The following is a 115343-nucleotide window of genomic DNA, read 5'->3' as shown; positions in this document are numbered from 1 at the left end:
AGCACCGAGGGGCACCTCCCTCGTGCGGCCGACCGACGACCGCCGACCGCACCGTGGGCCGGTCGGCCTGTTGGAATCCGGGACTGAACGGCTCGAAGCCACACCTCCACCGCCCGCTCCGGCTACTTCCCCCTCTCCGCGACCGCCGGGCCGCAACGGTCGGGGAGGCACCGGACACGTCGGCCGCAGCCGGGTTGGCCGGGTGACGAAAGACCCTTGGTGAGCCGATCGGATGGTCGGCGATCCGGATCAACCGCCGCTGGCCCGTCTGGGCGAGGGGCAGCGCCCGAAGGAGGTGGCCGAAGTGCCGTTCTGAGCCGATCGAGCGACAGGGGCTTCCGTCAGGCCGATCGGAGCGGAGAATGCGCGGGCAGTTGTCGCCGTTGCGAGCGTGGAGGAGGGAGGTCGTCGGGCCGGCGCCAGGGCCGGATCCGCACGCGGGCACCGGGGGTTGACAGCGCACCGAGTTCGCGCATCCGGTCGGAGTCGCTGGTCGCAGGGTCGCGCCAGGCTGGACCGGCGGTCGTGTTACGTCTGTGGGTGACCCACGTTCGCGTTAACTCTGCGTTGTGACCCGTCCGTAGCCGGCGTCCGAGGTTCGGGCCCGATCGGCACCGCTCTACGATCGCGGGCATGGCCGAGTACGTCTACACCATGAAGAAGGTGCGCAAGGCGCACGGGGACAAAGTCATCCTGGATGACGTCACCATCATGTTCCTCCCCGGTGCGAAGATCGGCGTTGTCGGTCCGAACGGCGCCGGCAAGTCGAGCGTGCTGAAGATCATGGCCGGCCTGGACACACCGGGCAACGGCGAGGCTTTCCTCTCGCCCGGCTACACAGTGGGCATCCTCCAGCAGGAACCGCCGCTCAACGAGGAGAAGACCGTCCTGGGCAACGTCCAGGAGGGCCTCGGCGAGATCAAGGTGAAGCTGGACCGCTTCAACGAGATCGCCGAGAAGATGGCCGTCGACTACTCCGACGAGCTGATGGAGGAGATGGGGCAGCTCCAGGAGGAGCTGGACCACGCGAACGCGTGGGACCTCGACTCCCAGCTGGAGCAGGCGATGGACGCCCTGCGCTGCCCGCCGCCCGACGCCGACGTCAAGACGCTGTCCGGTGGCGAGCGCCGCCGGGTCGCGCTGTGCAAGCTGCTGCTGAGCAAGCCGGACCTGCTGCTGCTCGACGAGCCCACCAACCACCTGGACGCGGAGAGCGTGCTGTGGCTGGAGCAGCACCTGGCGCAGTACGCGGGCGCCGTCCTGGCCGTCACCCACGACCGGTACTTCCTGGACAACCTCGCCGAGTGGATCCTGGAGCTCGACCGCGGCCGGGCCCACCCGTACGAGGGCAACTACTCGACCTACCTGGAGAAGAAGGCCGAGCGGCTGGCCGTCCAGGGCAAGAAGGACCAGAAGCTGCAGAAGCGGCTCAAGGACGAGCTGGACTGGGTCCGGTCGGGTGCGAAGGCCCGCCAGGCCAAGTCCAAGGCCCGTCTCGGCCGCTACGAGGAGATGGCCGCCGAGGCGGAGAAGACCCGCAAGCTCGACTTCGAGGAGATCCAGATCCCGCCGGGCCCGCGTCTGGGCAACGTCGTGGTCGAGGTGGAGAACCTGAAGAAGGGCTTCGGCGAGCGGGTGCTGATCGACGGCCTGTCGTTCAGCCTGCCGCGCAACGGCATCGTCGGCGTCATCGGTCCGAACGGCGTGGGCAAGACGACGCTGTTCAAGACCATCGTGGGCCTGGAGCAGCCGGACGCGGGCACGGTCCGCATCGGTGAGACGGTCAAGCTGTCCTACGTCGACCAGAACCGCGCGGGCATCGACCCGAAGAAGAACGTGTGGGAGGTCGTCTCCGACGGCCTGGACTACATCCACGTCGGCAACGTCGAGATGCCGTCGCGGGCGTACGTCAGCGCGTTCGGCTTCAAGGGCCCGGACCAGCAGAAGCCGGCGGGCGTGCTCTCCGGCGGTGAGCGCAACCGGCTCAACCTGGCGCTGACGCTCAAGCAGGGTGGCAACCTGATCCTGCTGGACGAGCCGACGAACGACCTGGACGTCGAGACCCTCGGCTCGCTGGAGAACGCGCTCGAGCAGTTCCCCGGCTGCGCCGTGGTCATCTCGCACGACCGGTGGTTCCTCGACCGCGTCGCCACGCACATCCTGGCGTGGGAGGGCACGGACGAGAACCCGTCGCAGTGGTACTGGTTCGAGGGCAACTTCGAGGGCTACGAGAAGAACAAGGTCGAGCGCCTCGGCGCGGAGGCGGCCAGGCCGCACCGCGTGACCTACCGCAAGCTCACACGGGACTGAGAGCCGGGTACCTACATCGTGGCGGCGAGGGGCGAGGCGCAGGCGGACGTCGAGGTGAGCACGCTGGTCGTGCCCGCCTGGCGGCTGCGTTGGCGGGCACCGGAGCTTGCTCTGGTGCTGGGTGAGCGTGCGGTCGCGCTCGCCTCCACCCGCCGTGACGAGGTCGACCGCCTGCGCGCGGAGGCCCTGGTGGTCTTCGCGAGCAACCGCATGGGCCGGGGCGTCCGGATCGCCGACCGGGCGCTGGACGCCCTGAAGGCGGCCGAGGCGGCTTCGGAGCGGGAGACGGCCTGGCGGCTGCGGGTCGAGTTGGCCGACAGCGCCAGGTCGGTCGGCGCGCCGCTGACGGGTTTCGCGGCCGTCCGGCCGGTCCTGGAAGCCGACGACGTCCCACCGGGGCTGCGGGCGACCGCGCTCGTCCAGGCCAGCGAGTGCCTGGTCTCGGTGGGCCGGGGCGCGGCGCTGGCCCAGGCGTTGGACGAGGCGGACCACCTCTACCAGGCGGATCCGCTGCTGGACCACGACACGACCCTGCTGCACCGGGGTCTGCTCCGGGCCTCGGCGGCGGGTCAGCACCGCCGGTGGGGCGACCTGCCGGCGGCGGTCGCCGCGGCCCGCGACGGCCTGGCCGTGCTGGACCGCCTGAAGGAGCCCGCGTCCGACAACGGTCAGGTCCGGGGCAGGCTCACGGTCGAGCTGGTCTGCGCCCTGATGGACCTCAACAAGCCGGGCGAGGCTTCCGAGATCGGCACCCCGCTGCTGGAGCGGCCGGTCCGCGCGCCGTCCGCCGCCACCGCCGGCTGGCTGAGGTTGGCCCTGGCCACCAGGGTCCACCTGCCCGCGGGTCGGGTCGACCAGGCCCGCGACCTGCTCCGCGACGCCGCCGACAGCGCCGAACGGCACCAGCTGGACACGCTCCTGGCGGAGAGCCTCCTCGCGCTGGCGCACGTCCACGAGGTGGCGGGCGACCTGGCCGAGGCCCTGGCCAACCTCCGGTCCGCGCACGCGGCCGAACGCCGCCGGGCCAGGGCCGTCTACGCGGTCCGGGCGAGGCTGGCCGCCGAGTTCGCGGGCATCCACCGCCGCCCCGCCGGCGGTCTGCACGACGAACTGGCCGCCCTGCTGCGCACCGGCACGCCCGCGCCCGCCCCGGCCACCGACCCCAACGTGGCCCCGGAGGTCAAGCAACAACTCCGCCAGTGGCGTCCGGTCCAGATGCACCGCAACGAGGGCGTTCGGGTCAAGCGCTCGCGCCGTGCGGCGGAGGACATGACGGTGGACGGCATCTCCGCCGCGAGGGCCCACGCCGCGGACCGCTGGCGCCTGGTCCAACCGTTCGGCGAGACGGAAGGCGACCCCCAACCGGGTGGCCGCCGCCGCGCCCCGGACCAGGAACCCCGCCCCACGCAGGGCCGCCCGGAACACGCGAGAAGCGGCCAGGCCCGCCCCACCACCGGCGCTCACACGAGCCCGCCGAGTGCGACGCAGCCGCCACCCATTAGCGCCGTCGCCGCATCGGCCGGCACTCGGGCGGCCGGTGGCTCGGACGACGCCACGACTTCGGCCGGCAGCCACGCGGCCGGTCCCGTTCCGGCCGAGGCCGTGTCGAGCGGCGGATCGGACGGGGGCGGGGCCAAGACCGACGTCGGTGGTGCACCGGTCGGGAGCCATGCGGCTGGGGGCACGGGCGACACCAAGGCTGTGGGCGGTGCTCACGCAGGTGGTGCCGGCCCGGCCGGGGCTGCATCGAGTGGGTCCGGGATCGCGGCCGACTCCGGTGGTGCGTCGGTTGCGGGTGGCGGCGTCGGGCCCGTGCGAGCTGGTGCGCAGGTAGGCGCTGCTGGTTCGGCCGAGGTCGTCGGTGGTGGGTCGGACGAGGTTGTGTCGAGTGCCGCGGCGGCGGGTGTGGGGCTTGGTGATGTGGTGTCGGGTGTGCCGCGCCAGGATGCGTCCGTGACGAGCGGCACCGGGGCGGGCGGTGGGGCGGAGGCCCCGGCCGCGTCGGCTGGTTCCGCGGGTGCGGTGGCCGGTGGTGGGCGGCAGGTGCCCGAGGTGGACGCCGGCAGCCAGGTGAGTGGTGGGTCCGGTGCGGCGGAGGCCCCCAGCGCCCCCGGTGAGGGTGGTGAGCGGAGTGTGCCCGCGGCCGGGTTGATCGCCGCGGCCGGTGCGGTGCGCAGCGGGCGGCGGCGGGCGGCTCGGGAGGCCGCCGAGGACGACGGGGACTCCGAGTCCAGTGTCCTGAACACGTTGAAGGCAGCCGGTTTGCTCGACCCCCAGCGTGCCGGCGGGCGGCGGCGGGCCCGTGATGCCGAAGACGAGGCGAACGCGCCGGAGCCGCCCACGCCGCCGGCGGAACCCGAGACGGTGCAGTGGCGGGTCGAGCCACCCGCTCGACTGCGCGGCGAGAACCCGCCGCCACCGGTCGACATGTTCGACTCGCCGACCATGGTGCAGCCCGCGATCAGGGACGACGTGCCGCCGGTCGGGCTCGGCGCGGCCTTCGTGAAGGGCCCGCTCATCCCGACCGCCCGCGTGCCCGACCCGCCCGACTACCCGCCGCCGCCCGTGCCCGACTTCGGCATCCCGGACCGGTCCGAGCCCAAGGCGGATCTGGCCGGGATCGAGTCCGAGGCCGGCCGGGCCGAGATCGAGCCCGAGGCGGGCCGGGCTGTGCCCGAGTTCGAGCCGGATCGGGCCGGGATCGAGCCGGGCCGGGTCGCGTCTGAGCCGAGCCGCGCCGCGACCGAGCCCAGGGCGGACCAGCCCGTGACCGAGCTCAAGGCGGATCGGACCGCGCCCGGGATCGAGCCGGACCGGGCCGGGACCGAGTCTGAGGCGGGTTTGGCCAAGGTCGAGGCGGAGCCGGCGGGCGCGGAGGAGCCACGGGTGACGGCGGAGGGCGAAGCACGTCCCGTCTTCCCCACCACGGACGTCGACTCGATGCCCGAGGAACCGGCGAAGCCGCTGCCCGAACCGGACCAGGTGCCGGGCGTCCCCGAACCCGACCAGGTCCCGCCCGTGCCGGTGCCCGAGCCCGTGCCGGTCGACCCGTCGCCCGAACCCGCGCCGCCGCCGGCGCAGTTCGGCCCGACCGGGTTCCTCAGCGCCGCGGACGTCGAGCACGACGACGTGCCCGCGACGGCCACGGCGGAACCGGTGCCGGAGCCGTCGACGCAGGCGCCCGGGCCGGAGACGCCGGGCGGAGAGGTGCCGAAGGAGCCCTTCGTCACCGCGGTCGTGGTCGGGGGCAAGACGATCGACCTGCCGGCGATCGTCGAACCGCCGCCGCCGTCCTCCGAGTCGCCCAGCGCGACCCGCGCCTCACGCCGCCACAAGAGCGACCTGAGCCTGGCCGAACTCCTGGCGGAAGCCCTCGTGGCTTACGAGGACGCCCGGCGCGAGGACGAGGCCGCCGGTCGCGTCGAAGTGGACGAGGACACGGTCCCGATCTCACCTGTCGGGACGCCGCCGCCCGTTTCGGACACCGAGACCACAGCCCCGATCCAGCGCGTCGACCCGCCGCGCCGGTTCGACACGTGGACACTTCCCGAAGCGTGAAATGATTTGAGGTTCTAATAAGGTTCCCCGCCGGTAACAAAGCGGGAAATAGCCCAGGTCACAAGTGAATTCCGGACTTTCCGGCAAGTTGTTCGATTCAGTGCGAGGGTTGCGGCGAACGGGTTCGCGCCCGTCTGGTTAAGTGGTGCGCGGACCCGGTACACAGAGGTGCCGGATAGCGTGGAGTCGCCTGAACATGACCTCGACTGGAGCCCCGTCCCGATCCGAGCACGCCGCCCGCGACGTCGGCGCGGCTCGCCCGGCCAGTCCCGAGCAGGCCCGTGACGAATTGATCGAACGTGCCGCCGCCAACGCCCCCGAACTCGCCGAGCTGATCCGCCTGTACTACCGCCACGTCCCCGCCGAGGAAGTCAACGACGACGACCCGGTGGACCTGGTGGGCGCGGTGCGCTCGAACTACCAGCTCGCCGGGACACGGGTGCCCGGTCGCCCGGTGGTGCGGATCATCAACCCCAACCGCGCCCACGACGGCTGGACGTGCCCGGCCACGGTGGTGCAGGTGGTCACCGACGACATGCCGTACCTGGTCGACTCGGTGGCCTCCGAGCTGACCCGCGGCGGCGTGCAGGTGCAACGGGTGGTGCACCCGATCGTCGTGGTGCGCCGGGACCTGGTGACGGGTGCGCTCCAGGAGGTCCTGCCGGCCGCGGACCCGGCCGACCCGCCGGGTGACGCGCTGGCCGAGTCGTGGATGTACATCGAGGTCGACCTGCTCACCGACCCGGACCGGGCCCGTGAGCTGGAAACCAAGCTGCACGCGGTGCTCAACGACGTCCGCGAGGTCGTCGAGGACACCGACAAGATGACCGGCACGGCCCTGCAACTGGCCCAGCTGCTGGAGTCCGACCCGCCGCCGCTGCCGGACCACGAGGTCCGCGACGGCGCGAACCTGCTGCGCTGGCTCGCCGACGACCACTTCACGTTCCTCGGCTACCGCCAGTACGAGCTGGTCCACGACGACCCGGCGACCGGCGGCGACCCCGCGCTGCGGGCGGTGCTGGCCAGCGGCCTGGGCGTGCTCAGACAGGACAGCCTGGCGGCGCGGAGCCTGACCGCGGGCCCGGACGCGGGCGCGCAGGCACTGTCACCCGAACTGCTGGTCCTGACGCAGGCCAGCGCCCAGTCGAGCGTGCACCGGTCGGTGTACCCGTACTACGTGGGCGTGAAGACGTTCGACGCCGACGGCAACGTGACCGGCGAGCACCGGTTCCTCGGCGTCTTCTCCACCACCGCGCTGCACGAGGACGTGCTGGACATCCCGGCCATCGAACGCCGGGTGCGCGACGTCATCCACCGCGCCGGTTTCCCGCTGCACTCGTACTCGGGTCAGCGGATGCTGGAGGTGATCCAGAACTACCCGCGCACCGAGCTGTTCTCGGTCGACACGGACACGCTCTACCAGACCGTGACGGGCGTGATCGCGCTGGCCGAACGCCGCCGGCTGCGGCTGTTCCTGCGCCGCGACCCGTACGGCCGCTTCTACTCGTGCCTGGTCTACCTGCCGCGCGACCGCTACACCACGACGTCGCGGCTGGCCATGCAGGAAGTGCTGATCGACCAGCTCGGCGGCGTGAACCTGGAGTACAGCGCGCGCGTCGGCGAGTCCGCGCTGGCCCGCGTCCACTTCACCGTGCACACCGACCCGACCCGCCAGGTCGAGCCGGACACCGGGTACATCCAGCAGTTGCTGGCGGAGGCGGTGCGCTCCTGGGACGACCGCATGGTCGAGGCGGTGCTGGACGACCGGGGCGCCGGTCTGGGCGCGGAATCGTCGTCCGAGCAGGGCCAGCGGATCGCCGCGGCGTTCCCCGAGGCGTACAAGGAGGACTTCACCGCGGCCGAGGGCCTGGCGGACTTCCGGCGCATCGAGGCGCTCCGGCCCGGCGACCTGGACCTGGTGTTCTACGTGCCGCGCGACGCCGAGCCGGGTGAGCGGCGGTTCAAGCTGTTCCTGGTCGGCGCGCGGTTGACGCTGTCGGACGTGCTGCCGATGTTGCAGCGCATGGGCGTGGTCGTGGTGGACGAGCGCCCGTACGAGCTGTCCCGCGACGACGGCGCGGAGTGCTGGATCTACGACTTCGGCCTGCGCGTCGACCAGGTGACGCTGGACAAGCTGTCCGCCGAGGACATGGAGGCCGTGCGCACCCGGTTCCAGGACGCGTTCGCCGCCGCGTGGCGCGGTGAGGCCGAGGTGGACGGCTTCAACACGCTCGTGCTCAAGGCAGGCGTCACGTGGCAGCAGGCCGCGATGCTGCGCGCCTACGCCAAGTACCTGCGCCAGGCGGGCACGCCGTACAGCCAGGACTACATCGAGGACGCCGTCCTGGGCCACACCGAGGTCGCCACGGCTCTGGTGCGGCTGTTCGAGGCGCGGTTCGACCCGGCGCTGTCGGACGACCAGCGCGTCGACCGCACCGAGCACCTGGTCACCGAGATCACCTCGATGATCGACGACGTGACCAGCCTGGACGCGGACCGCATCCTGCGCAGCCTGCTCACGCTGGTGCAGGCCACGCTGCGCACGAACTACTTCGTCCGCGACGCCGAGGGCAACCCGCGCCCGTACCTGGCGGTCAAGCTGAACCCGCGCGCGATCCCGGACCTGCCGCAGCCGCGGCCGCGGTTCGAGATCTTCGTGTACTCGCCGCGGCTGGAGGGCGTGCACCTGCGCTTCGGCCCGGTGGCGCGCGGCGGGTTGCGCTGGTCCGACCGGCGCGAGGACTTCCGCACCGAGATCCTGGGCCTGGTCAAGGCGCAGGCGGTGAAGAACGCGGTGATCGTGCCGGTCGGCGCGAAGGGCGGCTTCGTGCTCAAGCGCCCGCCCGTCCCGACCGGTGACGCGGGCTACGACCGCGAGCAGCTGATGGCCGAGGGCATCGCCTGCTACCGGCAGTTCATCTCCGGCCTGCTGGACCTGACCGACAACCTGAACTCGGGCACGGTGCTGCCCGCGCCGCAGGTCGTCCGGCACGACGGTGACGACACGTACCTGGTGGTCGCGGCGGACAAGGGCACGGCGTCGTTCTCCGACATCGCCAACGAGGTGTCGAAGTCCTACGGCTTCTGGCTGGGTGACGCGTTCGCGTCCGGCGGGTCCGTGGGCTACGACCACAAGGCCATGGGCATCACGGCCAAGGGCGCGTGGGAGAGCGTGAAGCGGCACTTCCGAGAGCTGGGCGTGGACACGCAGTCGGAGGAGTTCACCGTCGTCGGCGTCGGTGACATGTCCGGTGACGTGTTCGGCAACGGCATGCTGCTGTCCGAGCACATCCGGCTGGTGGCCGCGTTCGACCACCGGCACGTCTTCATCGACCCGAACCCGACCGCGGCGACGAGCTTCGCCGAGCGCAAGCGGCTGTTCGAGCTGCCCCGCTCGTCGTGGGACGACTACGACCGCTCGCTGATCAGCGAGGGTGGCGGCGTGTGGCCGCGCACGGCCAAGTCGATCCCGATCAGCGCGCAGGTCCGCGAGGCCCTGGGCCTGTCCGACGGCGTGGTGAAGCTGTCGCCGCCGGAGCTGATGAAGGCGATCCTGCTCGCGCCGGTCGACCTGCTCTGGAACGGCGGCATCGGCACGTACGTGAAGGCGGGCGCGGAGTCGCACGCCGAGGTCGGTGACAAGGCCAACGACGCGATCCGCGTCAACGGCGCCGACCTGCGCGTCAAGGTCGTCGGCGAGGGCGGCAACCTGGGCCTGACCCAGCGCGGCCGGATCGAGTTCGCGCGCACCGGCGGCAAGGTCAACACCGACGCGCTGGACAACTCGGCCGGTGTGGACTGCTCCGACCACGAGGTCAACATCAAGATCCTGCTGGACGAGCTGGTGCGGGACGGCAAGCTCGACCAGGAGCAGCGCAACGAGCTGCTGGGCCAGATGACCGACGAGGTCGGCGAGCTGGTGCTGGCCGACAACTACTCGCAGAACGCCGTGCTCGGCGTGTCCCGGGCCCACGCCGCGCCGATGCTGTCGGTGCACGCGCGCCTGGTCGCCGACCTGGAGCAGCGCGGCGTGCTCGACCGCACCCTGGAGGCGCTGCCCGGCCCGGCCGAGTTCAAGGCGCTGGAGAAGGCGGGCGACGGCCTGACCTCGCCGGAGCTGGCCACGCTGCTCGCGCACGTGAAGCTGGCGCTGAAGGAGGAGGTGCTGGCCAGCGACCTGCCGACGATCGACGTGCTGGCCCGCAAGCTGCCCGACTACTTCCCGAGCGAGCTGCGGGAGCGGTTCGCCGACGCCATCGGCAGCCACCCGCTGTCCCGCGAGATCATCACCACGGTTCTGGTCAACGAGGTCGTGGACGGCGGCGGCGTGTCGTACGCGTTCCGGCTGGCCGAGGAGACCAGTGCGTCGGCCACGGACGCGGTGCGCGCGTACACCGTGGTGACGGGCATCTACGACCTGCCGTCGATCTGGCGGCAGATCCGGGAGCTGGACACCGTCGTGCCGACCGAGGTGCAGGACGCCATGGTGCTGGAGACGCGCCGCCTGCTGGACCGCGCGTCGCGCTGGCTGCTGACCAACCGGCCGCAGCCGCTGGCGGTGGGCTCCACGATCAGCCGGTTCGCGCCGGTGGTCGCCGAGCTGGCGCCGCGCACGATCGAGCTGCTCCAGGGGCACGAGCGGGAGTCCGTGCTGGAGCACGTCGAACAGCTGGTGGGCCACGGCGTGCCGGAGGAGTTGGCGCGCCGGATCGCCGGGCTGCTGTTCACCTACGGCCTGCTGGACGTGACCGAGGTGGCCGAGCTCGCCGAGCGCGAGGAGGGCGAGGGCGCGACCGGGCAGGAGCGGACGCACGCGGAGACCGCGGAGCTGTACTTCGCGCTGTCGGAGCACCTGGACGTGGACCGGATGCTCAGCTCGGTGTCGAGTCTGGAACGCCTGAACCGCTGGCACTCGCTGGCGCGCCTGGCGCTGCGGGACGACTTCTACTCGTCGCTGCGGGCGATCACGATCGACGTGCTGCGGTCGGCGGATCCGGGTGACACCGCGGAGGAGAAGATCGCCACGTGGGAGCAGGCGAACTCGTCGCGCCTGAGCCGCGCCCGCGCCGCGCTGGCCGAGATCAACCGGGTCAGCAAGCTGGACCTGGCCACCCTCTCCGTGGCCGCCCGCCAGGTCCGCAGCATGATCCGCTGACGTCCGCCGCCGGGGCGTCGCACGTCGCGGCGCCCTAGCGGCGGTCGGGTTCGTCGATCACCTGCTCGGCGAGGAGCCGGGCGGACACCGCCGGGTTCGTGCCGCGCCGGGTCGCCCCGGCCGCGAGCGTGCCGTCGATCAGCAGTTGCAGCTGGTCCGCGGCGCGCTCGGGGTGCGGGTGGCGCAGGTCGCGCAGCTCCCGTTCGAGGAGCCGGCGCACGTCCTCGCGGTAGCCGCGGGTGATGGCGTGCCCGGGGTGGTCGGGGTCGGCCAGCGCGAGGTCGGCGGCGAGGTAGCGGCAGCCGCGGAAGTCCGGCCGGCCGATGATCTCGCCGAGCCGGTCGAAGATCGCCAGCAGGCGGTCGCGCGGGTCGTCGCCCGCGTCCCGCATGGTCTGCCGGTACGCGCCCTCGTCCTCGACGGCGCTGAGCCGCAGCACCTCCGCGATCAGCCCGTCCTTGCCGCCGAAGTGCTCGTACAGCGAGCGCCGGGCGACGTTGGCGGCCTTCAGCAACGCGTCCACGCCGACGCCCACGCCCTGGCGGTAGGTCAGGTCCTTGGCCGCTTCCAGCAGGCGTTCCCGCGGTCCGGGGGCGGTGGTGCGCGTGGTCATGGCCGCCAGCGTGCCACCCCTTGACCGGTAGATCAACCGTTCTATATGGTCGATGTAGACCGACTGTTCTATCTATGGGAGCGCGCATGCACCGCACGACCCAAGAGGTCATCGACCGCTTCAACCACGCCTTCCTCCACCACGACGCCGAGGCGCTCACCGACCTCGTCGGCGAGGACTGCGTGATGGAGGCCATCCAGCCCGCACCGGAAGGCGCCCGGTCCGAGGGGCGGGAGGCGTGCCTGGACTTCTGGCGGGCCCTCGCCGAGGACCGCAGCCGTCAGTTCACGCCCGAGGACGTGGCCGTCGACGGTGAGCGCGCGACGATCCGCTGGCGGTACCGCTTCGGCGACGGCCCCCACGACTGGGTGCGCGGGGTCAACCTGATGCGCGTGCGCGACGGCCTCATCGTCGAAGCGCTCGGCTACAGCAAGACCGCCGGCGCGGCACCGCTCGTCGTGGGCGGTTGAGCCGGTGCGCAGCTATCACGCCGACAGCGGTGCGGGGATCGACGGGCTGTCGGTCCGGGAGCACGACGACCCCGTGCCGGGTCCGGGCCAGGTCCTGGTCGCCGTGCGGGCGGTCTCGCTGGGCTACCGCGAACTGCTGGTGCTGCGCGGCGAGTACGTGCTGCCGGTGAAGCCGGACGTGGTCCCGGTCTCGGACGGCGCGGGGGAGGTCGTCGCGGTCGGCGTGGGGGTGACCGCGATCAAGATCGGAGACCGCGTCACGGCCACGTTGTTCCCGACCTGGCAGGACGGGCCGTTCGGCGTCGAGCACCTGGCCCAGCGCGGCGGTTCGCTGGACGGGATGCTCACCGAGCTCGCGGTGGTCGACGAGCACGCGCTGGTGCCCGTCCCGGACCACCTCTCCTACGAGGAGGCCGCCACGCTCCCGTGCGCCGCCGTTACCGCGTGGAACGCCCTGACCGGTGCCGGCCTGCGAAGGGGGCAGACGGTCGTCGTGCAGGGTTCGGGCGGGGTGTCGCTGTTCGCGTTGCAGCTCGCCAAGGCCCTCGGCGCGCGGGTGATCGCCACCACGAGCAGCCCCGCGAAGGCGGCACGCCTGGTGGTGCTGGGCGTAGACGAGGTGGTCGACTACCGGGCCACACCCGACTGGGCGGGTGCGGTCGTGGAGCTGACCGGCGGTTCGGGCGCGGACGTCGTCGTCGACGTCGCCGGTGCGCTGGAGCAGTCGTTGCGGGCGGTGCGGGTGGCGGGGCACGTGGCCTGCGTGGGCTTCCTCGCCGGGGCCGCCGCGCCGCTCGACCCGCGGGCGCTGTTCGCCTCGGGCGCCACCCTGCGCGCCGTCGCCGTCGGCAGCCGCGCGCAGTTCCTCGCGATGAACCGCGTCGTCGGGGCGAACCGGCTCCGCCCGGTGCTGGACCGGGTGTTCGCCTTCGACGACGCGGTCGCGGCCTTCCGCCACTACGCCTCCGGGGAGGCGTTCGGCAAGGTCGTCATCGCGATCCGACCGGGGTCAGCTGCCCCAGGTGTCCGACAGCGCCGCCGGTGACGTGGCGGTGCGGTTCGCACCGGTCTCCCACGTCACCGCGCCGCCGGAGTCCTTGCGGATGTACTTGTACTGGAACGACGTCCCGGCGGGCAGGGACACCGAGCCCTTCCAGGTCGGGTAGGCGGCCGAGGACAGGGCGACGGCGGCGGCCGGGTTCCAGGAGCCCAGCGACGGGTGATCGCCGACCACGAAGATGTTCTGCCCCAACGACGTGGTCGCGTTCACCGCGAACGAGGTCGTCCCGGCCGGCGGGTTGCCGCCACCGCCCGGGGCGCCCACGTGCAGCGCCAACGCCTCACCGGCGCCCAGCGTCGCGGTGAACTGGCCGTTCGACCCCACCGAGTACGAGACGCAGCCTTCCTGCTGCACGTTGCAGTACGGCCCGGCGGGCAGGGAGGTCTGGAACGTCCGCGTGATCGGCGACGACTCGCGGTTGATCGCGACGAAGCCCTTGCTTCCCCGGCCGAACGCGATGGCGTCACCGCCGTTGTCCCACCAGTTCACCACCGACGTGCCGGCCACGGTGTTGCGGAACTGGACCATCGACGCGATCTGCGTCCACCGGTGCTGGCACTTCCACCCGGACGTGTAGCACTCGGACCCGGACGGCGGCCCGGCGTCGTGGTTCGAGAACTCGTAGCCCGAGTACACGTTCGGCGCGCCGTAGGGCCAGGCCAGCATGAACACGTTCGCCAGCGTGTAGGTGGACCCGTCCTTGTACGTCAGGGTCGACCCGTTGCGCTCGGTGTCCCAGTTGTCCACGAACGACCGCGCCTGACCGCTCGGCAGGTAGCCCCACGACTGCCCGAACGTGCTCAGGTACGCCAGGTTCTCGTTGGCGAAGATCCGCTTGATGTCGTAGGCGTACCGGAACTCGTCCACGTCACCGGACCCGGTGTACTCGCCGGGCTGCACGGCCTCGCCGGCGCCGTAGATCACCTCGTGCACCCAGAACACGTTCGGGTTGCTCAGCCGCGACTTGATCGCCGACAGGTCGGCCGCCGCCATGTGCTTGGCCGCGTCGATCCGGAACCCGTCCACGCCGAGCGAGATCAGGTGGTTGAGGTAGGACGCGATCCGCCCGCGCACGTAGTCGCTGCCGGTGTTCAGGTCCGACAGCCCGACGAGCTCGCAGTTCTGCACGTTGTCGCGGTTGCGGTAGTCGCTGATGTGCGACCGGCACGAGTGGAAGTCCGGGTCGCTGTAGATGCCGGGGTAGTTGTACTTCGTGTACGACGAGCCGCCGGTCCCGGTGCCGGACCCGGCGCTCATGTGGTTGATCACCGCGTCCGCGATGACCTTCACGCCCGCCGCGTGGCAGGTGTTCACCATGTTCCGGAACGCGGCCTCGTCACCGAGGCGTCCGGCGATGCGGTAGCTGACCGGCTGGTACGAGGTCCACCACTGGGACCCCTGGATGTGCTCGGTGGCCGGCGAGACCTCCACGAACCCGTAGCCCCGCGGTCCGAGGACGTTCGTGCACTCACTGGCGACCCGCGCGAACGGCCACTGGAACAGGGTCGCGGTCACGTCCTTCGCGGAGGGCGGCGTTGCAAAACTTTGCGGAACCGCCAAAAGGCTGAACAGCAGTACGGCTATCGCGCACGAAGCGCGTCGACTAGCGGAAACCACGTTGTCTCCTTGCTGGCAGGGATGTGCTCTAGGTCATACCAGCTGCCAGACTTGCTGAAAACACTTGCAAAGTATTTCATTGCCCTCCGGCGGAACCGATCCGGAAGGACACCCCATGACGCAGGACTGGTGGCGCGAGGCCGTCATCTACCAGGTCTACGTGCGCAGCTTCGCCGACTCGGACGGCGACGGCGTCGGTGACCTGCCCGGCATCCGCTCCCGGCTGCCCTACCTGGCCGACCTCGGCGTGGACGCCGTCTGGATCACGCCGTTCTACTCCTCGCCCATGGCGGACGGCGGCTACGACGTGGCGGACTACCGCACCGTCGACCCCCTCTTCGGTTCCAACGACGACGCCGAGGCGCTGGTCCGGGACGCGCACGAGCTGGGCATCCGGGTGATCGTGGACCTGGTCCCGAACCACACCAGCGACCGGCACGCGTGGTTCCGGCAGGCGCTCGCCGCCGCCCCGGGCTCCCCGGAACGGGCCCGCTACCACTTCCGCGACGGCCGCGGCGACCAGCCGCCGAACGACTGGGAGTCCGTCTTCGGCGGGCCCGCGTGGACGCGGGTGGCCGACGGCCAGTGGTACCTGCACCTGTTCGCGCCCGAGCAGCCCGACCTGAACTGGGACCAGCCGGAGGTGCGCGACGAGTTCCTGGACGTGCTGCGCTTCTGGCTCGACCTCGGCGTGGACGGCTTCCGCATCGACGTCGCGCACGGCATGGTGAAGGCCGACGGCCTGCCCGACGTCGGCACCCCCGGCCACCTCAAGCTGCTGGGCACCGAGGCGCTGCCGTTCTTCGACCAGGACGGCGTGCACGAGATCTACCGCGACTGGCGCAAGGTGCTCGACTCCTACCCGGGCAACCGGATCGGCGTGGCCGAGGCGTGGACGCCCAGCCCCGAGCGCACCGCCCGCTACCTGCGCGCCGACGAGCTGCACCAGGCGTTCAACTTCCACTACCTGACCGCCGAGTGGAACGCCGCCGACCTCAAGCAGGTCATCGACGACTCGCTGGCCGCGATGCGCCCGGTGGCCGCGCCGACGACGTGGGTGCTGTCCAACCACGACGTGCAGCGGCACGTGACGCGGTACGGGAGCGTGGCGCGGGCGCGCGCCGCCGCGCTGCTGATGCTCGCGCTGCCCGGCAGCGCCTACGTCTACCAGGGCGAGGAGCTGGGCCTGCCCGAGGTGCTCGACCTGCCCGAGGACGTGCTCCAGGACCCGGTGTGGGAGCGGTCCGGCCACACCGACCGGGGCCGCGACGGCTGCCGCGTGCCGATCCCGTGGACGGCCGACGGCCCGTCGTTCGGCTTCGGCGACGGCGGTTCCTGGCTGCCGCAGCCCGCCGACTGGGGCCGGCTCAGCGTGGCGAGCCAGCTCGGTGACCCCAACTCGGTGCTGGAGCTGTACCGCGGCGCGCTGCGCGTGCGGCGGGAGCACCCGGACCTCGGCGCGGGGTCCGAGGTGGAGTGGCTGGACGTGCCGGAGGGCGTGCTGGCGTTCCGCCGCGGGGCGTTCACCTGCGTGGTGAACTTCGGCCCGGACGTGGCCCGGCTGCCCTCCGACGGGGACGTGGTGCTCGCCTCGGGTGGTTTCGCGACCGAAGACGCGGACGTCCTCGTGCCGCCGGACACGACCGTGTGGCTCTCGCGCCCGTAGAGTCACCCGGTGTGACAGCGCGGCTCAGTGACATCGCGACCCAGGCAGGCGTGAGCGAGGCGACGGTCAGCCGAGTGGTCAACGGCAAGCCAGGCGTTTCGGCCGCGACCCGCCAGGCGGTGGTCGCCGCGATGGACGTGCTCGGCTACGAGCGCCCGCCCAGGCTCCGCCAGCGCAGCGCCGGGTTGATCGGGTTGATCACCCCCGAGTTGAACAACCCGATCTTCCCGGCGTTCGCGCAGGTCATCGAGCAGGTGCTGACGCGCGACGGCTACACGCCGGTGCTGTGCACGCAGACACCCGGCGGTTCGACCGAGGACCAGCTGACCGAGATGCTGGTCGACCGGGGCGTCACCGGCATCGTCTTCGTGTCCGGGCTGCACGCCGACACGACCGCCGACAAGGACCGGTACGTCAAGCTGGCCGGGCGCGGCGTGCCGTTCGTGATGATCAACGGCTACACCGACCAGGTGTCCGCGCCGTTCGTCTCGGTGGACAACCGCGCCGCCGTCCGGTTGGCGGTCACCCACCTGGTCGAACTCGGGCACGAGCAGATCGGCCTGGCCGTGGGGCCGCCGCGGTTCGTGCCGGCGCAGCGCATGGTGGAGGGCTTCACGCTCGTCCGCCCGCGGGCCTCCGAGCTGGTCGAGCACTCCCTGTTCACGGTCGAGGGCGGCCAGGCGGCGGCCAACGCCCTGCTGGACCGCGGCTGCACGGCGATCGTGTGCGGCAGCGACCTGATGGCGTTCGGCGCGATCCGCGCGGCCCGCCGGCGCGGCTTGAACGTGCCGCGCGACGTCTCCGTCGTGGGGTTCGACGACTCGCCGCTGATCGTGTTCGCCGACCCGCCGCTGACCACGATCCGCCAACCGGTCGAGGCGATGGGGCAGGCCGCCGTGCACGCGTTGCTGGAGGAGATCGGCGGCACGTCGGTGAGCTCCTTCTCGGGCACGCACGCGGAGTTCGTGTTCCAGCCGGAACTGGTGGTGCGCGGCTCGACGGGCGCCCGCCCCAGATGACCGTGCCCGCGCAGCGGATGCGGGCCCAACGTCTCTCGCACCCGGCCGCCGACGTGGCGGACCTGTTCGCCTCCGTGTTCGCCCTGCAAGCGCAGGACGTTCCGGCGGCACGGCTCGCGGCGCGCGCCCGGGGCGTGAGGTCCCTCGACGGTCCTCTGGTGCGCACGTGGGCAATGCGCGGCACCCTTCACCTGCTCCACGAGGACGACCTGTGGGTCGTGGACCTGCTCGGTCCGACGTTCATCGCCGCCGGACGCCGTCGCCGCGACCAGCTCGGCCTCACCGATGAGCTGTGCGAGCGCGCGCTGCCCGCGCTCCGCGAAGTTCTCACCGAGCCGGTGGACCGCGCCGAACTCGTGCGCCGCCTCGCCGAGGTCGGCATCGCGCTCGACCCGAGGTCCCAGGCGCCCGCCCACCTGCTGGCGTTCGCCGCGCACTCGGGCGTGCTGTGCCGGGGCCTGGACGACACCTACCGGCTGCTGCGGATCGAGTGCGCACCGCGTGACGTGGCCGAGCTGTGGCGGCGCTACCGGCGTGCCTACGGCCCGGCCACGCCGGACGACTTCGCCGCGTGGAGCGGCCTGCCCAAGCGGCGGATCAAGGACCTGCCCGAGGTGGTCGACGAACCGGCCGAGCCGACCGGCGCGGTCCGGGTGCTCGGCCACTTCGACCCCTACCTGCTCGGCTACCGGGACCGCTCCGCGGTGCTGGACCCCGAGCGCGCGCCGCTCGTGCAGACCGGCGGCGGTGTCCTCACCCCGTACGTGGTGGTCGACGGGCGGGTGGTGGCGGTGTGGCGGCGCACCGGCGGGCACTTCGTCGTGCGGCCGTTCGGCGCGCGTCCCGACATCGCGGACGAGGTCGCCGACCTGGGCCGATTCCTCGACGTGGACGCCCGCTTAACCTGGGCGTAGCACGTGGATAAGGTCACTGCCACGCATCGACACCGGGAGGCGCGTTCAACTTGGGTGTGTTCGTCACGGGCGTGCGCCCGCGCTGGTCGGACATGGACGCGTTCGGCCACGTCAACCACGCCAGCACGGTGACCCTGCTGGAAGAGGCGCGCATCGACCTGCTGTTCACCGAGGCCGCCCGCCACGGGGTGCCGGAGATGTCGCACGGCGTGGTCGTGGCCCGGCTGGTGGTGGACTACCTCGCGCCGCTGGTGTTCACCGGTGACGAGATCGTGGTGGAGCTGTCGGTGCGGGAATTGAAGTCCGCGTCGTTCACGTTGGACTACGCGGTCCGCGGCAGCCGCCAGGAGGGCAGCGCCGTCGTCGCGACGGCCGAGACCCTCATGGTGCCGTACAACCTGACGGCCGGACGCCCGCGCCGTCTCCTCGAAGCCGAGCGCGACTTCCTCGCGGGCTGGCGTGCCGGAGGTAATGGTGCCTGAGCTGGTCCTCGCCGATCCCGCCGAGCGGGACGACCTCGGCGCGTTCGTCGCCCGTGCCGTCCGCCTGGACGCCCAGGTGGTCGTGCGGCTGCGCAACCGCGCGTCCGGCGACCTGGTGGACGCGTGGGTCGCGACCCCGTTCGACACGCTGGCCACCCGCACGGTCGCCGGTCGCCTCACGCCCGGCGACGTGACGGTGTCCGGCACGGACCTGCTCACCGGCCTGGCCGTGGTGCGCAGCGAGACCGTCGACCCCGGCCCGGCGCGGGACATGATGTGGCGCTCGGCGCTGCCGCCGTCGGCGGGCTGGCTGCCGGTGGACCGGCTGCCCGGCAGCGTCGTGTCGGACCTGGCCGAGAAGGGCGTGGAGGTGGCCCGGGAGAACGCGGGCCCGCGCGGCACCCCGCCCGCCTCGCTGCTGGACCAGACCGTGATCACGGTGAGCGGTTCGGGCCTGGACGTGAAGGTGCCGATGCGCTGCCTGTTCGCCCTGTCCGGCATGGGTTTCCTGGGCGGCGACGACGTCCGCATCACCGCCACCGACGCGTGGCTGCGCATCGACGCCCGCTTCGGCGCGGTGGTCCGCCGCCGCCACTCCATGCTGCCGCTGCTGGTCTGACCCCCTGCCGACCTGACAGATCACTCTTCCGAGTGCTCTTTGTGGTCACCGCCGGCTACTGTGAGTCGTTCAGCGGTGTCACAGGGGGCATGGGTGGAGTTCAAGGTTCTGGGGCCGGTCGAGGCCCGGGTGGAAGGCGGTCCGGTAGCCGTCGGCGGGCCGAAGCCCAAGACGCTGCTGGCGCTGCTGGCGATCCACGCGGGCCGGGTGGTCTCGCTCGACCAGCTGGTCGACGCGGTGTGGGGCGAGCAGCCGCCGGACCAGGCGCGGTCGGCGATCTACACGTACGTCTCGTCCCTGCGCCGGGGGCTGGGCGACGTGCTGTCGCGCTCCGGCGGCGGGTACCTGCTGGCCGCCGACCTCGACGAGGTGGACCTGCACGTGTTCACCGCCGAGGTCACCGAGGGGCGCAAGGCGCTGGCCGAGGGCGACCTCGAAGGGGCGGCGATCCGGTTCGCGACCGCCCTGGGCGTGTGGCGCGGCACCCCGCTGGGTGGCGCGCAGGGCGCCTGGGCCGAGGGTGAGCGCTCCCGGCTGGAGGAGCTGCGCCTCGCCGCGCTGGAGGACCGGTTCGACGCCGACCTCGCGATCGGGCGCGGTGAGTCGCTGGTGGTCGAGCTGAGCGCCGCGGTGGCCGCGAACCCGGTGCGGGAACGGCTGCGCGGCCAGCTCATGCTGGCCCTGCACCACGCCGGGCGGCAGGCGGACGCGTTGGCCAGCTACCAGGAGGGCAGGCGGATCCTGCTCGACGAGCTGGGCCTGGAGCCGGGACCGGCGCTGCGCGCGACCCACGAGCGCATCCTGCGCGGTGACGCCGACGTGCGGTCGGCGGACGGGCGGTCGGCCGACGCGGCGTCGCAGGCCGCGCCGAGGCCGAGCCAGCTGCCGTTCGACATCGGCGACTTCACCGGTCGCGTCGCCGAGCAGGAACGCCTGGTGGCGCGGTTGACGACGGACACCGGCGCGGTGCGGGTGTGCGCGATCTCCGGACCGCCGGGCGCGGGCAAGTCGACGCTGGCCGCGCACGTCGCCCACGAGGTGCGCGACCGCTTTCCGGACGGCCAGCTCTACGCGAACCTGCGCGGCGTGCAGGCCGTGCCCGCCGATCCGGGCGAGGTGCTGGCGGGCTTCCTGCGCGCCCTCGGCGTGGCGGAGCCTGCCATCCCCGCCGAGCTGGAGGAGCGCGCCCAGCTCTACCGCACCCTGGTGGCCGACCGCCGGGTGCTGATCGTGCTGGACGACGCCAGCGACGAACGCCAGATCCGGCCGCTCATGCCCGGTGGCGCGACGTGCGCGGTGCTGGTGAGCAGCCGCGAACGCCTGGGCGCGCTCAGCGGCGCGGTCCAGCTGCACCTGCGCGTGCTGCGCGACGACGAGGCGTTGGAGCTGCTGGACCGCGTGGTGGGCGACGACCGGGTGCCGGCCGAGCCCGACGCCGCCGGGGAGATCGTCCGGCTGTGCGGGCACCTGCCGCTGGCGCTGCGCATCGCGGGGGCCCGGCTCGCCGCGCGCCCGCAGTGGAAGCTGTCGCGGTTGGCCGAACGGCTGGGCGTGCAGCGGCGCGTGCTCCAGGAGCTGACCCTGGGCGACCTGGAGGTGCGCGACAGCCTCGCGCTGAGCTACGACGGCCTGGGGGACCGGGAGCGCACCGCGTTGCGCCGTCTCGGGCTGCTCGACGTGTCGACCTTCGGCGGTTGGTTGCTCGCACCGCTGCTCGACTGCGACCCCTACGAGGCCGAGGAGGTCGTGGAACGGCTGGTCGACTCGCAGCTGCTCGACATCGCGGCCACCGACGACGGCGTGGCGCTGCGCTACCGCGTCCACGACCTTACCCGGGCGTTCGCCCGCGAGCGCGGTGAGGCCGAGGAACCGCCGGAGGAGGCGAAGGCGGCCTGCGCGCGAGCCGCCGAGGCGTGGCTGTCCTTGGTGGAGCTGGCGGGCAGCCGGATGCCGCACGCGAACTTCGGCGGCACGCCGGCCGCCCTCGACGCCCGCTACTTCGACCCGGCCGTGGCCGACGACGTGGTGGCCGACCCGGAGGGGTGGTTCGACGCCGAGCAGGCGGCGCTGGTCGGCGTCGTGGAACGGGTGTCCGAGCTGGACCTGACCGACGTGGCCACGCGCCTGGCCGCGACGCTGTGCTCGTCCCGGTTCGCGGTGCGCAACCTGTTCGGCCAGTGGTGGCGCACGCACTCGTCGGCCCTGGCGGCGGCACGCCGCACCGGTGACCGGGCGGGCGAGGCGCGGCTGCTGTCCGGCCTGGGCTGGCTGTGCTACGAGCAGGACCGCTTCGACGAGGCCGCGTCGTACTACGGGCAGGCGCTCGACGCCTTCCGCGACGGCGGCGACGAGCTGGGCGAGGCGTCGACGCGGCTGTCGCTCAGCACCGCGCTGCGCGAGCGCGGCGAGCTGGACCGGGCGGAAGAGCTGCTGGAGCTGGCGCTGCCCGTGCTGCGGGACCGCGGCGACGGGCGCCTGGCCGCCCAGGCCCTGCACGCCCTGGGCCGCGTGCTGACCGAGAAGGGCGAGCTGGACCGGGCGCTGGAGAACTGCGTGCGGACGCTGGACTGCTACCGGGAGACGGGCGACCGGCACAGCGAGGCCATCGCCCTGCGCTCGGTGGGCATCGTGCACCGGGCCGCGGGCCGCTGGGACGAGGCCGCCGAGCACTGCGCCGAGGCGGTGCGCGTGCTGCGAGGGCTGGGCGACCGACTGATGTCCGCGTACGCCGTGCAGGCGCTGGCCAAGGTGCGCATCCGCCAGGGCCGCGGCGACGCGGTGCGCAGCGACCTGCTGGAGTGCCTGACCACGTGCGGCGAGATGCAGGACGGCTTCGGGCAGGCGCTCGTCCTGCGCACCCTGGGTGAGCTGGAGCTCGCCGCCGGCCGCCCGGACATGGCCCGCCGGTACCTGGAGCACGCGCTGCACCGGTGGACGTCCCTGGCGCTGCCGGTGTGGCGGGCCAGGACGCTGCGGGACCTCTCCGCCGCGCTCCTCGCCCTGGACGAGCAGGCTGCGGCGGACGAGACCTGGACCGAGGCGTTGAGCATCTTCACCGCGCACGGCAGCCGTGAGGCGGGCGAACCGCGCCCCTCGGCCGCCACCGCGTCCCGGACGTCCTGGGTGGAGTCGACGAAGGTCTCCTGACCAGCGGTAACGAAGGGCTGGGGGTCGTGGGCCCCCAGCCCTTCCGCATGTCCGCGGCGACCTCAAAACGACCTCAAAACGCGCTTTCAGCTTTCTCGGAGCCCTCGGCGACAGGGTTGTGCCAACACACCGGGCACCACCTCCGAAGGAGCCGAGATGAAGACCGTCACCAGCCGGAACGCCACCCGCGTCGCCGCTGCCTCCGTCGTCGCCGGCCTGCTGACCGCGGGTCTGACCACGGCCGGGCTCACCACCGCCGCCCAGGCCGCCGAGCTGCCGCCCGGGTCCAGCCGCGTCGGCGTGCTGTCCACCTCCGGTGACGTGCACATCAAGGAGGGCACGCTGCACTCGTCCTGGCTCGAGAACGTGTCGACCGGGATCGAGAAGTTCGAAGTGGCGGGCGACCGCATCGGCGTGCTGGATACCGGCGGCAAGTTGTGGGTGAAGGAGGGGAACCTCTGGGCCGGCTGGGCGCACCAGGCGGACGGCGTCAAGGACTTCCGCCTCGCCGGCGACCGCATCGGCGTCGTCCGCACCGACGGCACGGCGGCGGTGAAGGAGGGCGGCCTCCAAGCCGGCTGGTCCGAACAGGCCAACGGCGTGCGGGAGGTGGAGATCACCCCCAACCGCGTCGGCATCGTCGGCACCGACGGCTCGGTGAACGTCAAGGAAGGCGGGCTGAACGCCGGGTGGGTGCCGCAGATCGGCGGCGTCGCGGACCTGGAGCTGTCCGGCGACCGCATCGGCATCGTCCGCACCGACGGCACGGCGGCCGTGAAGGAGTCCAACCTCTGGTCCGGCTGGGTCGAGCAGACCAACGGCGTCATCGACCTGGAGCTGTCCGGCAGCCACATCGGCGTCGTGCTGGCCGGCGGGCTGGCCACCGTCAAGGAGGGCAACCTCTACGCGCCGTGGGTGAACCAGCTCGGCGACGCCAAGAGCATCGAGATCTCCGGCGACCGGATCGGCGTGCTGCGGACGAACGGGTCCGCGGTCGTCAAGGACGGCGGCGTCTACGGCGCCTGGGTCGAGCAGACCAGCGGCGTGAAGCAGCTGAGCCTGGCCACGGCGACGCCCGGTTCCGCGGCGGGCCACGTGACGATCAACGACATCACCGCCATCTACGGCTCCGCGTACGCCACGGACACCGTCGCGGCGGGTCTGCCCGGCCTCAACGAGGTGATGGCGCAGAAGGGCATCACCACCCCGACCCGCAAGGCCGCGTTCCTGGCGACCCTGAAGCACGAGAGCGGCTTCCGCTACAACGCCGGTGAGGCGGGCAGCACCGCGATCTACCGCGGTCGTGGCTTCATCCAGCTCACCGGCCAGTTCAACTACCAGTCCGCCGGCGCGAGCCTCGGCCACGACTTCGCGGGCAACCCGTCCGACGCCGCCTCTCTCGCCTGGAGCGCCAAGATCGCCGGCTGGTACTGGACCGTCGCCCGCAACATCAACGCGGCCGCGGACGCCTACGACATGGGCGCGGTCGGCCGCGCGATCGGCTACTCCTACGCGCTCGACCCGACCGAGTCGAACAACCGCTGCGCCTCCTACAAGCGCGCCCTCGCCCACTTCAACGGCGGCAGCCTGCCGGTCCCCGAGTCCGCCATCAACTGCGCCCGTTGACCCCGCCCGATCCCGTTGACGCTTCGAACCACCTGATCGAGAGGAACACCACCATGTCCATCAAGACGACCGTGCGCCGCACCGTCACGACCGCCCTCGCCGCCGCCGTGCTCGCCCCCGTCCTGACCCTGCTCTCCGCGGGCTCCGCCGTCGCCGACGCCCGCACGGACATCCGCGACCTGGCCAGGGCGAACCTGGGCAAGCAGACGTGCAGCACCAACAGCCTCGGCGGCGTGGGCTACATGGACTCCTGCCGCATGGCCCACGCCTGGTGCGCGGACTTCGCCCGCTGGGTCTGGGGCAGAGCGGGCCTCTACACCGACCGCCTGACCCCGGCCGCGGGCAGCTTCTACCTCTACGGCGTCAACAACGGCACCCTGCACACCGATGCGGGCTACGTGCCGCAGGTCGGCGACGCGGTGGTGCTGAACTACCAGGGCAACGGCTACGCCGACCACGTGTCCATCGTCGACTCGGTCGCCGCCACCTCGATGACCACGATCAACGGCAACTCCGGCGGCAGCGGGCCCACCACCTCGTCGGTGCAGTACGCCACCGGCGGCCACCGGGTCGGCCAGTACATCGGGGGTCAGCGGATCTCCGCGTTCGTCAGCCCGGCGGGCGCCGGCACCACCCCGGTCCTGGCCAAGCGCGTGGGCATCCTCGGCGGTGGCGGCGTGGTCACCGGCAAGCAGGGCGAGCTCAACGCCGGGTGGACCCCCGTGCACGGCGGCGGCATCGTGCAGGCGAAGTTCCACGGCGACATGGTGGGCGTCGTCGACGCGGGCGGCACCCTGCACGTCAAGCAGGGCGACATGTACCAGGAGTGGTTCCCGCAGATCGGCAACGTGAAGGACTTCGTGCTGGAGTCCCGCACCGGCCGCATCGGCGTGCTGCGCACCGACGGCACGGTCACGGTGAAGGAAGGCGGCCTCCAGGGCGGCTGGGTCGAGCAGGCCAACGGCGCCGCGGAGCTGGCGCTGTCGGGTGACTGGATCGGCTTCGTGTCCACCACCGGCACGGTCTCGGTCAAGCAGGGCAACCTGTACGCGCCGTGGACCACGCAGCTCGGCAACGCCAAGCACCTGGAGCTGGACGCGAACGCCGGCCGGATCGGCGTGCTGCGCACCGACGGCTCGGTCGTGGTCAAGGAAGGCGGCCTGTACGGCACGACCTGGGTCGAGCAGACCAACGGCGTGACCGACTTCGAGCTGTCGGGCGACTGGATCGGCGTGGTCTTCGCCAACGGCCTCGCGTCGGTCAAGGCGGGCAGCCTCCAGTCCGGCTGGGCCAACCAGATGTCGGGCGTCAAGAACCTCGAGATCGACGCCGCGGCGGGCCGGCTCGGCTTCCAGCGGACCGACGACACCCTCGTCGCCAAGGACGGTGGCCTGTACGGCACCACCTGGCACGAGCTGGCCAACGGCGTGACCTCGTTCGACGTGACCAGCTTCTGATCAATCCCCGTCGGGCCCTCGACCACACCGGTCGGGGGCCCGACCCGTTCCAGGGAGCCGCCGTGCCCGTGCCGATCACGAGGGCCGAAGTCCTCGAACGCGCCGCCAGCTGGGTGCGCGTGCCCTACAGCCAGACCGCGTTCCACACCAACCGCTACGGCACCTACCGCACCGACTGCTCGGGGTTCGTGTCGATGGCATTCGGGTTGCCGGACGTGCCGCACGGCGGGCTCAACACGGTGGACCTCGTCGTGGTGAGCACGCCGATCGGCGAGGACGACCTCCAGCCCGCCGACGTGCTGATCGACCCGACCGGGGACCGGACGACCCGGCACGTGGTGCTGTTCGAGGCGTGGGCGAACGCCCGGCACACCCACTACCTGGGGCGCGAGCAGTGCAGCGGGCTCGGCACGGTGCGCCGCACGCTCGTCTACCCCTACGACACCGGGCCGCGCGGCTACCGACCCTACCGGCTCGACCACGTCGTCGAGCCGGACCGCTGACCCCTCCGAACCGGTCAGACCAGCCAGACCGCGGTGTCCGGCGGGAGTTGGTTGCCCGCCATCGGGCCGCTGGCCAGCAGGACCTCGCCCGGTGGCAGGGGCACGGGTGCGCCGGAGGTGTTCAGGGCGCAGATCAGGCCGCCGCCCTTGCGCCGGAACGCGAAGCAGCCGGGCGGTGCGCCGTACCACTCCAGCTCGTCGCCGTTGAACGCGCCGTGCGACTTCCGCAGCTCCAGGGCGTGCCGGTAGAACGACAGCATCGAGTCGGGGTCTTCCAGCTGCGACTCGGCGGTCAGGCCGGCCCACTCGTTCGGCTGCGGCAGCCAGGTGGTCACGCCCTCGGAGAAGCCGAACGGGGGCGTGTCGCCCTCCCACGGCAGCGGGACGCGGCAGCCGTCACGACCGCGCAGGGTGTGGCCGGAGCGCAGCCAGATCGGGTCCTGCAACGCCCACTCGGGCAGCTCCACGTCCGGCAGGCCGAGCTCTTCGCCGTTGTAGAGGTAGACCACGCCGGGCAGCGCCAGCTCGACCAGCGTCATCGCCCGTGCCCGCTGCGCGCCGATCGCGCCGCCGCCGTACCGCGTCACGTGCCGCGGCACGTCGTGGTTGGACAGCGTCCAGGTCGGCGGCGCGCCCACGCCGCGCACCGCGCTCAGCCCGTGCTCGATGGCCGAGCGGACGCCGTCCGCGTCGAACGGCGCTTCGAGGAACCGGAAGCTGAACCCGAGGTGCAGCTCGTCGGGCCGCAGGTACCGGGCGTACCGCTCGTCGTCCTTCACCCAGATCTCGCCGACGGCCATCCGGCCCGGGTACTCGTCGATGACCTTGCGGATCATCCGGTGGATCTCGTGCACGCCGTCGTTGTCGAACCGGGGGTCCAGCGCGTTGTCGTGCAGCACGCCCGCGCCCAGTTCGACCCGCGGATCGAGGTTCGGCAACCCGTAGGGCTTGGCCATGCCGTGCGCGACGTCGATGCGGAACCCGTCCACCCCGCGGTCGAGCCAGAACCGCAGCGTGCGCGCGAGGTCGGCGGCGACCTCGGCGTTGTCCCAGTTCAGGTCCGGTTGCTCGGGCGCGAACAGGTGCAGGTACCACTGCCCGTCGGGCACCCGGGTCCACGCCGGGCCGCCGAACTGGCTCGGCCAGTTGTTCGGTGGCACGGACCCGTCGAACCCGCCGCCGTCGCGGAACACGAACCGGTCCCGCTCGACCGAGCCGGGCCCGGCCCGCAGCGCGGCCTGGAACCAGGCGTGCCGGTCGCTGGTGTGGTTCGGCACGAGGTCGATGGTGACCCGGAGGTTGTGCGCGTGCGCCTCGGTGACCAGCCGGTCGAACGCGGCCAGGTCGCCGAACAGCGGGTCGACGTCACGCGGGTCGGCCACGTCGTAGCCGTGGTCGGCCATGGGCGAGGTGAAGAACGGCGTGAGCCAGAGGGCGTCCACGCCGAGCAGTTCGAGGTAGCCGAGCCGGGAGCGGATACCGTCGAGGTCGCCCACGCCGTCACCGTTCGCGTCGGCGAACGATCGGACGTAGACCTGGTAGAAGACGGCGTCACGCCACCAGGCGGACTCGTCGGCGATCTCTGGTTGTAGATCGGAGGATCGTCGCACGAGGAGTCATCCTGCCATTCGCGACCGACACCACGACCCCGTTCGGGTGATCAAGAATCACACCCAGGCGTTCATCATGCTGTTTGCGGCCATTTCGAGGTAAGCCCACAGTTGCTTGCGGTGTTCGGGCGACAGCTCAACGGAGTCGACGCCCACCTTGATGCAGCGCAACCACGCGTCCCGCTCCACGGGACCGATCACGAACGGGGCGTGACGCATCCGCAACCGGGGATGACCGCGGTTGTCGGAGTACGTGTGCGGCCCGCCCCAGTACTGCATGAGGAACAGCCGGAAGCGCTCCTCGGCGGGGCCGAGGTCTTCCTCGGGGTACATCGGACGCAGGACGGGATCGTTGGCCACTTCCTCGTAGAAGCGCGCGACGATCTTGTGGAACGTCTCGTACCCGCCCACTGCTTCGTAGAAGTTCTCCGGAGGAGTGGTCACCCCTCCATCCTGCCTCAGCCACCGGTGGGCAGCCCACGCCGGGCGGGGGTTGGCGAACGTCTGGCGCATCACCGCGACCGGTGGTGGACGCGTCACGCCGCCCCGCATCCTGGCCCCGGCATCTCCTGCCGCGAGGGAGGACACGACATGGGCGGCTCGAACGAGGCGCTGCTGAGCTGGTTCCGGCGGGGTGGGTGGACGCAGCTCGAACTCGCGCGCGCCGTCGGGCGGCTCGGTCGGGCGCGGGGGTTCAACGTCGCGCCGGACAGCTCCCGGGTGCGGCGGTGGCTGGAGGGCGAGCAGCCGCGGCACCCGGTGCCGGAGCTGCTGGCGGCGTTGTTCGCCGAGCGGCTGGGCACGCCGTGCACGCCGGCGGACCTGGGGTTGACCGCGCCGGCCCGCGACGACGTGTCGTGGGACCACCGCGCGCTGGTGGCGACGTTGCAGGACTTCACGAGGAGCGATCTGATGATCAAGCGCAGGGACGTGCTCGGCGCGACCGCCGCCCTGGCCACCGGGGCGGTGCTGGAGGGACGCCTTGCCGGGTGGTTGGACCCCGGCGACGCGGCACCGGCCCCGGCGCTGGGTCCGGGCCGGATCGGCACCGCGGAGATCGCCGAGATCGAGGCCGCGACCAGGACGTTCTGGGCCTGGGACGCCCAGCGCGGCGGCGGCCTGTACCGCGAGGCGGTGGTGGGGCAGCTCAAGGCGATGACGGACCTGCTCGACCACTCCTACCCGGAACCGATCGGGCGCCGGTTGTTCCGCTCGACCGCGGACCTCGCCCGGTTGGCCGGGTGGATGTCGCACGACGTGGGCCTCCAGGCGACCGCGCAGCGGTACTTCACCCTGGCGCTGCACTGCGCCAAGCGGGCCGGTGACACCGGGCTGGGGGTCGAGGTCCTGTCCCGGATGGCGCGCCAGATGGTGCACGTGGGCAAGCCGCGGGAGGCGCTGTCCCTGGTCGCGCTGGCCCGCCGGGGCTCGGGGCGCGGGCTCGTGCCGATGGCGTCGGCGATGCTCTCCACCTGCGAGGCGTGGGCCCACGCCACCCTGGGCGACGTCGAGGCGGTGGACCGGGCGCTGGGAGCCGCGCAGGAGCGGTTCGCGCGGGCCGACCCCGGCGGGACGCCCGGCTGGCTGTCGTACTTCGACCGGGCGGGCCTGGAGGGCATGGCGGCCCTGTCGTACCGGACGGCGGCCGAGCACCGGCCCGGCACGGAGGGCCGGGCCGAACCGCACCTGGCCGAGGCGCTGCGCCTGCGCCGCGAGACCTACCGGCGGTCGAACCTGTTCGACGTCATCTCGCTGGTCGGCGTCCGCGTGCTCCAGGGCGAGCACGCGGAGGCGAACCGCCTGGCGACCACGGTGCTGGCCCCGGCCGGCCGGATCAGCTCCACCCGGACGTTCGACCGGATCGAGGTCATCCGCGGCCGTGCCGCCGCCGACGCCGCCCGCGCGAAGGACGCGCGGCTGCTGGCCGACACGCTCGCCGCGCTCGTCGCGGCGTGACGGGGGGTGGCCGGTCCGGGCAGCCCGCCCGGACCGGCCACGTGGCTCAGGTCGACTTGATCGAGATGCCCGACTCGTCCAGCGCGGGCATCAGCTTGGCCCGCAACGCCCGCTGGACGGCCCACTGGCGGCCCGGCCGGACCTTCACCGTCACCCGCATCGTGATGCCCTCGGGCGTGACCTTCTCCACGCCGAGCACCTGCGGCTTGTCGATCACGTCCTTGGCCAGCGGTTCCTCGCCCGTGGCGGCGGTCACGGCCTCGGTCAGCACCTCGGTCGCCGAGGCCAGGTTGGCGCCGTAGGCCAGCGGCAGGTCGACCACCGCGACCGCGAAGCCCTGCGACGAGTTGCCGACCCGCAGGATCTCGCCGTTGCGGACGTACCAGACCGTGCCGTTGGTGTCGCGGATCGTGGTGATCCGCAGCGCCACCGACTCGACCGTGCCGGTCGCCGGGCCGAGGTCGACCACGTCGCCGACGCCGTACTGGTCCTCCAGCATCATGAACATGCCGGACAGGAAGTCCTTGACCAGGTTCTGCGCGCCGAAGCCGATCGCGACGCCGAGGATGCCCGCCGAGGTCAGGATGGGCGCGGGGTTCATGCCCAGCTCGGTGAGCACCTGGATGAACGCCACGCCGAACACGATGATCGTGACGAACGACTTGAGCACCGAGCCGATGGTCTTGGCCCGCTGCTCGCGCCGCTCGGAGACCAACGCGCCCAGCGCCTGGGGAGCGCGCTCGCGCAGCGGCTTGAGCAGCTTCGGCTTGCGCCCGCCGTTGCCCCGGGTCATCCGGTCGATCAACCGGCGGAGCAGGAACCGGACCACCACGGCGATGATCAGCGTCAACGCGATCCGCACCGCGCCCTCGGCGATCTTCGGACCGTTGGTCACCCACCACTCGACGGCGAGGGTCGACTCCACGTCGAACATCGGCGGCGTCGGCGTCGGGATCGGCTGCACGTCCTGCACCTGCTCAGTCCTCCACTCACAACTCCAGGCCGGTAGCCCAGGCCAGGAACGTCAACTGGTCCACGGCCAGGCCGACCGACCGGCTCACCGATCGGCCCGCGTGCCCCACCTCGGTCTCGCGGCGGAGCAGCACCGGGTGCTTGGTCGGGTCACTCGACGTCGCGTGCTGGAGTGCCGCGCACATCTTCCGGGCGTGGTTGGGGTCCACGCGGCTGTCCGACTCGAAGACCGTGAACAGGACCGAAGGGTACTCAACCCCGGGCCGGACCCGGTGGTACGGGGAGTAGGCCAGCAGCCAGGCCAGCTCTTCGGGCACGGACGCGGAGCCGTACTCCTCCGCCCACAGCCGCCCCAGCAGGAAGTTCTCGTACCGGACCATGTCCAGCAGTGGCGCTGAGCACACCACCGCCGCGTACAGCTCCGGCCGCTGCGTCAGCGCCGCGCCGACGAGCAGCCCGCCGTTCGACCCGCCCATGATCGACAGCTGCTGCGGCGTGGTCCAGCCGTCGCGGATCAGCCGCTCGGCCGCCGCGTGGAAGTCGTCGAACACGTTCTGCTTGCGCTCGCGCATCCCCGCCCGGTGCCACTCCTCCCCCTCCTCGTCGCCGCCGCGCAACGACGCGTGCGCCCACACGCCGCCCGCCTCGACCCACGCCAGCGCGGTCGCGCTGTACCCCGGGCCGCGGCCCACCGCGAACCCGCCGTACCCGGTGAGCAGCGTCGGCCGGGGCAGGTCCGGGTGCTGCTCGCCGGACACCACGAACATTCGCACGACCGTGCCGTCCGACGACGTGTACGAGACCTGTTGTGTGGACAACTCCGGCAGGGTCACCGTTCCGGGTGCCGCCGCGTCCAGCTCCGTCCGGCCGGTGGCCGGCGAGTACCGGTACACCGACAGGGGCGTGACGAAGTCCGACCAGCCGAACCACAGCACGTCCCGATCGGCAACGGTGAGCGCGTCGGTTGTGGACAACCCGTGCACCGACCCCGGGCCGGGCATCGGGACCACGCCGAGGTGCTCGCCGGTCGCGGGGGAGTGCAGGTGCAGCTCGGACACCGCGTGCCGGGTCCGCAGCAGCACCAGCGAACCGTCCAGCCAGTGCACGTCGTCCAGCACCGAGTCCGGCTGCTCGCCCACCAGCTCGGTCCACGCCGTCGGAGTCGCCGGGTCCGCCACGCACAGCCGGAACCGGGGCGCGTCCAGGCTGGTCCGCAGGTAGAGCCGCCCGTCCGGCGCGACCCACGCCGAGCACTGCACCCCGTCGGAGTCGCGCACGACCGGCGTCAGCTCGCCGGACGAGTGCAGGTCGGCGATCCACACCGAGTCCCGCCGCACGGTGCCGGGCGCGCCGTTCACGATCAGCCACCGCGCGTCCTCCGACAGCGACAGCCCGTAGTAGTACGTGTGGTCCAGCCCGTCGCCGTGCACGTTCACGTCCTGCGACGCGGGCGTGCCGACGCGGTGCCGCCACACGCGCCGGTGGAACAGCCGCTCGTCCTCGGGCACCAGCGCGGGGTCGACCCGCCGCACGTAGAAGAACTCCTCGCCGCCGGGCAGCCAGCCCACCGGCGAGTACCGGCACCGGTCGATCGGGCCGTCCAGCAGCTCGCCCGTGTCGACGTCCACGACGTGCAGCAACGAGTGCTCGTCGCCGCCCACGGACACCTGGTACGCCAGCCGCGTGCCCTCCCGGGACGGCGACCACCGGTCGAGCGTCGTCCGCCCGGACGGGTCGAGCCGCGAGACGTCCAGCAGCACCCGTTCGACGCCGTCCACCCGCACGTACAGCACCGGGTGGTCCTGGTCCGGACCGCGCCGGGTGTAGAACGCGCGGCCGGCCCGCCACACGGGCGTGCCCACGGACCCGGTCCGCAGCAGCTCACCCAGGCGGGCGGCCAGCGCGTCCCGGCCGGGCATGGCGTCCAGCCACGACCGCGCCAGGTCGTCCTGCTCGGCCGACCACGCGGCGGTGCGGGGGTCCGCAGGGTCTTCGAGCCAGCGGTACGGATCTTCGACCGCGTGTCCGTGCAGGTCCTCGACGAGGTCGAGCCGCGACGCGGCGGGATAGGTGATCGTCGCAGGCAGCGCTGCGCGGGAGGCTTCGGTCACCTCGCCGAGGGTAGCGCGGGTGATGAAAACCATGTCCGATTGGGTCCGTTCACCGAAGTTTTGGTCCCGGCTTCGTGACACGTCACATATCACAGGTGATTTTTGGGGTCGATCTGTGGTCTGCTAGCACTGAACCGGTGGAGGTGGTCGCGTGCCAGACCGACAACCCACCCCGATCGGCGCCCTGGTGAACGCCGGGATCGCGTCGTCGGTCCCGTCCGGCCAAAAACAGCTCGCGGTGAGCGCCGTGCACTCCGTGGCCGACGGGCAGGGAGCCGGTCAGGCGCCCGTGGTCCTGCCCTGGGGCAGGCGCAAGGTCCTCCTGCTCAACGCCACGTTCGAACCGCTCACCGCGCTGCCGCTGCGGCGCGCGGTGGTCCTCGTGGTGTGCGGGAAGGCCGAGGTCGTGCACGGCGACCCGGCCGGGGCCGTCGTCCACTCCTCGACGTCCGAGGTGGTCGTGCCGTCGGTGATCCGGCTGGCGAACTACGTGCGGGTGCCCTACCGGGGCCGCGTCCCGCTCACCCGGGCCGGGTTGATGCACCGCGACCGGTACCGCTGCGCGTACTGCGGCGGGCGGGCCGAGACGATCGACCACGTCGTGCCGCGCAGCCGGGGCGGCCCCCACTCGTGGACGAACTGCGTGGCGTGCTGCGCGAAGTGCAACCACCGCAAGGCCGACAAGCTCCTGTCCGAGCTGGGGTGGCGCCTGCGCGTGGTCCCGAACGCGCCCCGCGGGCCGCACTGGCGGCTGCTGGCCGGCGTCACCGAGGCCGACCCGCTCTGGCTGCCCTACCTCGGCGAGCCCGCGGCTTAGCGAGACCTCTTGCCCTCACACCGCCGGGGCTCGGCCCTCGGCGGTGTCGGTGATGCGCACCGAGCCCGACGTGATGCGGACGGAGCTCGCCATCGTGATGCGCACGGAGTCCGTGTCGGACCCGGTGATCCGGACGGAGCCCTCCGCCGTGATCCGGACGGAGTCGTCGGAGGTGATGCGCACCGACTCGGCGAGCACTGCCTGAGGCTGAACAGTGGTAACGCTCTGCGCCGATTGGGTGTACGACGAAAGAGTGAGGGCGGCGACCAGAACAAGGTTCATGGTGTACATGTCGTGTCCTCCGAGACTCATTGGGCGGGAATTGGTCTCCGGAATCGGATGCGCAAGACCCGTACAGGTGAAAAGCTAGAAGCCGAGTGGGCCCAGGACAAGACGCCAAACCGGCCGCCATTCGCCTCCGTCCGGGGGAAGACCGTCCGGGTGTACGGACTGCGACGATCGAGCGCCGGAGCTGGTGCATCCGGCACCGATGGACACCGAGGGTGACGTCGTCGCAGGTAAGGGGTCGGCCAGATCACACGCCGCGATGCCACGTGGCCGGGGCTGGCGCCGGTGGTCGACGGGGGTGCGGAGCCGGGGCGGGCGTTCCACGACGTGGTCACCGCCGTACGCGTGGTGGCCGGCCGGCCCGACAAAGCCTCGTTCACAGTTGGAGGTGGCCCCGGCGCGGCCCCGCGCGGCCCGCCGGGCCCGCCCGTGCGGGAACGGGTGCCCTCACCCCGACCTGACCTGGACGATCGGTTACCGTAACCGGCGTGACCATCGTGGAGACCGTGCTCGTCTTCGCGCTGATCCCGCTGGCCATCTACGGCGTGATCACGCTACTGACGCTGAGGCCGAAGGCCACCCGCATTCAGCGGTACCGGCCCGGCCAGGAGTGGAACTACGCCCCCGTCTGGTGGACGGCGAACCCGGCCGGCCTGCCCGGCGGCGCGCACCAGGCCGTCACGGCGCCGGCCGAGGGCCGGACCGCCAAGGGAGGTGCCCGTGGCAACTGGTGAGCTGACGAGGGTGGAGGTGGACCCCTCGGACCTGCCGATGGGTGCCGCCGTCACCAACAGCGGCCGGATCTCCGCCGCGAAGATGTACGAGCCGCACGCGCCGAGCCTGCCGTTCACGCCGGTGCAGCTGGCGAGCCTGGACGAGGCGCTGACGCTGGCCAGCCGCACCACCGGGCTGGACTTCAGCGTGTACCTCGGCGAGCTGGGCGCGGAGTCCCGAGCCAAGGCCGAGGAGCTGCACGCGGGCACCACGCGCCCGACGCACGCCGTGCTGATCGCCGTGTCGCCCGGTGAGCGCCGGGTCGAGGTGGTGACGGGCGACGAGTCCCACCGCCGCATCGCCGACCGCGGCGCGAAGCTGGCCGTCATGAGCATGGTCGCCTCCTTCAAGGAGGGCGACCTCGCCGGCGGCCTGGTGAGCGGCCTGCGGATGCTGACCGACCAGGCGGGTCGCGCGCCGAAGCACGCCTGACGAACGACGAAGTGAAGGCCCCGGCGCAGTCGCCGGGGCCTTTGCGTTACCTGGACTTGAGCGCGTCCACGAACTCCCTCAACCGGTCCGGGCTGACCTCCAGCACGACCCCGGGGTTCTTGCTGTCCCGCACCGCGCCGAGGTGGTTCGCCACCTCGACGCAGTCGCCGCTCGCGCTCCTGCCCGACTTCTTCCACCGCAGTGTCATGCGACTCCCGTCGTGCGCTGCACCTCCTTCGCGATGAGTTCGAAGGACCGCTCCGGGCTCATCGCGACCTCCAGCAACTCTGGCACGGACCGCTCGAACCCGGCTACCGCCTCGGTCTCCTGCACGAAGACGGCGCTGACGGGGTTCTCCAGGTGCACGAACGCCGTGCCCTCGCACTTGATCAGCTGGAACGAGCCGCAGAGCCCGGGGTGCCACCCGGTCGCCGCGGGCACGATCCGCAGGTCCACGTTCTCGTGCGCGCTCATCATCAGCAGGTGGTCGAGCTGCTCGGCCATGACCGCCGTGCCGCCGATCGTCTGGCTCAGCACGCCTTCGCCGATCAGGGCGGTGTAGCGGACCGGGTTGCGCCGCGTGAGGATGTCGCGTCGGCCCATCCGGACCGCGACCCGGGTGGCGATCTCCTCGTGGGGCACGGGGACGGCCTCCATGATCGTGCGGGTGTAGGCGCTGACCTGGAGCAGGCCGGGGATGATCAGCGGCGACCAGCTCACGATCTCCCTGGCCATCTGCTCGACCTCCACGAGGGCCGCGATCTGGGCGCGGCGCTCCGGCAGGTCGATCACCGTCAGGGGCGACCCGCTCGGGTCCTCGGTCATCTCCAGGATTTCTTCGCGTTCCCGATCGGGGATGACGAGCGGTTCGAGGATGCGGAGGACTTCGGTCCGGGTCGGCACCCGCTGGCCGTTCTCGTTGCGCGAGAGCAACGAATGTACGACACCAATCTTCTTCGCCAGTGCGCGCTGGCTCAAGTTGTTAGTCGTACGTGCGTTGCGCAGACGCGCGCCCAATGCGATGGCCTTCGAGGTATTGCGGTTCATGGAAAGCGATCCTAGAGCGGGACCGGTGGTCAAGTCTCTCGCTCGAAAAGGGTATTGACCCCTTGTTGCGGTCCGGACAAAGTGTTGTGCAACAAGCCACCGACCAGCCCGCACACTGGTCGGCCATGTGCGACGGGGTGGTGCGGCACGGTGAGCCCGCGGCTGCCCGCCACCCCGTCGCATCCTTTTCCTCTTGTGCGGTCGAGGGGGTTTCGTGGAAACCGAAGAAAAGCCGGCTACCCGGTTGAGCACCGCCCGTAGCCGTGAATTGGGCGAGGAATTGCGTCGCGTCCGGCACAAGGCCCGGATGTCGTCGGGCTTCCTCGCCGACGCCCTGGGGTGGTCCTTGGGCAAGCTGTCGAAACTGGAGACGGGGAGTCGTGGCACGAGCCCGTGGGAAATCGGGACGCTGCTCGGTCGCTGCGGCGCGGACAAACCGACCCGCGACCGCATCCTCGCCATCGCGAGCGAGTCCGACTCGGGCAACTTCGTGCGGCGGCACGACCCGGGGCCGGACGCGATCACCGCGGTGTACGTGCACGAGCACGCGGCCCTCACGCTGACGACCTACGAGCCGCTGGTGATCCCGAGCCTGGCGCAGACCGAGGACTACGCGTACGCGCTGACGGGGGACCACGACGCGACCGAGGCGCGGATGGCCAGGCAGGAGACCCTGCGCCGGCCGGGCGGCCCGGAGACCGTGATCTACGTGCACGAGGCGGCGTTGCGGCTCGTCGTCGGCGACGCCAAGGTCATGCGGGACCAGCTGCTGCGGCTGACGCTGATGTGCGGCTGGGCGCGGATCAGCCCGCGGATCATCCCGATGAGCGCGGAGCCGCACTCGGTCCTGCGCCACCCGGGCACCCTGCTGACGTTCCCGTCACCGCTCAAGCCGCTGGCCTACGCCGAGACGGAGATCGCGACGGTGTTCCACGACGAGCCGACCGCGATCGCCGCCTACGAGGCGAAGATGCGCCACCTGGAGAGCCTGGTGCTGAGCCCGGTCCAGTCCCGCGACGTGTTCGCCCGCTGGGCCGACGCCTACGACCGCGACCACCGGTCGGCCCCGGACGCGAAGCGGGGCGACGCCTGAAGCGCCGCCCCGCCCGTCACACCCGGCTCAGGACCGGTCGAACTCCTGGGCCGCCAGGGCGCGCACGATGCCCGCGCGGCCCTCCGATACCAGCCGCCGCAGGGCGGGCGGGCGCTCCTGGGCGAGCCACTCGTCCGCCGCCGTGACCGTCTCCTTCGAGATGGACCACGACGGGAACAGGCCGACGACCATCGACTGGGCGCGCTCGCTCGACCGGCGCTCCCAGACGTCGGCCACGTCGGCGAAGTACCGCGCGACGAACGGCTGCAACAGGGCCTTCTGACCCGGGTGCTGGATGCCCGCGATGATCGCCTCCGACACCGCGTTGGGCAGTTCGTCGTCGTTCACCGCACGGTCCCACGCCTCGGTCTTGGCGTCGACCGTCGGCCGCAGCGCGCGGGCCGACTCGGCCTTGCGGCGGCCGGTGGCGGTCGGGTCGCGCTCCTCCTCGGCCCCGATCTCGTCCAGGTCGGCCGCGCCGTGCGCGACCAGCGCGTGCAGCAGCCGCCAGCGCAGGTCGGTGTCCACGTCGAGGCCGTCGAGCACGTCCGTGCCGTCCAGCCACCCGCGCACGACGGCCAGCGTGGCCTCGTCCAGCACGGAGCCGGCCAGCGCGTTCACGAACGCGAGCTGGTGGTCCGAACCGGGCTCGGCGGCCCGCGCCAGCTCCAGCGTCTTCGTGGTGAACCGCCGCCAGCCCTCGTCGCGCCACGACACGTCCGCGTAGGACGACAGCGCCGTCTGCGCCTGGAGCAGCAGCCGCTGCACCACGCCGACCTCGGTCTCCGCGTGCAGGCCGCCGAGCACCAGGTTCACGAAGTCGCGGGCCTTCAGCTCGGCCTCGCGCGTCATCTCCCACGCCGCCGACCAGCACAGCGTGCGCGGCAGCGGCTCGGCGATGTCAGCGATGTGGTCGATCAGCGACGCCAGCGAGTCCGCGTCCAGCCGCATCGTGCAGTAGGTGAGGTCGTCGTCGTTGACCAGCACCAGCTTGCCGCGCGGCACGCCGACCAGGTCGGGCACCTCGGTGCGCTCGCCGGACACGTCCAGCTCGACGCGGTGCGTGCGCACGAGCTTGCCGGAGTCGTCGGAGTCGTACACGCCGATCGCCAACCGGTGCGTGCGCAGCTCGCCCTTGCCCGGACGCGCCCCGCCCTGCAGCACGGCGAACTCGGTGAACCTGCCCTCGGCGTCCACGGAGAACTTGGGCCGCAGCAGGTTGAGGCCGGTGGTCTCCAGCCACTGGGCGCTCCACCACGACAGGTCGCGGCCGGACGCCTCCTCCAGCGCGTTGAGCAGGTCGGCCAGCGTGGCGTTGCCCCACGCGTGCTTGCCGAAGTAGACCCGCAGGCCGGACAGGAAGTTCTCCAGCCCCACGTACGACACCAGCTGCTTGAGCACCGACGCGCCCTTGGCGTAGGTGATGCCGTCGAAGTTGACCTCGACCGCCTGGAGGTCCGGGATGTCGGCGGCCACCGGGTGCGTGGACGGCAGCTGGTCCTGCCGGTACGCCCACGACTTCTCGATCTTGGCGAACGTCGTCCACGCCTGCCGGTACTCGGTCGCCTCGGCCTGCGCCAGCACCGACGCCCAGGTGGCGAACGACTCGTTCAGCCACAGGTCGTCCCACCAGCGCATGGTGACCAGGTCGCCGAACCACATGTGCGCCATCTCGTGCAGCACGGTCTCGGCGCGGCGCTCGTAGAGGTAGCGGGTGACGCGGCTGCGGAAGACGTAGTCCTCCAGGAACGTGACGCAGCCCGCGTTCTCCATCGCGCCCGCGTTGAACTCGGGCACGAAGCACTGGTCGTACTTGCCGAACGGGTAGGTGACCCCGAACGCCTTGTGGTAGAAGCCGAAACCCTGCTTGGTCTCGGTGAACAACCGCTCGGCGTCCATGTGCGGCGCGAGCGAGGCGCGGCAGTAGATGCCCAGCGGGATCGTGGTGTCGCCGTCGCGGAACTCGTCGCGCCACTCCGCGTACGGGCCCGCGACCAGCGCGACCAGGTACGTCGACATGGGCTTGGTGGTGGCGAAGACGTGCTTGTCCGCGCCGCCTGTGCCGTCCACAGTGGACTCGATCGCCGAGTTGGAGACGACCTTCCAGTGGTGCGGCGCGGTGACCGTGAGGTCGTAGACCGACTTGAGGTCGGGCTGGTCGAAGCAGGCGAACATGCGCTTGGCGTCCGCCGTCTCGAACTGCGAGTACAGGTACACCTCGCCGTCGACCGGGTCGACGAAGCGGTGCAGGCCCTCGCCGGTGTTCATGTACCGGCAGTCGGCCTCGATCGTCAGCTCGTTGACCTCGGCCAGGTCGGGCAGGTGGACGCCGTCCTCCTCGCGGTAGGAGGAGACGTCGAGCTCGTGCCCGTTGAGCACGGCGCGGTGCACGTTGGCGGCCACGATGTCGACCCACGAGGACGCGCCGGGCGTCCGGCTGCGGAACGCGACCGTCGTCGTCGAGCGGAACGTGTCCGAGCCGGGCTTGCCGCCACCGTCGGTCAGGTCCAGTTCGATCCGGTAGGAGTCGACCTCCAGCAGCGCGGCGCGCTGCTGCGCCTGGTCGCGGGTCAGGTTGGGTGCCGCCACTGGTCACCTCGTCTGCCGGCGCCACGGGACCTCGACGCCGACGTCGTCGGAACGGGGAAGGGTGTCGAGTCGGTGAACACGACAGTCGCATCCAATCACGTGGGACCCGCGGAAGTGGACTGGCGTCCGAGGGAAGACTGCGCCCGGTCGGCTGGTTGAGCACGATGGGAGTGCCGAACCAGGCGCACGCTCACGAACAGCCACGGAGGGAACACCGCATGTCGACAGAGGGACGCACTAAGGTCGACTTCTACTTCGACCCGATCTGCCCGTTCGCGTGGATCTCGTCCCGGTGGATCCTCGAAGTGGAGAAGCAGCGCGACCTCGACCTGAACTTCCGGGTCATGAGCCTGTCCGTGCTCAACGAGGGCCGCGACCTGCCGGACGACTACCGCGAGCTGCTCGACCGGGGCTGGGGCCCGGTGCGGGTGGCCATCGCGGCGGCCAAGGCGCACGGCGACGACGTGCTGCGCGACCTCTACACCGCGCTCGGCACCCGCATCCACAACGAGGGTCTCGGTAGCGAGCGCGACTACGACCAGGCCATCAAGCTGGCGCTGGAGGACGTGAACCTGCCGGCGGAGCTGGCCGCGGCCGCGCACACCGACGAGCACGACGAGGACCTGCGGGCCAGCCACCACCGCGGCATGGACCCGGTCGGCATGGACGTGGGCACGCCCACGATCCACATCGACGGCGTGGCGTTCTTCGGGCCCGTGCTCTCCAAGATCCCGCGGGGCGAGGACGCCGTGAAGGTGTTCGACGGCGCTCGGGCGTTGGCGGGCTTCCCGTACTTCTTCGAGCTCAAGCGCACCCGGACCGGGGGACTGGACTTCTCCTGACGCGCTCGGTGTGACACTCTTGGGCGAGTTTCGTCCTGGAGTGTCACATCGTTCTCGGGGGGTCCGCAGTGATCGAGGTCGTCAACCCGGCCACCGAAGAGGTCGTCGGCACGGTCCACGCCGGCACGCCCGGCGACGTGGACGCGGCCGTGACCAGGGCGAACGCCGCCTTCCCGGCGTGGTCGCAGACCTCGGTGGAGTCCCGGGTGGCGATCGTGCGGGCGGTGGCCGACGCGCTGGAGGCGCGGGCCGACGAGTTCGCCGCCACCATGACCAGGGAGATGGGCACGCCCATCACGTTCGCGTCGCGGGTGCAGGTGCCGAACCCGGTGGGCATCGCGCGGGGCGTGGCCGAGGCGGTCGAGTCCGGGTGCCTCGCCGAGTCGGAGATCGGGAACTCGCTCGTGCTGCGCGAGCCGATCGGCGTGGTCGCGGCCATCACGCCGTGGAACTTCCCGCTGCAGCAGATGGTGGCCAAGGTCGTGCCCGCGCTGGCGGCGGGGAACGCGGTGGTGCTCAAGCCGAGCGAACTGGCCCCGCTCACCGCCGACCTGCTCGCCTCGGTGCTGTCCGACGCGGGCGTTCCCCCGGGCGTGTTCTCGCTCGTCCACGGCACCGGTCCGGTGGTCGGCGAGGCGCTGGTGAGTCACCCGATGGTGGACATGGTGTCGTTCACCGGTTCGACGCGGGCCGGTCGGCGGGTGTCCGCGCTGGCCGCCGAGACGGTGAAGCGCGTGGCGCTGGAGCTGGGCGGCAAGTCGGCGAACGTCGTGCTGGACGACGCCGACCTGACCCGCGCGGTGAAGATCGGCGTGGGCAACGCGTACATGAACAACGGTCAGGCTTGCAGCGCGTGGACCCGCTTGCTGGTGCCCGCGTCACGGCACGACGAGGCGTTGGAGATCGCGGTCGCCGCCGCGGCCAAGTACGAGCCGGGCGACCCCGCCCTGCCCACGACGCGCATGGGTCCCGCCGTCTCGGCCGCCCAGCGCGACCGCGTCGTCGGCTACATCTCGCGCGGCACCTCGGAAGGGGCGAAGCTCGCCCTCGGCGGCACCTCCCGTCCCCTGGAGCGCGGGTTCTTCGTCTCCCCGACCGTTTTCGGTCACGTCACGCCGGACATGGTGATCGCGCAGGAGGAGATCTTCGGCCCGGTGCTGTCCGTGATGCCGTACGCGGACGAGGACGACGCCGTGCGCATCGCGAACTCCACCATCTACGGCCTCGGCGGCGCGGTCTTCTCCGCCGACCCCTCGCGCGCCCTCGCCGTCGCCAAGCGCCTGCGCACCGGCCAGGTCGACATCAACGGCGCGGCGTTCAACACCAGCGCCCCGTTCGGCGGCTACCGCCAGTCCGGCAACGGCCGCGAATTCGGCCCCCACGGCCTCCTCGAATTCACCGAGCTGAAGTCCGTCCAACGCTGACCCCCGCGCGAGTCGAACGCTCAGGTCCCGCGTGTCGAACGTTCAGGACCCCCGAGTTCAACACTCAGGTCCGCCGGGGAACGCCCGTCGGCGTCCTGAGTGTTGAACTCACCGGTCCTGAGTGTTCGACACGCGGGCCCCGAAGGTTCGACTCGCGCGGGGTTCAGGTGGCGCGGAGGAGGCCGTTGGTCAGGCGCGGGACGGCGGTGCTGACGTTCACCTCACAGGCCAGGGCCACGTCACCGGCGTGGCCCGCGGCAATGAGCTCACGACCCGAAACGCAGCCGTTCAGGACGTCTTCCACCGAAGCCCACGCGTACGTTTCCGCGGCCAGGGCCGCCTCCACCGAAGCCGTGCCGTAACCCAGCAGGGCCGCCATGATCGCGCCCGCGCCGAGCAGGTCCTCGACCGCCGGCCGCAGCGGCCCCACCTCCGCGTCGGCGGCCAGGTTCACGCCCCAGCGCTCACCGGCGGGCACGACGCCGATCGGCCCGCCCGCGGCCAGCTCCCGGGCCGCCGAAGCGACCGCCTGGGCGTTGCGCAGGCACCCCGCCAGCACGACCGCCCCCGTCGACGCCGCCAACGAGCACAACGTCGCGCCGTTCGCGGAAGCCAGCTCCAACTCCGTCCCGGCCGGCACGGACACCAGCGACGACGGCCGCAACGTCCACGACGGGTCGGCCGGCCGCGCCGCCCCCGCCCGGTCCGCCCAGTGCACCGGCCGCACGGACCCGCCCCGCGCCACCACCACGTCCACCGCCGTCGAGAACGACAGCACGTCCACGATCACGAGCACCGCGCACTGCTGCCCGAGCGCGGCAACCCCCTCTGGACCCCATTCCAGCCGCAGCCGGCAACCCTCTTGTCCGAACACCCGGTCAAGGATGGCAGACTTGCTGACGTGCGCGTTTACCTGGGATCGGACCACGCGGGCTTCGAGCTGAAGACCCACCTCGTCAAGCACCTGACCGACGCGGGCCACGAGGTGGTCGACGTCGGGCCCGCCGTGTACGACGCGGAGGACGACTACCCGCCGTTCTGCATCGAGGCGGCCCGCCGCGTCGTCGCGGACGAGGGCAGCCTGGGCGTCGTCATCGGCGGCTCCGGCAACGGCGAGCAGATCGCCGCGAACAAGGTCCCCGGCGCGCGTGCCGCGCTCGCCTACAGCGTCGAGACCGCGAAGCTCGCCCGCGAGCACAACGACGCCCAGCTCATCGGCATCGGCGGACGCATGCACACCACCGAGGAGGCGTTCGCGATCGTCGAGGCGTTCCTCGCCACCCCGTTCTCCGGCCAGGAGCGGCACGCCCGCCGGATCGGCATCCTCAGCGAGTACGAGCGCACCGGCGAGGCGCCGGCCCTGCCGTAATGCCCGAGGGCCACACGCTGCACCGCCTGGCGAAGCTGCACCAACGCCGGTACGCGGGCTCGGTCGTCCGGGTGTCGAGCCCGCAGGGCAGGTTCGCCGCGTCCCTTGTGGACGGTCGCCTGCTCGAACGCGCCGAGGCGCACGGCAAGCACCTGTTCCACGTGTACGGACCGGACGCGACCGTGCACGTCCACCTGGGCCTCTACGGCACGTTCACCGAGTCGCCGCACCCGGTGACCGAACCGGTCGGCCAGGTGCGGATGCGGCTGGCCGGACCCACCCACTGGACGGACCTGCGCGGCCCCACCCGGTGCGAGGTCCTGACCGACGTCGAGGTGGCCGCGCTGCGCGCCCGCCTGGGGCCGGACCCGCTGCGCCGTGACGCGAAACCCGACCTCGCCTTCGCGCGCGTCGCCCGGTCCCGCCAGTCCATCGCCGTGCTGCTGATGGACCAGACCGTGCTCGCGGGCGTCGGCAACGTCTACCGCGCCGAGGTGCTGTTCCGGCACGGCGTGCACCCGCTCGTGCCCGGCAACCGCGTCGACCGGGCGTTGTGGGACGACCTGTGGGCAGACCTGGTCGTGCTCATGCGCGCCGGCGTGAAGGTCGGGCGCATCGACACCGTGCGGCCCGAGCACCTGCCCGAGGTCACCGGCCGCGCTCCGCGCCAGGACCGGCACGGCGGCGAGGTCTACGTCTACCGCCGCACCGGTCAGCCGTGCCTGGTCTGCGGCACGCCCGTGGCCGGCGCCGAGCTGGCCGGCCGGAACCTGTACTGGTGCCCGACCTGCCAGCCCGCGTGACTCAGATGTCGAACCCGCCGAAGTCCCCGCCGCCGTAGTCGCCACCGAAGTCGCCGCCGGAGTCACCACCGGCGTCGCCGCCCGCGTCACCACCGTCACCGGTGTCGCCCCCGTCACCGCCGTCGGCGCCGGGGTCCTCGGCCGCCACGGCCGCCGGCACGCCGACCATGCCCGAGAACATCGCGCTGAACAGCAGCATCGAGCCGAAGCCCCACGCGCCCGCCACCAGCGCGGGCTTCCACCAGGGCTCGGAGTACCAGCCCTGCGGCACCGGACGGCCCGCCACCACACCACCGGGGTAGTAGTGCGGCGTGTGCGAACCCGGCCGCGGCGAGGCCACGTACCGGTGGCCCTCCACCGTGACGTCACGCTCCTCCGACACCTTGCCCGCCCGGCCCTGACCGGTGAGGTCGGGCAGCTCGGGGCCCGGGTCGAGGTCCATCGCGACGCGCGCGGCCCGCACGTAGTACAGGCCCTCCATCGCGGTCTGCGTGACCAGGCGGCACTGCTCCACCGTGCGCGCCTGCTCCATCTGCGACCCGGCCGCGGTGAACCGCTCCGACGCGTCCGCCAGCGCCTGCTGAGAGGCCACGTCCGTGCCGGTCAGGTTCATGACCTGGCCGCCCAGGCGCTCCACCCAGCGGCGGGCCTCAGCCTGGGCGTCCTCCAGCTCACGGCGGCGCTTCTCGGCGGCGGAACGGGCGGAGTACCAGATGGCGCCCGCCAGGACCAGCAGCACGAGCAACACGATCGTGGTGGTCATAGACCCTCCCGGTGCTTGATGCCCGGAAAACGCCCCGTGCCGGGCCGGGGTTCCCGAAACGGTCAGAACACCTCCGGGCAGTGGGGCTCCCGATCACCCAAAAGCGCATGTGACACGGCGTTCAGCGCACCCTCGGTGACCTCACTCACCCGTTGGGCACGCGCCAGCATCGCCAGCCTCGTCCCACCGAGGTACGCCGCGCCCAACGCCTGCACGTCCAGCACGAGGTCCGGCGCGTCGTCGACCCGCCGCACGGTCGCCGCGCCGTCCTTCACGGTGAACCGCCACCGGCCCGCGTTCCACGGGCAGAACTCGTCCGACACCTCCAGCACGGCGTCCACGTCGGAGGCGTAGCGGCGCTGGGTGAGGGCGCGGTCGACGTCCACGACCCGAACCCACAGCGCGTCCGACCGGCCGCGCAGCGCCAGCCGCACGTCGTCCAGCAGGTGGACGACCGGGTCGTCCGACGCGGTGTAGGTCTTCAGCTCGCCGACCAGGTCGACGTCCAGCAGGTACCGGTAGAGCGCCGCGTACGCCTCGTCGGTGCGCGCCGCGATCTCCCGCACGTGCAGCTCGTTGCGCGGGCCGCGCTCCCGCCAGTCGTGCTTGATCCGGTAGACCGCGTAGCCCTGCGGGTGCAGCACGTAGTGGTAGGCGCTCAGCCCGTCGCGGTCGCGCTCGGTGTCGGCGAACTGGTGTTCCCACGAGGCGTCCAGGCGGCTCAACCAGCCCGTCCGGCCCGGCCGCAGGTCTTCGTACACGGCCTTCATGACCGGCATGGCCTCGTCCCGCGACACCTCGCGCACCCGTTCGCCGTCGACCGTGACGCCGGGGTGGAACTTCGCGCCGCGCGGCACCTCCAGCCGGGCGAACTCGGCCGCGAGCCCGTAGCCGAACCGGGGGTAGATCGCCGCCTCCGACGCCCACAGGGCGGCGATGGCCTCACGGCCCTCTTCGTGCAGGCCGTGCAGCTGAGCCCGCATCACGCGCGTGAGCACGCCCCGCCGCCGATGGCCCGGCTTCACCCCCACCGACGTCACCGCCGCGACCGGCTGCGGACCGGCGCCCGGCAGCGTGATCTCGCGGCTCTGGATGCCACCGCCGCCGATGAGCTCGTCGCCGTCGAACACGGCGTGGTGCCGTTCCGGCTCGAACAGGCCGCGCCACCGTTCGAGCTGGTCCTCGACGCTGTCGGCGAGGAACGAGGAGTTGACGAGCCGTTGGAATTCCGCGAGGTCGTCGGCGGTGAGGGTGCGGAGGGTGAGCGCCATGGCTCGTTCATACGCCGGTCGTCGGCGGCGCGCGATCGGTTTCCGGGCTCGCACTCCGGCGGGTCGTTCAGAGATGCTGCGCGGATGGACGCCCACTCGTTGGCCGGCGCACTGCGCGCCGAAGCGGAGGCATTGGCAGCCGCCGCTTCCCTCGCACCACACGACCGTGACGTGCCCGCGTGCCCGGGGATGACGGTCGGTGACCTGCTCGTGCACGTCGGTTCGGTGCACCGGACGGTGGCTCACTGGGTCACCCGCGGTGGACGTCGGCCGGGGGCGGGTTTCTCGCCCGGTGACGCCGACCCCCTCGACTGGTACCGGGACGGTGTCGCGGCGCTGGTCGCCGTGCTGGACCCGGCACGGGCGGGTGAGCCTGCGGCGACGTGGTGCCCGTGGGACGCGACGCTGGGGTTCTGGGTGCGGCGGATGGCGCACGAGACGGCCGTGCACCGGGTCGACGCCCAAGCCGCGGCGGGGTCGGTGGAGCCGGTGGAGGCGGGGTTGGCGGCGGACGGCATCGACGAGGTGCTGCGGCTGTGGCTGGGCTGCCACCAGCCGCCCGGGGCGCACACGTCCGGGCGAGCCGTGACGCTGCGCGTGCCCGGCCGGGAGTGGACCGTGGCGCTGCACGAGGGGATCGTGGACTACTGCCCCGGTGCCGAACCGGCGGCGGTGGTCAGCGGCTCGCCGTCCGACGTCGACCTGTGGTTGTGGGGGCGGGTGGGCGACTCGTCCGTGTCGGTCGAGGGGGACCTCGGCGTCGTGCGCTCCCTGCGTGCCGCCGTTGCTGCCGCAACCGGCTGATTCGCCGTCGTTCGCGGGGCACACTGGGCGCGTGACGAAGCTGCGCGTGATCGTGAGATGCCTGGTGACCTTCGCCATCGGCTGCCTCATGGTGGTGCTGGCGGTCCGCTTCGGCGAGGCGCTGTGGCGTGCCGTGACGTCCTAGCCGACGTGTGCCTTGACGAAGCAGAACTCGTTGCCCGCGGGGTCGAGCATGACCTGGAAGCTGCCCTGCTCGTCCGTCTGCACGGCACCCCGCACCGCCGCCCCGAGCCCGACCGCCTTCTCCGTCGCCGCCTCGATGTCGTCGACCTCGACGTCCAGGTGCAGCCTGTTCTTCACCGCCTTCACCTCCGGCACCGGCTGGAAGGACAGACGTGGCCACCCGGGCGGAACGACGTGCGCCCACCCGTGCCCCCGCTCCACGGGATCCCCACCGAGCAACCCCGCCCAGAACCGCACGAGCCGTGCGGGGTCCACGCAATCCACCACGATCTGCTCCAGGCGCATGTTCACATCATGAGGTGACCTGGGATTCGTCCGGCGCCCCGGGTCCGGCTCCACAGATCACCGGCGACCATTCGGACCGCCGACACCGTCCGTCGCTCGTCCCCGGAATCGCCAAAACCCCGTCAACCCTGCAGCGTGGACCCCAATCATTCCCCACCCTGCTTCGAATGTGCCCGGACGCCCTGCCCGCCCGTCCTCAGGCCCTGCCGACTGCGTCCCTCGGGCCTGTCACCTGCACATTCACGGCTCCCTCAGCCACTTCGTCCTAACGCCCCGACCTTTCTCGTTCACTGATTGACGGTTGCGGGAAGCACCCAAACCCACCCTGCTTCCCGCAACCACCGACGAGTCCGCACGTGCCGAGGGGGTGGCAACAACTCGTCACAACGCAATAAACTCGCGCCCACTCACAACGTCAAGCCCAATCCGCCACCTCAATAGCGTGAACAATCCACACCACCACCCCCACCGGGACACACAATCCCCTTAATACCCGCAGGCCACCACCCACCACCTCGCCCACAACCCCGCCCAACCGGTCCCATAGCTAGAGCGACCCGCCCCCACGGCCAAGTCCTCCCACCGACCTGCCGCTCAACCACCTCACCCCACCCCACGCCCGCCCGAGCGCGACGCACGGACGGTCCCCGAACAACAAAAAGACCGTCCACACGGGACGGTCTGGAGGCGATCTGCCAGCGAGAAGAGGCTGGAGCGGGTGACGGGAATCGAACCCGCATGACCAGCTTGGAAGGCTGGGGCTCTACCATTGAGCTACACCCGCATCGCGCCTACCGGGGTGGGCGCGTGGTCAGCTTAGCCGGTCGCGATAGGCTGGGGTGGACCGGGGCGTGGCGCAGTTTGGTAGCGCACCCGCTTTGGGAGCGGGGGGTCGCAGGTTCAAATCCTGTCGCCCCGACGGTAGCCCTGGCTGGCCGGTGGTTGGTCAGGGCACTTCCCCGGGGTCGCCCCGAAGCCGTTCCGACGGTCAGCCGCCCAGTTCGTTGACCGCGGTGGAGATGGTCGCGGCCTGGCGTTCCAGTTCGGTGTCCGGTGAGTCCTCGTCGACGCCGCGCGCCAGCAGCTCGGCCCTGGACAGCAGCAGCATCGCGCCGCGGAAGTCGTCCGTGTCCAGGTCGTCGACCTGGATCACCTCCAGCCTGCCCTCGATCAGGACCAGGTTGGGGTCCGGCAGGTCGGACGTCAGCAGCTCCCGCAGGTCGCTCGCCTTCACGGTCATGTGTCCGTTCTACCCGGCTCCCGCGTCGCGAAACGCGGGCCGTTCTTGAGCACAACCCGCGCCCGGGTGCTCAAGAACGGCTCCCCAGTGTCATGCCGGAGTCGCCACCTGCTCGCTGACCACCTGCGCCGCCGCCGACACGAGTGCCGTCACCGACGGGTTGGTGGAGTTGTCCTGGCGCCACGCGAACTGGGTGTAGACCCGGAACGGCGGGACCCAGGGCAGTCGGCACAGCCTGCCGTCGGCGAGCTCCGCCGCGACCGTCACCTCGGGGACGAGCGAGATCCCCAGACCCGAGGCGACCGCCCGCTTGGCGGCGTCGATCGAGTCGAGCGCCAGCACCGGCGACTTCGACTCGGCTTCCCCCAGTCCCAGCGCCTGCTCGAACTGCTCGTAGTAGCTGGCGCCGTTCTCGGCCCGGATGAGCGTGCTGCCCCGCAGCTCGTCCTCGGTGATCACCGAACGCCTGGTCAGGGCGTGGGTCGGGCCGGCGACCATGACCAGCGGCTCCGGGCACAGCACCGTCGTCTCCAACCCCTCGCGGGGCTCCACGGAGCCGATGAAGAAGGTGCAGTCGAGCCGCCCCTCGCGCACCGAGGTCAGGTTGGCCTGGGTGTTGCGCGAGTGGAGTGAGATCTGGACGCTCGGGTAGCGCCAGCACATGTACTCGATCAGTGGTAGCAGACGGTAGTCGGTCAGACTCTGTGCGCTGCCGATGACCAGCTTGCCGTGCGGCTCGCCGTTCATCGTGATCGCTTTTCTGGCCTTGTCGGTCAGGGTGATGATGTTCCGCGCGAACGGCAATAGCTCGACACCGGCAGAGGTCATCTGGATGCCGCGCGGAAGTCGACGGAACAGTGGCACGCCGAGGGTCTCTTCGAGTGCCTTGATCCGAGTGGTTATAGTGGGTTGCGAGCAATTCAGCGTGGCGGCTGCCTTGGTGAAACTGCCCGTTTGAACCACAGTTGTGAACGCCAAAAGCTGACGCGTCTCCATGGAGCTCCCCAACGGTGCGTTTAAGTGGTCCACGATGAGGTCGGTGCGGGCCGGCATCGTGGTCTCTCGTGCGTGGCGGCAGTTGACCTGGCTGCGCTCCTGCGTGCGCGTGGCCTGAGCTCGATCAACATCGCCGCGCTACCGCGAGGGGTGGTACGCGGTGGCCGTGGGGTGAGTCCGGGGTCCGTCGGACCCCGAAGTCACCGCCGGCGCCCAGCGGTGGTCCTGGGATAGTGTTCGGCAGCGGCGGAATGGATCTCATCGGGTCATCGGCACCTTGTCTGGTAGGTGGTTAAAGAGCTCGATGACATTGTCTCGCTCGTTCCTGTCGGTCCCGGTTGCCGGTTGCGTCCGCTGCTGACCCCCCAGAACGTCCGGCAACGTGAATTATTGCTGGTCCAACATGCGGATCCGGGCGTCACGCTACCTGAAACCCACACTAATGGACTACGGCGGTTGGAGTCATCTCGACAAGTGAAAGTTTTCTGTCGGGCACTACTCCAAACGGCCTCAATTCACTCTTTCTGGCGAACCTCCCCTCGCTGGCGGTCGCCGACTGTTAGTCGGCTCTACGGCATACGTGTTACACGACGACGCGGTGGCCTCGCTCGGTGCTGACGCGGTCCGCCGTGCTCACGGCTCCCAGTGCCACTCGAACGGCCTAACGAATCGTCCTGTCGATCGACCGTTGAGCCGCATAGGTACGCCCGATCCGCCGCTGGCGAAGCCGCGAAAGTGCGGTCTCGCGTTCTCGGTCACGGAGCGCCCCGGACGCCGGTGGCGACCGCGACCGGGCCGGGCGGCGGGCCGGCCGCGTGGACCCCCGCGGCCGGGTTAAGAACCACTGTTGTGATTTTCGCCGCGCGCCCGACGCGGCCGGCGGGGCGCCGAGGAGTGCCCCTGGGGCCGCGCGGAAGGACGCCCGAACGGGCGGAATTCCACCTGTGTCTCGAATTGTCACCCCACGACCGCAAAGCCATTCCCGCCGAACGGGTATTGCCCGCGACAATGCCCGGACGCCCCCCGCCCGAGCGGTTGCGGCGCCCGGACCCGGGGTGCTAGCGCCACGCGGTCGGCCGACCGCCTAGACTCAGGCGGAATCCCGGCGCGCCCCCACGCGTTCACGGGGTGTTCCGCACGTCCTGCCCGTTACGAGGAGACCACGTTGAAGAGCACCGTCGAGCACCTGAGCCCGACGCGGGTCCGGATCAACGTCGAGGTGCCGTTCGACGAGCTCAAGTCGGACTTCGACCGCGCGTACCGCAAGCTGGCCAAGCAGGTCCGCATCCCCGGCTTCCGCCCCGGCAAGGCCCCCGCCCGCGTGCTGGAGAGCCGCATCGGCCGCGCGCCCGTGCTGGACGAGGTCGTCCAGGAGGCCATCCCGGCCAAGTACCTGGAGGCCGTCAGCTCCGGTGAGCTGCGCACCCTGGGCCGCCCCGACTTCGAGGTGACCAAGATCGAGGACGGCGAGTCCCTGGCGTTCACCGCCGAGGTCGACGTCCGCCCCGAGATCACCGTCCCCGCCTTCGGTGAGCTGACCGTCAGCGTCGACGACCAGGAGGTCACCGACGAGGACGTGGAGACCCAGCTCAACGAGCTGCGCGCCCGGTTCGCGACCCTCACCGGCGTCAAGCGCCCGGCCGAGAACGGCGACTTCGTCGTGGTCGACCTGTCGGCGACCGTGGACGGCGAGGAGGTCGAGGAGGCCAAGACCTCCGGCCTGTCCTACGAGATCGGCTCCGGCCAGCTCGTCGAGGGCATCGACGAGGCCCTGGTCGGCGCCTCCGAGGGCGAGTCGAAGAACTTCACCACCACCCTGGTCGCGGGCGAGCACGCGGGCCGCGACGCCGAGGTCACCGTGGTGCTGAACTCGGTCAAGGAGCGCCAGCTCCCCGAGCTGGACGACGAGTTCGCCCAGCTCGCCAGCGAGTTCGACACGCTGGACGAGCTCAAGGCCGACCTGCGCACCCGCCTGGGCCGCGTGAAGAAGATGCAGCAGGGCGTCCAGGCTCGCGACAAGGTGCTGGAGGCGCTGCTGGCCAGCGTCGAGGTGCCGCTGCCCGAGGCCGTCGTCCAGGGCGAGGTCGAGGCGCGGGCGCACGACGCCATCCACGCCCTCGACCACGACGAGGCGCGCTTCGCCGAGTGGCTGGCCGAGCAGGGCCAGACCAAGGAGCAGTTCGACGCCGAGGTGCGCGAAGCCTCCGAGCAGGCGGTCAAGACGCAGCTCGTGCTGGACGCCATCGCCGACGCCGAGCAGCTCAACGTGACCGACGCCGAGCTGACCGAGCGGATCATCTACCAGGCGCAGCGGTTCGGCATCAGCCCGGACGAGTACGTCAAGCGGGCCCAGCAGTCGGGCCAGCTGGGCGCCATCTTCGCCGACGTGCGCCGCGGCAAGGCGCTGGCCACCGTCGTGCGCCAGGCCACCGTGACCGACTCCGCGGGCAACGCCCTCGACCTGGACGAGCTGTTCGGCGAGACCAGGTCCACTGAGGAGCAGGAACCCGCGAACGCGGAGTGAAGCCCTGAGCGAACGCGGGCGGTGTCGGGACGTCGACGCCGCCCGCCTTCGTTAAGGTCGTTGCTACGAGACTCTTTTCGGCACAGTTAGTCGCAAAGTTAGGCAGGCAGACGTGACGCAGCACTCTTTCTCGGAGCCCGTGATGCGAGCGGCCTCGGGGATGAACCTCAACGACTCGGTCTACGAGCGTCTGCTCCGCGAGCGGATCATCGTCCTGGGGACCCAGGTCGAAGAGAACATCGCCAACCAGATCGTGGCCCAGCTCCTCCTCCTGGCCGCGGAGGACCCGGAGAAGGACATCACCTTCTACATCAACTCGCCCGGCGGCTCGGTGACCGCGGGCATGGCGATCTTCGACACGATGCAGCTGATCGAGCCGGACGTCGCGACCTACGCGATGGGCCTGGCCGCGTCGATGGGGCAGTTCCTGCTCTCCGCGGGCACGCCCGGCAAGCGCCACGCGCTCCCGCACGCCCGCATCCTGATGCACCAGCCCTCGGCCGGCGTCGGCGGCACGGCGGCCGACATCGCCATCCAGGCCGACATGCTCACCCGCACCAAGCACGAGATGGCCGAGCTGATCGCCCAGCACACCGGCCAGCCGGTCGAGCGCATCATCGCCGACTCGGACCGCGACCGCTGGTTCAACGCCCAGGAAGCCCTGGAGTACGGCTTCGTGGACAAGGTGATCACCCGCGCCAGCCAGGCGAAGACCAACTGACCGCGACCCGAGCACCAGCCACCAGGAGACCTGAAGTGAGCCAGTTCCACGCGCCGCAGTCCCGGTACGTGCTCCCGTCGTTCGTCGAGCGCACGAGCTACGGCATCAAGGAGTCCAACCCGTACAACAAGCTGTTCGAGGAGCGCATCATCTTCCTCGGCGTGCAGGTGGACGACGCGTCGGCGAACGACGTGATGGCCCAGCTGCTCGTGCTGGAGTCGGAGGACCCCGACCGCGACATCCTGATGTACATCAACTCGCCGGGTGGCTCGTTCACCTCGCTGATGGCCATCTACGACACCATGCAGTTCGTCCGCCCCGACATCCAGACCTACTGCCTGGGCCAGGCGGCCTCGGCGGCGGCCGTGCTGCTCGCGGCGGGCACCCCGGGCAAGCGGCACGCGCTGCCGAACGCCCGGATCCTGATCCACCAGCCGGCCACCGAGGGCGTCTACGGGCAGGTCTCCGACCTGGAGATCCAGTCCAACGAGATCCAGCGGGTGCGCAGGCTGCTGGAGACCACGCTCGCCAAGCACACCAGCCGCACGCCGGAGCAGGTGCGCCAGGACATCGAGCGCGACAAGATCCTCACGGCCGCGGAGGCCAAGGACTACGGCATCGTCGACAGCGTCCTGCCGTACCGGAAGCTCTCGGCGAAGTAAGTCTCGGCGTGGCGCCCGACACGCCGAGCTGACCAGGGGGTCCTGTGCAGTTCGGGGTGTCGGGGGCACGCTGGTCCTCCCGCACAGGCGGGTAGGGCAGGTACCGTCGAGGGGAACGGGCGGACCCCGCACCCAGCGGGCACTCGCCACATCAGCAGTCAGGCGCACCTCACCAGGTCGTGCGCCGGAGGGGACAGAGGTCAGCGGTCATGGCACGTATCGGTGACGGCGGCGACCTGCTGAAGTGCTCTTTCTGCGGCAAGAGCCAGAAGCAGGTGAAAAAACTCATCGCCGGGCCGGGTGTCTACATCTGCGATGAGTGCATCGACCTCTGCAACGAGATCATCGAGGAAGAGCTCGCGGAGGCCGGTGACGTCAAGCTCGACGAGCTGCCCAAGCCCGCCGAGATCCACGAGTTCCTCGACCAGTACGTGATCGGCCAGAACGAGGCCAAGCGCACGCTCTCGGTGGCGGTCTACAACCACTACAAGCGCATCCAGGCCGGTGACCGCGGGCGTGAGGGCCGCGACGACGGCGTGGAGCTCGCCAAGTCGAACATCCTCATGCTCGGTCCGACCGGGTGCGGCAAGACCTACCTGGCCCAGACGCTCGCCAAGATGCTGAACGTGCCGTTCGCCATCGCGGACGCCACGGCGCTGACCGAGGCGGGCTACGTGGGCGAGGACGTGGAGAACATCCTCCTCAAGCTCATCCAGGCGGCCGACTACGACGTCAAGCGCGCCGAGACCGGCATCATCTACATCGACGAGGTCGACAAGATCGCTCGAAAGAGTGAAAATCCGTCGATCACGCGCGACGTGTCGGGTGAAGGCGTGCAGCAGGCGCTGCTGAAAATACTGGAGGGGACGACGGCCTCGGTGCCGCCGCAGGGTGGTCGCAAGCACCCCCACCAGGAGTTCATCCAGATCGACACGACGAACGTGCTGTTCATCGTGGCGGGCGCCTTCGCGGGTCTCGACAAGATCATCCAGGACCGGGTGGGCAAGCGCGGTCTCGGGTTCGGCGCCGAGGTGCGCACCAAGGCCGAGGTCGACGCGGCGGACTACTACGCCGAGTCGATGCCCGAGGACCTGATCAAGTTCGGGTTGATCCCCGAGTTCATCGGCCGGTTGCCGATGGTCGCGAGCGTCACCAACCTGGACAAGGAATCGCTGGTCCGCATCCTCACCGAGCCGAAGAACGCGCTGGTCAAGCAGTACCAGAAGCTGTTCGAGATGGACGGCGTGGAGCTGGAGTTCACCCGCACGGCCATGGAGGCGGTCGCCGACCAGGCGATCCTGCGCGGCACGGGTGCGCGCGGCCTGCGGGCGATCATGGAAGAGGTCCTGCTGCCGGTGATGTACGACATCCCCAGCCGCACGGACGTCGCCAAGGTCGTCATCACGGAGCAGACCGTGAAGGAGAACGTCAACCCGACCATCGTGGCCCGGCAGCCCTCGCGCCGGGAACGTCGCGAGAAGTCCGCCTGAGTTGTCGCTCCCGCACACGCTGATCCTGCACGGCCTGGGTGGTTCGGGGCCGGAGCACTGGCAGAACTGGCTGGCGGGCGAGCTGGCGCACCACGGCGGGTCGGTGGACCTGCCCGAGTTCAGCTCGCCCGACGCGCCGCGGCTCTCGACGTGGCTCGACGAGCTGCGGTCCCACCTCGCCGCGATGCCCCCACCGGGGTCCGGCGAACGGGTGGTGGTCGCGCACTCGCTGGCGGTGCTGCTGTGGCTGCACCACGCGGCGGGGCCGTTCGACGAGTCGCTGCGCGTGGACCGCGTGCTGCTGGTCGCACCGCCCGCCCCGGACTTCGACGGCGAGCCGTTGATCTCCGAGTTCCTGCACCCCGTGCTGGACCCGACGGTGGTGCGGCGGGCGGCGGTGTCGACCCGGCTGGTGGTGGGCGCGGGCGACGACTACTGCACGGTGACGCAGGCCAAGGAGCTGGCCGAGGCGCTGCGCGTCGACCTGGACGTGATCGTGGACGGCGGGCACCTCAACGTCGCCGCCGGGTACGGCCCGTGGGGCGCGGTGCTGAAGTGGGTCCGCAGCGGCCGGGTGCCGCTCACGCCGCGCTGACCGTCACCCGGAAGAGGGTGAACGCCGCCAGGAACGGTCCGGCGGCGAGGTCGGCCAGCCAGGCGTCGGCGGCCCGGCGGGTGAGGCGACCCGCCTGGACGGCCCGCTGGGCGTTGCGGGTGAGGCCGAGCAGGTGGTCGGCCGTGCCGAAGTCGTGCAGGAGCTGCACGTCGGCCTCGACGGAGGCGACGGCCAGGCCCGCGGCGGCGGCGAGCCGGGCGAGCTGCCTGCCGACCACCGGGTTGGGCACCACCCGGTCGCACACGAACCGGGTGAACGCGAGGTTCGTGGCCACCGACCCGGGGTCGACGGCCAGGGTCTCCCAGTCGGGCTGGGCCAGCGCGGCACGTCCGCCGGGCCGCAGCACGCGGCGCAGCTCGGCCAGGACGGCGGCCGGGTCGGCGACCAGGTGCAGGACCCGGTCGACGCGGGCGCGGTCGACGCTGCGGTCATCGAGGGGCAACGCGTGGGCGTCGCCGTGCCGCACGTCCACCCGCAGGTGCGCGGTGCGGCGCTGCGCTTCCTCGACCATGGCCGGGTCCACGTCCACGCCGACGACCTCACGGGCCCGTTCGGCCATCGCGGGCAGGTCGGTGCCGGGTCCGCAGCCGATGTCGAGCGCCACGTGGTCCGGCCGGAGGTCCAGGGCGTCCAGGAGCCGCTGCTTGTAGGCGCTGCCCGCGGCCGCGGCGTGGTCGAGGTAGGCGATCGGGTCGGGTCGGGTCACCATGCCGCCAGGCAACCACAGGTTTGTGGAGGTCCTGTGCAGGTCCGGTGGCTATAGGGGGACGCGCTTGCCGAGGAACCGAATCACGTCGGGGACGACCTTGCGGTAGAGCGCGTCGTTGTGGCCGCCCGGGACGATGGACGCCACGGTGGGTTTCGCGTCGGCGATGAACCGGCGGGTGCCGGTGATGAAGTTGTCGCGGTCGCCCGCCCACACGCCGACGGGCGCGGTGCCCAGCTTGTCGATGTTCTTGAGGGGGTCCAGGGACGCCCACTGGTGCTGGTCGGCGAAGGCGTTGCGCTTGGACATCTCCGCCCAGTCCGTGAGCAGGGCGGGGGCGATGGCGGCGACGGCCCGGGTCGGTTCGCGGCGCTCGTGCCGCCGGCGGGCGTAGAGCAGCGCGCCGAAGCCGCCCATGGACACGCCGGTGCAGGCGAACGGCGCGCCGAAGCCCCGCTCGGCCAGCCAGCGCGGCACTTCTTCGAGCAGCATGCCCATGGGGTCGTCGCCCGGGACGTTCTCGTGCCAGTAGTGGTCGCCGCCGTCCACCGCGACGAAGCCGAACGGGGGCACCTGACCCCGGCCGACCGCCGCCACCAGGACCTCCGCCATGCCGCCCGGGGACGCCGTGCGGGCCGTGCCGAAGCGACCGTGCAGGAGGATCGACATGGGCAGGTCCCGGGTGGGCACGCCCGGCGGGACCATCGTCAGCAGGTCCACGTCGCCGCCCCGGTGGTGGGAGCGGACGCGTTCGACGCGGACCACGGCGCGCTTCACGGCGGGCACCGGTCCGGCGACGCCGAGGGCGTGGCGCAGCGCCTCGCCCAGCGGCGCGTTGCCGTGCCACGCGGCCGTGAGGCCGGCGGCGGCCAGGGCGGTGCCGCCGAGTGCGGTGAGCGCTGTTCGCCTGGTGACCATGTGCGTTCCCCCTGGAGATCCCCTCTCGGACATCGTCGTGAACGGGGCTCGCGTTTCGTCAGAGCGCGGACTCGTCCCGCAGCGCCGCGATCTGCTCGGTGGAGTACCCGAGTTCGCGCAGGACTTGCCCGGTGTGCTCGCCGAGAGAGGGCACGGGGGCGGGCGTCCAGTCCCAGGCCGTGGAGTCCACGGGAGGGCGCAGGGCGGTGATCCGGCCGTGGGGCACGTCGACGGGGGTCTGCCGGGCGCGTGCCGTGAGCTGCGGGTGGTCCGGCAGGTCGGTGACGCTGCGGGTCAGGGCGGCGGGCACGTCGGCCCCGTCCAGGGCGTCGAGCAGCGCCTGGGTGGTCCAGGCGGTGAAGTCGAGTTCGGCGTGCAGGGCCGGCCGGTGGGCCACGCGGGACGCGACCGTGGTGAAGCGGGGGTCGTCGGCCAGGTCCGGGCGGCCGAGCAGGTCGCACAGGCGACGCCACTGCGGGTCGTTCTGCACGGCCAGGTGGACTGTGCCGTCGGCGCAGGTGAACGGGCCGTAGGGCGCGATGCTGGGGTGGTGCGCGCCGGTGCGCGGAGCGGCCCGGCCGGTGCCCGCGGCGTAGAGCATGGGCTGGTGCATCCACTCGGCCATCGCGTCGAAGAGGGACAGGCCGAGGGTGGCGCCCTCGCCGGTCCGGGCGCGGTGCAGCAGGGCGGCCAGCACGGCGGAGTGCAGTTGGACGCCCGCGGCGATGTCGGCCACCGAGATCCCGGCCCGCGCGGTGACGTCACCCTCGCCGGTGAGGTCGATGAGGCCGGTCTCGGACTGGACCAGGGCGTCGAACGCCTTGCGCGACGCGTACGGGCCCGAGTCGCCGTAACCGGAGAGCTCGCCGATGACGAGGTCGGGCTTCAGCCGGCGCAACGAGTCGGCGTCCACGCCGAGGCGGCGGGCGGCGGCGGGGGAGAGGTTGCACAGGACCACGTCGGCGGTGGCGACCAGGTCGTGCAGCACCCGGGTGGCGGCCGGGTGCTTGAGGTCGAGCGTGACCGACTGCTTGCCGACGTTGGTCCAGGCGAAGTAGGACGAGACCTCGCCGCACGTGGTGTCGTAGTGGCGGGCGAAGTCACCCCCGTCCGGGCGTTCCACCTTGATCACGCGGGCGCCCAGGTCCGCCAGGAGCCGGGTGGCGTACGGCACGGCCACCGCCTGTTCGAGGCTGACGACGGTGACGTCGTCCAGCGGTCTCATGCGGTGATCCGCTGGTGGCCCGTGTAGACGTTCATCGAGTCGCCGCGCACGAAGCCGACCAGCGTCACGCCCTGCTCCTCGGCCAGGTCGGCGGCCAGCGACGACGGGGCCGAGACCGCGGACAGGACCGGGACGCCGGCCATGGTCGCCTTCTGCACCAGCTCGAACGACGCCCGCCCGGAGACCATCAGCACGGTGCCCGCCAGCGGGACCTTGTTGTTGAGCACGGCCCAGCCCAGGACCTTGTCCACGGCGTTGTGCCTGCCCACGTCCTCGCGGACGACCAGCGCCTGGCCGGTGGTCGTGAACAGGCCCGCGGCGTGCAGGCCGCCCGTGGCGGCGAAGACCTTCTGGCGCTTGCGCAGCTCGTCCGGCAGGGCGGACAGCACGTCCACGTCCACGGTGGAGCGGTCGTCGGCCGGGGAGTGCTGGGTCTTCAGCTTCACCGCGTCCAAGGCCGCCTTGCCGCACACGCCGCACGACGACGTGGTGTAGAAGTTGCGCTCCACGCCGGTGTCGGGTGGCGGCACGCCGTCGGCGAGGGTCAGGTCGAGCACGTTGTAGGTGTTCAGGCCGTCCGGGCCGGTGCCCTCGCAGAAGCGGGCGACCGAGATGTCCTCCAGGCCGCGGATGACGCCTTCGCTGAGCAGGAAGCCGTGCGCCAGCTCCACGTCGTGACCCGGCGTCCGCATCGTCACGGTGAGTGCCTTACCGCCTACGCGCAGCTCCAACGGCTCCTCGGCGGCCAGCGCGTCGACCCGTTTGCGCGACGTTCGTCGCGCATACGTGACCACTGGGCGACGCACGGTGACTCGCCCCATCGCGAAACTCCTTCTCTTGGCTAAGTTTTTTCGCAAGCCACTCACCAGGTTACGGAGGTGTCGGGCAGTGGGTTTCCTGGACCGCTCTCGCACGATCGCCCCACCGGGGTGGAACCGCTGGTTGATCCCGCCCGCCGCGCTGTCGGTGCACCTGGCCATCGGTCAGGCGTACGCGTGGAGCGTGTTCAAGCCGCCGTTGGAAGGGGCGCTGGGCCTCACGGGGACGCAGAGCGCGCTGCCGTTCCAGCTGGGGATCGTGATGTTGGGGTTGTCGGCCGCGTTCGGCGGCACGCTCGTCGAGCGCAAGGGGCCGCGGTGGGCCATGTTCGTGTCCGCCACCTGCTTCTCGTCCGGGTTCCTGATCTCGGCGCTGGGCGCGTGGACGCAGCAGTACTGGCTGGTGGTCGTCGGCTACGGGTTCGTCGGCGGCATCGGGTTGGGCATCGGGTACATCTCGCCGGTGTCCACGCTGATCAAGTGGTTCCCCGACCGGCCGGGCATGGCCACCGGCATCGCGATCATGGGCTTCGGCGGCGGCGCGCTGATCGCGTCACCGTGGTCGGCGCAGATGCTGGAGTCGTTCGGGCGGGACAGCGGCGGCATCGCGCAGGCGTTCCTGGTGCACGGCGTGGTCTACGCGGTGTTCATGTCGGTGGGCGTGCTGCTGGTCCGGGTGCCCGCGGAGGTCGCCGAGCGGGAGGTGGTCCGTTCGGCGGCCAACGTGTCAGTGGTCAACGTGTCCGCGCGCAACGCGCTGCGGACGCCGCAGTTCTGGTGCCTGTGGGTGGTGCTGTGCTTCAACGTCACGGCGGGCATCGGCATCCTGGAGAAGGCGTCGCCGATGATCCGCGACTTCTTCGCCGACACGTCCACGCCGGTGGCGGCGGGCGCGGCGGCCGGGTTCGTGGCGCTGCTGTCGCTGGCGAACATGGTCGGCCGGATCGCGTGGTCGTCCACATCGGACCTGGTGGGCCGCAAGAACGTCTACCGGCTGTACCTGGGCGTGGGCGCGGTGACGTACCTGGTGCTGGCGCTGGCCGGTGACGCCTCGAAGCCGCTGTTCGTGGTGTGCGCCATGCTGATCCTGTCGTTCTACGGCGGCGGTTTCGCGACGGTCCCGGCGTACCTGAAGGACCTGTTCGGCACGTACCAGGTGGGCGCGATCCACGGCCGGTTGCTGACCGCGTGGTCGCTGGCAGGCGTGCTCGGGCCGTTGATCGTGAACGCGATTGCCGACGGGCAGAAGGCGGCCGGGAAGTCCGGGCCCGACCTCTACGCGGCGTCGCTGTTCATCATGATGGCGTTGCTGCTGGTCGGGTTCGTGGCCAACGAGCTGGTGCGGCCGGTCGCGGCCAAGTACCACGAGCCCGAAGTGGAGGCGGTCCGGTGAACCGGCGCTGGGTGGTCGTGTTCGCGTGGCTCTGGGTCGGCGTGCCGCTGGCCTACGGGCTGGTCGAGCTGATCCGCAAGGTGACGGCGTTGTTCACTGGTTAGAGTCGGCCGGGTGGATACCTACGACGTGGTGGTGGTCGGCGGCGGGCACAACGCGCTGGTGGCGGCTGCCTACCTGGCGCGGGCGGGCCGCACGGTGCTGGTGCTGGAGAAGCTGGACCACGTCGGCGGCGCGGCGGTGAGCGAGGAGGCGTTCCCGGGCGTGCCGGCGCGCCTGTCGCGGTACTCGTACCTGGTCAGCCTGCTGCCGGACCGGATCGTGGCGGACCTCGGGCTGCGCGTGGCGCTGCGGTCGCGGTCGGCGTCGTCGTACACGCCCGGCGGTGACCTGCTGGTGGAACGCGTGCCGGGCGAGGCGACCGCGGCGTCGTTCCGGGCGCTGACCGGGTCGGACGCCGAGTGGGAGCGGTGGCGCCGGTGGTACGACGACCTGGAGGTGCTGGCCGAGGCGTTGTCGCCGACGATGCTGGAGCCCCTGCTGTCCCGGGAGCACGCACGGCTGCGGGTCGACTCCGCGGCCCGGATGCGGCTGTGGGACCAGGTGGTGGAACGGCCGCTCGGCGAGACGCTGGAGGAGCTGTTCGCCGACGACGTCGTGCGCGGCGTCGTCGCCACGGACGCGTTGATCGGCACGCACACGTCGTTGCACGACCTGAAGGCCAACCGGTGCTTCCTCTACCACGTGATCGGCAACGGCACGGGCGAGTGGCAGGTGCCGGTGGGCGGGATGGGCGCGGTGACCGGCGAGCTGTTGCGGGTGGCCCGGGAGGCCGGCGCGGAGGTCGTGACGCGGGCCGAGGTGACGCGGGTGGAGGCGGACGGCGTCACGGGCGAGGTCGAGTACGACGGGCGCACCGTGGGCGCGAAGTTCGTGCTGTCCGGCGTCGCACCGTCCACTCTGGACCGACTGCGCGGACGCCCGGCCCGGTCGGTCGCCGAGGGCTGCCAGGTCAAGGTGAACATGCTGCTGGAACGGCTGCCCCGGTTCCGCAGCGGCGTCGACCCGCGGGTGGCGTTCGCCGGGACGCTGCACGTGGACGAGTCCTACGGGCAGCTGGAGACCGCGTACCGGGAGAGCGCCGCGGGACGGGTGCCGTCGGTGCTGCCGTCGGAGATGTACTGCCACACGTTGACCGACCCGTCGATCCTCGCACCGGAGCTGGTCGGACGCGGGTGGCACACGCTGACGTTGTTCGGGCTGCACACCCCGGCGGCGTTGTTCGAGCAGGACAACGCCGGGCTGCGGGACGAGCTGGTCGGCCGGTACCTGGCCGGGCTGAACGCCCACCTGGCCGAGCCGATCGAGTCGTGCCTGGCGCGGGACGCCGACGGCGAGCCGTGCCTGGAGGCCCGCACACCGCTGGATCTGGAGGCGGAACTGGGCCTGCCGCGCGGCAACATCTTCCACGACGAGCTGGCGTGGCCGTTCGCCGAGGAGGAGGACGAAGTCGGCCGCTGGGGCGTGGAGACCGACGTGCCGAACCTGTTCGTGTGCGGCGCGGGCGCCCGTCGCGGCGGCGGGGTCAGCGGCATCGCCGGCCACAACGCGGCGATGGCCGTGCTGGAGCGCTGACCCTCAGAGGGCGGCGAAGAGGGTGTCGACGAGCTGCCGGGCCCGGTCGTCGGTGGCGTCGGTGGTGACGGTGATCTCGACCGTGCCGGCGCGGGCGACGACCGCGGTGCGGACCACCTCGCCCGTGACGGCGGTGGCGCGGTAAGCCTCGTCGTGGAAGCCGGGCAGGTCGGTGATCCCGCTGTGGTCGCGGCGGCCCTCGGCGAACGACGCGGCGTCCGCGCCGGTCTCGAAGCGGACCTCGGCGGTGCCGCCGCCGTACGCGCAGCGCACGACGTTGCCGGTGATGGTCTGGCGCGGCCCGTTCAGCCGCAGGTCCAGGGCCTTGCCGACGACGTCCGGGGGAGCGTCCTCGCAGTTCACGCCGGCCGAGTCGGTCGGCGTCGGTGACGGTGGCGGCTCGACGGCGGGCGTGGCCGTGCACGCGCAGAGCGCGAGCAGCGCCATGGGGAGCACGGTCCTCATCACGTGCGTAGGTTCGCCCGAACGGCCGTCGCCGTTACCCGTGCGTACATCAAGATAGCTTTCTAAAGGAACCTTGCTAAAGGAACCTTGATATGGGTACCGTGGTCACGTGGCCGATGACGGAGTAGAGCTGATCCGGGATCCGAAGACGCTCCGGGCGCTCGCGCACCCGCTGCGGTGGAAGCTCCTCGACGTGCTGGCCAGCTACGGGCCGTCGACCGCGACCCGGTGCGCGGAGCTGCTGGGCGAGAGCGTCGCCAGTTGCTCCTACCACCTGAACATGCTGGCCCAGTACGGGTTCGTGGCCGAAGTGCCCGGCAAGGGCAGGCAGAAGCCGTGGCGGCTGGTGCGCCGCGAGCAGAGCTGGTCGTCCATCGGGATGGACGACGAGGCCGCGCTCGCCGCCGAGGCCGCCGGTGACGCGTTCCTGGAGAAGGAGTTCGCGTCGATTCGCGAGCGCTTCCGGATCAAGGACCGCGAACCGCTGGAGTGGCGCGAGCAGATGGGGACGTTCGCGACCACCGAGTTCCTGACCACCGAGGAGGCGGCCGAGCTGCACACCCGGATCGCCGAGCTCTTCAAGCCCTACGCCGACCGGCACGAGGACGAGGCCGCCCGGCCGGAAGGCGCGCGTCCGGTGCGCTTCTTCCTGGCCACCACCGTGGCACCACGCCGCGACTAGGGGGGAAACCATGCCGCACGACGACCTGCTGCTCGCCGTGGCGATGCAGCGCATGCACGACGACCAGCACGCCGCCGCGAGCCACCGACTGGCCGGGAGCAAGCGCTTGCGCGCGCTGAGCGGTCGGATCCGGCTCGACTGGCGCGTGGTGCGGGACCAGCGCGTGCTCGTGGCCAGCGTCGGGTTCTCCTGGCGCCGGGCCGCGGGCTGACGGCTCAGTCGACCTTCTCCAGCCGCACCACGATCGACTTCGACGTGGGCGTGCCCGACACGGTGGCCGTGGAGTCCAGCGGCACCAAGGAGTTCGCCTCCGGGAAGTACGCCGCCGCGCAGCCCTTCGCCGTCGGGTAGGCCACCACCCGGAACCGCTCGGCACGCCGTTCCGTGACGCCGGTCGGGTCGTCGGGCCACTCGCTGACCAGGTCCACGTGCTGCCCGTCGAGCAGGTCGAGCGCGTCGAGGTCCTCGGGGCTGACGAACACGACCCGCCGGCCGTCCTTCACGCCCCGGTAGCGGTCGTCCAGGCCGTAGATCGTGGTGTTGTACTGGTCGTGGCTGCGCATGGTCTGGAGCAGCAGCCGACCCCTCGGCACCCGCAGCACGGTGAGGTCGTTGGCCGAGAAGTGCGCCTTGCCGGACCGGGTGCCGGTGAACTCGCGGGCGTCGCGCGGCGCGTGCGGCAGCACGAAGCCGTCCGGCCGGCGCACCCGCGCGTTGTAGTCGTCGCAGCCGGGCACGACCCGCGCGATCCGGTCGCGGATCAGGTCGTAGTCCTTCTCGAACTCCTCCCACGGCACCGGGTGGTCCGGCCCCAGCACGGCCCGCGCCAACCGGCACACGATCGAGACCTCCGACAGCAGCCGGTCACTGGCCGGGGCGAGCCGGCCGCGGGAGCGGTGCACGACCGACATCGAGTCCTCGACCGTGACGAACTGCTCGCCGGTGTGCTGGAGGTCGCTCTCCGTGCGGCCCAACGTGGGCAGGATCAGCGCCGTGCGGCCGTGCACCACGTGCGACCGGTTCAGCTTGGTCGACACGTGCACGGTCAGGTCCAGCTTGCGCATGGCCGCCTCGGTCACCGCCGTGTCCGGGGTGGCCGCGACGAAGTTCCCGCCGACGGCGAAGAACACCTTCGCCGCGCCGTCGCGCATGGCCCGGATGGACGCCACCGTGTCGAACCCGTGCTTGCGCGGCACGTCGATGCCGAACTCGGTCTCCAGCGCGGACAGGAACTTCTCCGGCATCTTCTCCCAGATGCCCATGGTCCGGTCGCCCTGCACGTTCGAGTGGCCGCGCACCGGGCACAGGCCCGCGCCCGGCTTGCCGATCATGCCGCGCAGCAGCGCCACGTTCGCGATCTCGCGGATCGTCGGCACGGAGTGCTTGTGCTGCGTCAACCCCATGGCCCAGCAGAAGATCGTGCGCCGGGACTCCGCCAGCATCCGGGCGAACAGCTCGACCTGGGCCCGCGGCAGGCCGGTGGCCGCGTCGACCGATTCCCAGTCCAGCCGCCGCACGTGGTCGGCGTACTCGGCGAACCCCTCGGTGAAGCCCGCCACGAACTCGGTGTCCACCGCGTCCCACGACAGCAGCAGGTTGCCCGCGGCCTGGAACAGCGCCTGGTCGCCGCCCAGCCGGATCTGCAGGAACTCGTCGGCCAGCTTCGTGCCCGCGCCCACCAGCCCGCGCACGTTCTGCGGGTTCTTGAACCGCAGCAACCCCGCCTCCGGCAGCGGGTTCACCGCCACGATCTTCGCTCCGCCGCGCTTGGCCTCCTCCAACGCCGACAGCATCCGCGGGTGGTTCGTGCCCGGGTTCTGGCCCACCACCACGATCAGGTCGGCGCGACCGAAGTCGTCGATGCTCACCGAGCCCTTGCCGATGCCGGTCGTCTCCGACAGCGCCGCGCCGGACGACTCGTGGCACATGTTCGAGCAGTCCGGCAGGTTGTTCGTGCCGAACGAGCGCACCAGCAGCTGGTAGAGGAACGCGGCCTCGTTGCTGGTGCGGCCGGACGTGTAGAACACGGCCTCGTCGGGGCTCGCCAGGCCGGTGAGGTGCGAGGCGATCAGCGAGAACGCGTCGTGCCAGTCGATCGGCTCGTAGTGCGTGGCGCCCTCGCGCAGCACCACCGGCTCGGTGATGCGGCCCTGCTGGCCCAGCCAGTAGTCGGTCTTGCCGGCCAGCTCGGCGATCGGGTGCGCGGCGAAGAAGTCCGGGCCGACGCGCCGCCTGGTCGCCTCCTCGGCCACCGCCTTCGCGCCGTTCTCGCAGAACTCGGCCAGCTTGCGGTGCCCCTGCGGCTCCGGCCACGCGCAGCCGGGGCAGTCGAAGCCCTCGCGCTGGTTGAGCAGCTTCAACGTGGTCGCGGTCCGCGCCACGCCCATCTGCTCCACGCCGCGCCGCAGCGACACGGCCACGCCGGGGATGCCCGCCGCCCACCGCTTGGGCTCGCTCACGTCGAGCTGCGACTCGTCGATGTCCTGCCGGGGCGGGTTGCGGTCCATACCCCATATTGTGCCGCCGGCGCACCCCGCGCGAGCGCGCCGGCGGTCTGTCCGATCGCCGGTCGCGCCGGGGCGACGCGGGACCGCCGGCACGGGCCCCAAGGGGTTGTGAACGGCCCGTGCCTTCGGCGTCCTCACCTGCGACGATCCCGGTGATCAACGTCAATTGTGATCGGCGCCACTTCAGCGCGAATCGTCCGAACGGGTAACGTGGGTTTAACTTGCCGTTCCCCTGGGGACCAAGACCCGAACCGGGCCGGCGCCGAGGCGTCCGGACCTGCGGTCTCAGTCCGGGCAGCCGTCGGCCGGGGACGACGGTGAGCCGAGGTCGAAGTCCACGCCCGGGGGTGCGGACGGGTCGGTGAACGCGGGCGCCAGGTAGCCCCGCTTGGCGCTCGAACACGCGATCGAGTGCAGCGAGCCCAGTGACGCGTCCGCCCACAGCCCCTCGACACCGGGACTGCCCGTGCGCAGCGAGTAGCGCACCTGGAACCGCGCCAGCGCCACCACGTCCAACGGCCCGCGCACCTCCTCCGGCCGGTCCGGCGCGAACGCGTAGGCGAACGCGTAGTCCGTCCGCACCGCCAGCTCGCCCTCCGGTCCCACCTCGGCGACCATCTCGCCACGCACCTTCGGCTCCACCTCGGCCAAGCGCGCGCCCCGGTCCACCCGGGTCGCCACCAAGGCCGCCTCACCGTCGTTGCGGCCGTCGAACAGCACCCGCAACGACTCCCTCAGGTCCGGCGCGAACAGCCCGAACAGCGGCTCCAGGTCGTGGTCGCGCACCACCCGCGGGTCCAGCCGCGCCGTCACCACCGCCTCGCGCACCCGCTCGTACGCACCCGCCACCTGCTCCGCCGAGAACGGACCGACCTGCGCGGCCCCGGGAACCGCAACCCCGGCCGCACCGTCCGCCCACGACGCCGCCGACGTGCCCGCGAACGGCTCGTCCAGGTCCACCGGGCGCTGCCCGGCCGGCGCGCCGGACTCCGACGCCACGACCGCCCACGCCAGCAGCACCGCCGCCACCGCGATGGCCGACCCGACCCAGAACCGCCGCCGCGGCCGGCGCGGCAACGACCGCAGCCGCCGCACCCTGGCCTCGCGCTCGGCCCGCCGCACGGCGTCCCGCGCCCACCCGGCGTCCCGCAGGTCGGGGTGGTCCTCGATCCGGTACTCGTCCACGTTCCCCCCCAGCTCGTCAACCGTCACCCAAGGCGTTACCAGCTATCACCCGGGAAGTCGATACGGGACGGTCCAGAGCGCGCTAGCAGGTATCTGGTTAGAAGTCGATACCCGCGCCTCCGTAGACTTCGACCGTGACTGAGACCCCCACCGCACCGCAGCGCTCCGAACTCCCGCCGGCGTGGAACCCGGCCGAGGTAGAGGCCGGGCTGTACGAGCGGTGGGTCGAGCGCGGCTACTTCACGGCCGACGCGACCAGCGACAAGCCGCCGTTCTCCATCGTGCTCCCGCCGCCGAACGTCAACGGCAGCCTGCACATGGGCCACGCGCTGAACCACAGCATCATGGACGCGCTCACCCGCCGCCGCCGCATGCAGGGCTACGAGGTGCTCTGGCTGCCCGGCACCGACCACGCGGGCATCGCCACCCAGACCGCCGTCGAGCGCGCCCTCGCCGGCGAGGGCAAGTCCCGCCACGACGTGGGCCGCGAGAAGTTCGTCGAACGCGTCTGGGAGTGGCGCGACGAGGTCGGCGGCAGGATCCTCGGCCAGATGCGCCGCCTCGGCGACGGCGTCGACTGGACCCGCGTCCGCTTCACCATGGACGAGGGCCTGTCCCGCGCCGTCCAGACCATCTTCAAAAAGCTCTACGACGACGGCCTGATCTACCGCGCCGAGCGCATCATCAACTGGTGCCCGCGCTGCCAGACCGCGCTGTCCGACATCGAGGTCGACCACTCCGACGACGACGGCGAGCTCGTCTCCATCCGGTACGGCTCCGGCGAGAACTCGATCGTGGTCGCCACCACGCGGGCCGAGACGATGCTCGGTGACACCGCCGTCGCCGTGCACCCCGAGGACGAGCGGTACAAGCACCTGATCGGCACCGAGGTCGAGGTGCCGCTGACCGGCCGCTACGTGCCGATCGTCGCCGACGAGCACGTCGACCCGAAGTTCGGCACGGGCGCGGTCAAGGTCACCCCCGCGCACGACCCGAACGACTTCGAGATCGGCCAGCGGCACGACCTGCCCGCGCTCACCGTCATGGACGGCCGCGGCGTGATCACCGCGCACGGCCCGTTCGAGGGCCTCGACCGCTTCGAGGCGCGTCCGGCGGTCGTCGCCGCCCTGCGCGAGCAGGGCCGGATCGTGGCCGAGAAGCGCCCGTACCAGCACTCCGTCGGCCACTGCTCGCGCTGCGACACCGTGATCGAGCCGCGCCTGTCGATGCAGTGGTGGGTGAAGGTCGCCCCGCTCGCCGAGGCCGCCTCCGCCGCCGTGCGCGACGGCCGCACCACCATCCACCCGCCGGAGCTGGCCAAGCGCTACTTCGACTGGGTCGACAACCTCAACGACTGGTGCATCTCGCGGCAGCTGTGGTGGGGCCACCGCATCCCGGTCTGGTACGGCCCGAACGACGAGGTCGTGTGCGTCGGTCCGGACGACGAGGCGCCCGGCGAGGGCTGGGTGCAGGACGAGGACGTGCTCGACACGTGGTTCTCGTCCGGCCTGTGGCCGTTCTCCACGCTCGGCTGGCCCGAGCAGACCGCCGACCTGGCCAAGTTGTACCCGACCAGCGTGCTGTCCACCGGCTACGACATCCTGTTCTTCTGGGTCGTCCGGATGATGATGTTCGGCCTGTACGCGATGGACGGCAAGCAGCCGTTCGACCACGTGTTCCTGCACGGCCTCATCCGCGACCAGTTCGGCAAGAAGATGTCGAAGTCGCGCGGCAACGGCATCGACCCGATCGACTGGATGGACGCCTACGGCGCCGACGCCACCCGGTTCACGCTGCTGCGCAGCGCCAACCCCGGCTCGGACATGGCGCTGGCCGACGAGTGGGCGGCGGGTTCCCGCAACTTCACCACGAAGCTGTGGAACGCCTCCCGGTTCGCGCTCAACAACGGCGCCACCGTCGAGCGGCCGCTGCCGCCGCGCGAGGAGCTGACCGACGCCGACCGCTGGATCCTCGACCTGCTCGACGGGCTCGTGACCGAGGTCGACGGCCACTTCGAGGCGTTCCAGTTCGCCAAGCTCAGCGAAGCGCTCTACCACTTCACGTGGGACGAGTTCTGCGACTGGTACCTGGAGCTGGCCAAGGTCCAGCTCGCCGAGGGCGGCGCGCGCGCCGACGCCACCCGGTCCGTGCTCGGGCACGTGCTCGACGTGGTGCTGCGGCTGCTGCACCCGCTGACGCCGTTCATCACCGAGACGCTGTGGACCACGCTGACCGGTGGCGAGTCGCTGGTGGTGGCGGACTGGCCCAAGCCGACCGGCACCGCGCGCGACGAGGTCGCCGCCGAGCGGGTCGAGGGCCTGAAGAAGCTGGTCACCGAGATCCGCCGGTTCCGCTCCGACCAGGGCCTCAAGCCCGCGCAGAAGGTCGCGGGCAAGGTGCGCGGCGCGTGCTGCGTCGACCTGACCGACCAGGTGCCCGCGGTGCGGTCGCTGACCCGGATGACCGAGCCCGGCGACGACTTCGCCGTCAGCGTCTCGCTCGACGTCGGCCTGCCCAAGGGCACGGTCAAGGTCGAACTGGACCTGTCCGGCGCGGTGGACGTGGTCGCCGAGCGCAAGCGGCTGGCCAAGGACCTGGCCGTGGCCGAGAAGGAACGCGCCCAGTGCGAGGGCAAGCTGGGCAACGCCGCGTTCCTGGACAAGGCGCCGGCGGACGTGGTGGCCAAGATCCAGGCCAGGCTGGCGGCGGCCAACGCCGAGATCGACCGCATCCACGCCCGCCTGGAGACGCTGCCGCAGGACAACGCGTGACCGGGTTCGAGACGGGCGCGCTGGAGGAGCTCCGACAGGTCGAGTCGGAACTCAACACCCGCTGGCCCGAGACCAAGATCGAGCCGAGCCTCGACCGCATCCGCGCGCTGGCCGACATCCTGGGCGACCCCCAGGCGTCGTACCCGGTGGTGCACATCGGCGGCACGAACGGCAAGACGTCCACGTCGCGGATGGTCGACGCGCTGCTGACCAGGATCGGCCTGCGCACCGGCCGCTACACCAGCCCGCACCTGCAACTGGCGACCGAGCGGATCAGCGTCGACGGCGCGCCGATCAGCCCCGAGCGCTACGTCGAGATCTACCGCGACATCGAGCCGTACCTGTCGATCGTGGACGCGCGCGGCGACGTGCCGATGAGCAAGTTCGAGGTGCTCACCGGCATGGCGTTCGCCGCGTTCGCCGACGCGCCCGTGGACGTGGGCGTGATCGAGGTCGGCATGGGCGGGTCGTGGGACGCGACCAACATCGCGGACGGCCGGGTCGCGGTCATCACGCCGATCGGCCTGGACCACGTCGAGTACCTCGGCGGCGACCTGGCCGGGATCGCGCAGGAGAAGGCCGGGATCATCAAGCCCGGCGCGGTCGCGCTGCTGGCCAAGCAGGACCCGGCCGCCGAGCAGGTGCTGCTGCGGCGGTGCGCCGAGGTGGACGCCACGGTCGCCCGGCTCGGCTCCGAGTTCGGCGTGATCCAGCGCGACGTCGCCGTGGGCGGCCAGATGCTGCGGTTGCAGGGCCTCGCCGGCGAGTACGACGAGGTCTTCCTCCCGCTGCACGGCGCGCACCAGGCGGCGAACGCGGCCCTCGCGCTGGCCGCCGTGGAGGCGTTCTTCGGCGCGGGCCCGGACCGGCAGCTCGACGTCGAAGCCGTCCGCGAGGCGTTCGCCACCGTGACCTCGCCCGGCCGCCTGGAACGCGTCCGCACCGCGCCCACCGTGCTGGTGGACGCGGCGCACAACCCGCAGGGCGCCGAGGCGCTGGCGAAGGCGCTGGACGAGGAGTTCGGCTTCCGCAAGCTGGTCGCCGTGGTCGGCGTGATGCAGGAGAAGGACGCGGTCGGCATCCTCAGCGCGCTGGAGCCGGTCGTGCAGGAGGTCGTGCTGACCTCGAACTCCTCGCCGCGCGCCATGGACCCCGACCTGCTCGCGGGCGTGGCCATCCCGATCTTCGGCGAGGACCGGATGGTCGTGCAGCCGCACCTCGACGACGCGATCGAGGAGGCCGTGCGGCTCGCCGAGGAGAGCGACGACGGCGACATCGTGTCCGGCGGCGGCGTCGTGGTGACCGGCTCGGTCGTCACGGCGGGCGACGCGCGCGCCCTGTTCGGCAAGGAGCCGTCGTGACCTCACCCGCCCCGCAGCCGGCGCCCGCGCCCAAGAAGGACCCGATGAAGTCCTTCCGCGGCATCATGGCGGCCACGCTGATCCTGGAGGTGATCGTCGTCGCCCTGGCGCTGCCGGTGGTCGCGAAGCTGGGCGGCGGGGTCGGCAGCGGCGCCGGGTACCTGGTGCTCGGGCTGATCGTCGCGCTGATCGGCACGTGCGCGCTGCTCAAGCGCCCGTGGGCGGTGTACCTGATCGCGGCGATCCACGTCGTGATGGTCGGCTCGTTGTTCGTGCTGACCGCGCTGGGCGCCATCGGCGTGGTGTTCGCCCTGGTGTGGGTGTACCTGCTCTGGTTGCGGCATGACGTGGCCAAGCGCATGGCCGAGGGTCGGCTGCCCAGCCAGCAGGGGTAGCCCGCCTCAGGTCAAGTGCTCGATCGTGACGCCGTTCCAGTGCCCGGCCAGGTACTGGTGGTGGACACCGCAACGGTCGTGTCGAAGTTGGTCTGATCGGACGAGTGGCCCGGTCGCGTGCACCCCGTGCTCGCGGCCCGTTCACCCGGAATTCGGCTGCACCGATTACAAACCCGCACATGAGCGATGGTGTGGTGAACCGGCGGACGCTGCTGCGTGCCGGTGCGATCGGTGCGGCCGCGGCGTTCGTCCCGGGTGGTGTGGCGTTGGCGCGCGGCGGCGACCGGCCGGTGCTCACGCACGGCGTGCAGTCCGGGGACGTGACGTTCGACGGTGGCCTGGTGTGGACGCGGGCCGACCGGCCGTCCCGAATGCTGGTGCAGGTGTCGTCGGACCCGTCGTTCCGGCACGCGCGGACCGTGCGCGGACCGCTGCTGACGCCGGAGACCGGTGGCACGGGCCGGGTGCGGCTGCGCGGCCTGCCGGGTGGGCGGGAGGTGCACTACCGCGTCGTCGCCGAGGACCTGGACGGCCGCACCCGCAGCGAAGGCGTGACGGGCAGCTTCCGCACCGCGCCCCCGGGCCGTGACGACGTCCGGTTCGTGTGGTCCGGCGACGTGGCGGGCCAGGGGTGGGGCAGCAACCCGGACCTGGGGGGCATGCCGATCTTCGGCGCGATGGCCGCCCGCCGCCCCGACTTCTTCCTCAACAGCGGTGACACGGTGTACGCCGACGGCCCTTTGCAGGAGAAGGTGACGCTGCCCGACGGGCGGGTGTGGCGCAACGTCGTCATCCCGGAGAAGCTCAAGGTCGCCGAGACGCTGGACGAGTACCGCGGCCAGTTCGCCTACAACCTGCTCGACCCGCAGTACCGCTCGTTCGCCTCGCGGGTGCCGATGATCGTGCAGTGGGACGACCACGAGGTGACCAACAACTGGTACCCGGGCGAGATCCTCACCTCACCCGCGTACACCGAGAAGCGGGTGGACGTGCTGGCCGCGCGGGCGTTCCGGGCGTTCCACGAGTGGCAGCCGATCGACCCGCGGCAGGCGGTGGACGGCCGGGTGTACCGCAAGTTCCGGCACGGGGCGCACGTCGAGGTGTTCGTGCTGGACATGCGGTCGTACAAGGACGCCAACACGGCGCCGCGCGACGGTGTCGGGCACGTGCTGGGCGAGCGGCAGGCCCGCTGGCTGGTGGACTCCCTGGACCGCAGCCGCGCCACCTGGAAGATCATCGCGGCCGACCTGCCGATCGGGTTGACCGTGCCGGACGGCACCGACATCGAGGGCGTCGCCAACGGCCTGCCGGGCGCGCCGGGCGGTCGTGAGCACGAGCTGGCGTGGGTGTTGAGCGAGCTGAAGCGGCGGCGGGTGCGCAACACCGTGTGGCTCACCGCGGACGTCCACTACACGGCCGCGCACCACTACTCGCCGGAGCGCGCGTCGTTCCAGGACTTCGATCCGTTCTGGGAGTTCGTGTCCGGTCCGCTGAACGCGGGCGCGTTCGGCCCGAACGCCCTCGACCCGACGTTCGGCCCGGAAGCGGTGTTCGTCAACGCGCCGCCGGCCGCGAACACCACCCCGCTGGACGGGTTCCAGCACTTCGGCGAGGTCGAGGTGACGCGGGAGGGCGGGTTGACCGTGTGGCTGCGCGACATCCGGGGCCGGTCGTTGTGGAGCAAGACGCTCCAGCCCGAGCGCCGATGACGCAAGGACCTGCAAGCACTTGCAGCCGTCTGGGCCTTGTCCGGCCGAGATTGTCGTGGTTTTGTGCACCTCGCCCCGGCGCGCCGTCGGGGTGGGGTTGCAAATTCTTGCGACAAGGAGGTCGCGATGCGTCGGGCCGTCGCCGCGCTCATCGCCCTGGCCGTTGTGCCGTTCGTGCCACCACCCGCCGGCACCGCGCCCGAAGTGGGGCAGCGGCTCGCGGTCGGAGCCGTCACCGACCTCGCGCCCGGCGTCCGGGACGGTGACCGGGCGCTGGCGAAGGACGCGCTGCGGGCCGACCTGACCGGTGAGCGGTTCTACTTCGTGATGCCCGACCGGTTCGCCAACGGCGACCCGGGCAACGACCGCGGCGGCACGGCGGAGACCGACCGGCTCAAGAGCGGCTACGACCCCGCCGACAAGGGCTTCTACCACGGCGGCGACCTCAAGGGCCTGCGCGACAGGATCGGCTACCTGGACGACATGGGCGTCACCGCGATCTGGATGACGCCCATGTTCCAGAACCGGTGGGTGCAGGGCTCCGGCAACGACGTCTCGGCCGGCTACCACGGCTACTGGACCACCGACTTCACCAAGCTCGACCCGCACTTCGGCACCACCAACGACATGCGCCGGCTCATCCAGGACGCGCACCGCCGCGGCATCAAGGTCTTCTTCGACATCGTCGCCAACCACACCGCCGACCTGATCGACTACGCCGAGGGCGAGTACGACTACGTCGGCACGGGCGCGCAGCCGTACCTGGACGAGCAGGGCAACCCGGTCGACATCTCGAAGATCGCGGACCAGGAGCCCTTCCCGAAGCTCACCGCGCCGTACACGCCGGTGGTCAAGGGCGAGAAGACCCCGGCCTGGCTCAACGACCCGCAGCTCTACCACAACCGGGGCGACTCGACGTTCAGCGGCGAGTCGAACGAGTACGGCGACTTCTTCGGCCTGGACGACCTGATGACCGAGCACCCGACGGTCGTCAAGGGCATGAAGCGGATTTTCACGAGCTGGATCGACACGCTGGGCATCGACGGCTACCGGGTCGACACGGTCAAGCACGTCAACATGGAGTTCTGGCAGGCCCTCGCGCCGCACGTGAAGCAGTACGCGGCCATGCGCGGCAAGAAGGACTTCTTCGTCTTCGGCGAGGTCTTCGACGCCGACCCGGCGTTCACCTCCCGCTACACGACCACCGGCCGGATGCAGGCCACGCTGGACTTCCCGTTCCAGAGCGGCGCGGCCCGGTTCCTGTCCGGCCAGGGCGCGGCCCGGCTCGGCGAGGTGCTGGTGGAGGACGACCGCTACACCGACGCCGACTCCAACGCCTCCTCGCTGCCGACGTTCCTGGGCAACCACGACATGGGCCGCATCGCGTGGATGGTCCGGGAGAGCCGTCCGGGCATCTCCGAGGCGGAGTTGCTGGACCGGCTGGAACTCGGCAACGCGCTGATGTACCTGTGGCGCGGCAACCCGGTCGTCTACTACGGCGACGAGCAGGGTTTCGCGGGCACCGGCGGCGACAAGCTCGCCCGGCAGGACATGTTCGCCTCGAAGACGCCCGAGTACGCGGCCGAGGACCTGGTCGGCAGCGACCGCACCGGCGCGGTGGACAACTTCCGCACCGACCACCCGCTGTACCGGCAGCTCCGGGACCTGGCGAAGTTCGTGGACCGCGACCCCGTGTGGCGCGAGGGCAACCAGGCGCTGCGGCTCGCGCAGGGTGATGTGATCGCGTTCAGCCGCACGGGCCGCACCCAGCAGGTCGAGCACGTCGTGGTGGCCAACGCGGGCACCGCGCCCGCGACCGTCGACGTCCCCGTGTCGGGCAAGGGCTACCGCCCGATCTGGCCCGCCGCGGGCTCGCAGGTCAACGCCGTCGACGGCAAGGTCGCGGTGACCGTGCCCGCGCTGTCCGCCCTGGTGCTGCGCTCGACCGGCAGGATCCCGACCGCCGCGCCCACGCCGACATTGGCCGTGCCGCCGACCGGGACCGCGCTGGACGATCGGGTCGAGCTGCGCGCGGACGGCGTCACCTCGCCGTACGCGCAGGCCACGTTCGCCGCCCGGGTCGAGGGCGAGCGCGACTGGCAGGTGCTCGGCACCGACGACGCCGCGCCGTACCGGGTGTTCGCCGACCTGGCGGGCCTGCCGGGCGCGGCCGTGGGCAAGGACGTCGAGGTCCGCGTCGTCGCCAAGGACGCCATGGGCGCGTTGGGCGCGGACGGCGCCCGGGTCGGCCTGGTGGCCGCGCCGCCGGTCGAGCCGCCGACCACCGTGACGTCCGACTGGCTGGTGGTGCACTACAACCGCCCCGCGGGCGACTACGACGGCTGGGGCCTGCACGCGTGGGGCGACGTGGAGAACGCGCCGACCTGGGACGCGCCGCTGCCGTTCGCGGGCGAGACGCCGTACGGCCGGTTCGCCTGGGTGAAGCTCAAGCCGGGTGCGCGATCGGTCGGCCTGATCGCCCACCGCGGCGACGAGAAGGACACCGACGGTGACCGGTTCGTCGACCCGAGCGTGACGCCGCAGGTGTGGCTGGAGCAGGGGCAGGCCGCCGTGCACGCCAGCGAGGTCGCCGCGACCGGGCAAGCCGTGGTCACGCACACCGGTGACGCCACCGGTCTCGTGGTGCGCGCGGGCGGCGTCGACCACCCGTTCACCGGGGGAGTGGCGACCGTCCCGGCGACCGCGCCCGTCGAGTTCTCCGTGCTGCGCAACGGCACGGTCGAGGCGACCGGTCGCACGGCGGGCCACGCCTGGGTCAGCGGAGACGAGGTCCACGCGAGCCTGGCCGCCGCGCAGAACCGCGCGGTGATCCACTACAACCGGCCGGACGGCGACTACACCGACTGGACGCTCTACCACTGGACCGGGTCGCTGGAACCGAGCCCGGGCTGGAACCAGTCCCGCGTGCCGGACGGGACCGACGGGTTCGGCGTGTACTGGTCCGTGCCGCTGGAGCCGGGCGCGGCCGGGCTGAGCAACATCATCCACCGCGGTGACGCCAAGGACCCGGGACCGGACCAGTTCCTCGACGTCACGGGCACGGGCTACGAGGTCTGGTACGTCTCCGGCTCCACCAAGCCGGACGGCTCGATCTCCTACGTGCTGCCGCCGTCCGGTGGCGAGGGCGTGGACGACGACCTCACCAAGGCCAAGGCGGTCTGGGTGTCGAAGGACCTCCTCGTGTGGGACGTGCCCGTGGTGGCGTCCGACGGCTACCGGCTGGAGCACGACGGCAAGGTGCTGCGGCTGGAACCGTCGTCGGACGCCGTGCCCGACCGCTTCCCGCACCTGCGCGGCAAGCCGGTGTTCCGGGTGCGCGACGGCGAACGGCTGGACGGGGCGTTGCGCGGCAAGCTGTCCGCCGTGCACGTCGACGCCAACGGCGGCTTGCGGCACCGCACGGGCGTGCAGATCGCCGGCGTGCTGGACGACCGGTACGCCGCGGCGGCGTCCGCGCTGACCTACGGGCCGACGTTCGACGGCGACCGGGTGACGGCGCGGTTGTGGGCGCCCACGGCGTCCTCGGTGGCGTTGCAGGTGTTCGACCAGCCCGGCGGCACGGCCTCGACCGTGGACATGGCGCGCGACGACGCGTCCGGCTCGTGGTCGGCTTCCGGCGCGTGGCGGGACAAGTTCTACCTGTTCGAGGTGACCGTGGCCGGGCGCACGGTGACCGTGACCGACCCGTACTCGGTGGCGCTGGCGGTGAACTCGACGCACTCGCAGTTCGCCGACCTCGGCGACGCGCGCACCATGCCCGTCGACTGGGCGGGGCACGTCGCCCGCGGCCTGGACGGCGACCCGACCGAGCACGGCATCACCGAGCTGCACGTGCGCGACTTCTCCATCGGGGACACCACCGTGCCCGAATCCGACCGGGGCACGTACCGCGCGTTCACGCACGCGTCCTCGGTGGGCATGACGCACCTGCGCGAGCTGGCCGCCGCCGGCCTGGACACCGTGCACCTGCTGCCGACGTTCGACATCGCGACCATCCCGGAGAAGCGCGCGGACCAGCAGCGGCCGGCGTGCGACCTGGCGTCGTTGCCCGCGGACTCGCCGCAGCAGCAAGCCTGCCTGGCCGGTGTCGCCGCGGAGGACGGCTTCAACTGGGGCTACGACCCCTTCCACTACGACGTGCCCGAGGGCTCGTACGCCACGGACGACGCGCAGACCGGGTGGGCGCGCTCGAAGCAGTACCGCGAGATGGTGAAGTCGTTGCACGACAACGGCAACCGCGTGGTCGTGGACGTGGTCTACAACCACACGGCCGCGTCCGGTGACGCGCCGACGTCCGTGCTGGACAAGGTCGTGCCGGGGTACTACCAGCGGCTCGACCTCGACGGCGCCGTGGCCGACTCGACGTGCTGCGCGAACACCGCGACCGAGAACGCCATGATGGGCAAGCTCGTCGTGGACTCCGTGGTGCGCTGGGCCCGCCTCTACAAGGTGGACGGCTTCCGGTTCGACCTGATGGGCCACCACCCGAAGGCGAACGTCCTGGCCGTGCGGGCGGCGCTGGACGCGTTGACCGTCGAGCGCGACGGCGTGGACGGGCGCAAGATCCGGATCTACGGCGAGGGCTGGGACTTCGGCGAGGTCGCCGGCAACGCCCGGTTCGAGCAGGCCACCCAGGCGAACATGGCCGGGACGGGCATCGGCACGTTCAGCGACCGGCTGCGCGACGCGGTGCGCGGCGGCGGACCGTTCGACGCCGACCCGCGCGTGCAGGGGCTGGCTTCCGGCCTCGCGGGCGACCCGAACGGCTCGCCGGCCAACGGCGACGTGGCCGTGCGGCTGACCAACTACACCGACCTGGTGGAGTTGGGCATGGCGGGCAACATGGCGTCCTACCGGTTCCGGTCCACCGGTGGCGGCGAGGTCTCGGGCCGTGACGTCACGTACAACGGCTCACCCGCCGGGTACACGGGCGCGCCGGCCGACGTGATCACGTACGTCGACGCGCACGACAACGAGACGTTGTTCGACTCGCAGACCTACAAGCTGCCGGTGGGCACGTCCACGGCGGACCGGGTGCGGATGCAGAAGGTCGCGCTCGCCCCCGTCCTGCTCGGCCAGGGTCAACCGTTCCTGCACGCCGGCGCGGAGTTCCTGCGCTCGAAGTCGTTGGACCGCAACAGCTACGACTCGGGCGACTGGTTCAACCGCTACGACCCGTCGTTGCGCGACAACGGCTTCGCCCGCGGCCTGCCACCGGCGGCGGACAACGAGGACAAGTGGCCCTACGCCGCGCCCCTGCTGGGCAACACTGCCCTGAAGCCGTCTTCGGCGGACATGCGCGCGGCCCTGGACAACACCCTGCAACTGCTCCGCATCCGCGCGTCCTCCCCGCTGTTCACCCTGAACGACGCGGCACTGGTGCAGCAGAAGCTGTCGTTCCCGACCGCCGAACCGGGAATCGTCGCCGCACTCCTGGACGACACCGCCGGCCCGGACACCGATCCCGCGCTGGACGGCATCCTGGTGATCATCAACCCCTACCCGACCGAGAAGTCGGTCACCGCACCGGGCAACTGGCGGAACCACCCCCTGTCCGGCGACAAGGCCACCACCACCAACGGCACCATTACCGCGCCCGCCCGCTCGGTGGTCGTCCTGACCCGCTAGTGGTCGGCCAGCTCGACGCGTGACCGGACGTCCTCGGCGCGCAGGATGCGGAACCCCCGCTCCTGCGCGCCGAGCACTTTCAGGAACCCGGGACTGGTCTCCATCACGTAGACCTCGACCGTGTCGCCAGCGACCTCGATCCGCTCCAACGGCACCCACGGCGCGCCCACGACCGCCGCCAGCACCAACGCCACCGCGCCCACCACGTACCCGAACCGGCGCAGCACGAAGTCCGTCTGCGCGTGCAGCCGCCTCATCCGCTCCACGAGCACCGCGAGCACCGTGAACACCACCGCGCCGACCGGCACCCACCACCGGTGGTACGACAGCACGTGCGCCACCAGGAACGCCACCAGCACCGCCACCGCCAACGGCGCCGCCCGCGACCGCCTCCCGACCGCGTAGAACACCGTCAACGGCACCATCACCACCAGCAGCGCGCTGCTGATCGACGCGTCCGCCATGAACGTCCCCAGGAACAACCCCGGCGCGTCCTCCAAGTCCAACGTGTGCAGCAGCGCGAACGCCGTGTGCCAGTCGTAGTGCGACACCGCGAGCAGCCGCAGCAGCACGAACAGCACCGCGGCTCCGGTGAGGGTGCTCCCCGGGTGGGGCTTCTCGGTGGCCACGACCGGCACTATCGCAGCTCCGGCTACCCTTCACCCCAGTTGCACAACCCCGTACGAAGGAGTACTGACCGCCGTGAGCGAGCGCACCCTGGTCCTGGTCAAGCCCGACGGCGTCAGCCGCGGCCTGGTCGGCGAGGTCATCTCCCGCATCGAGCGCAAGGGCCTGAAGCTGGCCGCCCTGGAGCTGCGCGTCGTGGACCGCGCGACCGCCGAGCAGCACTACGCCGAGCACGACGGCAAGAGCTTCTACAACGACCTGGTCGAGTTCATCACCGGCGGCCCGCTGGTCGCGCTGGTCGTGGAGGGCCCCCGCGCCATCTCCGCGTTCCGCCAGCTGGCCGGCGGCACCGACCCGGTCGAGAAGGCCACCCCCGGCACGATCCGCGGCGACTTCGGCCTGGAGGTCCAGTTCAACCTGGTCCACGGCTCGGACTCGCCGGAGTCGGCCGAGCGCGAGATCAAGCTCTGGTTCCCGAACGTCTGACGCACGCGCACGAGAACGGCCCGGATCGCAGCGCGGTCCGGGCCGTAGTGTTCGAACGGTGACCTAGGTCTGGAGGGCTACGACGGCGTAGTGGAGCAACCGGTCGCGACCGGCGACCTCGCCACCGCGGCGGCATCGCTCGGCGGGACCTCGGGCTGGGCCCGGACCAACCTGACCTGAGGCCGCCCTGACCTAACGCCGCCCTGACCTGACGCCGCCCTGACCTAACGCCGCCCTGACCTAACGCCGCCCGGCCGTCGCGCGCGCCGGCGAGGAGCCCAGGCCGCCCGGCGCGGAGCCGTGCAGGACGACGCCGGGGCGGTGGCCCAGCGGCAGGTACATGCGCACGTCGTCGAACCGGACGTCGCCCACCGCGATCACGTTCGGCAGGCGGCCCCACTCGCGGAAGCCCAGGCTCTCGTACAACTGGATCGCGCCGTGGTTGTTGCCGCGCACCCCGAGCGTCAGCATCTCCAGCCCGGCCGCACGCGCGTGCTCGACCACCGCGCCCAACAGCCGCGCGCCCAACCCGAGCCCGCGTGCCGCCGGGTGGGAGGTCACCCGCCGCACCTCGGCCATGTGCTCGAACACCTGGCTCTCGGACCGCTTCCACGACGCCGTGCCGCGCAGCACACCGTCCACACGCGCCACGACGAGCGCACCGTCCGAAGGCGACGCGAGCACGCCGTCGAGCCAGGCGTCGGTCTCCGCGCGCCCCGGCGGCGACGTCCAGCCGATCGCACCGCCGGCGGCCACCACGGCGTGCAGCACCTCGTGCACTTCGGCCCGAAGCCGTTCGTCGGCCGCCACCGGCCAGTCCAGCTCGATCTCCACGGCGCCACCCTAAAACGGTTCCGAGAATGTCGGACCTCGCCGCTAACGTGACGAACGTGACCTCCACCCTCGTCCACGCCAAGGGCCTGACCAAGCACTTCGGTTCCTTCGAGGCCGTCCGGGGCATCGACGTCGAGGTGAGCAAGGGCGAGGCGTTCGGCTTCCTCGGCCCCAACGGCGCGGGCAAGTCCTCGACCATGCGCATGGTGTCGTGCGTGTCACCGCGCACCGGCGGCGAGCTGCGGGTGCTGGGCATGGACCCGGACACCGACGGCCCGAGGATCCGCGCCCGCATCGGCGTGGTGCCGCAGCAGGACAACCTCGACACCGAGCTGACCGTCCGGCAGAACCTCCAGGTCTACGGCCGCTACTTCGGCCTGTCCCGGGCGGCGGTGCGCGAGCGCGCCGTGGAGCTGATGGAGTTCGCCCAGCTCAGCGACCGCGCCGAAGCCGAGGTGGAGCCGCTGTCGGGCGGCATGAAGCGCCGCCTCACGATCGCCCGCTCCCTGGTCAACGACCCCGAGCTGCTGCTGCTCGACGAGCCGACCACCGGCCTCGACCCGCAGGCCCGCCACCTGCTGTGGGACCGGCTGTTCCGGCTCAAGCAGTCCGGCGTCACGCTCATCATCACCACGCACTACATGGACGAGGCCGAGCAGCTGTGCGACCGGCTGGTCGTGATGGACGGCGGCCGGATCGCGGCCGAGGGCTCGCCGTCGGAGCTGATCCGCCGCTACTCGACCCGGGAGGTGCTGGAGCTGCGCTTCCCGCCGGGCGAGCAGAGCGCCGAGGAGGTGCGCGACCTGGCCGAACGGGTCGAGGTGCTGCCCGACCGGGTGCTGCTCTACACCGCCGACGGCGAGGCGGCCCTGGCGGCGGCCCACGCGCGGGGCGTGCGGCCGGTGTCCAGCCTGGTGCGCCGCAGCACGTTGGAGGACGTGTTCCTGCGCCTGACCGGCCGGACGTTGGTGGACTGAGGTGGAGGCGCACGTCGTCGGCCCGTGGCGGGCCGCCCTGATCGCTGTGGAGCACCACTGGACCTGGTACCGGCGCAACTGGCGGGCCACGGTCATCTCGAACTTCCTGCAACCGGTGCTGTTCCTGCTGGCCATGGGCGTCGGGTTCGGCTCCCAGGTGAAGCAGGGCGAGGCCACCGGCGGCCACCCGTACCTGGTGTACCTGGCGCCCGCGCTGCTGGTCATCACCGCCGCGCAGAACGCGATGTTCGAGTCGACGTGGGCGGTGTTCTCGTCGTTCAAGTGGCAGCGCACGTACCTGGCGATGGTGTCCACCCCGATCACGCCCGCGCAGGTGCTGCACGGCCAGTTGCTGTGGATCGCGCTGCGCCTGGCGTCGGGCACCGCCGTGTTCCTGGCCATCGCCGCGGCGATGGGCGCGATCACCAGCCCGGCGGCGCTGCTGGCCGTGCCGTTCGCCACGCTGGCCGGCATGGCGTTCAGCGCGCCCGTGGTCGCCTTCGCCGCCACCCGGGAGAAGCCGGACTCGTTCAACGCCGTCTTCCGCTTCCTGCTGATGCCGATGACCCTGTTCACCGGCGCGTTCTTCCCGCTGGGCCAACTGCCCGGCTGGATCCACCCGCTGGCCTGGCTCACCCCCGTCTGGCACGGCATCGAGCTGACCCGCGGGGCGACGTTCGGCACCCTGGGCCTGCTGCCCGCGCTGGGTCACGTCGCCTACCTGTCCGCCCTGGTCGCGCTCGGCGTGGCCCTGGGCCGCCGCTACTTCCACCGGAGGCTGGCCGTATGACCAACGAGACCTCCACCGCGGACCGGCCCACGCCGGTCCGGGCGCGCAGCGGCGCCGGCCTGCTGCTGCGTGTCGTCCCGCCGGGCCTGTACGCGGGCCGCGCGCACGTGCTGGTCGAACGCTCGTACCTGGTCAGCAGGCGCGCCTGGATGTCGGTGTTCTCCGGCTTCTTCGAGCCGCTGTTCTTCCTGTTCTCCCTCGGCTACGGCCTGGGGCAGCTCGTCACCACCGTGGAGGGCCCCGGCGGGCCCGTGCCGTACGCGGTGTTCGTCGCACCCGCCCTGCTGGCCGCCTCGGCGATGAACGGCGCGGTGTTCGAGGCCACGTTCAACCTGTTCTTCAAGTTCAAGTACGCCAAGACCTACGACGCCGTGCTGGCCACGCCGCTCGGCCCGGTCGACATCGCGCTCGGCGAGGCCGCGTGGTGCCTCATCCGCGGCGGCCTGTACTCGGCGGGCTTCCTCGTGGTCATGGCCGGGTTCGGGCTGATCGGCTCGCCGTGGGCGCTGCTGGCGCTGCCCGCGTGCCTGCTGGTCGCGCTGGCGTTCGCGGCGGTCGGCATGGCCGCGGCCACGTTCATGCGCTCGTGGCACGACTTCGACCTGGTGCAGCTGGCCGTGATGCCGCTGTTCCTGTTCTCGACCACCTTCTACCCGCTGTCGGTCTACCCGGGCTGGTTGCAGGCGGTCGTGCAGTGGACGCCGCTGTACCACGCGATCGAGCTGATGAGGGGCCTGACCACGGGTTACGTCGGCTGGGGCGCGCTCGGGCACGTCGCGTACTTCGCCGTGATGGCCCTCGTCGGGGTGGTCGTCGCCGCGCGCAGGCTCGGCAAGTTGCTGCTGACCTGACCTGGTCCAACACTGGACGAACCCCGAGCTCCGGAGGTCGTCGTGGACGTCGTCGTACTCATCGGCCGCATCCTGTTCGTGTTCCTGTTCTTCGGCTCGGCGATGGGCCACCTCACCCAGACCGCGGCCATGGCGGGCTACGCCGCGTCCAAGGGCGTCCCGTCGGCGAAAGCCGCCACGTTCGGCAGCGGCGTGCTCATGGTCATCGGCGGGTTGATGGTGCTCCTGGGCGTGTGGGCGGACCTCGGCGCACTGCTGCTGGTGCTGTTCCTGCTGCCCACGGCGTTCCTCATGCACAACTTCTGGAAGGAGACCGACGCTCAGGCCAAGCAGATGGAGATGATCCAGTTCAACAAGGACATCGCCCTCGCGGGTGGCGCGCTGATGTTCTTCGGCCTGTACGCGGGTCCGGGCTCCGAGCTGGGCCTCACCATCACCGGACCGCTGTTCTGATGCCCATTGGCACTCCCGTTACCCTGGTCGGTGTGAGTGTCGAGTCGGTTTTCCCCGCCCTGGAACCCCTGCTGCCGAGGGTGTCCAAGCCGGTGCAGTACGTCGGCGGGGAACTCAACGCCACCGTGAAGGACTGGGACGCCGCCGCGGTGCGGTGGGCGCTGATGTACCCGGACGCCTACGAGGTGGGCCTGCCCAACCAGGGCGTCATGATCCTCTACGAGGTCCTCAACGAGCAGCCGGACGTGCTGGCCGAGCGGACCTACGCGGTGTGGCCCGACCTCGAGAAGCTGATGCGCGAGCACGGCGTGCCGCAGTTCACCGTCGACAGCCACCGGCCGGTCGGCGCGTTCGACCTGCTCGGGGTCAGCTTCGCGACCGAGCTGGGCTACACGAACCTGCTCAACGCGCTCGACCTGGCCGGCGTCCCGATCCACGCCGCCGACCGCACCGAGGACCACCCGATCGTGGTGGCGGGCGGGCACGCGGCGTTCAACCCGGAGCCGATCTCGCCGTTCGTCGACGCGGCCGTCCTGGGCGACGGCGAGGAAGCCGTCCTGGAGATCACCGACATCGTCCGCGCCTGGAAGGCCGAGGGCCGCCCCGGCGGCCGGGACGAGGTCCTGACCAGGCTCGCCGAGACCGGCGGCGTGTACGTGCCCCGGTTCTACGACGTCGAGTACCTGCCCGACGGCCGCATCCAGCGGGTGGTGCCCAACCGCGAGCGCGTGCCGTACCGGGTGTTCAAGCGGACCACGATGGACCTCGACGCGTGGCCGTACCCGAAGCAGCCGCTGGTGCCGCTCGCGGAGAGCGTGCACGAGCGGATGAGCGTGGAGATCTTCCGCGGCTGCACGCGCGGCTGCCGGTTCTGCCAGGCGGGCATGATCACCCGTCCGGTGCGCGAGCGGTCCATCGAGGGCATCGGCGCGATGGTGCAGCGCGGCCTGGAGGCGACCGGCTTCGAGGAGGTCGGCCTGCTGTCGCTGTCCAGCGCGGACCACTCGGAGATCGCCGAGATCACCAAGGGTCTCGCCGACCGCTACGAGGGCACGAACACCGGCCTGTCGCTGCCGTCGACGCGGGTGGACGCGTTCAACATCGACCTGGCCAACGAGCTGTCCCGCAACGGCCGCCGCTCGGGCCTCACGTTCGCCCCCGAGGGTGGCAGCGAGCGACTCCGCCGCGTGATCAACAAGATGGTGTCGGAGGAGGACCTGATCCGCACGGTCAGCGCCGCGTTCGGCGCGGGCTGGCGGCAGGTGAAGCTGTACTTCATGTGCGGGCTGCCCACCGAGACCGACGACGACGTGCTCCAGATCGCGGAGATGGCCAAGAACGTCATCCGCGCGGGTCGCGAGGTCTCCGGCCGCAAGGACATCCGCTGCACGATCTCCATCGGTGGGTTCGTGCCCAAGCCGCACACCCCGTTCCAGTGGGCCGCGCAGTGCGACCCGGACACGGTGGACGACCGGCTGCGCAAATTGCGCGACGCGGTGAACTCCGACCGCGCGCTGGGCCGCAACATCGGCATGCGCTACCACGACGGCAAGCCGTCCCTGATCGAAGGTCTGCTCTCGCGCGGCGACCGGCGCATCGGCCTGGTGATCGAACGGGTGTGGCGCGAGGGCGGCCGGTTCGACGGCTGGTCCGAGCACTTCTCCTACGACCGCTGGGTCCAGGCCGCGGAGGCGGAGCTGACCCCGTTGGGCGTGGACCTGGCGTGGTTCACCACGCGGGAGCGCGAGGAGCTGGAAGTCCTGCCCTGGGACCACCTGGACTCGGGCCTGGACAAGGAGTGGCTCTGGGCGGACTGGCAGGACGCCTTGGACGAGCGCGAGCAGGACGACTGCCGCTGGACCCCGTGCTTCGACTGCGGTGTGTGCCCGGCCATGGGAACGGACATCGAGGTCGGGCCCACCGGCCGGACGCTGCTGCCGATCTCGCCGGTCGGCAAGGGCTCCCCGGTGCGCAACCCGGCGTTGACCCAGGGCTGACGGCTCGCGGGCGGCCTCCTCGCACGGGGAGGCCGTCGCCCGCGACCTACTCCTGGACGGCGGCCAGCGCGTCCACCAGGCCGTGGCCGTAGAAGCCGTTGTACTCCGAGTGGCCCGTGCAGAACGCGTCCTGCACGCCCGTGCCGTTGAGGTCGTAGTCCGCCGGGCACGGCAACGTCTCCGCCTGCCCGTTGAGCATCTTCGACAGGTCCGTCGCGGACGCGCCGGGGTGCGTGGACGCCAGCAGCGCCGCCACCCCGGACACGTGCGGCGCGGCCATCGACGTGCCGCAGGAGTAGTCGTACCCGGCGGCCGGCACGGTCGACAGCACGCAGCCGCCCTGCCCGTCGTCCGGCGCCTGCCTGCGGTCGCCGCCCGGCGCGGCCACGTCCACCGCGCCCAGCCCGTAGGAGCTGTACCCGGCCTTCACCCGGTCCGCACCCACCGACGACACCGCCACGACGTTGCGCAACTGCGCCGGCAGCACCAGGCACGTGCTGTCCACCGGCCGCGGCTTGACGTCCTCCGGCGCGGCGTTGGTCGGGCTCATCGCGTCCCGGCCCGGCTTGGTCAGGTCGGCCGCCGCGTTGCCCGTCGCCGCCACCGTCAGCACGCCGCGCCCGGACGCGTGCTCGACGGCCCGCCGGACCGCCTCGTAGACCACGGACTGGCCCTGCTCGTCCTGGCAGGTGAACACCCACGGGTCGATGAAGTAGCTGTTGTTGGTGATGGTCATGCCCCGTTCGGCGGCCCACATGAACCCGCACACCGCGTACTCGGGGTAGATGAACCCGGCGTCGTCCACGACCTTCACCGACGCGATCCGCACGCCCGGCGCCACGCCCGTCGTGCCGCGGCCGTCGTCGGCCGCCGCGATCGTGCCCGCCACGTGCGTGCCGTGCCCGGACGTCGTCGGCGCCCACGCGGCGGGGGACGGGTCGGCCACGCCGGTCGTGCAGCCGGCCGACAGCGCCGGGTCCAGCGCGCCGACCAGGTCGGGGTGGGTCGGGTCGATGCCCGAGTCGAGCACGCCCACCACCACGTCACGGCTGCCGGTGCTGACGGCGTGCGCCTCGGCCGCCCGGATCAGGTCCATGTCCCACTGCTCGGCCGTGCGGTCCGCCGTGCCGTCCGCGGGACGGGCCGCGGTGACCTCGTCGTCCTTCTTCGTCTGCCGGGCCGGCGCGCCGTTGAGCTTGGACAGGCCGTCGGCCTGCGCGCTGTACGCCCGGTGCGCGCCGATGCGCCGCCCGAACCGGGGATCGGGCGAGACGGCCACGGCCACGGCGATCTGCGGGTAGTAGTGCGCGGTCGTGCCGCACGCGGCGGCGATCTGGGCGTCGGCCAGCGGAGCGCTGGTGCCCGGGTCGAACACGACCAGGTAGCGCAGCGTCGGACCCGGCTGGACGCAGTCGACCGCGGGAGCGGCGCCGGCGGTCTCGGCCGCGGTGGCGGTCGCCGAGAAGCAGCCGGTCGCGAGCAGCGCCGCGCTGACCGCGACCGCTTGGACGCGGCGGTGCAGAGGCACGGGGGACCTCCAGGGCTGGACCGGTGACGGGGGAGCCGTCGGTCCGACGTCGGGGCGAGCCGTCGATCGGACTGCTGCTGCCGGACCGTAGCCAGACCCGGCGGAGCAGACAAGCGCAACGGTGCCGAACAGGTCCAAGGTACCGTCCTCGTGGAGTAGGAGCGTGGACCGTTGGGGTGCTCGACCCCGTCACGGGCCACCAGGCACCCAAGGGGAGTAGCTCTGAGCCGCCAGCAGCAGCCCAACCCGTCGGCCGCACCTGTGCAGAAGCTCCGACTGCGCTACGCCAAACGCGGTCGGCTGCGGTTCACGTCACATCGTGACATCGCGCGCACGTTCGAGCGCGCGCTGCGTCGTGCGGGCGTTCCGATGGCTTATTCCCAGGGCTTCAGCCCTCACCCGAAGGTGTCATGGGTGGGTGCGGCGCCCACGGGCGTGGCGAGCGAGGCCGAGTACGTGGAGGTGTCCGTCGTGGACCGGGTCGACCCGGACGCGCTGCGGACCGCGCTCGACGCCGTGCTGCCGCCCGGTCTCGACGTGCTGGAGGTCGTCCAGTCCGCCGGCGGCACGCTGCCCGAGCGGATCGAGGCCAGCTCGTGGCGGGTCGAGCTCCCCGGCGTGTCGCCCGAAGAGCTGACCGAAGCGGTGACCGCGCTGATGGCGGCGGAATCCGTGCAGGTCGAGCGCCTGACCAAGGACGGGAAGAAGATCGTGGACGTGCGGCCGGCCATCGTGTCGGCCGAGGTGGGGCCCGCGGCGGGGGCGCATTCGAGCGACGCCGGACACGATGCACGAGATTTGTCACAGCCGTGTGGGATACTCATGACGGTCGTACGGCAGACAACCCCTACCGTGAGGCCCGACGACGTGCTGAGTGCGCTCCGAGTCGTCGCCGACCTGGTTCCGCCGGTCCCCGCGAAGGCGACCCGGATGGCGCAGGGGCGGCTGGACGACGAAGGCGGCCTGGTCGACCCGCTTGCCCTGGACAGGGCGGCGGAGGTCTGACCGGGCGGTGAACGTCAGCGTCGCTGACGGCGTCGTCGTAGCAGTATCGGGACCTGCTGTGCCGCGTGCCCCACGGGTGGGCGCCACAGCGCGAGGCAAGGATTCCCGCCGCCAGCCGCGGCGGTGAGTGGACAAGAGAGGCCCCTGCGCGGCCGCGTCGGTTGGGACGCGCCCGGGGGCGGAGGAGCTGCATTGTCGAACACGGAAAAGCCTGCCGGCGCCGCCGGCGGGGGTAACGCCACATCCGCACACCCCGATCTGGCGGATCTGCCCGCCAAGCTGCGGGTGCACGCGCTGGCCAAGCTGCTCGGCGCGAGCAGCAAGGACGTGGTGGCCGCCCTCGCCGACCTGGGCGAGACGGTGAAGGGCGCGCAGTCGAGCGTGAGCCGAGACCTCGCGCTCAAGGTCGCCGAGAGCCTGCTGGGCTGGGACGACATCGTCACCGGTGAGGTGGACGAGCAGACCGAGGAACCGGTGGCGGTGGCCCGCGAGGTCGCGCCGCTGGTGCCGCTGTTCGCCCCGCCGTCCGCGGTGTTCCTGCCGCCGACCCCGGTGGTCAAGGCCCAGCCGCTCAAGGACGCCCCGGTCAGCCGGGACGACGACCTCGACGACGTCGAGGACGACACCGACGAGCACGCAGCCGCCGACGACGCCGGCGACGAGGGCGAAGGCCGCCGCCGCCGCCGTCGTGGTCGGCGTGGTCGCGGTCGCGGCAAGGGCGTCGGCGAGGACAACGGCGACGACGAGCACGGCGAGGAGCAGGCCGAGGCCGCCGAGGCCGAGGCCGAGCCCGCCGACGAGGCGTCGGCCGACGAGGAGGGCGCGGGCAGCCGTCGCCGCCGGCGTCGCCGCCGCCGCAAGACCGGCGCCGAGGAAGAGGCCGCGCCGAGCGAGGACGACCCGCCGAACACGGTCGTCCACGTCCGCGAGCCCGCTCGTGACGCCCGTGACGACAAGGCCGACTCCGAGGCCGCGCAGAGCGAGGTGCGCAGCGTCCGCGGGTCGACCCGGCTGGAGGCCAAGCGCCAGCGCCGCCGTGACGGCCGCGAGGCCGGTCGCCGCCGCGCCCCCGTGCTGTCCGAGGCCGAGTTCCTGGCCCGCCGCGAGGCCGTGGAGCGCACGATGGTGGTGCGCGAGCGCGGCGACCGCACGCAGATCGGCGTGCTGGAGGACGGCGTCCTGGTCGAGCACTTCGTGACCTCGTCGGGCAGCGGTTCGCTGGTCGGCAACGTCTACCTCGGCCGGGTGCAGAACGTGCTGCCCTCGATGGAGGCGGCGTTCATCGACATCGGCCGCGGCCGCAACGCGGTGCTGTACGCGGGCGAGGTCGACTGGGACGCGGCCGGCCTGGAGGGCAAGGCCCGCAAGATCGAGCAGGCCCTGTCGACCGGTGACAGCGTGCTCGTGCAGGTCACCAAGGACCCGGTGGGCCACAAGGGCGCCCGGCTGACCACCCAGATCAGCCTGCCCGGCCGCTTCCTGGTCTACGTGCCCGGTGGTGGCGCGACCGGCATCAGCCGCAAGCTGCCCGACAACGAGCGCAAGCGCCTCAAGGACATCCTCAAGCGCGTCGTCCCCGAGGACGCGGGCGTCATCATCCGCACCGCCTCGGAGGGCATCGCCGAGGAGGAGCTGGCCCGCGACGTCACCCGCCTCCAGGCGCAGTGGCAGGTCATCAAGGAGAAGGCCGACGCGCCCAAGGCGCAGGCACCGCAGCTGCTGTACGAAGAGCCGGACCTGCTGGTGAAGGTCGTGCGCGACCTGTTCACCGAGGACTTCTCCACGCTCGTCGTCCAGGGCTCCGACGCCTGGGAGACCATCGACGGCTACGTGCGGCACGTCGCGCCGGACCTCCAGGAACGGCTGCGCAAGCACGTGGGCAACAGCGACGCGTTCACCGAGTACCGCATCGACGAGCAGCTGCTCAAGGCGCTGGACCGCAAGGTCTGGCTGCCGTCGGGCGGCTACCTGGTCATCGACCGCACCGAGGCGATGACGGTCATCGACGTCAACACCGGCAAGTTCACCGGATCGGGTGGAAACCTCGAAGAGACGGTGACCCGGAACAACCTGGAGGCGGCCGAGGAGATCGTCCGCCAGCTCCGGTTGCGCGACATCGGCGGCATCATCGTGATCGACTTCATCGACATGGTGCTGGAGTCGAACCGCGACCTGGTGCTGCGCCGGCTGACCGAGTGCCTCGGCCGCGACCGCACCCGCCACCAGGTGGCGGAGGTGACGTCGCTGGGCCTGGTGCAGATGACCCGCAAGCGGGTCGGCACGGGCCTGCTGGAGGCGTTCTCCACCACCTGCGAGCACTGCCGCGGGCGTGGCCTGGTCGTGACGACCGAGTCCATGCACTCGCACGGCAACGGCAACGGCAACGGCGGTGGCCAGTCCCAGCAGCAACAGCAGCAGGGGAGTAGCCGCAAGTCGCGCCGCGCCAAGCACGCGGACGTGCCGGAGCCGGTGGCCGAGCAGACCGTGGAGCCGACCGAGGAGCCCGAGGCGATCGCCGAGCAGTCGACTTCGGTCGAGCCGGTGTCCGCCGTGGTGGAGGAGGAGGCCGCGCCGGAGACCCCGAAGCGCGACCGCCGCCAGCGCCGCCGGGCCCGCCGCGAGGCCGGTGCCGTCGTCAAGCACGGCGACGAGGAGGCCGTGCCGTCGACGGCCCCCGAGCAGCCCGAGGTCGAGCAGCCGGTGGTCGAGCAGGCCGCTCCTGAGCAGCCTGTCGCCGAGCAGCCCGTCGCCGCGCCGCCCGTCGTCGAGAGGCCGGTCGCCGAGCAGCCCGTCGCCGAGCAGCCGGTCACCGGGCAGGACGCTCCCGCGCCGGTCGCCGCGGAGGCCGCGGAGCAGCCCGCCGAGGCCCCGTCGGCACCCGCCGACGCGCCCGTCACGACCGGCCGCACCCGCCGGCGGGTGACCAAGCCCGCCATGGTGCCCGAGCCCGTCACCCCGCCCGTCGCGGTGGCGCCGGTGGAGACCCCGCCCGTCACCCGGACGAGCGTCGTGCCGCCCGCCCAGGTCACCGAGCAGCCGGTCAACGGCCACGTCGAGCCGAGCGCGCCCGCGGTGACCACGCGTCGCCGCACGGCCCGCCGTGCCGCCTCCCGGCCCGCCGGCCCGCCGCTGGACGGCGTCAAGGAGAGCTGACCCGGGGATGTCGCACACCCGAACCGCTGCCCGGCCTGGCCGAGCAGCGGTTCGGTGTGTCCGGGCCTAATTCGGCGCAACGGCGCTGACCAGGGCGAACGCGGTTCACCGACCCCGGTTTGACCACGCCGTGCACCGCCACGTAACCTGATACGCGGCCCGCCATCCGGTGGGCCCTGTCGCGTGAAGCCCAGCTCGCTCGTTAGCAGTGCAGCCGAGGCGCGCGCGATCCCGTCCCGTCGAGTAGCAGGAGACTTCCGTCCCGATGTACGCGATCGTCAAGACCGGCGGCAAGCAGTACAAGGTGGCTGTCGGCGACGTCATCGAGGTCGAGAAGCTCGAAGGCGAGCCGGACACCGAGATCACCTTCGCGGCGCCGCTCCTCGTTGTGGACGGCTCCGACGTCACTTCCGACGCCGACGCGCTGGCGAAGTTCGCGGTGACCGGCAAGGTCGTCGAGCAGACCAAGGGTCCCAAGATCCGCATCCACAAGTTCAAGAACAAGACCGGCTACCACAAGCGCCAGGGTCACCGCCAGAAGTTGACCCGCGTCGAGGTCACCGGCATCACCGGTAAGTGAGGATCTGACTAGCCATGGCACACAAGAAGGGTGCGTCCAGCTCCCGCAACGGCCGTGACTCGAACCCCCAGTACCTCGGGGTCAAGCGGTTCGGCGGTCAGGTCGTCAAGGCCGGCGAGATCCTGATCCGCCAGCGCGGCACCAAGTTCCACCCCGGCGTCAACGTCGGCCGCGGCAAGGACGACACGCTGTTCGCGTTGGCGCCCGGTGCGGTCGAGTTCGGCACCAAGCGCGGTCGCAAGACCGTGAACATCGTCCCGGTCGAGGCTGCTGCCTAAGCAGCTCGGGCGAGACGGAACGACCTCCGACGAGGGGCGGGACCGGTGCATTCCGGCTCCCGCCCCTCGTTGCTTCTGCTAGAGAGGAAATCCCCGTGTCCCGCTTTGTCGACCGGGTCGTCATCCACGTCGCCGCAGGGGACGGGGGCAACGGGGTCGCCTCCGTGCACCGCGAGAAGTTCAAGCCGCTGGGCGGCCCGGACGGCGGCAACGGTGGCAAGGGTGGCGACGTCGTGCTGGTCGTCGACTCCCAGGTCCACACGCTCCTGGACTTCCACTTCCGCCCCAACGCCGCCGCCGGCAGCGGCAAGGGCGGCCAGGGCGGCAACCGCGACGGTGCGAACGGCGCCGACCTCGAACTGCGCGTGCCCGACGGCACGGTCGTGATGACGCCGGACGGCGAGGTGCTCGCGGACCTCGTCGGCGAGGGCACCCGGCTGATCGCGGCCCAGGGCGGTCGCGGCGGTCTCGGCAACGCCTCGCTGGCGTCCAAGGCGCGCAAGGCCCCCGGGTTCGCGCTGCTGGGCGAGCCGGGCGAGCAGCACGACCTCGTGCTGGAGCTGAAGTCCGTCGCCGACGTCGGCCTGCTGGGGTTCCCGTCGGCGGGCAAGTCGTCGCTGATCTCGGTGCTGTCCGCGGCCAAGCCGAAGATCGCCGACTACCCGTTCACCACGCTGGTGCCCAACCTGGGCGTGATCACCGGCGGCGAGACCATCTTCACCATGGCCGACGTGCCGGGCCTGATCCCCGGCGCGTCCGAGGGCAAGGGCCTCGGCCTGGACTTCCTGCGGCACATCGAGCGCTGCGCGGTGCTGGTGCACGTCGTGGACTGCGCCACGTACGAGCCGGACCGCGACCCGCTGTCGGACATCGACGCGCTGGAGGAGGAGCTGGCCAAGTACACCCCCTCCCTGGCCGACGACCTGGCCGAACGGCCGCGCGTCGTGGTGCTGAACAAGATCGACATTCCGGAGGCCCGCGACCTGGCCGAGCTGGTGCGCCCGGACATCGAGGCACGCGGCCTGCCGGTGTTCGAGGTGTCCACCGCCAGCCGTGAAGGGCTGCGCGAGCTGACGTTCGCGCTGGCGCGCGTGGTGGAGGAGTACCGGGCGGCGAAGCCGAAGCAGGAGTCGACCCGGATCGTGCTGCGGCCCAGGGCCGTGGACGACCAGGGCTTCACCGTGGTGGAGGACCCGCAGACCGAGGGCGGCTTCATCGTGCGCGGCGAGCGGCCCGAGCGGTGGATCCGGCAGACCGACTTCAACAACGACGAGGCCGTCGGCTACCTGGCCGACCGGCTCGCCCGCCTTGGCGTCGAGGACGCGCTGGTCAAGAAGGGCGCCCAGCCGGGCTGTCAGGTCACGATCGGCGACCTGGTGTTCGACTGGGAGCCGTCGACGCCCTCGGGCATCGCGATGACCATGAGCGGTCGCGGCACGGACGTGCGGCTCGAGGCGAACAACCGCGTCGGCGCGTCGGAGCGGTTGGCCGCGAAGAAGGCCCGCCGCATCCCCGGCACGTACGACGACGAGTTCGAAGAGGACGACGACGAGTGATCGGTTCGGTGTCGGCGTCGCCGGCCCGGCAGGCGGTGTCCGCGGCATCCCGGGTCGTGGTGAAGGTCGGGTCCTCGTCGTTGACCACCGCCGCGGGCGGGCTGGACCGGTCGCGGCTGGACGCGCTGGTGGACGCGGTCGCGGCGCGGTGCGCGGCGGGCAGCCAGGTGGTGCTGGTGTCGTCAGGCGCCATCGCGGCCGGTCTCGCGCCACTGGGCGTGACGCGGCGGCCCCGTGACCTGGCCACGCAGCAGGCGGCGGCGAGCGTGGGGCAGTTGGCATTGGCGCACGCGTACGCGCACTCGTTCGGGCGGTTCTCGCTGACGGTCGGGCAGGTGCTGCTGACCGCGGACGACGTGGTGCGGCGGTCGCACTACCGCAACGCGCAGCGCACGTTCTCCCGGTTGCTGGCGCTGGGCGCGGTGCCCGTGGTGAACGAGAACGACACGGTGGCCACCGAGGAGATCCGGTTCGGCGACAACGACCGGTTGGCCGCGCTGGTGGCGCACCTGGTCGGCGCGGACGCGTTGTTCCTGCTCTCCGACGTGGACGCGCTCTACGACGGCGATCCGCGCCGGCCGGGCGCGCAACGCGTCACCGAGGTGGCCGGCGCGTCCGATGTGGACGGTGTGCGGGCGGGGTCGGTCGGCTCGTCGGGGCTGGGCACCGGTGGCATGGCGTCGAAGCTGGCCGCGGCCCGGTTGGCGGCGTCGGCGGGCATCCCCGTGCTGCTGGCGGGTGCGGCGGACGCGGCGCGGGCGTTGAGCACGGCGGACGTCGGCACGGCGTTCGCGGTGACCGGTCCGCGGTTGTCCGCGCGCCGGTTCTGGCTCGGGCACGCGGCCGACGCGACCGGCAGGCTGGTGCTGGACGACGGCGCGGTGGCCGCGGTCGTGGGTCGGCGGCGGTCGTTGCTGGCGGCGGGCATCACGGGTGTCGAGGGCGCGTTCGAGGCCGGCGACGTCGTGGAGCTGGTCGACCTGTCCGGGCACGTGGTGGCGCGCGGCGTGGTCGGGTTCGACGCGGCCGAGCTGCCCTCGCTGATCGGCCGCAAGACCAGCGACCTCCCGGCCGAGCAGCGTCGAGAGGTCGTGCACGCCGACGACCTGGTGCCGCTGCGGGCTTAGGCGCGATCATCGACGACGGGGAGGCCGAAGGGCTGGTGTCCCGGCGGCCGGACCCGGACGACCGCCGGGCGCGCATCATCGAACCGACTGCGGAGGGCCGCAAGCGAGTGCGCGCCGCCCGTGCCGCGATCCGGCGCGGGGAGGACACCTTCCTGGCCGAGCGCAGCCCGGCCCGCCGCACGACACTGCTGACCGCCCTGCGCGACCTGCCCGGCGAGCCGCTGGCCCGCTTGACCGCCGAGGACTAGCGCAGCTCGCTGCCCTTCGTCTCGGGCATCGAGAGGATCACGAAGAACGCGACGGCCGCGCCGACCGCGACGTAGAAGAAGAACGTGCTGCCCGGCAACCACTGGATCACCAGCGGTGCGGTGCCGCCGAACAGCGCCACGGTCAGGTTGTACCAGGAGCCGATGCCCAGGGCGCGCAGCTCGGTCGGGAACAGCTCGCTCATCACGGCGGGTGCGATCGACGTCATGGCCGTGTAGAGGCCGAGCCCCACGCAGAACACCAGCAGCAGGTTGCCCACGCCCGGCCCGATCAACGTGGACAGCGGCACCACCAGCACCGCCGTCGCCGCCGACCAGGCCAGCAGTTGCGGCTTGCGGCCGAACCGGTCCGACAGCGCGCCCATCGGGTACTGCAACAGGATGAACAGGCCCGTCGCGATCGACAGGGCGAGGAACACGTCCCCGGCGTCCGCACCCCGCTTGGCCACCGCGAACGGCGTCAGCGCGCTGAAGAACGTGTAGTAGCACAGCGTCGACAGCATGGTGAAGCCCACGAGCCGCCCGACCGCCTTGGGGTGCTCTCGCAGCGTCAGCAGCAGCGGGCGCTTGAGCTGCTGCGCCTTCGCCTTGTTGTGCTCGAACTGCTCGGTCTCCTCCAGGCTGCGCCGCATCCACAGGCCGACCAGGCCGAGCACGCCGCCGACCAGGAACGGGATGCGCCAGCCGTACGACGCCAGCTCGGCCTTGTCGAGCGTGCGGGCCAGCGCGTACCCGAGCAGCGACGCGGCCAGCACCGCGACACCCGTGGAGATGTAGAAGAACGCCGAGTACCGCCCCCGCCGGTGCGCCGGTGCGATCTCCGCCAGGTAGGCGGAGGCGTTGGAGACCTCACCGCCCAGCGACAGGCCCTGTGCGACGCGGGCCAGCAGCAGCAGGATCGGCGCCAACCACCCGACCTGCGCGTAGGTCGGCAGCAGGCCGATGGCGACCGAACCACCGGCCATCAGGATGATGGTCAGCAACATCGCCGTCCGCCGCCCGCGCAGGTCGGCGAACCGCCCGAGCAGGTACCCGCCCAGCGGCCGGAAGAAGAACGCGATCGCGTACGCCGCGAGCGTGTTGATCAACGCGAGCCGCGGGTTGTCCTTGGGGAAGATCTGGGTGGCGAAGTAGATCGAGAACGTGGCGTAGATGGTCCAGTCGTACCACTCGATCGCGTTCCCGATGCTCGCCGCGACGAGCTTGCGGACGGGCAGGCGGTGCTGGGTCTCGGTCTCCAGGGCAGCCATGGGTGGACACAACCACAAAGCAGCCGAAGTCGGTAGATCCCTCACCGAACCCGGTCGTGCGCACCTCGCCGTGTCGTTCGCGGACTCCCGCCCGCACCGGTACGGATGCCGGGGCCGGCCGCACGTCCTCGGTGTGCGCCGGATTCCCACCCACGGCACTGGGTCGCCGGCCCGACCCGGCCTGCACCACCGACCTCGTGACGCCGTCCGGTGACGTCTCGACCCGATACGTCCGCCCGGGACATCGCCAACGCACACGCCCGCGCGTTCCACCAAGCCTGACGACGCCGGATCGAACGACACCGGATCGAACTGCCACAACCCATCAGGTGTCGAACGCGGAGCCCACCGCCGTCACGACCTCGCCCGCCACTCGGCGGCCAGCAGGCCGAACAGCAAGTCGTCCGTCCACTCTCCCTTCAGCCACGTGTTCTGCACCCGGTGCCCCTCCTGCCGGAACCCGAGCCTGGTCAACAGCCGTGCCGACCGGACGTTGCGGGCGTCGCACTCGGCGGACACCCGGTGCAGCCCGCGCACCTCGAACAGGTACGCCAGCACCCGCCGCACGGCTTCCGCCGCGTACCCGCGCCCCTGGTGCCCGGCCGCGAGCGTGTACCCGATGTCGGCCTGCATCCGGTTCTCGTGCAGCCCCACGCCGACGTCGCCGACGAGCACCCCGCCCGCCTCGACCGCGAACTGGTACCAGCCCGGCGCGGTCGGGTCGGCCGTCGCGACGTCCCGCACGAACTCCTCGGCCTGCGCCAGGGTGAACGGCGCTTGCCAACCCTGGTACCTGGCCACCTCCGGGTCCGACCGGTACGCGGCGAGCACCGGCGCGTCGGTCGCGGTGAAAGGCCGCAGCACCAACCGTTCCGTCGTCAGTCTCACCCCGTCGCCCCCACCTCCTCCGTCACGCCGTCACCGCCAACGCGAACGGCAGCACCGCCGACGCCCCCGCCCGCCTCAGCAGCCGCGCGGCGACCGTCACCGTCCACCCGGTGTCGACCCGGTCGTCCACCAGCAGCACCGGACCGTCCACACCGGACAGGTCCGGCACGTCCGTCTCGCGCACCAGCCCCGCGAGCCGCTGCGCGCTGTTGGCCCGACGCGCCGCCTCGCCCAGCCACACCTGCCCGAGCAGCGGCAGCCGGCCGACCTCCGCGATCCGCCGCCCGAAACTGCCCACCAGCGCGGGCCTGGTCCGCGACCCGACCGTCACCACGCCCACCGGCCGCTCCGCCCACCCCCACGCCGACAGCACCTTCACGCACGCGGCGAACACGTCCTCGGGGATCTCCTGGTCGTCCCCCGCGAACAACGACCGCAACCGGTTGCCCCAACCGATGTCGGTCAACCGACCCAGCGCCCGCCCCGTCGCCGCCAGCTCGCCCGGCGGGATCTTCCCGGACAACGACACGCCGGCCGCCGCCATCCCGGTCGGCCACATCTTGCGCGGCTCCACCTCCACCCCGGGCCGCAGCAGCCGTTCCCGCGCCGCCGACGCCGCCACGTCCGACACCTCTGCCGAGGGCCGCTCCCCGGTGCAGTTGTCGCACCGCCCGCACGGCGCCGCGTGCGGGTCGTCCAACTGCCGCAACAGGAACTCCATGCGGCAGCCGTCGGTGGCCAGGTAGTCGAGCACCGCCTGCCGCTCCACCCGCCGCGCCGCCTCGATCCGCTCGTACCGCTCGGCGTCGTAGGACCACGGCTGCCCGGTGGACACCCACCCGCCGCGCACCCGCCGCACGGCGCCGTCCACGTCCAGCACCTTCAACACCACTTCCAGCCGGGTGCGCGACAGCTCCACCACCGGCTCCAGCGCCGCCGTCGACATCGCCCGGTCCGACGGCAGCGCGTCGAGCACCTGCCGCACCACGTGCTCCGGCGGGAACGCCAGGGACGCGAAGTACGCCCAGATGTCCTTGTCCTCCGGGCCGGGCAGCAGCAGCACCTCGGCCCGCTCCACGCCACGCCCGGCACGGCCGATCTGCTGGTAGTAGGCGATGGGGGAGGGCGGCGCGCCCAGGTGCACCACGAACCCCAGGTCCGGCTTGTCGAACCCCATGCCCAGCGCCGACGTCGCCACCAACGCCTTGACCCGGTTCGCCAGCAGGTCCTCCTCGGCGCGCTGGCGCTCGGCCGGGTCGGTGCGCCCCGAGTACGCCGCGACCTCGTAGCCCCGTTCCCGCAGGAACGCCGCCACGTCGTCCGCCGAGGCCACGGTGAGCGTGTAGATGATCCCCGAGCCGGGCAGCCGCTCCAGCCGCTCGGCCAGCCACCCCAGCCTGGCCTCCGCCGTCGGCAGCCGCACGGCCGACAGCCGCAGGCTCTCCCGGTCCAACGGCCCGCGCAGCACCAGCGTGTCCGTGCCGGCGCCCAGCCCGAGCTGGTCGGCCACGTCCCGCACCACCCGGTTGTTGGCCGTGGCCGTCGTGGCGAGCACCGGCACGCCGGCCGGCAGCTCGGTCAGCAACGTGCGCAGCCGCCGGTAGTCCGGCCGGAAGTCGTGGCCCCAGTCGGAGATGCAGTGCGCCTCGTCCACCACCAGCAGCCCCGCCGACGCGGTCAACGACGGCAGCACCGTGTCCCGGAAGTCGGGGTTGTTCAGCCGCTCCGGTGAGACCAGCAGCACGTCCACCTCGCCGGCCGCCACCCGGTCCTGCACGTCCTGCCACTCGTCGGTGTTGGCCGAGTTGATCGTCGCCGCCTGCACCCCCGCCCGCGCGGCGGCGTCGACCTGGTTGCGCATCAGCGCCAGCAACGGCGACACGATCACCGTCGGCCCCTCGCCCAGGGACCGCAGCAGCGCCGTGGCGATGAAGTACACGGCGGACTTGCCCCACCCCGTGCGCTGCACCACCAGCGCCCGCCGCCGTTCGGACACCAGCGCGCGGATGGCCGTCCACTGGTCGTCACGCAGGACCGCCTGAGGGCCCGCCAAAGCCCTCAGCCGCTCTTCGGCCAGTTCCCGCAACGCGCTGTCGTCCATGCCGACACAGTGGCAGACCGCCCCGACAGGACGGACACCTGTGCGACGGTCCCGGCCGCAGCTTCACCCGATCGTGGCGGGCCGTCCGTTCCTCGGGAACCTCGGCGACAGCCGCGGCCGGGTGACCGTAGGCTGGACGACGTGACTGATGACCTGCGCGAACAGGTGCACGCCGCGGCCCGGCGCGCCCGTGTCGCCGCCCACGAGCTCGTCCTCGCCACCCGCCAGAGCAAGGACGCCGCACTGCACGAGATGGCCGCCGCGCTGCGCACCCGCGCCGCCGAGGTGCTCGAAGCCAACGCCAAGGACCTCGAAGCCGGTCGCTCCGCGGGCCTCACCCAGGGCCTGCTGGACCGCCTCGCGCTCACCGAGGCGCGCATCGACGGCGTCGCCCAGGGCCTGGAGACGGTCGCCGGCCTCGCGGACCCGATCGGCGAGGTGCTGCGCGGCTCGAACCTGCCGAACGGCTTGGAGCTCAAGCAGGTCCGCGTCCCGATGGGCGTGGTCGGCATGGTCTACGAGGCGCGCCCGAACGTCACCGTCGACGCGGCCGGCCTGGCGCTGAAGTCCGGCAACGCGGCCCTGCTGCGCGGCTCGTCCACCGCCGAGCACTCCAACACCGCGCTGGTCGCGATCCTGCGCGACGCCCTGGAGACCGCCGGCCTGCCCGCGGACGCCGTGCAGCTCCTGCCGTGCCACGACCGCGCCTCGGTCACCCACCTGATCACCGCGCGCGGCCTGGTCGACCTGGTCATCCCGCGCGGCGGCGCGGGCCTGATCAACGCCGTCGTGCAGCAGGCCACCGTGCCGACCATCGAGACCGGCGTGGGCAACGTGCACGTGTACGTGGACGCGAGCGCCGACCTCGACATGGCGCAGCGCATCGTGCTCAACTCCAAGACCCGCCGCACGAGCGTGTGCAACGCGGCCGAGTCGCTGCTGGTGCACGCCGACATCGCGGACGAGTTCGTGCCCCGCATCACCGACGCCCTGAACGCGCAGGACGTCACCATCCACGGCGACGAGCGGTTCGCGCGCGACCCGAGGGTGCTGGCCGCCACCGACGAGGACTGGGACACCGAGTACCTGTCGCTGGACATCGCCGCCCGCGTGGTCGGCTCGATCGACGAGGCCATCGAGCACATCGCCGAGCACGGCTCCGGCCACACCGAGGCCATCGTGACCAGCGACCTCAACGCGGCGCGCCGGTTCACCGCGCGCGTCGACGCGGCGGCGGTCATGGTCAACGCCTCGACCGCGTTCACCGACGGCGGCGAGTTCGGCATGGGCGCGGAGATCGGCATCTCCACCCAGAAGCTGCACGCCCGCGGCCCGATGGGGCTGACCGAGCTGACCTCGTCCAAGTGGGTGGTCTGGGGCGAGGGGCACGTCCGGCCGACGTCGTGAGCAGGCCCAGGGACGCCGCCGCGACCAAGGCGGCGTTGCTGGACGCCGCGACGAAACTGTTCGGCGAGCGCGGGTTCGACCGCACCACGGTGCGCGACATCGCGCGCCTCGCGGGCGTGAACCAGGCCCTGCTGTTCCGCTACTACGGCAGCAAGGACGCCCTGTTCGCGACCGTGCTCGCCACGCAGAGCCGTGAGCTGCTGGAGGACTCGCCCGCCGAGCACCTGCTGCGCAACGTGCTGCTGCGGATGATGGAGGACAAGCCGAGGCCCGAGGACCACCCGTTGTACGCGGTGCTGCGGTCGTCCCACCACGACTCGGCGGCGGAGGTCGTGCGGCGGCAACTGGGGGAGGAGTACGCGCGCGCTCTGTCGTCCCTTACGGACGCTGAGGACGCGGAGCTGCGTGCGGACCTCGTGCTGGCGTGGGTGGTGGGCATCGGCGTGCTGCGCAGCTTGTTCGGCAAGCAGCCCTTGGCCGACGCGGACGCGGCCACCGTGGCGGCCCTCGTGACCCGGGCTTCGTCCGTCCTGCTGGAGCACACCGATCCTGGTTGACGGTCCGTAACCTTCTGCCTACTGTCGGATGTAAGCGAATGCTTACATGGGGGTGGAAGATGGAGACCAGGGCTTATCCGTTCGCCGAGCTCGACCACTTGCAGATCAACCCGACGTACTTCGAGCTGCAGCGGGACGAGCCGGTGGCCCGGGTGCGGCTGCCCTACGGCGGCGAGGGGTGGCTGGCCACCCGGTACGAGGACGTCAAGACCGTCCTGGCGGACCCGAGGTTCAGCCGCGCGGCCGTGATGGAGCCGGGCGCCGACGTGCCGCGCACGCTGCCGACGATGCCGACCGAGACGAACATCCTGAGCATGGACCCGCCGGACCACACGCGGCTGCGCAAACTGGTCGCGAAGGGGTTCACCGCGCGGCGCACCGAGCAGCTGCGCGAGCGCGCCCAGCAGATCGTGGACGGCCTGCTGGACGCGATGGAGGAGCAGGGCCCGCCCGCCGACCTGGTCGAGGCGCTGGCCATGCCGCTGCCCATCACGATCATCTGCGAGATGCTGGGCGTGCCGTTCGACGACCGGAGCCAGTTCCGCGCCTGGTCGGAGGCGGCGGTGGCGATCACCGCGTTCACCCACGAGGAGATCCTCAAGGCCAACGAGGCGCTGCGCGGCTACATCGGCGAGCTGGTCGCCCGCAAGCGCGCCGAACCGGCCGACGACATGCTGTCCGTGCTCATCGCGGCCCGCGACAACGAAGACCGGCTCAGCGAGGAGGAGCTGGTCTCGTTCGGGGTGACGCTGCTGGTGGCGGGCCACGAGACCACCGCGAACCAGATCGGCAACTTCGCCTTCCAGCTGCTGCGCATGCCGGACCGGCTGGCCGAGCTGCGGGCCGACCCGTCGCTGGTGCCCGCCGCGATCGAGGAGCTGCTGCGGTTCACCGCGCTGGGCGGCTCGGCGGGCTTCCCCCGGATCGCGACCGCCGAGGTGGAGCTGTCCGGGGTGACGATCAAGCCGGGCGAGGCGGTGTTCGTCAACAACGTGACGGCGAACCGCGACCCCGAGGTGTTCGCCAACCCGCACGAGGTGGACTTCCACCGCGAGCACAACCCGCACATCATGTTCGGCCACGGCGCGCACCACTGCATCGGCGCGCCCCTGGCCCGGATGGAGCTGCAAGTGGCCATCGGCACGCTGCTCCAGCGGTTCCCGGAGCTGCGGCTGGACGGCGACGTGACGTTCAAGAAGGGCCGGCTCATCCGCGGTCCGCAGGCCCTGCCGGTCAGGTGGTGACCCGATGAGCGAGTGGACGATCTCGGTCGACCGCGGCGCGTGCATGGGCACCGGGATGTGCACCTCGATCGCGCCGGACCACTTCCGCCTCGACGGTGGCACGTCCACGCCGGTCAAGGCGGACGTCGAGCCGGACGAGGCGGTCGTCGACGCGGCGGAGTCGTGCCCGATGGAGGCGATCCTGGTGCGTTCGGCGGACGGCTCGGTGCTCGCGCCGCAGCTGTAGCGACGACCGCTCCGCAGCGCCGCCGGTGAAAGCCGTAGCGGCGTTGCGGAGCACGTCCCGCGGGCCGGGGCGGGTGCCTACTGTCGGTGGTGACGATCACCGGCAGGGGGAGTGTCGATGCAGGTCAGGCCGTACCCGTTCCCCGAGCCCGACGACCTCGACGTGCACGAGACCTACCTGGAGCTGCAACGGGACGAGCCGGTGGCCAGGGTGCGGCTGCCGTACGGCCGCGAGGCTTGGCTCGCGACCCGCTACGCCGACGCGAAGGTCGTGCTGGCCGACCCGAGGTTCAGCCGCGCGCCGGTGATGGACGCCGACTACGACCCGCCCCGGACCATGCCCGAGGTGCCGGGCATCACCACCATCCTGAGCATGGACCCGCCGGAGCACACGCGGCTGCGCCGGATCCTGGCCAAGGCGTTCACCGCCCGTCGCACCGGGCAGCTGCGCGAGCGCGCCCAGGAGATCGTGGACGGCCTGCTGGACGCGATGGAGGAGCAGGGTCCGCCCGCCGACCTGGTGGACGCGCTGGCCATGCCGGTGGCCATCACGCTCATCAGCGAGATGCTGGGCGTGCCCGCGCCGGACCGGGCGCAGTTCCGCGAGTGGTCGGACGCGGCGGTCGCGATCACCGCGTTCACCGTGCCCGAGATCGAGGCCGCCGCGGCGTCGCTGCGCGCCTACATCCGCGACCTGGTCGAGGACAAGCGCAGGAACCCGGCCGACGACATGCTCACGGTGCTGGTGCACGCGCACGACAACGACGACCGGCTCACCGAGGAGGAGCTGGTGTCGTTCGGCGTCACGCTGCTCATCGCGGGCCACGAGACGACCGGCAGCGAGATCGGCAACTTCGTCCACCAGCTGCTCACCCACCCGGACCGGCTGGCCGAGCTGCGCGCCGACCCGTCGCTGGTGCCCGCCGCGGTGGAGGAGCTGCTGCGGATCACGAAGCTGTCCGGAGCGCCCGGCTTCCCCCGCATCGCCACGGCCGACGTCGAGCTGTCCGGGGTGACCATCCGCGCAGGTGAGGCGGTGTTCGTGGACGGTCTGGTGGCCAACCGCGACCCGGCCGTGTTCCCGAACCCGCACGAGCTGGACTTCCACCGGCCGCACAACCCGCACTTCGCGTTCGGCCACGGCGTGCACCACTGCATCGGCGCGCCCTTGGCGAGGATGGAGTTGCAGGTGTCCATCTCGACCTTGCTCACCAGGTTCCCGCGCCTGGAGTTGGCCGAGGACGTGGTGTTCAAGAAGGGCAGACTGGTGCGAGGCCCCGAACGCCTACTGGTGAGGTGGTAGACCGATGAGCGAGTGGACCGTCGAGGTCGACCGGGGCGCGTGCCTCGGCACCGGCATGTGCACGTCGATCGCCCCGGGCCATTTCCAGCTCGAAGGCGGCACGTCGACGCCCGTCAAGGCGGACGTCGACCCGGACGACGCGGTGATCGACGCCGCCGAGTCGTGCCCGATGGAGGCGATCCTGGTGCGTTCGGCCGACGGCTCGGTGCTCGCGCCGCAGCTGTAGAAAATAGTTTCGCCAATCGCGTCATGGCCGCGTGACGTGCGCGTTCCTCCTCTGTGCGGCCCTGGGATCGGGGTGGGGTCGCGCGATCCGCGGATGCGGCCCACTCCCCCAGGGCCGCGACGGGGAGACGAGTGCGCGGGCGGCCTTTCGGGGAGCGACCGGCCGCCCGCGCACCACCCGAACTAGGCTCACGTCCCATGTCGAACCGGCGGATCGGCGTCATGGGTGGCACCTTCGACCCGGTGCACCACGGCCACCTGGTGGCTGCGAGCGAGGTCCAGGCCCGCTTCGAGCTGGACGAAGTCGTGTTCGTGCCCACCGGCCAGCCGTGGCAGAAGAGCGAGCGCGAGGTCAGCGCCGCCGAGGACCGCTACCTGATGACGGTCATCGCCACCGCCTCCAACCCCCGGTTCTCGGTCAGCCGGGTCGACATCGACCGGCCGGGGCCGACGTACACCGTCGACACCCTCACCGACCTCAAGGCCACCCACCCGGACGCCGACCTGTTCTTCATCACCGGCGCGGACGCGCTGGAGCAGATCCTGTCGTGGCGGCGGGCGGACGACGTGTTCAGCCTCGCGCACTTCATCGGCGTCACCCGACCGGGTTATGAGCTGGTCGACACGCACCTGCCTCCGGGCGCGGTGTCGCTGGTAGAGGTGCCGGCGATGGCCATTTCATCGACCGCCGTGCGCGACCGGACGGCCTCCGGACTGCCCGTCTGGTACCTCGTGCCGGATGGTGTCGTTCAGTACATCAGCAAGCGCCGGCTTTACTCGATGCCGGACTGAGCCCGGACGCCGGTACCCTCATTGACTCGTGCGGGCGTAACGGCGCCCGCCGGTGTGATGAGGAGTGACGTGGCAGCCACCGACGAGGCACGACGGTTGGCGCTGGTCGCCGCTAACGCGGCAGCCGACAAGAAAGCGCACGACGTGATCGTGCTCGACGTGTCCGACCAACTGGTGATCACGGACTGCTTCGTGATCGCCTCCGCTCCGAACGAGCGGCAGGTCGGCGCGATCGTGGACAACGTTGAGGAGAAGTTGCGCGAGGCCGGGCGCAAGCCGGTCCGCCGTGAGGGCGCGCGCGAGGGTCGTTGGGTCCTGCTGGACTTCGTGGACGTGGTCGTGCACGTCCAGCACGTCGAGGAGCGCACCTTCTACGGCCTGGAGCGGCTGTGGAAGGACTGCCCGCGCATCGAGTTCGACGCCGGACCCCCGGCCGACGAGGTCGCCGAGGCATGACCCTGAACCGGCTCGTGCTGTGGCGGCACGGTGAGACCGACTACAACGCGACCGGCCGCATGCAGGGCCACCTGGACTCGTCGCTGACCGAGACCGGGTGGAACCAGGCCCGGTTCGCGGTGCCGGTGCTCGCCGGGTTCGAGCCCGAGCTGGTGGTGGCCTCCGACCTGCACCGCGCCCGGGACACCGCGACCGTGTTCACCGATGCGACCGGGGTCGACCTGCGCATCGACGAACGGCTGCGGGAGACGCACCTGGGCAAGTGGCAGGGGCTGACCTCGACCGAGATCGAGGTGGAGTGGCCGGGCGCGCTGGACCTGTGGCGCGTGGACGGCACCCTGGCGCCTCCGGACGGCGAGACGCGCGTGGAGGTCGCCGAGCGCGCGCTCGCCGTGGTGGCCGAGGTGGACGAGGAGTTCACCGGCACGGTCATGCTGTGTGCGCACGGCGGCCTGATCAGCGCGCTGACCGGGCGTCTGCTGGACCTGCCGGTCGACCGGTGGGCGCTGCTGGGCGGCATCGGCAACTGCCACTGGACGGTGTTCACCCGCCGGCCGCAGGGCGACGGCCGGTGGCGGCTGTCGTCGTACAACGCCGGAATCACCCGGTGAGACTGCTCGTCCTCGGCGATTCGCTCTCGTTCCACGGTCCTCAGGGGCCGTTGCCGGCCGACAACCCCCGGTTGTGGCCGAACGTGGCGGCGTCGGCGTTGGGCGGGCACGCGGAGCTGGCGGCGGGGTTCGGCTGGACGGCCCGTGACGCCTGGTGGTCGTTGACCGGCGACCCCAGGGTGTGGTCGTTGCTGCCGCGCACCGACGTGGTGGTGCTGGCAGTGGGGCACATGGACACGCTGCCGTCGCCGCTGCCGACCTACCTGCGGCAAGGGTTGCGCTACCTGCGGCCCGACGGGTTGCGGCGGCGGGCGCGGGCGGGGTACCGGACGTTGCAGCCGGTGCTCTCACGGGCGTTCTGCGGGTACCCGGTGGCGTTGCCGTCCCGGTTGACGGTGCGTTACCTGGACGACTCGGTGCGTGCTGTGCGTGCGCTCGCGCCGGGTATCAAGGTGGTCGGGATGACTCCCTCGGTGCACTGCTCGGCTGCTTATGCCGGTGTTCACAGTGGGCGTGCGGCGGCGGAGCGCGCGCTGCGTTCGTGGGCCGCCGGGGTGGACGTGCCGCTGCTGGACGTGCCGCCGCTGGTGGGCGACCACGTTCGGTCACGGCGCGGCAACCCCGACGGCATGCACTGGGGTTGGGAAGGGCACGAGCTGGTCGGGCGGGCCATGGCGGAACTGATCAGGTCCGTGGCGGTCGGCCACTCGGGTGCGGCGGAGCCGTAGTCTCGGCACTCGTGTCCACCACGATCGTCACCGACTCGACGGCGTACCTGCCCGAGGGGTTCGCCGAGCGGCACGGCGTCCGGGTCGTGCCGCTGCACGTGGCCGTGGACGGTCGCAGCAGGTTGGACGGGGTGGACTTCGGCCCGGCGGAGCTGGCCGCCGCGCTGGGGGAGCACCGGCGGGTGACCACGTCCCGGCCGACGCCGGGCGAGCTGGCCGAGGTGTACCGGTCCGTGCTCGCCGACGGCGCGGAGGAGATCGTGTCCGTGCACCTGTCCCGGGACCTCTCGGGCACGTGGGAAGCCGCGCGGTTGGCCGCGGAGGAGGTCGACCCGGCCCGGATCAGGGTGGTCGACTCGCGGGCCACCGGCATGGGACTGGGGTTCGCCGCGCTGGCCGCGAGCGCCGCCGGTGGTGACGCGCGGTGCGCGGAGGAGGCCGCGGTGGCTGCCGCGGGCCGGGTCAGGATGTTCTTCTGCGTGGAGACGCTCGACCACTTGCGGCGCGGTGGGCGGATCGGGGCGGCTGCCGCGCTGGTGGGCACGGCGCTGGCCGTGAAGCCGTTGTTGCACGTGGACGACGGTCGGATCGTGCCGCTGGAGAAGGTGCGCACGATGGGGCGGGCTGTGGCCCGGCTGGTCGACCTGGCCGCGTCGGCGGCGGGTTCCGGGCCGGTGGGCTTGGCTGTCCACCACTTGGCCGCGCCGGAGCGGGCGGCGGAACTGGCGACGTTGCTGGACGAACGCGTCCCCGGCTCGACCGGGTGCCTGATTTCCGAGGTCGGAGCGGTGATCGGAGCGCACACGGGTCCCGGCGTGCTGGGTGTCGTGGTGCTGCCCGGTGGAGTGTCCTAGCTCTCGTTATCCATCATTCAGGCAGTTGTCCACAGATCGCGAACACGCACCCCACCCCCTGCTCCACCCGGCCTAACGTCGATCCCATGTTCGACAAGAACCCGGAAACCACGACCGCCCGCCTGAAGGCCCTCGTCTCCCAGGAACGGGGCAAGCACCGCGCGTCGGCCCCGGAGACCCTGGTCTTCGTCTCCTCGGCCGGCGCCGACCCGCCGAACCCCCTGCACCGACTGCACCACCTGCTCCGCCGCTGGCTGCCCGAGCCCGCCGCGCCCCACCGCCGCAGACTCCTGCTGGCCGGCGTCATGGCGGGCGTGGCGCTGGCCGTCGCCCTGGCCCTGTGGTGGCAGCGCCCCGTGCCGGAAACCCCGCCGGCGCTCCCCGTCGCCGAGGCCGCCGCCGTCACGAGCACCGAGGAACAGCTGATCGTCGACGTGGTCGGCCTCGTCCCCACCCCCGGCCTGGTCACCGTCCCGAACGGCTCCAGGGTCGCCGACGCACTCCGAGCCGCCGGCGGAGCCAATCCCGGAGCCGACCTGACCACCCTCAACCTGGCCCGCAAAGTGATCGACGGCGAACAACTGGCCGTCGGCATCCCCATCCCGCAAGCGACCGACGCCACCACCGAACCGCTGAACCTCAACACCGCCACCAAGGAGCAACTGGACACCCTGCCGGGCGTGGGCCCGGTGACAGCCCAACGCATCATCGACCGCCGGCAGAAACGCGGCCCCTTCACCTCCCTGGACCAACTGGGCGAGATCGACGGCATCGGCGACGCGAAACTGGCCAAACTCCGCGACCTGGTCCGCCTCTGACCCCAAGCCGACACCACCCGCCTTTCCTCCGTCCGATTCCGAGCTCGCACGTCTCCGGTCGGATGACCTGTTCTTGACGTCGTGACGCGGATGGAGGTCGCGGACCTGACCACGCTGTGCCGCGTTGTCCGAGCGGGCACACCGAGCTGGTACAACGCGCCGCCACCCACGACCGCGAGCCGCGTCCCATCCGCCGCTGATGGGCGTCGCGCCCCTCGAACGGCAGTTGCCAAGCCTCCATTGACCGCGCCACTGCCCGAATCACCTGGAGTCCTCATGCGACCCGCGAACCGCCCATGCCTCACACCGGTGAGCCTTTCCACCCACGACAACTTGCTCACCCGCATCCGCCACGCACTACGAGCCGTCGTAACCCGTCTCGTCACCCTGTCGAAGTCCCGCTGGGTGGGTTCATGAATCCAATCCCTGAACTCGTCCTCTCAACCATTCCCGAGGCAACGCTGTGAATCCCCGCGCGCACCTCGTACCCGCCGCACTGGTGGTGTGGGGGACGGCACTGGCCGGACTGCTGGTGACGTGGTGGGCAGCGCTCGTGGTCGGTGTGGTCGCGGCCGTGGTCGGTGGGGTGGCGTTCCGCACATGGCGGCCGGCAGCGGTGGCGGTTGTGGTCGCGGGGCTGGTGGCGGCGTGGTGGATCGCGGCCCAAGTGCACGGGGCGGTCCACCACCCGTTGCGGGTGGCGGCGGCCGGTGGGGTGGCCGCCACTGTCCACTTCGAACTCGACGACCGGCCGCAGGGGTTGCGCAGCAGCGGGTTCGGCTCACGGGCGGGTGGGGTCGACATGGTGTTGGTCCGGGGCACGGCCGACGAGGGCGGTCGGATCGCGGTGCTGGCGCCGGCGGCTCGGTGGCGTGACCTCCTGCCCGGTCAACAGGTCACCGCCCGCGGAACCCTCGTCCCTCCCCGGAGTGGTGAGCTGACAGTGGCGGTGCTGCGGGTTCGTGGGCCTCCGCAGGACGTGTCCGAAGCGCCCGTGTGGCAGCGGGTCGCCGAGGACTTGCGTGCCGGGCTGCGGAAGGCGAGCAGCGCCCTCGACCCCGAACCGGCCGGGTTGCTGCCCGCGCTCGTCGTCGGCGACACCTCCGCCCTCCCGCCGCGAGTGGTGGAGGAGTTCCGCACGGCTGGTCTCGCTCACGTCCTCGCCGTCAGCGGCGCGAACCTGGCGATCCTGTGCGGCGCGGTCCTGTTGTTGCTGCGGTTGCTGCGGGTCGGTCCCCGTGGTTGCGCGGTGGGGGCGATGGCGGCGCTGGTGGGGTTCGTGGTGCTGGCGGGGCCGGAACCCAGCGTGTTGCGGGCCGCGGTGATGGGTGCGGTGGCGTTGCTCGCGCTGGTGTTGGGACGGGAGCGGTCGGCGTTGCCGGCGCTCGCGGCCGCGGTGGTGGTGCTGGTGCTCTACGACCCGGAGCTGGCCACCGAACCGGGGTTCGCGCTGTCGGTGGTGGCCACGGCGGCACTGGTGCTGCTCGCGCCGAGGTGGGCCGCCGGGATGAGGGACCGGGGTGTGCCGGTCGGCTTCGCCGAGGCGTTGGCGGTGCCGATAGCCGCGAACCTGGCGACCGCGCCGCTGGTCGCCGGGCTCAACGGCCAGGTGAGCCTGGTCGCGGTGGTGGCGAACCTGCTGGCCGGCCCCGTGGTGGCGCCGGCCACCGTGCTCGGGGTCCTGGCCGCCGTGCTGGCACAGGTGCACGAGCCGACGGCCCGGCTGGTCGTCGAGGTGGCCGGTCCGGCGGTGAGCTGGTTGATCACCGTCGGGCGGCACGCGGCGGCGGTGCCGGGTGCGGCGGTGGGCTGGCCCGGCGGTTGGGGTGGCGGGGCGTTGCTGGCCGGGGTGCTGGTGCTCGGCTACGTGATCACCAGGCTTCGCCGGGTGCGGGCTTTGGTGCTGGCGGCCGTGGTCGGCGCGGTGGTGGTGGTCGTGCCGCTGAACGTCGTCTCGCCCGGTTGGCCGGTGCCCGGCTGGTCGGTCGTGGCGTGCGACGTCGGGCAGGGCGACGCCGTCGTCCTGGCCACCGCCGAGCGCGACCGGGCGGTGGTGGTGGACACGGGGCCGGACCCGGTGCCGGTGCTGTCGTGCCTGCGCCGGCTGGGGGTGCGGCGCATCCCGCTGGTGGTCCTCAGCCACCTGCACGCCGACCACGTCGGCGGGTTGGCCGCGGTGATGGCGGAACGGAGCGTGGGTGCGGTGGCGGTGGGGCCGTCACGGCAGCCGGAGTGGGCCTGGGAGGAGGTGAGGGAACGAGCGCGGGCCGCCGGGGTCCGCGTGGTCGAGCTGGGGGCCGGGCAGCGGCTGAGCTGGCCGGGCTTGGCGCTCGACGTGCTGGGTCCGCGCGTGGACCCGGTGGGCGGGACTAACACGGCGGTCAACGACGCGTCGCTGGTGCTGCGGGCCTCGACCGCAGCCGGGCGGGTGCTGCTGACCGGCGACATCGAGCTGGCCGGGCAGGCGGACCTGCTCGGCGGGCACGTGGACCTGCGGGCCGACGTGCTCAAGGTGCCGCACCACGGGTCGCGGTACTCGTCACCGGCGTTCCTCGCGGCGGTGCGGCCGCGCATCGCGCTGGTGAGCGTGGGCGCGGGCAACCGCTACGGCCATCCCAGCGGGGTGCTGGTCGACGCGTTGACGAGCCAAGGCGTGCTGGTGCTGCGCACCGACCGGGACGGCGACACGGCCGTCCTGGCCGGCCCGGACGGGCCGCGGGTCGCCCGCAGGGGAGGCGGCCCTCCGCACCACGGACAAGGGGAGAACGATGAGGAAAGACGTCTGGATCCGATTGCACTCCGGCTGGTCGCCGCGAGGCGACAACCGGGCCGTGGCCTGGGTGCTGTGGCAGCCCGGGTACACCGCGCAACCGTGGCCGCGCACCGAACTGCGGCCCGCTTTCACCTACTACGTGTGCGAGAAGCTGCCCGGCGGCGAACGCGCCGTCGTCGCCAGGGCCACCACCACCGCCGTGATCGGACTGGCGGAGGTCCTGTCGGCGGACTCGGCGTACCGACTGGTCGCCGACGCGTTGTTCGACGACGACCTCGCCATACCGCCGGAGGAGTGGCACGCCGAGCGCTACAACAAGGAGAAGGCGCTGGGTTCGTGGCCGCAGCTGCTCACCGCCTGGCGCGTGGTCACCGAACCGGTCGGCCCGCACGTCCTGCCGGAGCTGACCGCGTTCCCGCGCACCGGGTGGCTGCGCTCATCGGGGATAGCGCTGTGACGGGCACAGCGGGGACGGGAGGTGGAGCGAGACCGAGTGGGTCGGCGCTCGGACGGTCGCCGCCGGGATGAGCCGGGCTGTGTCGCCTGGTCGGCCGGAACCGCGGTCCGGCCGACCAGGCGGCGACGGGGTCAGTCCTGGAGGGCCTTCAGGACGGCCTCGGCCGACGGCGGGACGTTGGCGCGCGGGCCCACGCGGTCGCCCAGGGCGTCGAGGGTCTTGAGGCCGTCGCCGGTGATGAGGAGCACCGTCTCGCCGTCCGGGTCCAGCCGGCCGGTCTCGATGAGCTTCTTCGCGGTCGCGACGGTGACGCCGCCGGCCGTCTCGGCGAAGATGCCCTCGGTCCGGGCCAGCAGGCGGATGCCCTCGACGACCTCGTCGTCGGTGACGTCCTCGATCGCGCCGTTGGTGCGGCGGACGGCGTCCAGCACGTAGGGGCCGTCGGCGGGGGCGCCGATCGCCAGCGACCGGGCGATGGTGTCCGGGCGGACCGGGGAGACCACGTCGTGGCCCGCCTTGAAGGCGGCCGAGACGGGGGAGCAGCCGGTGGCCTGCGCGCCGAACACCCGGTACGGGGTTTGCTCGACCAGGTCGAGCTCGCCCAGCTCGCGGAAGGCTTTGTCGACCTTGGTCAGCTGGGAGCCGGACGCGATCGGCACCACGATCTGGTCGGGCAGCCGCCAGCCGAGCTGCTCGGCGACCTCGTACCCGAGCGTCTTGGAGCCCTCGGCGTAGTAGGGGCGGACGTTGACGTTGACGAACGCCCAGTCCTCGTGCTCGGCGGCCAGCTCCTGCGCCAGCCGGTTCACGTCGTCGTAGTTGCCGTCGACGGTGATCAGGTTGCCGCCGTAGACGGCGGTCATGAGGATCTTCGCCTGTTCCAGGGTGGACGGCACGAGCACCACCGACTGCCAGCCCGCGCGGGCCGCGGCGGCGGCGACGGCGTTGGCCAGGTTGCCGGTGGACGGGCAGGCGAGGACCTTGAAGCCGAGCTCGCGGGCGGCGGCGAGGGCGACGCCGACCACGCGGTCCTTGAACGAGTGGGTGGGGTTGCCGGTGTCGTCCTTCACCCACACCTTGCGCACGCCCAGGGCCTTGGCGAGGCGGTCGGCCTCGACCAGGCGGGTGCCGCCGGGGTTGGTGTTGGGGTGCGATTCGACAGTGGACGGCACGGGGAGCAGGCCGCGGTAGCGCCAGATCGACCGGGGGCCCGCCTCGATGTCCTCGCGACGGACCCGGCCGAAGTCGTAGGCCACTTCCAGCGGCCCGAAACACTCGAGACAGGCGTACTCGGGAGCGAGCGGCGTCTCGTGACCGCACTCGCGACACGACAGCGCGCGGGCAGGACCGAGGTCGAAGGAGGTGGTGGCCGGGGGCACACTGACAGCAGTCATCGCGAGGTATCTCCTCATCTTTCCCGCGCGTCGCGGGTCGGAATTGGCACCGTGGTCGCCAGCGGACGCTGTGCGACGGGTTGCCGGGGCTTCTTCGGGCCGATCCCTCTGCCCCTCTGGATGAGCGGTATTCAGTTGTGCCCTCAACTTACGTCACGATCCCGACCCTCAGCCAGAGACGTCCACCATCCGGACGCCCGGCGGGCGTGGGAGGATCGCGCCCGTGAATGCGCCCGCTGACACGCCCAACGCCGTGCACCTGATCGTCGGCGAGGAGGAGTTGCTGGTCGAGCGCGCGGTGCGCGGTGCGTTGGCGACGGCGCGGAAGGCCGACCCGCAGGCCGACCTGACCCGCGTCCGCGTGACCGATGTCACCCCGCCTGAGCTGGCGGAACTGGTGAGCCCGTCGCTGTTCGCCGAGGGGCGGGTGGTCGCGCTGGAGGCCGCGCAGGAGTGCGGCAAGGAGATCGCCGACGCGGTCGTCGCCTACGCCAAGGCGCCGGCGGACGGCGTGACGCTGGTGGTCGTCCACAGTGGCGGCGGGCGCAGCAAGGCGGCCAAGGACCTGCCCGGGTTGCTGCGCAAGGCGGGTGCCGCGGTCACCGAGTGCCCCAAGATCACCAAGGCGGCGGACCGGGAAGCGTTCGTGCGCCACGAGATTCGCGCGGCGGGCGGCGGCAAGGCCGACCCGGAGGCCGTGGCGGCCCTGATCGAGGCGATCGGGTCGGACCTGCGCGAGTTGGCGGCGGCGGCTTCGCAGCTCGTCGCCGACACCGGCGGCAAGGTCGACGCCGAAGCGGTCCGCCGCTACCACCGCGGCCGGGCCGAGGTGACCGGGTTCGCGGTCGCGGAGAAGGCCGTGATGGGCGACCGGGCCGGCGCGCTGGAGGCGTTGCGGTGGGCGTTGCAGCTCGGGGTGCCGCACGTGCTGGTCGCCGACGCGCTGGCCGACGCGGTGCGCACGATCGCGCGCGTGTCCGCGGTGGGCCGGGGCGACCCGTTCAAGCTGGCGGGCGAACTGGGCATGCCGCCGTGGAAGGTGAAGAAGGCCCAGGGCCAGTCACGCGGCTGGGAGGACCGGGGGCTCGCGGCGGCGATGGCGGTGGTCGCCGACCTGAACGCCGACGTCAAGGGCGTCGCCGCGGACTCGGGCTACGCCCTGGAACGCGCCGTCCTCAAGATCGTCGCCGCCCACGGCCGCCGCTGACGGGCTGCGGCTGACGGGCGTCGCCGACCGGCTGTCGCGGGCGGTGAGATTGGTCGGCGGCGACCGGCCCGCGAGCGAACGAGAAGTGCCGCCCACCCCGAGGGGTGGACGGCACTCCGGCGTGAGGACCAGATCAGATCTGGTTGGCGCGCCGCGCCAGCGCCGACTTCTTGTTGGCGGCCTGGTTGGCGTGGATCACGCCCTTGG

Annotated in this window: 96 protein-coding genes, 2 tRNA genes, 1 pseudogene and 1 riboswitch (1 of these 100 only partly in view); of the genes and pseudogenes, 67 read left to right on the top strand and 32 right to left on the bottom strand. The window is 71.8% G+C overall.

The genetic code is table 11. The features are described from left to right. The first annotated feature begins 633 nt into the window (after positions 1-633). The 3 genes from ettA (at position 634) to ACIQMJ_RS25560 (ending at position 11023) form a co-directional block, all read left to right on the top strand. On the top strand, positions 634-2310 hold the full coding sequence (ettA, locus tag ACIQMJ_RS25570) for an energy-dependent translational throttle protein EttA (RefSeq protein WP_499763504.1): 1677 nt from the start codon (positions 634-636) through the stop codon (positions 2308-2310). Between the two features lie 18 nt (positions 2311-2328). Then, a complete protein-coding gene (locus tag ACIQMJ_RS25565) occupies positions 2329-5868 on the top strand; it encodes a hypothetical protein (RefSeq protein WP_499763503.1) in 3540 nt (1179 codons plus the stop codon). Positions 5869-6064: 196 nt separating this feature from the next. Then, positions 6065-11023, top strand: coding sequence for an NAD-glutamate dehydrogenase (locus ACIQMJ_RS25560; protein WP_499763502.1), 4959 nt, complete (start codon positions 6065-6067; stop codon positions 11021-11023). Positions 11024-11057: 34 nt separating this feature from the next. Here ACIQMJ_RS25560 and ACIQMJ_RS25555 read toward each other — a convergent pair whose 3' ends face one another. Beyond that, entirely contained in the window at positions 11058-11636 is a 579-nt protein-coding gene (locus tag ACIQMJ_RS25555; RefSeq protein ID WP_499763501.1) for a TetR/AcrR family transcriptional regulator, read from the bottom strand. Positions 11637-11722: 86 nt separating this feature from the next. Here ACIQMJ_RS25555 and ACIQMJ_RS25550 point away from each other — a divergent pair, with 86 nt between their 5' ends. Together ACIQMJ_RS25550 and ACIQMJ_RS25545 are read left to right on the top strand one after the other, a co-directional pair. Then, on the top strand, positions 11723-12106 hold the full coding sequence (locus ACIQMJ_RS25550) for a nuclear transport factor 2 family protein (protein WP_499763500.1): 384 nt from the start codon (positions 11723-11725) through the stop codon (positions 12104-12106). Positions 12107-12110: 4 nt separating this feature from the next. Next, entirely contained in the window at positions 12111-13151 is a 1041-nt protein-coding gene (locus ACIQMJ_RS25545; RefSeq protein WP_499763499.1) for a zinc-dependent alcohol dehydrogenase family protein, read from the top strand. On the opposite strand, the gene ACIQMJ_RS25540 is transcribed toward ACIQMJ_RS25545, so the two are convergent. Further along, entirely contained in the window at positions 13116-14681 is a 1566-nt protein-coding gene (locus ACIQMJ_RS25540; RefSeq protein WP_499763498.1) for a carbohydrate-binding module family 20 domain-containing protein, read from the bottom strand. The two genes, ACIQMJ_RS25545 and ACIQMJ_RS25540, sit on opposite strands and share 36 nt — an antisense overlap. A 217-nt stretch (positions 14682-14898) precedes the next feature. On the opposite strand from ACIQMJ_RS25540, the gene ACIQMJ_RS25535 reads away from it, so the two are divergent. From ACIQMJ_RS25535 to ACIQMJ_RS25495, 9 genes are all read left to right on the top strand, one after another. Then, on the top strand, positions 14899-16449 hold the full coding sequence (locus ACIQMJ_RS25535; RefSeq protein WP_499763497.1) for a glycoside hydrolase family 13 protein: 1551 nt from the start codon (positions 14899-14901) through the stop codon (positions 16447-16449). Positions 16450-16460: 11 nt separating this feature from the next. Next, the gene (locus tag ACIQMJ_RS25530) at positions 16461-17468 is read left to right on the top strand and encodes a LacI family DNA-binding transcriptional regulator (protein WP_499763496.1); all 1008 of its coding nucleotides are present in this window, start codon (positions 16461-16463) and stop codon (positions 17466-17468) included. Further along, the gene (locus ACIQMJ_RS25525) at positions 17465-18382 is read left to right on the top strand and encodes a DNA glycosylase AlkZ-like family protein (RefSeq protein ID WP_499763495.1); all 918 of its coding nucleotides are present in this window, start codon (positions 17465-17467) and stop codon (positions 18380-18382) included. Before ACIQMJ_RS25530 ends, ACIQMJ_RS25525 begins: the two co-directional genes overlap by 4 nt. A 50-nt stretch (positions 18383-18432) precedes the next feature. Continuing rightward, complete coding sequence (locus ACIQMJ_RS25520; RefSeq protein WP_499763494.1) at positions 18433-18864, top strand: acyl-CoA thioesterase; 432 nt, start codon at positions 18433-18435, stop codon at positions 18862-18864. Next, on the top strand, positions 18857-19483 hold the full coding sequence (locus ACIQMJ_RS25515) for a DUF8010 domain-containing protein (RefSeq protein ID WP_499763493.1): 627 nt from the start codon (positions 18857-18859) through the stop codon (positions 19481-19483). Before ACIQMJ_RS25520 ends, ACIQMJ_RS25515 begins: the two co-directional genes overlap by 8 nt. Positions 19484-19576: 93 nt before the next feature. Beyond that, a complete protein-coding gene (locus ACIQMJ_RS25510) occupies positions 19577-22630 on the top strand; it encodes an AfsR/SARP family transcriptional regulator (RefSeq protein WP_499763492.1) in 3054 nt (1017 codons plus the stop codon). 156 nt (positions 22631-22786) lie between these two features. Further along, positions 22787-24256: a glycoside hydrolase family 19 protein gene (locus tag ACIQMJ_RS25505; RefSeq protein ID WP_499763491.1), complete on the top strand. Its 1470-nt coding sequence runs from the start codon at positions 22787-22789 to the stop codon at positions 24254-24256. Positions 24257-24309: 53 nt separating this feature from the next. Continuing rightward, on the top strand, positions 24310-25713 hold the full coding sequence (locus ACIQMJ_RS25500) for a CHAP domain-containing protein (RefSeq protein WP_499763490.1): 1404 nt from the start codon (positions 24310-24312) through the stop codon (positions 25711-25713). Positions 25714-25775: 62 nt separating this feature from the next. Next, entirely contained in the window at positions 25776-26216 is a 441-nt protein-coding gene (locus tag ACIQMJ_RS25495) for an NlpC/P60 family protein (protein WP_499763489.1), read from the top strand. 14 nt (positions 26217-26230) lie between these two features. On the opposite strand, the gene ACIQMJ_RS25490 is transcribed toward ACIQMJ_RS25495, so the two are convergent. Together ACIQMJ_RS25490 and ACIQMJ_RS25485 are read right to left on the bottom strand one after the other, a co-directional pair. Further along, positions 26231-27826 carry a glycoside hydrolase family 13 protein gene (locus ACIQMJ_RS25490; protein ID WP_499763488.1) on the bottom strand — a complete coding sequence of 532 codons (1596 nt, stop codon included), beginning with the start codon at positions 27824-27826 and terminating at the stop codon, positions 26231-26233. Between the two features lie 57 nt (positions 27827-27883). Next, positions 27884-28270: a globin gene (locus ACIQMJ_RS25485; protein WP_499763487.1), complete on the bottom strand. Its 387-nt coding sequence runs from the start codon at positions 28268-28270 to the stop codon at positions 27884-27886. A gap of 147 nt (positions 28271-28417) precedes the next feature. On the opposite strand from ACIQMJ_RS25485, the gene ACIQMJ_RS25480 reads away from it, so the two are divergent. Continuing rightward, positions 28418-29782 (top strand): NsdA family TPR-like regulatory protein, encoded by a 1365-nt coding sequence (locus tag ACIQMJ_RS25480; protein WP_499763486.1) that lies wholly within the window; start codon positions 28418-28420, stop codon positions 29780-29782. A 46-nt stretch (positions 29783-29828) separates the two neighbouring features. Here ACIQMJ_RS25480 and ACIQMJ_RS25475 read toward each other — a convergent pair whose 3' ends face one another. Together ACIQMJ_RS25475 and ACIQMJ_RS25470 are read right to left on the bottom strand one after the other, a co-directional pair. Next, positions 29829-30716: a mechanosensitive ion channel family protein gene (locus tag ACIQMJ_RS25475; protein WP_499763618.1), complete on the bottom strand. Its 888-nt coding sequence runs from the start codon at positions 30714-30716 to the stop codon at positions 29829-29831. A gap of 55 nt (positions 30717-30771) precedes the next feature. Beyond that, entirely contained in the window at positions 30772-32865 is a 2094-nt protein-coding gene (locus tag ACIQMJ_RS25470; RefSeq protein WP_499763485.1) for a prolyl oligopeptidase family serine peptidase, read from the bottom strand. Between the two features lie 151 nt (positions 32866-33016). Between ACIQMJ_RS25470 and ACIQMJ_RS25465 the strand changes: the two genes are divergently transcribed. Continuing rightward, positions 33017-33682 (top strand): HNH endonuclease, encoded by a 666-nt coding sequence (locus ACIQMJ_RS25465; RefSeq protein WP_499763484.1) that lies wholly within the window; start codon positions 33017-33019, stop codon positions 33680-33682. Between the two features lie 15 nt (positions 33683-33697). Here the strand turns inward: ACIQMJ_RS25465 and ACIQMJ_RS25460 are convergent, their stop codons facing one another. Next, the gene (locus ACIQMJ_RS25460) at positions 33698-33880 is read right to left on the bottom strand and encodes a hypothetical protein (RefSeq protein ID WP_499763483.1); all 183 of its coding nucleotides are present in this window, start codon (positions 33878-33880) and stop codon (positions 33698-33700) included. Positions 33881-34458: 578 nt separating this feature from the next. Between ACIQMJ_RS25460 and ctaJ the strand changes: the two genes are divergently transcribed. Beyond that, on the top strand, positions 34459-34704 hold the full coding sequence (gene ctaJ / locus ACIQMJ_RS25455; RefSeq protein ID WP_106615147.1) for an aa3-type cytochrome oxidase subunit CtaJ: 246 nt from the start codon (positions 34459-34461) through the stop codon (positions 34702-34704). Continuing rightward, the gene (locus tag ACIQMJ_RS25450) at positions 34691-35176 is read left to right on the top strand and encodes a DUF5130 family protein (RefSeq protein WP_499763482.1); all 486 of its coding nucleotides are present in this window, start codon (positions 34691-34693) and stop codon (positions 35174-35176) included. Before ctaJ ends, ACIQMJ_RS25450 begins: the two co-directional genes overlap by 14 nt. A gap of 46 nt (positions 35177-35222) precedes the next feature. On the opposite strand, the gene ACIQMJ_RS25445 is transcribed toward ACIQMJ_RS25450, so the two are convergent. Next, positions 35223-35384 (bottom strand): DUF397 domain-containing protein, encoded by a 162-nt coding sequence (locus ACIQMJ_RS25445; RefSeq protein WP_499763481.1) that lies wholly within the window; start codon positions 35382-35384, stop codon positions 35223-35225. Further along, the gene (locus ACIQMJ_RS25440; RefSeq protein ID WP_499763480.1) at positions 35381-36223 is read right to left on the bottom strand and encodes a helix-turn-helix domain-containing protein; all 843 of its coding nucleotides are present in this window, start codon (positions 36221-36223) and stop codon (positions 35381-35383) included. The genes ACIQMJ_RS25445 and ACIQMJ_RS25440 overlap by 4 nt, the downstream gene beginning before the upstream one ends. A gap of 214 nt (positions 36224-36437) precedes the next feature. Between ACIQMJ_RS25440 and ACIQMJ_RS25435 the strand changes: the two genes are divergently transcribed. Continuing rightward, on the top strand, positions 36438-37316 hold the full coding sequence (locus ACIQMJ_RS25435) for a helix-turn-helix domain-containing protein (RefSeq protein ID WP_499763479.1): 879 nt from the start codon (positions 36438-36440) through the stop codon (positions 37314-37316). 27 nt (positions 37317-37343) lie between these two features. On the opposite strand, the gene pepN is transcribed toward ACIQMJ_RS25435, so the two are convergent. After that, positions 37344-39905: an aminopeptidase N gene (pepN, locus tag ACIQMJ_RS25430; protein WP_499763478.1), complete on the bottom strand. Its 2562-nt coding sequence runs from the start codon at positions 39903-39905 to the stop codon at positions 37344-37346. Positions 39906-40123: 218 nt separating this feature from the next. Here pepN and ACIQMJ_RS25425 point away from each other — a divergent pair, with 218 nt between their 5' ends. Next, positions 40124-40747 (top strand): mycothiol-dependent nitroreductase Rv2466c family protein, encoded by a 624-nt coding sequence (locus ACIQMJ_RS25425; protein ID WP_499763477.1) that lies wholly within the window; start codon positions 40124-40126, stop codon positions 40745-40747. 68 nt (positions 40748-40815) lie between these two features. Next, a complete protein-coding gene (locus ACIQMJ_RS25420; RefSeq protein ID WP_499763476.1) occupies positions 40816-42171 on the top strand; it encodes an aldehyde dehydrogenase family protein in 1356 nt (451 codons plus the stop codon). Between the two features lie 163 nt (positions 42172-42334). Here ACIQMJ_RS25420 and ACIQMJ_RS25415 read toward each other — a convergent pair whose 3' ends face one another. Then, positions 42335-43045 carry a 2-phosphosulfolactate phosphatase gene (locus tag ACIQMJ_RS25415; RefSeq protein WP_499763475.1) on the bottom strand — a complete coding sequence of 237 codons (711 nt, stop codon included), beginning with the start codon at positions 43043-43045 and terminating at the stop codon, positions 42335-42337. Between the two features lie 27 nt (positions 43046-43072). Here ACIQMJ_RS25415 and ACIQMJ_RS25410 point away from each other — a divergent pair, with 27 nt between their 5' ends. Continuing rightward, positions 43073-43540 (top strand): ribose-5-phosphate isomerase, encoded by a 468-nt coding sequence (locus ACIQMJ_RS25410; protein ID WP_141978696.1) that lies wholly within the window; start codon positions 43073-43075, stop codon positions 43538-43540. Further along, positions 43540-44343 (top strand): Fpg/Nei family DNA glycosylase, encoded by an 804-nt coding sequence (locus ACIQMJ_RS25405; RefSeq protein WP_499763474.1) that lies wholly within the window; start codon positions 43540-43542, stop codon positions 44341-44343. The genes ACIQMJ_RS25410 and ACIQMJ_RS25405 overlap by 1 nt, the downstream gene beginning before the upstream one ends. Position 44344: 1 nt before the next feature. Here ACIQMJ_RS25405 and ACIQMJ_RS25400 read toward each other — a convergent pair whose 3' ends face one another. Next, complete coding sequence (locus ACIQMJ_RS25400; protein WP_499763473.1) at positions 44345-45106, bottom strand: hypothetical protein; 762 nt, start codon at positions 45104-45106, stop codon at positions 44345-44347. A gap of 62 nt (positions 45107-45168) precedes the next feature. Next, on the bottom strand, positions 45169-46377 hold the full coding sequence (locus tag ACIQMJ_RS25395) for a GNAT family N-acetyltransferase (RefSeq protein WP_499763472.1): 1209 nt from the start codon (positions 46375-46377) through the stop codon (positions 45169-45171). Positions 46378-46461: 84 nt separating this feature from the next. Here ACIQMJ_RS25395 and ACIQMJ_RS25390 point away from each other — a divergent pair, with 84 nt between their 5' ends. Beyond that, positions 46462-47181 (top strand): maleylpyruvate isomerase family mycothiol-dependent enzyme, encoded by a 720-nt coding sequence (locus tag ACIQMJ_RS25390; RefSeq protein WP_499763471.1) that lies wholly within the window; start codon positions 46462-46464, stop codon positions 47179-47181. Positions 47182-47322: 141 nt separating this feature from the next. Here the strand turns inward: ACIQMJ_RS25390 and ACIQMJ_RS25385 are convergent, their stop codons facing one another. Both ACIQMJ_RS25385 and ACIQMJ_RS25380 read right to left on the bottom strand, forming a co-directional pair. Further along, complete coding sequence (locus ACIQMJ_RS25385; RefSeq protein ID WP_499763470.1) at positions 47323-47670, bottom strand: VOC family protein; 348 nt, start codon at positions 47668-47670, stop codon at positions 47323-47325. A gap of 710 nt (positions 47671-48380) precedes the next feature. Next, positions 48381-48454, bottom strand: a tRNA-Gly gene (locus tag ACIQMJ_RS25380). A gap of 61 nt (positions 48455-48515) precedes the next feature. Here ACIQMJ_RS25380 and ACIQMJ_RS25375 point away from each other — a divergent pair. After that, positions 48516-48589, top strand: a tRNA-Pro gene (locus tag ACIQMJ_RS25375). A 69-nt stretch (positions 48590-48658) separates the two neighbouring features. Here the strand turns inward: ACIQMJ_RS25375 and ACIQMJ_RS25370 are convergent. Continuing rightward, on the bottom strand, positions 48659-48910 hold the full coding sequence (locus ACIQMJ_RS25370; RefSeq protein ID WP_499763469.1) for a hypothetical protein: 252 nt from the start codon (positions 48908-48910) through the stop codon (positions 48659-48661). Between the two features lie 90 nt (positions 48911-49000). Further along, positions 49001-49906, bottom strand: a complete 906-nt coding sequence (locus ACIQMJ_RS25365) for a LysR family transcriptional regulator (RefSeq protein ID WP_499763468.1) — start codon at positions 49904-49906, stop codon at positions 49001-49003. Positions 49907-51071: 1165 nt separating this feature from the next. On the opposite strand from ACIQMJ_RS25365, the gene tig reads away from it, so the two are divergent. The 5 genes from tig to ACIQMJ_RS25340 all read left to right on the top strand — a co-directional run bounded on the left by tig (position 51072) and on the right by ACIQMJ_RS25340 (position 55898). Then, positions 51072-52430 (top strand): trigger factor, encoded by a 1359-nt coding sequence (tig, locus tag ACIQMJ_RS25360; protein WP_499763467.1) that lies wholly within the window; start codon positions 51072-51074, stop codon positions 52428-52430. A gap of 142 nt (positions 52431-52572) precedes the next feature. Beyond that, a complete protein-coding gene (locus ACIQMJ_RS25355; RefSeq protein WP_211363810.1) occupies positions 52573-53151 on the top strand; it encodes an ATP-dependent Clp protease proteolytic subunit in 579 nt (192 codons plus the stop codon). A 35-nt stretch (positions 53152-53186) separates the two neighbouring features. Continuing rightward, a complete protein-coding gene (locus ACIQMJ_RS25350; protein WP_387488939.1) occupies positions 53187-53813 on the top strand; it encodes an ATP-dependent Clp protease proteolytic subunit in 627 nt (208 codons plus the stop codon). Positions 53814-54022: 209 nt separating this feature from the next. Then, positions 54023-55303 carry an ATP-dependent Clp protease ATP-binding subunit ClpX gene (gene clpX, locus ACIQMJ_RS25345; protein WP_053722864.1) on the top strand — a complete coding sequence of 427 codons (1281 nt, stop codon included), beginning with the start codon at positions 54023-54025 and terminating at the stop codon, positions 55301-55303. A 1-nt stretch (position 55304) separates the two neighbouring features. Beyond that, positions 55305-55898 carry an RBBP9/YdeN family alpha/beta hydrolase gene (locus tag ACIQMJ_RS25340; RefSeq protein ID WP_499763466.1) on the top strand — a complete coding sequence of 198 codons (594 nt, stop codon included), beginning with the start codon at positions 55305-55307 and terminating at the stop codon, positions 55896-55898. Here the strand turns inward: ACIQMJ_RS25340 and ACIQMJ_RS25335 are convergent. The 4 genes from ACIQMJ_RS25335 to fdhD are packed head-to-tail and all read right to left on the bottom strand — an operon-like array spanning position 55885 to position 59589. Next, entirely contained in the window at positions 55885-56628 is a 744-nt protein-coding gene (locus tag ACIQMJ_RS25335) for a methyltransferase domain-containing protein (protein WP_499763465.1), read from the bottom strand. The genes ACIQMJ_RS25340 and ACIQMJ_RS25335 overlap by 14 nt on opposite strands. Positions 56629-56676: 48 nt before the next feature. Next, positions 56677-57543: an alpha/beta hydrolase gene (locus tag ACIQMJ_RS25330; protein WP_499763464.1), complete on the bottom strand. Its 867-nt coding sequence runs from the start codon at positions 57541-57543 to the stop codon at positions 56677-56679. 58 nt (positions 57544-57601) lie between these two features. After that, entirely contained in the window at positions 57602-58768 is a 1167-nt protein-coding gene (locus ACIQMJ_RS25325; RefSeq protein ID WP_499763463.1) for a CaiB/BaiF CoA transferase family protein, read from the bottom strand. Next, complete coding sequence (gene fdhD / locus ACIQMJ_RS25320; protein WP_499763462.1) at positions 58765-59589, bottom strand: formate dehydrogenase accessory sulfurtransferase FdhD; 825 nt, start codon at positions 59587-59589, stop codon at positions 58765-58767. Before fdhD ends, ACIQMJ_RS25325 begins: the two co-directional genes overlap by 4 nt. Before the next feature lie 67 nt (positions 59590-59656). Here fdhD and ACIQMJ_RS25315 point away from each other — a divergent pair, with 67 nt between their 5' ends. From ACIQMJ_RS25315 to ACIQMJ_RS25305, 3 genes are read left to right on the top strand one after another with little or no spacing between them, the layout of a single operon-like run. Further along, positions 59657-60979: an OFA family MFS transporter gene (locus tag ACIQMJ_RS25315; RefSeq protein ID WP_499763461.1), complete on the top strand. Its 1323-nt coding sequence runs from the start codon at positions 59657-59659 to the stop codon at positions 60977-60979. Beyond that, the gene (locus ACIQMJ_RS25310; protein ID WP_499763460.1) at positions 60976-61083 is read left to right on the top strand and encodes an MFS transporter small subunit; all 108 of its coding nucleotides are present in this window, start codon (positions 60976-60978) and stop codon (positions 61081-61083) included. Before ACIQMJ_RS25315 ends, ACIQMJ_RS25310 begins: the two co-directional genes overlap by 4 nt. A 10-nt stretch (positions 61084-61093) precedes the next feature. Further along, positions 61094-62614 (top strand): phytoene desaturase family protein, encoded by a 1521-nt coding sequence (locus ACIQMJ_RS25305; protein ID WP_499763459.1) that lies wholly within the window; start codon positions 61094-61096, stop codon positions 62612-62614. Positions 62615-62617: 3 nt separating this feature from the next. Here the strand turns inward: ACIQMJ_RS25305 and ACIQMJ_RS25300 are convergent, their stop codons facing one another. Next, positions 62618-63079, bottom strand: a complete 462-nt coding sequence (locus ACIQMJ_RS25300; RefSeq protein ID WP_499763458.1) for a hypothetical protein — start codon at positions 63077-63079, stop codon at positions 62618-62620. A gap of 109 nt (positions 63080-63188) precedes the next feature. Here ACIQMJ_RS25300 and ACIQMJ_RS25295 point away from each other — a divergent pair, with 109 nt between their 5' ends. Continuing rightward, the gene (locus ACIQMJ_RS25295; RefSeq protein ID WP_499763457.1) at positions 63189-63761 is read left to right on the top strand and encodes an ArsR/SmtB family transcription factor; all 573 of its coding nucleotides are present in this window, start codon (positions 63189-63191) and stop codon (positions 63759-63761) included. Positions 63762-63771: 10 nt separating this feature from the next. After that, positions 63772-63972, top strand: a complete 201-nt coding sequence (locus ACIQMJ_RS25290) for a hypothetical protein (RefSeq protein ID WP_499763456.1) — start codon at positions 63772-63774, stop codon at positions 63970-63972. Positions 63973-63976: 4 nt separating this feature from the next. Here ACIQMJ_RS25290 and ACIQMJ_RS25285 read toward each other — a convergent pair whose 3' ends face one another. Both ACIQMJ_RS25285 and ACIQMJ_RS25280 read right to left on the bottom strand, forming a co-directional pair. Continuing rightward, positions 63977-66268 (bottom strand): FdhF/YdeP family oxidoreductase, encoded by a 2292-nt coding sequence (locus tag ACIQMJ_RS25285; RefSeq protein ID WP_499763455.1) that lies wholly within the window; start codon positions 66266-66268, stop codon positions 63977-63979. Between the two features lie 285 nt (positions 66269-66553). Continuing rightward, positions 66554-67480 carry a hypothetical protein gene (locus ACIQMJ_RS25280; protein WP_499763454.1) on the bottom strand — a complete coding sequence of 309 codons (927 nt, stop codon included), beginning with the start codon at positions 67478-67480 and terminating at the stop codon, positions 66554-66556. A 107-nt stretch (positions 67481-67587) separates the two neighbouring features. Here ACIQMJ_RS25280 and ACIQMJ_RS25275 point away from each other — a divergent pair, with 107 nt between their 5' ends. From ACIQMJ_RS25275 to pulA, 5 genes are all read left to right on the top strand, one after another. Beyond that, on the top strand, positions 67588-70224 hold the full coding sequence (locus ACIQMJ_RS25275; protein WP_499763453.1) for a valine--tRNA ligase: 2637 nt from the start codon (positions 67588-67590) through the stop codon (positions 70222-70224). After that, positions 70221-71585 (top strand): bifunctional tetrahydrofolate synthase/dihydrofolate synthase, encoded by a 1365-nt coding sequence (folC, locus tag ACIQMJ_RS25270; protein ID WP_499763452.1) that lies wholly within the window; start codon positions 70221-70223, stop codon positions 71583-71585. The genes ACIQMJ_RS25275 and folC overlap by 4 nt, the downstream gene beginning before the upstream one ends. After that, positions 71582-71980 (top strand): DUF4233 domain-containing protein, encoded by a 399-nt coding sequence (locus ACIQMJ_RS25265; protein WP_499763451.1) that lies wholly within the window; start codon positions 71582-71584, stop codon positions 71978-71980. Before folC ends, ACIQMJ_RS25265 begins: the two co-directional genes overlap by 4 nt. Positions 71981-72159: 179 nt before the next feature. Beyond that, entirely contained in the window at positions 72160-73689 is a 1530-nt protein-coding gene (locus tag ACIQMJ_RS25260; RefSeq protein ID WP_499763450.1) for an alkaline phosphatase D family protein, read from the top strand. Positions 73690-73815: 126 nt separating this feature from the next. Continuing rightward, positions 73816-79338, top strand: coding sequence for a pullulanase-type alpha-1,6-glucosidase (gene pulA / locus ACIQMJ_RS25255; RefSeq protein WP_499763449.1), 5523 nt, complete (start codon positions 73816-73818; stop codon positions 79336-79338). Here pulA and ACIQMJ_RS25250 read toward each other — a convergent pair. After that, positions 79335-79967 carry a hypothetical protein gene (locus ACIQMJ_RS25250; protein ID WP_499763448.1) on the bottom strand — a complete coding sequence of 211 codons (633 nt, stop codon included), beginning with the start codon at positions 79965-79967 and terminating at the stop codon, positions 79335-79337. The genes pulA and ACIQMJ_RS25250 overlap by 4 nt on opposite strands. A gap of 73 nt (positions 79968-80040) precedes the next feature. Here ACIQMJ_RS25250 and ndk point away from each other — a divergent pair, with 73 nt between their 5' ends. Further along, positions 80041-80451, top strand: coding sequence for a nucleoside-diphosphate kinase (gene ndk, locus ACIQMJ_RS25245; protein ID WP_387488890.1), 411 nt, complete (start codon positions 80041-80043; stop codon positions 80449-80451). A gap of 240 nt (positions 80452-80691) precedes the next feature. On the opposite strand, the gene ACIQMJ_RS25240 is transcribed toward ndk, so the two are convergent. Beyond that, positions 80692-81285, bottom strand: a complete 594-nt coding sequence (locus ACIQMJ_RS25240) for a GNAT family N-acetyltransferase (protein WP_499763447.1) — start codon at positions 81283-81285, stop codon at positions 80692-80694. Positions 81286-81341: 56 nt separating this feature from the next. On the opposite strand from ACIQMJ_RS25240, the gene ACIQMJ_RS25235 reads away from it, so the two are divergent. The 5 genes from ACIQMJ_RS25235 to ACIQMJ_RS25215 are packed head-to-tail and all read left to right on the top strand — an operon-like array spanning position 81342 to position 86353. Beyond that, positions 81342-82262 carry an ABC transporter ATP-binding protein gene (locus ACIQMJ_RS25235; protein ID WP_499763446.1) on the top strand — a complete coding sequence of 307 codons (921 nt, stop codon included), beginning with the start codon at positions 81342-81344 and terminating at the stop codon, positions 82260-82262. 1 nt (position 82263) lies between these two features. Further along, positions 82264-83052, top strand: coding sequence for an ABC transporter permease (locus tag ACIQMJ_RS25230; RefSeq protein WP_499763445.1), 789 nt, complete (start codon positions 82264-82266; stop codon positions 83050-83052). Continuing rightward, the gene (locus ACIQMJ_RS25225; protein WP_499763444.1) at positions 83049-83903 is read left to right on the top strand and encodes an ABC transporter permease; all 855 of its coding nucleotides are present in this window, start codon (positions 83049-83051) and stop codon (positions 83901-83903) included. Before ACIQMJ_RS25230 ends, ACIQMJ_RS25225 begins: the two co-directional genes overlap by 4 nt. Positions 83904-83945: 42 nt before the next feature. Continuing rightward, on the top strand, positions 83946-84356 hold the full coding sequence (locus ACIQMJ_RS25220; RefSeq protein ID WP_499763443.1) for a DoxX family protein: 411 nt from the start codon (positions 83946-83948) through the stop codon (positions 84354-84356). 32 nt (positions 84357-84388) lie between these two features. Beyond that, positions 84389-86353 carry a TIGR03960 family B12-binding radical SAM protein gene (locus ACIQMJ_RS25215; RefSeq protein ID WP_499763442.1) on the top strand — a complete coding sequence of 655 codons (1965 nt, stop codon included), beginning with the start codon at positions 84389-84391 and terminating at the stop codon, positions 86351-86353. Between the two features lie 46 nt (positions 86354-86399). Here the strand turns inward: ACIQMJ_RS25215 and ACIQMJ_RS25210 are convergent, their stop codons facing one another. Beyond that, entirely contained in the window at positions 86400-87881 is a 1482-nt protein-coding gene (locus ACIQMJ_RS25210; protein ID WP_499763441.1) for a S8 family peptidase, read from the bottom strand. Between the two features lie 261 nt (positions 87882-88142). Between ACIQMJ_RS25210 and ACIQMJ_RS25205 the strand changes: the two genes are divergently transcribed. The 7 genes from ACIQMJ_RS25205 to ACIQMJ_RS25175 all read left to right on the top strand — a co-directional run bounded on the left by ACIQMJ_RS25205 (position 88143) and on the right by ACIQMJ_RS25175 (position 95828). Beyond that, positions 88143-88886: a TIGR03936 family radical SAM-associated protein gene (locus ACIQMJ_RS25205; RefSeq protein ID WP_499763440.1), complete on the top strand. Its 744-nt coding sequence runs from the start codon at positions 88143-88145 to the stop codon at positions 88884-88886. A gap of 192 nt (positions 88887-89078) precedes the next feature. After that, complete coding sequence (locus ACIQMJ_RS25200; RefSeq protein ID WP_499763439.1) at positions 89079-92039, top strand: translation initiation factor IF-2 N-terminal domain-containing protein; 2961 nt, start codon at positions 89079-89081, stop codon at positions 92037-92039. A 265-nt stretch (positions 92040-92304) separates the two neighbouring features. Further along, positions 92305-92619, top strand: a complete 315-nt coding sequence (rplU, locus tag ACIQMJ_RS25195) for a 50S ribosomal protein L21 (RefSeq protein ID WP_499763438.1) — start codon at positions 92305-92307, stop codon at positions 92617-92619. Positions 92620-92633: 14 nt separating this feature from the next. Next, a complete protein-coding gene (gene rpmA / locus ACIQMJ_RS25190; protein ID WP_073889563.1) occupies positions 92634-92897 on the top strand; it encodes a 50S ribosomal protein L27 in 264 nt (87 codons plus the stop codon). A 95-nt stretch (positions 92898-92992) separates the two neighbouring features. After that, entirely contained in the window at positions 92993-94453 is a 1461-nt protein-coding gene (obgE, locus tag ACIQMJ_RS25185; RefSeq protein ID WP_499763437.1) for a GTPase ObgE, read from the top strand. After that, the gene (gene proB, locus ACIQMJ_RS25180; RefSeq protein WP_499763436.1) at positions 94450-95580 is read left to right on the top strand and encodes a glutamate 5-kinase; all 1131 of its coding nucleotides are present in this window, start codon (positions 94450-94452) and stop codon (positions 95578-95580) included. The genes obgE and proB overlap by 4 nt, the downstream gene beginning before the upstream one ends. A 35-nt stretch (positions 95581-95615) precedes the next feature. After that, positions 95616-95828 carry a winged helix DNA-binding protein gene (locus ACIQMJ_RS25175; RefSeq protein WP_499763435.1) on the top strand — a complete coding sequence of 71 codons (213 nt, stop codon included), beginning with the start codon at positions 95616-95618 and terminating at the stop codon, positions 95826-95828. Here ACIQMJ_RS25175 and ACIQMJ_RS25170 read toward each other — a convergent pair. From ACIQMJ_RS25170 to ACIQMJ_RS25160, 3 genes are all read right to left on the bottom strand, one after another. Further along, positions 95825-97096 (bottom strand): MFS transporter, encoded by a 1272-nt coding sequence (locus ACIQMJ_RS25170; protein WP_499763434.1) that lies wholly within the window; start codon positions 97094-97096, stop codon positions 95825-95827. The genes ACIQMJ_RS25175 and ACIQMJ_RS25170 overlap by 4 nt on opposite strands. A gap of 354 nt (positions 97097-97450) precedes the next feature. Then, positions 97451-97984 (bottom strand): GNAT family N-acetyltransferase, encoded by a 534-nt coding sequence (locus tag ACIQMJ_RS25165; protein ID WP_499763433.1) that lies wholly within the window; start codon positions 97982-97984, stop codon positions 97451-97453. Positions 97985-98006: 22 nt separating this feature from the next. After that, positions 98007-100085 (bottom strand): RecQ family ATP-dependent DNA helicase, encoded by a 2079-nt coding sequence (locus ACIQMJ_RS25160; RefSeq protein ID WP_499763432.1) that lies wholly within the window; start codon positions 100083-100085, stop codon positions 98007-98009. Between the two features lie 141 nt (positions 100086-100226). Here ACIQMJ_RS25160 and ACIQMJ_RS25155 point away from each other — a divergent pair, with 141 nt between their 5' ends. The 13 genes and pseudogenes from ACIQMJ_RS25155 to ACIQMJ_RS25095 all read left to right on the top strand — a co-directional run. Continuing rightward, entirely contained in the window at positions 100227-101492 is a 1266-nt protein-coding gene (locus tag ACIQMJ_RS25155) for a glutamate-5-semialdehyde dehydrogenase (RefSeq protein WP_499763431.1), read from the top strand. Continuing rightward, positions 101489-102049: a TetR/AcrR family transcriptional regulator gene (locus ACIQMJ_RS25150; protein ID WP_499763430.1), complete on the top strand. Its 561-nt coding sequence runs from the start codon at positions 101489-101491 to the stop codon at positions 102047-102049. The genes ACIQMJ_RS25155 and ACIQMJ_RS25150 overlap by 4 nt, the downstream gene beginning before the upstream one ends. Positions 102050-102087: 38 nt before the next feature. Continuing rightward, complete coding sequence (locus ACIQMJ_RS25145) at positions 102088-103293, top strand: cytochrome P450 (RefSeq protein ID WP_499763429.1); 1206 nt, start codon at positions 102088-102090, stop codon at positions 103291-103293. 4 nt (positions 103294-103297) lie between these two features. After that, on the top strand, positions 103298-103519 hold the full coding sequence (locus tag ACIQMJ_RS25140) for a ferredoxin (RefSeq protein ID WP_499763428.1): 222 nt from the start codon (positions 103298-103300) through the stop codon (positions 103517-103519). 117 nt (positions 103520-103636) lie between these two features. Then, a complete protein-coding gene (locus ACIQMJ_RS25135) occupies positions 103637-104821 on the top strand; it encodes a cytochrome P450 (protein ID WP_499763427.1) in 1185 nt (394 codons plus the stop codon). A gap of 4 nt (positions 104822-104825) precedes the next feature. Next, entirely contained in the window at positions 104826-105047 is a 222-nt protein-coding gene (locus tag ACIQMJ_RS25130) for a ferredoxin (protein ID WP_499763426.1), read from the top strand. A 197-nt stretch (positions 105048-105244) separates the two neighbouring features. Beyond that, positions 105245-105838, top strand: a complete 594-nt coding sequence (gene nadD, locus ACIQMJ_RS25125) for a nicotinate-nucleotide adenylyltransferase (RefSeq protein WP_499763425.1) — start codon at positions 105245-105247, stop codon at positions 105836-105838. 69 nt (positions 105839-105907) lie between these two features. Beyond that, positions 105908-106294 (top strand): ribosome silencing factor, encoded by a 387-nt coding sequence (gene rsfS, locus ACIQMJ_RS25120; RefSeq protein ID WP_073889589.1) that lies wholly within the window; start codon positions 105908-105910, stop codon positions 106292-106294. After that, positions 106291-106905, top strand: coding sequence for a histidine phosphatase family protein (locus ACIQMJ_RS25115; RefSeq protein ID WP_499763424.1), 615 nt, complete (start codon positions 106291-106293; stop codon positions 106903-106905). The genes rsfS and ACIQMJ_RS25115 overlap by 4 nt, the downstream gene beginning before the upstream one ends. Further along, complete coding sequence (octT, locus tag ACIQMJ_RS25110) at positions 106902-107633, top strand: diglucosylglycerate octanoyltransferase (protein WP_499763423.1); 732 nt, start codon at positions 106902-106904, stop codon at positions 107631-107633. The genes ACIQMJ_RS25115 and octT overlap by 4 nt, the downstream gene beginning before the upstream one ends. An 11-nt stretch (positions 107634-107644) precedes the next feature. Beyond that, on the top strand, positions 107645-108487 hold the full coding sequence (locus ACIQMJ_RS25105; RefSeq protein WP_499763422.1) for a DegV family protein: 843 nt from the start codon (positions 107645-107647) through the stop codon (positions 108485-108487). A gap of 86 nt (positions 108488-108573) precedes the next feature. Continuing rightward, complete coding sequence (locus ACIQMJ_RS25100; protein ID WP_499763421.1) at positions 108574-109305, top strand: ComEA family DNA-binding protein; 732 nt, start codon at positions 108574-108576, stop codon at positions 109303-109305. 463 nt (positions 109306-109768) lie between these two features. Further along, positions 109769-112051: pseudogene (locus ACIQMJ_RS25095) on the top strand (DNA internalization-related competence protein ComEC/Rec2); the annotation flags it as partial. Positions 112052-112666: 615 nt separating this feature from the next. Here the strand turns inward: ACIQMJ_RS25095 and thrC are convergent. Beyond that, complete coding sequence (gene thrC, locus ACIQMJ_RS25090) at positions 112667-113929, bottom strand: threonine synthase (protein WP_499763420.1); 1263 nt, start codon at positions 113927-113929, stop codon at positions 112667-112669. Between the two features lie 11 nt (positions 113930-113940). Then, positions 113941-114056: riboswitch (SAM riboswitch) on the bottom strand. Positions 114057-114152: 96 nt separating this feature from the next. Between thrC and holA the strand changes: the two genes are divergently transcribed. Then, positions 114153-115136, top strand: coding sequence for a DNA polymerase III subunit delta (gene holA, locus ACIQMJ_RS25085; RefSeq protein WP_499763419.1), 984 nt, complete (start codon positions 114153-114155; stop codon positions 115134-115136). Positions 115137-115269: 133 nt separating this feature from the next. Here holA and rpsT read toward each other — a convergent pair whose 3' ends face one another. Continuing rightward, positions 115270-115343, bottom strand: partial view of a 30S ribosomal protein S20 gene (gene rpsT / locus ACIQMJ_RS25080; RefSeq protein WP_387488827.1) — the end only. The gene runs 187 nt beyond the window's last position; 74 of the gene's 261 nt are visible here — the last part of the coding sequence; the start codon falls outside the window, past its right edge — the gene reads right to left on this strand; it ends in the stop codon at positions 115270-115272.

This window comes from Actinosynnema sp. NPDC091369, assembly GCF_044757065.1.
Lineage (GTDB): Bacteria > Actinomycetota > Actinomycetes > Mycobacteriales > Pseudonocardiaceae > Actinosynnema.
This window is presented reverse-complemented; position numbering and strand designations above follow the sequence as displayed.

Excerpts from the sequence above, each read along its gene's own strand:
- ACIQMJ_RS25100 (WP_499763421.1), top strand. The coding sequence starts at position 108,574 with ATGTTCGACAAGAACCCGGAAACCACGACCGCCCGCCTGAAGGCCCTC.
- ACIQMJ_RS25140 (WP_499763428.1), top strand. The coding sequence starts at position 103,298 with ATGAGCGAGTGGACGATCTCGGTCGACCGCGGCGCGTGCATGGGCACC.
- ACIQMJ_RS25535 (WP_499763497.1), top strand. The coding sequence starts at position 14,899 with ATGACGCAGGACTGGTGGCGCGAGGCCGTCATCTACCAGGTCTACGTG.
- ACIQMJ_RS25365 (WP_499763468.1), bottom strand. The coding sequence starts at position 49,906 with ATGGAGACGCGTCAGCTTTTGGCGTTCACAACTGTGGTTCAAACGGGC.
- ACIQMJ_RS25290 (WP_499763456.1), top strand. The coding sequence starts at position 63,772 with ATGCCGCACGACGACCTGCTGCTCGCCGTGGCGATGCAGCGCATGCAC.
- ACIQMJ_RS25330 (WP_499763464.1), bottom strand. The coding sequence starts at position 57,543 with ATGGTCACCAGGCGAACAGCGCTCACCGCACTCGGCGGCACCGCCCTG.
- ACIQMJ_RS25355 (WP_211363810.1), top strand. The coding sequence starts at position 52,573 with ATGCGAGCGGCCTCGGGGATGAACCTCAACGACTCGGTCTACGAGCGT.
- clpX (WP_053722864.1), top strand. The coding sequence starts at position 54,023 with ATGGCACGTATCGGTGACGGCGGCGACCTGCTGAAGTGCTCTTTCTGC.
- ACIQMJ_RS25300 (WP_499763458.1), bottom strand. The coding sequence starts at position 63,079 with ATGAGGACCGTGCTCCCCATGGCGCTGCTCGCGCTCTGCGCGTGCACG.
- ACIQMJ_RS25440 (WP_499763480.1), bottom strand. The coding sequence starts at position 36,223 with ATGAACCGCAATACCTCGAAGGCCATCGCATTGGGCGCGCGTCTGCGC.
- ACIQMJ_RS25505 (WP_499763491.1), top strand. The coding sequence starts at position 22,787 with ATGAAGACCGTCACCAGCCGGAACGCCACCCGCGTCGCCGCTGCCTCC.
- ACIQMJ_RS25550 (WP_499763500.1), top strand. The coding sequence starts at position 11,723 with ATGCACCGCACGACCCAAGAGGTCATCGACCGCTTCAACCACGCCTTC.
- ACIQMJ_RS25405 (WP_499763474.1), top strand. The coding sequence starts at position 43,540 with ATGCCCGAGGGCCACACGCTGCACCGCCTGGCGAAGCTGCACCAACGC.
- ACIQMJ_RS25525 (WP_499763495.1), top strand. The coding sequence starts at position 17,465 with ATGACCGTGCCCGCGCAGCGGATGCGGGCCCAACGTCTCTCGCACCCG.
- thrC (WP_499763420.1), bottom strand. The coding sequence starts at position 113,929 with ATGACTGCTGTCAGTGTGCCCCCGGCCACCACCTCCTTCGACCTCGGT.
- ACIQMJ_RS25395 (WP_499763472.1), bottom strand. The coding sequence starts at position 46,377 with ATGGCGCTCACCCTCCGCACCCTCACCGCCGACGACCTCGCGGAATTC.
- ACIQMJ_RS25390 (WP_499763471.1), top strand. The coding sequence starts at position 46,462 with ATGGACGCCCACTCGTTGGCCGGCGCACTGCGCGCCGAAGCGGAGGCA.
- ACIQMJ_RS25285 (WP_499763455.1), bottom strand. The coding sequence starts at position 66,268 with ATGGACCGCAACCCGCCCCGGCAGGACATCGACGAGTCGCAGCTCGAC.
- ACIQMJ_RS25225 (WP_499763444.1), top strand. The coding sequence starts at position 83,049 with ATGACCAACGAGACCTCCACCGCGGACCGGCCCACGCCGGTCCGGGCG.
- ACIQMJ_RS25445 (WP_499763481.1), bottom strand. The coding sequence starts at position 35,384 with ATGACACTGCGGTGGAAGAAGTCGGGCAGGAGCGCGAGCGGCGACTGC.
- ACIQMJ_RS25425 (WP_499763477.1), top strand. The coding sequence starts at position 40,124 with ATGTCGACAGAGGGACGCACTAAGGTCGACTTCTACTTCGACCCGATC.
- ACIQMJ_RS25325 (WP_499763463.1), bottom strand. The coding sequence starts at position 58,768 with ATGAGACCGCTGGACGACGTCACCGTCGTCAGCCTCGAACAGGCGGTG.
- ACIQMJ_RS25145 (WP_499763429.1), top strand. The coding sequence starts at position 102,088 with ATGCTTACATGGGGGTGGAAGATGGAGACCAGGGCTTATCCGTTCGCC.
- ACIQMJ_RS25260 (WP_499763450.1), top strand. The coding sequence starts at position 72,160 with ATGAGCGATGGTGTGGTGAACCGGCGGACGCTGCTGCGTGCCGGTGCG.
- ACIQMJ_RS25115 (WP_499763424.1), top strand. The coding sequence starts at position 106,291 with ATGACCCTGAACCGGCTCGTGCTGTGGCGGCACGGTGAGACCGACTAC.
- fdhD (WP_499763462.1), bottom strand. The coding sequence starts at position 59,589 with ATGGGGCGAGTCACCGTGCGTCGCCCAGTGGTCACGTATGCGCGACGA.
- ACIQMJ_RS25135 (WP_499763427.1), top strand. The coding sequence starts at position 103,637 with ATGCAGGTCAGGCCGTACCCGTTCCCCGAGCCCGACGACCTCGACGTG.
- ACIQMJ_RS25400 (WP_499763473.1), bottom strand. The coding sequence starts at position 45,106 with ATGACCACCACGATCGTGTTGCTCGTGCTGCTGGTCCTGGCGGGCGCC.
- ACIQMJ_RS25385 (WP_499763470.1), bottom strand. The coding sequence starts at position 47,670 with ATGCGCCTGGAGCAGATCGTGGTGGATTGCGTGGACCCCGCACGGCTC.
- ACIQMJ_RS25170 (WP_499763434.1), bottom strand. The coding sequence starts at position 97,096 with ATGGCTGCCCTGGAGACCGAGACCCAGCACCGCCTGCCCGTCCGCAAG.
- ACIQMJ_RS25475 (WP_499763618.1), bottom strand. The coding sequence starts at position 30,716 with ATGTTCGACGTGGAGTCGACCCTCGCCGTCGAGTGGTGGGTGACCAAC.
- ACIQMJ_RS25160 (WP_499763432.1), bottom strand. The coding sequence starts at position 100,085 with ATGGACGACAGCGCGTTGCGGGAACTGGCCGAAGAGCGGCTGAGGGCT.
- pulA (WP_499763449.1), top strand. The coding sequence starts at position 73,816 with ATGCGTCGGGCCGTCGCCGCGCTCATCGCCCTGGCCGTTGTGCCGTTC.
- ACIQMJ_RS25130 (WP_499763426.1), top strand. The coding sequence starts at position 104,826 with ATGAGCGAGTGGACCGTCGAGGTCGACCGGGGCGCGTGCCTCGGCACC.
- ettA (WP_499763504.1), top strand. The coding sequence starts at position 634 with ATGGCCGAGTACGTCTACACCATGAAGAAGGTGCGCAAGGCGCACGGG.
- ACIQMJ_RS25335 (WP_499763465.1), bottom strand. The coding sequence starts at position 56,628 with ATGGTGACCCGACCCGACCCGATCGCCTACCTCGACCACGCCGCGGCC.
- ACIQMJ_RS25560 (WP_499763502.1), top strand. The coding sequence starts at position 6,065 with ATGACCTCGACTGGAGCCCCGTCCCGATCCGAGCACGCCGCCCGCGAC.
- ACIQMJ_RS25500 (WP_499763490.1), top strand. The coding sequence starts at position 24,310 with ATGTCCATCAAGACGACCGTGCGCCGCACCGTCACGACCGCCCTCGCC.
- ACIQMJ_RS25555 (WP_499763501.1), bottom strand. The coding sequence starts at position 11,636 with ATGACCACGCGCACCACCGCCCCCGGACCGCGGGAACGCCTGCTGGAA.
- rplU (WP_499763438.1), top strand. The coding sequence starts at position 92,305 with ATGTACGCGATCGTCAAGACCGGCGGCAAGCAGTACAAGGTGGCTGTC.
- nadD (WP_499763425.1), top strand. The coding sequence starts at position 105,245 with ATGTCGAACCGGCGGATCGGCGTCATGGGTGGCACCTTCGACCCGGTG.
- ACIQMJ_RS25480 (WP_499763486.1), top strand. The coding sequence starts at position 28,418 with ATGGGCGGCTCGAACGAGGCGCTGCTGAGCTGGTTCCGGCGGGGTGGG.
- rpmA (WP_073889563.1), top strand. The coding sequence starts at position 92,634 with ATGGCACACAAGAAGGGTGCGTCCAGCTCCCGCAACGGCCGTGACTCG.
- ACIQMJ_RS25370 (WP_499763469.1), bottom strand. The coding sequence starts at position 48,910 with ATGACCGTGAAGGCGAGCGACCTGCGGGAGCTGCTGACGTCCGACCTG.